This is a genomic window from Cellulophaga tyrosinoxydans (genome assembly GCF_900176415.1).
GTDB classification, from domain to species: Bacteria; Bacteroidota; Bacteroidia; order Flavobacteriales; family Flavobacteriaceae; genus Cellulophaga; species Cellulophaga tyrosinoxydans.
The window spans coordinates 165,757-281,099 of the sequence record NZ_FWXO01000001.1 but is presented as its reverse complement, the minus strand read 5'-3'; the positions used below and the strand labels follow the sequence as shown (position 1 = coordinate 281,099).

Genomic DNA, 115,343 nt, shown 5'->3' with positions numbered 1-115,343 from the left:
TCCGTTGGCAAAATGTTGGCAAAATCACAAAACAAAAAACCTCAACTATCTAATAATTAAGATGTTGAGGTTTTTCTTTGTACTCGAGGCGGGACTTGAACCCGCACGGACTAATGTCCATTGGATTTTAAGTCCAACGTGTCTACCAATTCCACCACTCGAGCCTTTGCCAATTAAGGCTAGGCTATTCTAAAAACACCGTAGTTATGTGTTTTTATATGAGCGAAAAAAGGGATTCGAACCCTCGACCCTCACCTTGGCAAGGTGATGCTCTACCCCTGAGCTACTTTCGCAAGTAATGTTTTATTTAAATGAACGTGGCATTCGTTACAAATGCGGATGCAAATTTAATACAATTCTATAAAAACCAAAGAAAAATCGCGTAAAAGAATTAAAAAATATTTGATACAGATTTTAACTAAAATAACATGTTGCTTTATTGGCTAATTAACAGGCATTTAGAAATTAGTTGAATAAAAAATTTAGGCATTTTTTTTCTTGGTCAATAGCCGTTTTATTTCATTTAGCTTCATTAGCGCTTCTACAGGCGTAAGCGTATTGATGTCTAAATGGGTAATTTCTTCTTTTATTTGCTGTAATAGGGGGTCGTCTAAATTAAAAAAGCTCAATTGCATTTCATTCTGCGCATCATTTAATTTATCCGTAAGTTCTTCGCTAGAATGTGATTTTTCTAGTTTCTTTAAAATTTTGTTAGCTTTAATAATAACTTGTTGGGGCATGCCGGCCATTTTAGCCACATGAATGCCAAAACTATGTTCACTTCCACCAGGAGTCAATTTTCTTAGGAAAAGAACATTGTCTTTTAGCTCCTTTACTGATACATTATAATTTTTTATACGCTCAAAAGTAGTTGCCATTTCATTTATTTCATGGTAATGAGTGGCGAATAATGTTTTTGCTTTTGCTGGATGTTCGTGTAAGTATTCAGATATTGCCCAAGCAATAGATATACCATCATAAGTACTGGTTCCTCGGCCTATCTCATCTAATAATACCAAACTTCGTTCAGACAAGTTATTTAAGATAGATGCTGTTTCGTTCATTTCTACCATAAAGGTAGATTCTCCCATAGAAATGTTATCACTTGCGCCAACTCTTGTAAAAATCTTATCTACATAACCAATTTTTGCGGTATCGGCAGGAACAAAACTTCCCATTTGTGCTAAAAGAATAATTAGGGCTGTTTGTCGTAAAATAGCAGATTTACCACTCATGTTTGGGCCCGTAATCATAATAATCTGCTGATCTTCTCTGTTAAGAATAACATCATTGGCAATATATACATCGCCTATTGGCAATTGTTTTTCGATCACAGGGTGCCTGCCATTGCTAATTTCAATAGTGGTGGATTCATTAATCTCGGGTTCGTTGTAATTATTCTCTTTGGCTAACTGTGTAAAACCACATAAACAATCTAATTGTCCAATTTGGTAGGCGTTGTTCTGTACTGGTGCAATATATTCTTGCATCCAAACAATTAATTGAGAAAATAATTGCTGCTCTAAGCTTAATATTCTTTCTTCTGCACCTAGTATTTTACTTTCATATTCTTTTAATTCTTCGGTAATATAACGTTCAGCATTAACCAAAGTTTGTTTGCGTATCCAAGATTCTGGAACTTTATCTTTATGTGTATTTCGTACTTCTATGTAGTAGCCAAAAACATTATTTGATGCAATTTTTAAAGAAGTAATTCCTGTGCGCTCCGTTTCGCGTTGCAGCATTTTGTTTAAATAGTCTTTGCCAGAAAAAGCTAAATCGCGCAATTCATCAAGTTCTTCAGAATATCCTTTGGCAATGGTAACTCCTTTTAACATGTTTACGGGTGCTTCTTCATTAATCATTTCTTTGATTTTTGAACGAAGCAAATCACATGTATTTAGTTGATCGCCTATAATTTTTACAGCCTCATTTTCACTATTTGTTGCTAACAGTTTTATAGGGACTATAGCTTCTAAAGAATTTTTTAACTGAATTACTTCTCTAGGGTTAATTTTGCCTGTGGCCACTTTAGAAATTAACCGCTCTAAATCGCCAATTTGTTTTATGTGGTTTTGAAGCTTTTGTAGTGTAATTTCATTTTTTTGTAAATAAGCTACTACTTGGTGCCTTCTTTTAATTTTATCAATATTTTTTAGTGGTAAGGCTAGCCATCTTTTTAGCATTCGCCCTCCCATAGGAGATATTGTTTTGTCAATAACATCTAACAAAGTAACTGCATTGACATTATTGGCCTGGTATAATTCAAGGTTTCGAATTGTAAAACGATCCATCCAAATATGTTCTTCCTCCGCAATGCGTTCAAGTTTGCTGATATGTTGTAACTGACGGTGTTGCGTTTCTGAAAGGTAATGTAAGGCAACACCAGCCGCTATAATGCCATGATTTAGATGATCTACACCAAAACCTTTAAGGCTTTTAGTTTTAAAATGACTCGTTAGTGTTTCTAAGGCATAATCTTCTTGATAGACCCAATCTTCCATAAAGAAGGTGTGGAATTGCTTCCCGAAAATTTCTAAAAATTCTTTTTTGTGCGCTTTTGATACTAATATTTCATTGGGAGAAAAATTTTGTAGCAGTTTATCTACTTGATCTTCATTTCCTTCCGATGTAAAAAACTCCCCTGTGGATATGTCTAAAAAAGCAACACCAATAAGTTTTCGTCCAAAATGAACAGCACACAAAAAATTATTGCTTTTTGCACTTAAAATATCATCATTAAAAGCTACACCAGGAGTTACTAGTTCTGTAACACCACGTTTTACAATGGTTTTTGTTTGTTTTGGATCTTCTAATTGGTCGCAAATTGCTACACGCAAACCTGCTTTAACTAATTTTGGCAAATAGGTATTTACAGAATGATGTGGAAAGCCGGCAAGTTCTGTTTTGTCACCACCATTATTACGGTGTGTTAAGGTAATACCAAGAATCTGAGATGCTTTTATAGCGTCATCGCCAAAAGTTTCATAAAAATCGCCAACTCTAAAAAGCAATAGTGCATCAGGATATTTTTTCTTGATGGTATTGTACTGATTCATTAAAGGTGTTACCTTCTTTTTTTCTGTCTTTGCCAAAAGCTATAATATTAACTTATTTTTGCTCCAATTTCTACTAAAAACGAATGTACTATTTTCTTTAGGCAAATTGTATAATTGTTGATATTTTGAAATAAGTTTTAAACATAAAAAGAGCATGCGAAAATTAAAAAATAGTGAATTGGATCGTTTAGATGTTAAACAATTTAAAGACGCAGATAAAACACCTGTCATTATAGTGTTGGATAATATTAGAAGTCTTAATAATATAGGATCGGTTTTTAGAACAGCAGATGCTTTTTTAATAGAAAAAATATACCTCTGTGGTATTACGGCGCAACCTCCACATAAAGATATTCACAAAACTGCACTAGGGGCAACAGATAGCGTTGCTTGGGAATATGCGGAAAGTACCTTAGAGGTATTGCAGCGATTAAAAAAAGAAAATATAAAAACCATAGCGATAGAACAGGCAGAAAATGCTGTTTTTCTGAATGATTTTAAAACAAAGCCTAATGAAAAGTATGCTTTAATTTTTGGTAACGAAGTAAAAGGCGTGTCGCAAGAGGTAGTTTCTGCAAGTGATGTTATTATTGAAATTCCGCAATATGGCACTAAACATTCATTAAATATATCGGTAAGTGTAGGTGTGGTTGTTTGGGATTTTTGGGCAAAAATTAACCCATAGCAAACTAATTAAAGTAAAAAGCCCCAGCCTAATTGGTCGGGGTTTTTTGTATAGTTTGAGTTAGTTAGTTTTAAAATCTCCTATTGAAAAAAATCAATATTTGTTTTTAACAGATGCAATTAAGCAAAACCTTTTCTACTACGCAAATAAAATGTGAAAATTATCTTAATTTTTTATTGTGGTGGTGTGTTCAATTATAGCATCTAAAATAAAATTGTAGTCTTTTTCATTCTCAACAAAGTCCAATTCACTAATATCTATAATTAAAGTATTATGGTTAGGTGCACTTTTAATAAAATCTAAATACCCTCTATTTATCTTTTCTAAATAGTCCGAAGCAATATTTTGCTCGTAATCCCTATCGCGCTTTTTTATATTTGCTAAAAGACGTTCCGTATTCTGATATAAGTATACATAGAGTCCTGGTTTTTTAACCTCTTTATGCATAAAATTAAAAACCTTGCGATATAGTTTAAACTCTTCCGCTTGTAAGGTTACGTTAGCAAAAATTAGCGATTTATAAATATCATAATCACTAACCATAAAACTTTTAAAAAGGTCAAATTGCGAAGTATCATCTGTAAATTGCTGATACCGTTCTGCTAAAAAAGACATTTCTAAAGGGAAAGCATAACGCGCTTGATCTTCGTAAAATTTCGGAAGAAAAGGGTTGTCAGCAAAACGCTCTAAAATAAGTTTTGCGTTAAAATCTTCAGATATTTTATTTGCCAAGGTTGTTTTTCCTGCACCAATATTACCTTCAATGGCGATAAAATTTAGTTTTGAAAAAAGTAATTCTTTTGTTTTGTGCAATTTAATGGGAGTTTTAGTAATCTCAGTTTTGTCCTTGCACATTTGTATTAAATTTCTAGTATCCTTATTTAAAATTGGATGATAAAATTGTGGTGCAATTTCACTTAATGGTCTAAGTACAAATTGTCTAAGTTGTAATGAAACATGCGGAATTGTTAGTTGATCTGTTTCAATAACTTCTTTTCCGTAATACAAAATATCAATATCAATACTTCTTGGTAAATATCCTTCGGTCGTATTTCTATATCTTCCTAGACTTTCTTCAATCTCGTGAATTTTTTTTAATAGTATATGTGGTGCTAAATCAGAGTCTATTGCTATGCAAATATTTAAAAAATCATCCGAGTCAAATCCCCATGATGCGCTTTGGTACACATTAGAAATAGATTGCACAGCGCTAATATTTTCAGCAATTTTGAAAATAGCGTTTTGTAAGTTGTAAAGCTTGTTGCCAAGATTACTGCCTAAAGACAAGTAAATAGTTTTGGGGTTGTTCATAATAGCGCAACAAAATAAATAAAACAATTTAACATTGGTTATCTTTGCAGCGAATTTATAACGAAATTTTAATGAAATTTTTAGGAAATCTATTGGCGGCCATTTTAGGATGTCTTATTGCATTTGGAGTTATGATGGCCATGTTTTTTATTTTTATTGCCTTAGTAAGTAGTGCAGACGATACAAAAACGGTTAAAAGTAATTCTGTTTTAGAAATCCAAATTCAAAATCCAGTTGAGGATTATGTTGGTGGGGATAATGCAGATCCTTTTGCAGGTTTATTTCAACAATCACAGGGTTTAGATGAAATTTTACATGCCATTGCTGTAGCCAAGGCTGATGACAAGATAAAAGGTATAAGTATTAATAATAATTTTATCATGGCAGGTTTGTCACAAACGCAAGCCATTAGAGCTGCCTTGGAGGATTTCAAAGAAAGCGGAAAATTTATTTATGCTTACGCAGATGTATATACTCAAAAAGATTTTTATTTATCCTCTGTTGCTGATAGTTTGTTTTTAAATGAAGTAGGTGTTTTAGATTTTAAAGGTCTTTCATCAGAGGTGCTTTTTTATAAAAATTTACAAGAGAAAACAGGAATAAAGATGGAAGTGATAAGACATGGCAAATATAAAAGCGCTGTGGAACCTTATTTGTCCAACGAAATGAGTGATGCTAATAGAACACAAATCAAAGAATTGCTGAGTTCTCTTTGGAACTCCATGATTGATGAAGTTGCGATAAGCCGCAAATTATCTGTTGAAAACTTAAACACTATTGCAGATACTTTAGGCGGAAGAACTCCTGAATTAGCTTTAAAATCTAAGTTAATTGATGATGTTCTATTTTTTGACGAATACGAAACCAAAATAAAGAATGCCTTAAAAGCTTCATTAAAAGATGATATTAATTATATCTCTTTAAAAGATTATATCCCAAGTGCTAAGAAAAAAGTGCTTTTAAAAGGAGATGATAAAATTGCAGTAATCTATGCGCAAGGTGAAATTTTTTACGGAGAAGGTGGTCCCAATATTATTGGTCAGGGCATTATTAATTCTTCTTTAATAAAAGCAAGGGAAGATGAAGATGTAAAAGCTATTGTACTTCGTGTAAATTCTCCTGGTGGAAGTGCTTTAACTTCAGATATTATTTGGCGAGAAATTGAGCTCACAAAGGCAATTAAACCAGTAATTGTTTCTATGGGAGATGTTGCAGCTTCAGGTGGTTATTATATTGCCGCAGGCGCAGATAAAATTTTTGCAGAGTCTACAACCATAACCGGTTCTATAGGTGTTTTTGGTACTATTCCAAACGCAAGTGAATTGGCAGAAAAAATTGGAATTAATGCAGAACAAGTTGGGACTAATAAAAACTCAGTGGATTATTCATTATTTGAGCCAATGACAGATGCGTTCAGGAATACCGTTCAAGAAGGCGTTGAGAATACGTATAGTACATTTTTAAGTAGAGTGGCACAAGGAAGAAATATGACAGTTGCTGAGGTAGATAGCGTAGCACAAGGAAGAGTTTGGAGTGGAGTAGATGCAAAAAATTTAGGACTTGTTGATGAAATTGGTGGATTAGATGATGCTATTAAAGCTGCAGCAGAAATAGCTGGAATAAAAAACTACGGAATTAATAGCTATCCAAAATATAAATCAGGTTTTGAGCGTTTTATGGAAGACTTTGGTGGAGCGAGTTCTAAAATAAAACAAGATTTCATTAGAGAAGAAATTGGTGAGGAAACCTATTCTATTTTAAAAGAAGTTAAATCAGCAATGAAACAGCAAGGTGTTCAAGCAAGAATGCCCTTTATTATGAATATAAAATAATGGATTTAAGTAAGTATGACAAAGAAAGACAGGAAATTAGCATTTAATATTTATCTTTTTTTGGCAGCTTTGTTTATTACCTCTTTGGTGGTATCCAATCTTATATTTCAAAAATTTGTTTCATGGCAACCCTTTGGAGAGGTGTCTATTTGGAATGCTAATCTTTTTGAGGTCTCTGTAGGTATTTTGCCATACCCTATAACTTTTCTTATTACCGATTTGGTTTCAGAAATGTACGGGCGTAAAAAGGCAAATCAGCTAGTAACTACTGGAATTTTCGCATCTTTTTTCTCCATGGGAATTATTTTGTTGGCAGATTATATGCCTGCAATTACTTCTTCACCAATAAATGATGAAACGTTTAATAAGGTATTTGCCTTGTCTCCAATTGCCGTTTTAGCATCAATGATGGCTTATCTTTTTGCGCAATATATTGATGTTGCCATCTATCATTTTTGGAAAAAAATAACCAAAGGCAAACATTTATGGTTGCGAAATAATTTTTCCACGTTCCTCTCCCAGTTTATCGACACGGTTACTGTAGTTGGGTTATTATGTGTGTTTAAAGTGTTGCCTTGGAGTTTATTTAGTGGTCTAGTTATAAGTGGGTTTATTTTTAAGATAATTATAGCATTTCTTGACACTCCTTTCTTATACTTTTGCGTATATCTATTTAGAAGACGATTTAAATTAGAAGTCGGAGAAGAAATCGAATTAGATTACTGAAATTAAATTTTGTGATTGCGTCATTAATAATTTGGATTGCCGCAAAACGCGTTTGTTAAAAAAGATATTTTTAAAGAATAATAATTTTATGAAAAAGAAAATTTTAAAAATTGTTGGTATTGTCTTTTTGTTATTCGTGATAATGCTTGTTGCTGCTCCCTTTTTTCTAAAAGGTAAAATAGCTGATATTATAAAAAATAAAGTAAACAATAGTATCACGGCAACGTTCGATTTTGAAGATGCTGATTTAACATTGTTTTCATCTTTTCCAAAGGCAACTTTAACAATGAATAATATTACATTGGTTAACAAAGCTCCATTTGCAGGAGACACGCTTTTCTCTTCTAAAAAGGTTGCATTGAATATGTCTATAAAAGAATTGTTCAAAGACGCCAATGAGCCGATAGTAATTTCTAGCTTGGTGGTAGATGATGCTCTAGTGAATATTATTGTAAATGAATCTGGTGTAGCAAACTATGATATTGCTAAAGAGGATGCTAATGCTACTGAAGCTAGTGCTGAGGACACCAGTAATTTTACTTTCTCCATGCAATCTTACGCTATCAATAACTCTAGAATAGTGTATTTGGATAAAGAAGGTGGCATGCGTTTTGAACTGCTAGAAATGAATCATTCAGGGACAGGAGACTTGTCGTTAGATAAATCAGAATTAGATACCAAGACCTCAGGTTTAGTTTCTTTTGAAATGGACAGTACCAATTACTTGAATAAAAATCCAGTGAAATTAGATGCATTATTGGGAATAGATTTAACTACAAACACCTATTCATTTTTAAAGAATGAAGCCCTTGTAAATCAGTTACCATTAATATTTGATGGTTTTGTTAAGTTGAATGATGATAATCAAGAGGTGGATATTAGTTTTAAAACGCCATCATCAGATTTTAAGAACTTTTTAGCGGTGATACCTGCTGAGTATTCCAAAAATATTGAAAATGTAAAAACTACCGGAAATTTCACCCTTGCTGGTAGATTTAATGGTATTGTAGATGATTTGCATATTCCTAAATTTAAAATTGATATTAAGTCAGATAATGCCTCTTTTAAATATCCAGATTTGCCTAAATCTGTTCGTAATGTTTTTATTGATACTGAAATTACTAATGAAACCGGTATTACAGAAGATACATTTGTAGATATACGAAAATTGTCTTTTATGATAGACGAAGACAAATTCAATATGGTAGCTAATATAAAAGATCTAATGGGTAATACTAAGGTAAAGGCGCATGTAGATGGGAAAATGAATTTGGCAAATATTGCAAAGGCTTATCCAGTTCCTGCAGATTTAAATTTAGAAGGACTTTTAAGTGCTGATATAAATGCAGCATTTGATATGGCTTCTATAGAAAGTAAAAGGTATGAAAACACCAATATCAACGGTAATTTAAACTTGAAAAACTTTGTTTATAAATCCGATGAATTAAAAAGTCCGGTTAAAATAAATTCCACTTCGGTAACATTTAATCCAAAAACGGTAACCTTAAACGAGCTTAATGGTGTAACAGGTAAAACAGATTTTAATGCCTCAGGATCCATACATAATTTATTAGGATTTATGTTTAATGATGAAAATGTAGAGGGTACTTTTAACTTAAAATCCAACACTTTTGCTGTTAATGATTTTATGGTTGAAGAAACAGTTGTTGAGCCTACAAAGGCAAAAACACCAAGTACTACGACAGCATCTCAAATAAAAATACCTTCATTTTTAGATGCAACTATTAATGCGTCAGCTGCAAATGTTATTTATGATAACCTAACACTTAAAGACGTTTCTGGAACATTAATAGTTAAAGATGAAAAAGCAACGTTGCAGAATATGACATCATCTATATTCAATGGAAAATTGGCTTTTAATGGAGAGGTTTCCACAAAAGATGCCGTACCAAGTTTTGCAATGAAATTGGATATGAGCAATTTTCAGATTGCCGAGACATTTAAAGCACTTGAATTGTTTAAAGTACTTGCGCCATTGGCGAATGCATTACAGGGTCAGTTGAATTCTGATATTGCAATTTCAGGGAAATTAAACGACGATTTTACGCCTAATTTGGCGACTATTTCTGGTAGTGTTCTTGCAGAATTATTAGGTACTGAAATTAATGCGAATCAAACTAAAGTATTATCAGCTTTAAGTAGTAAACTAAACTTTTTAAATGTAGATAAACTAGATTTAAAAGGATTGAAAACAGCACTATCCTTTGAAAATGGAACTGTTAAAGTAAAGCCTTTCACAGTTAACTATCAAGATATAGCTGTAACGGTAAATGGAAATCACACTTTTGACAAAAAATTAAATTATACTGCTGTTCTTAATGTTCCGTCTAAATATTTAGGTAAAGATGTAACTAATTTAATTGCTAAGATTGATGAAAGTTCGTTGGATAATTTAACTATACCAGTAACTGCATCAATTGGAGGAGAATATACAAATCCAAGTGTTACAACAGATTTTACAACAGGAGTAAAAGATTTGACATCTAAACTTATTGAAATCGAAAAACAAAAATTAATCAATAAGGGTATGGATAAAGCTACTGATCTTATTGGTGGATTATTATCAGGAAATCAAAAGAAAAAAGATTCTACAACCGCTGCAAATGATTCTAAAAGCCAAGTAAAAGATGTTTTAGGTGGATTATTAGGCAATACCAAGAAGGATACCACAGCAACTGCGGTAAAGAAAGATACTGCAACTGCTAAAAAAGATGCTGTTAAAGATGCTGCTAAATCTGTTTTAGGTGGTTTGTTGAATAAGAAAAAGAAAACTGAAGTTAAAAACGACTCTACTAATTAATGCCTAGCGAAACATAATAACCTTCGCTACCACGGACATTAAAAACGGTATCGTCTGAAAATAATAAGTATTGGCCTTTAATCCCAGATAAGACTCCAGTAAAATTTGGTGTTTTGTCTAGATTAAGGCTTTTTACTTTTTTAGGATATTGCAGTACGGGAAATTCAAGATGCGTTTCTTTATTGCTTTCAATAAAATATGGCAAGGCTTCTTCTGGAATGTATTGCTTTAATTTATTTCGCCATTCTATAAGGTCTTTGTCTTCAATTTCATTTTTTAGCATTGTTCTCCAGTTGGTTTTGTCGCCAACATGGTCTTTAAGTGCAACTTCGGTAATGCCTGCTAAATATCGGTTGGGTACTTCTACAATTTCTATAGCTTCATGTGCGCCTTGATCTATCCATCGAGTGGGAACCTGCGATTTTCTGGTAACACCAACTTTAATATTACTTGAATTGGCTAAATAAACTATGTGCGGCTGTAGTTGTACTTTCTTTTCGTAAGCCAAATCTCTATCCTCTTTGTCTAGATGGGCGGTGCTTAATTCAGGCCTCATTATCCAATCTCCGGCCGAAGGGATTTCAAAAAAGCATTTTCTGCAAAATCCTTGACGGTAAATAGGATTGTCTTGGCCGCAATTTAGGCATTGGTATTTTATAAAATTTATGGTCACTCTTTTGTTCAAAATCTGATTTACATTCAAAAAATCGTTTTCGAAAATCATGTAATATTGAATAGGACTTCCAAACTCTGTTTGCATCTTCTGTAAAACACCTTCGTATTGCATAAAAAATTCTCTGTAAATTATGATTTGAACACTTTAAAGTTAAAAACGATTTCTTAAATTGTTCTGCTAATTAATAAAAAACAATTAAAAGAAATTCACCAAGCCTAAAGATACCTAAAAATGCCTATACCACTATTTAATTCTATAGCTTCTTGGTTGCTGAAAAAGCGCTATCACCAGATAGAACTTTTTTTGAAGTACCCTGAGGAGGTGCAAGAAGAAGTTTTAATGCAATTATTGGCAATTGCAAAAGATACTGAGATAGGAAGAAATTATGAATTTGAATCTATATTAAGTTATGAAACCTTTGCTAATAGAGTTCCAATAACTTCATATGAGGAGATAGAACCAGATATTGAACGCACCAGACGCGGCGAACAAAATATTTTTTGGCCTACCAGTATAAAATGGTTCGCCAAAAGTAGTGGTACTACGAATGCGAAAAGCAAATTTATTCCGGTTAGTACAGAGGCTTTAGAAGATTGCCACTATAAATCAGGTAAAGATTTGCTCTGCTTGTATTTAAATAATAATGAGAATTCTCAATTGTTTACAGGTAAAAGTTTACGTCTAGGAGGTAGTAAAGAGTTGTATGAAGATAATGGAACCTTTTTTGGAGACTTATCAGCTATTTTGATTGATAATATGCCATTTTGGGCAGAGTTAAGTAGTACACCTAGCAATAAGGTTTCATTAATGAGTGAGTGGGAATCTAAACTAAAAGCTATTATTAAAGAAAGTACGCAAGAGAATGTAACCAGTCTTGCAGGGGTGCCATCATGGATGCTTGTTTTATTAAATAATGTAATTGAAGAAACCGGTAAGGACCATTTATTTCAAGTATGGGAGAATCTTGAAGTTTATTTTCATGGAGGTGTAAATTTTAATCCCTACAAAGCGCAGTATAAAAATCTACTGCCACGTAAAAATTTTAATTACTACGAAATTTACAATGCATCGGAAGGATTTTTTGCTATTCAAGATAGAAACAATTCTGATGAACTTTTGCTGATGTTGGATTACGGCATTTTTTACGAATTTATTCCTATGGATACATACAATACAGAAGAACAAAAGGTTGTTCCATTATGGGGTGTTGAGAAAAATAAAAATTACGCAATAATTATAACTACTAATGCGGGCTTATGGCGTTATAAAATTGGAGATACGGTTCGTTTTACATCTATCAGTCCATATCGCATAAAAGTAACGGGTAGAACCAAACATCATATTAATGTTTTTGGAGAGGAATTAATCATTGAAAATGCTGAAGAAGCATTGCGAAGTATCTGTTTAAAAACATCATCGGAAATAAAGGATTATACGGCAGCTCCTATTTTTATGTCTGGCAAAGAAAAAGGGGGGCATGAATGGATTATAGAATTTAGAAAACCACCTGAGGAGATTGATTATTTTACTGAATTTTTGGATAACGCATTAAAATCTTTGAATTCTGATTATGAAGCAAAGCGCTATAATAACATTACACTAAAGATGCCAAAGGTTCATATAGCTAGAGAAAATTTGTTTTACGATTGGTTAAAATCTAAAGATAAATTGGGAGGGCAGCATAAAATACCGAGATTGTCTAATAAGAGGGACTACATCGATGAATTACTTCGAATGAACAAATAAAGACCAATAAAATAGGTTTTTAGCCGTTAAAGAATAACATTTAGATATAATTTAACCTAACCAGACAAAAATTTATTTTATTATGGCCGAAAGATTAGTAGTAATTTCTGATATGTGGGGAACCAAAAAAGGACTTTGGATTACTTCTTACTTAGGGTATTTACAGCAACATTACGACATTGTTTTTTATGATTGTCAAGAGCTTGCAAACATTAATCTTACAATAGAAACAGAAGAAAATTTACATAAAGAGTTTGTAAATGGTGGTATTGATACTGCCGCTGCACATCTTTTAAAAAGAGAAAGTAAGCCTAGTCATTATTTAGCATTTAGTACTGGTGGAACAGTTGCGTATAAAGCAGCCTTAATGGGTTTGCCGATAAAATCGCTTTACGCAATTTCGCCTACTAGAATTCGTTTGGAAAACAGTAAGCCTAATTGTTCAATTAAACTATTGTTTGGTTCTAATGATGAATTTAGGCCAAGTAAGGAATGGGAAGAGAAAATAGGCTTGCCTATGACCTTGGCAAATGGATTTGGGCATGAATTGTATTCCGATGAAAAAATAATAAAGGAAGTTTGTCAAGATTTATTAGCTGAAGTAACCAAAAAAGAATATCAAGAGTAGTATTTAGAAAAAACTAGATATAAAAAATCCTGCAAGACAATACGTCTGCAGGATTTTTTAGTTTAATGTAATGTCAGTTTATGAAACTGCTTTTAATTTTTTTATTGTATCAAAAGACAATTTTTTCTCCGCGTAAGACTTGCTTACTTTTAATTCTTTCTCATCAGAACTAGGTAATGCAAACATAGCATCGGTGAATATTGCTTCGCATAATGAACGTAAACCTCTTGCGCCTAACTTGTACTCAATTGCTTTGTCTACTATATAATCTAAAGCGTCTTCAGTTATGGTTAAAGTAACATCATCCATTTTAAACAGTTTTTCATACTGTTTAATAATAGCATTCTTAGGCTCAGTTAATATGGCTCTAAGTGTTTTCTTATCTAGAGGATTCATATGAGTTAGTACTGGTAGTCTTCCAATTATTTCTGGAATTAGTCCAAACTCTTTTAAATCTTTAGGGATAATGTATTGTAAAATATTTGTTTCATCCGGTCTGTCTTCGGCCTTAGAACTACTGTAACCAATTGATTGCATGTTTAGACGCTTGTTTATAGCGCGTTCAATTCCGTCAAAGGCACCTCCGGCAATAAAAAGAATATTTTCTGTATTTACTTCAATAAACTTTTGATCTGGATGCTTACGTCCACCTTTTGGCGGAACATTTACAACGGTACCTTCAAGTAATTTAAGCAAACCTTGTTGCACACCTTCTCCAGAAACGTCTCTTGTTATTGAAGGGTTATCGCTTTTGCGAGCAATTTTATCTATCTCATCAATAAAAACAATTCCTCGTTCTGCTTTTTCAAGATTATAATCTGCTGCCTGTAATAGTCTTGTTAAAATACTTTCTACATCTTCACCAACATAACCTGCTTCGGTCAAAACTGTAGCATCAACTATAGCCAATGGCACATTTAACATTCTGGCAATAGTTTTAGCCATTAATGTTTTACCAGTACCGGTTTGGCCAACCATAATGATATTGCTTTTCTGTATTTCTACATCGTCTTCTTTTGAAGAAGGCTGCAATAATCGCTTATAGTGATTGTAAACCGCAACAGACATTACTTTTTTAGTGCGCTCTTGCCCAATAATAAAAGTGTCTAAAAATTCTTTTATTTCAAGCGGCTTTTTTAATGTTAACTCAGATGATAAATCATCGTTTTTAGACTGCTTTGATTCTTCCGCAACAATGCCATGTGCCTGCTCAATACAACGATCACAAATATGTGCATCTAATCCCGCTATAAGGAGATTAGTTTCAGGCTTTTTCCTTCCACAAAATGAGCATTCTAAACTTTCCTTTGCCATAATCTTTATCACATTAGTAAACTTAAAACGAAAAAAACTATCGTTTTAGTTTACTCTTTATAACTTTCTACTTTTAATAATTGTTTGTTTAGTCGAGATTATTTTTTATCTCTTACTAAAATCTCATCAATCATTCCGTATTTTAACGCTTCGTCTGCTTTCATCCAGTAATCTCTATCACTATCTTCATTTACCTTGTCGATAGTTTGCCCTGAGTGCAAAGCAATTATTTCGTATAATTCGTCTTTAAGCTTTAGTATTTCTCTAGCAGTAATTTCTATATCACTCGCTTGTCCTTGAGCGCCTCCCATAGGTTGGTGTATCATTACACGAGAATGGCTAAGTCCACTACGCTTACCTTTTTCTCCAGCACACAATAATACCGCACCCATAGATGCAGCCATACCGGTGCAAATGGTTGCAACATCTGGATTTATATACTGCATAGTATCATAAATGCCTAATCCTGCATAAACACTCCCTCCAGGAGAGTTAATGTATAATTGTACGTCTTTAGTGTTGTCTGTACTTTGTAAAAACAATAATTGTGCTTGTACAATGTTAGCTACCTGATCATTAATTCCAGTACCTAAAAAGATAATTCTATCCATCATTAATCTGGAGAAGACATCGAACACGGCTATGTTCATTTGTCGCTCTTCAATAATGTTAGGCGTCATGTTAGTTGGGTACATGCTTCCTAGAATTTTGTCGTAATAAGTGCTGCTGATACCTTGATCTTTTATAGCGTAATTCTTGAATTCTTTTCCGTAATCCATAGATTTTTTGATATGATTTTAAATAAAAAAAAGGTGTTGAAAGCTTGCTTTCAACACCGTAAAGATACTTATTTTATCTTTGCAAAACTACCCATAAACTTCCTTGACAAAGTTTTCGTAGGTAACTTCTTTAGATTTTAAATTAGCTTTTTCCTTATAAAGGTTTAATAGTTTTTGACTCATTAATTGTTCTGATAAACGCTTAACTTCATCTTGATTAGATAAAACCCTTGCTGCAATGTTATCTAGTTCTTCTTCTGCTGGATTTAATTGACCAAATTGAGCCATTTGCGATTTAATAAATCCTTTAGAGAATTCTTTTAATTCGTCGAATTGTACCTGTAATTTGTTTTCTTGTATGATCTTACCTTCAATTAATTGGTAGCGTAAACCTTTTTCAGATTTTTCGTATTCTGCAGCCGCTTCTTCATCAGAAAGTACTTTCTCACCAGTTAATTGGATCCATTTTTTTAAGAATCCTGTTGGTAAATCAAATTTTGTGTTTTCAATAAAATTTTCAGTAACATCATTTAAAAGCTTTTGATCAGATTGTTGTGCAAATTGTTGCTCAGAATCTTCCTTTATTTTTGCTTTTAATTCTTCGGTTGATTTTATAACATCTTTACCAAAAAGTTTATCGAATAACTCTTGATCTAATTTGGCAGGTTCTCTTTCGTTAATTTCTTCAATTGTAAAAGTTACATCTGCTTTTAAATCTTCTGCTTTCTCGGCAGAAATCCCTAATGTAGAGGCTAGCTCTTGAGTTTCTTTAAATAAGTCTTTAGTGTTTAAAGTAACAGTCTCGCCTACCTTTTTACCCGTAAGTGCGTCAATTGCTTTTTTGCCTTTTAATGCGCTAATTTCAATAGTTGCTTTGTTTTCTATTTCTTCAGCTTCATTTTTGAAAACACCAACAACTTCATCTTTTTTGCTAATTTCAGATTTGTTTACAAGTTTTCCGTATTGTTTTTGAATACGTTCTACTTGCTCATTAATCATTTTATCATCAGCAACTATTTTGTAATGTGTAATTGCTTTTTTAGACTTTAATTCTACCTCAAAGCTTGGTGCAAGGCCTAATTCGAATTCAAAATCAAAATTTTCTGAATCCCAATTAAAATTATCACGTTGCTTAGGTAGAGGATTGCCTAAAACATCTAATTTCTCCTCGGTAAGGTATTTGTTTAGATTGTCTTGTAGTAATTTGTTTACTTCATCAACCAATACGGCTTTTCCATATTGCTTTTTAATCAATCCCATTGGAACTTGTCCTTTTCTAAATCCAGGAATATTGGCTTGTTTCCTGTAATCTTTTAAAATAGTTTCAACTTTGTCTTGATAATCGTCTTTTGTAACGGCAACCTTTACAACAGCATTTAATTCGTCAATCTGTTCTTTAGTGATATTCATCTCTATATCTAATTTTACATCAATAAAATGGGATGCAAAAGTACTACATTTTGTGAATTGCTACAAGTTTTTAAACTGCTGAATTTCAAATAATAACTTAGTCTTTTTTATTGTCTTTCAATAAAGAGAAGAATATAGATTGAAGAAAAGATAAACATAAACTAAATAATAGCGCCCACCATATTCCATCTACACTAAATCCGTCGATTAATTTGTCGGCAATTAATATAATGATTGCATTAATGATTAGTAAGAATAAACCTAAGGTTAAAATAGTTACTGGGAGTGTAAGAATTACTAAAATTGGTTTTACAATTAAATTTAATAAGCTCAGAACAATTGCAACAATAACGGCGGTATAGTAGGTGTCTACTGATACGTGAGGCAATATTTTTGATAGCACTATAACAGCAATAGCACTTAGTAAAATTCTTAAGATAAAATTCATAATACAAATATTTTAGGGAATGAATAGTACGGTTAGTTACACTTTAAAGTTAGTAATAAATTTCAATTTTTTATTAGCATTTAGAATAAATGCTAAAGTCTATATTATTTAAGGCTGATTGAATATAAAGATTGAGTAATTTTTATAGACTATGAAATCATAAAATTATAAGAAAGCTCATAAAATTGCTTTGGATTTTCGGCATGTAACCAGTGGCCAGCTTTTTCAACTACTTCAATAATTGCGTTTGGAAAATGTTGCTTAATTAAAGGATAATCATCAATGGCAATATATTCTGATTTATCTCCTCGTAAAAATAGCGTAGGACCTGCATATGAAGCCGTTGTGCTTATATTTTCACCAACTTCTTCCATTTTATCTGTTAAAACATCAAGGTTAAATCTAAAATCAAGTTTGCCTTTTTCTTTCCAATAAAGATTTTTTAATAAAAATTGCCTTGTGCCAAAATCTTTAATGTACTTGCTTAATTGTTCGTCTGCTTTTGTTCTAGAAGATAACTCCGAAACATTTATTTTGTTTAGTGCATTAATAATAGGTTGATGATGCGGCGGATAGTATTTAGGCGCAATATCTGCAATAAGTAACTTCTCAACTTTTTCTGGATAGGTGCAAGCAAATTGCATGGCGGTTTTCCCACCCATAGAATGACCTAGTATTATGGCTTTTTCTATGTTGTGATGGGTCATGTAATACTTTAAATCTTCAATCAGTAAGTCGTAATTAAACTCATTAGACTGAAAACTTTTACCATGATTTCTTTGGTCTAGTAAATGGACTTCAAACCCGTTTTCGGAATATTGATTGCCAAGGGTTTTCCAGTTATCAGACATACCTAAAAAGCCATGTAAAATTAGTAATGGTTTTCCTGTTCCAAAAATTTGAGAATGTAAGAGTTGCATTAGTTTAATTTATTCAAGTACATGTTAATTACATTTTCTAGTCCAAAATATAACGATTCGCAGATTAATGCATGTCCTATAGAAACTTCAAGTAAATTAGGCACATTGTCTTTAAAGAATTTTATATTATCAAGGCTTAAATCATGTCCGGCGTTAATGCCAAGACCTACTTTTGTAGCGGTTTTTGCAGCTTCTGTAAATAGTTTTACTGCATTATATTTTTCTATTTCCGATTTGGCATGTGCAAAACTATGCGCATAACTTTCAGTATATAGTTCTATTCTGTCGGTGCCAATTTTAGCGGCATTTTCAATAATCTCCGAACTTGGGTCGACAAATATGGACGTTCTTATGCCATTTTGTTTAAAAGTGGATACTACATCTTTTAAAAAGTCGAAATTTTTTATTGTATCCCACCCGGCATTAGAAGTAATAGCATCTACTGCATCTGGAACTAAAGTTACTTGGGTAGGTTTTACTTCTAGAACAAGATCAATAAACTTTTTATTAGGGTTGCCTTCAATATTATATTCTGTTTTTACGATACTTTTTAGTGCGCGCGCATCGTTATATCTAATATGTCGCTCATCTGGTCTTGGGTGAATTGTGATGCCTTGGGCGCCAAATTCCTCAATATCGCTGGCAACAGTTAAAAGGTTAGGCATGTTGCCGCCTCTTGCATTACGAAGCGTAGCAATTTTATTGATGTTAACACTTAATTTTGTCATTCCTTTGTATCTGTTTTAAAAGCAAAAATACGAATAAGGCATGCTTTTTGCCATATTTAATTAGTAATTTGCACAATATTATTAAGAATGAATATACAATCTCACATAGTAAGCTCTACACCAGTTTTTAAATTGGAAGATTCAGTGAAGGATGTGGTTAAGTTTTTTAAAAACTCCACATTTTCACATGTTGCCATTACCGAAAATGATATTTTTTTGGGGGTTGCAGCTGAGAATGATATGGCTGTTTTGGAAACCGTAAATAGTTTTGATGATCATAGGTATAGTCTAGAAGCTTTTTTTGTAACCAAAGAAACATCTTGGTTAGATGTTTTAGAGGCTTTTGCACGTAACGAAGCAAATATAATTCCAGTTTTAGACGAAAACTCTCAGGTTTTAGGATATTACAATTTAAATGATATTGTTGGTGAATTTATAGAGACGCCTTTTTTTACCGAACCTGGCGGGATCTTAGTTGTGGCAAAAGGCATTAAAGATTATTCGTTCAGTGAGATAGCTCAAATTGTAGAAGGGAACAACACCAAATTAATAGGCGCATTTATATCAGAACTTAGAAATGATATTGTGCAAATTACACTTAAAATGGGGTCTTCAAATTTAAATGAGGTTATCCAAACTTTTAGACGATATAATTATAGTATTATATTTGGTCATACAGATGACCAATTTTTAGAAGATTTAAAACAGCGTTCAGACTATTTAGATAAATACTTAAACGTTTAAAAGTTATGAAAGTCGCTGTTTATGGTCAAACCTACTCTGATAATGCTTTTGATTATGTTGTGGAGCTGTTAGATGAATTAAATAAATCAACCGCTGAGATATTCTTTGAAGAGGATTTTTATACCATGCTGCTTAAAACAGGTGTCCTAGGTGCGTATCCAATATTCAATATGGTTAAAGGTTTAGATAATTCTTTTGATATGTTTATTAGTTTTGGTGGTGATGGTACTATACTTAGAGCCATAACTTATGTAAAAAATTTAAACATTCCAGTAGTTGGTGTAAACACAGGGAGACTCGGATTTTTGTCTACTTTCAAAAAAGAAGATGTGCGTAAGGTGGTGCAAGAATTTGTTTCTGGGGCCTATACTATAGTCGAACGCAGTCTTGTTGAGGTGTCGTCTTCACCACAACTGCCAGAATTTGAAAATTTAAATTTTGCATTAAACGAAGTTACTGTTAGTAGAAAGGATACTACATCAATGATAACCGTAGAGACGTATTTAAATAATGAATATTTAACGTCATATTGGGCAGACGGTTTAATTGTAGCCACGCCAACGGGTTCAACAGGTTATTCTTTAAGCTGTGGAGGCCCTGTCATTGCTCCAACGGCAAAATCATTGATTTTAACTCCAATTGCACCTCATAATTTAAATGCAAGACCTTTAGTAATTGCAGATGATACTGTAATAAGGTTAAAAGTATCGGGAAGAGAGGAAAACCACCTGGTATCCTTAGATTCAAGAATTGCTACGGTAGAGAATGGTCGCGAAATAATTATTAAAAAGTCGTCTTTCACTATTAAAATGATAGAATACACTTCAGAGAGTTTTCTAAAAACTTTGCGTAATAAATTATTGTGGGGAGAAGATAAGCGTAATTGATGGTGTGGCAAACAATAAAAAGAACTAAAAGTTGTTTATCAAATAGAGAACATCAATATAAGAATTCAGTTTTATAAACTGTTCAAATTGTTATATTTGCAAACTTTTACAATACATGAGGACATTTTTTGCGTTACTAATTGTCTTTTCATTTTATAGCATGAAAGGACAAACATACGAAGTTGGTGTAATGGCTGGCGGCGTAAATAATATTGGGGATGTCGGGAGATCAAATTACATTGCGCCTTCTGGTTTTGGTGCAGGTGGAATTTTTAAATGGAATATAAGTCAACGTTATGCTTGGCGTGCTAGTGTTTTGTATGGTGAATTTACTGCCGATGATACAAAATCTAACATGACCTCAAGGCAGCAACGTGCATATGTTGTAGATAATAATGTTTTGGAGTTTTCGGCGGGTTTAGAATTTAATTTTGTAGAATATAATTTACATCGATTAGGCCCGGCATTTACGCCGTACTTATATACAGGAATAACCTATTTTAGGTACGATTATAATTATATTGATGCTAACATGGTGATTAATTATGATAATCAACGAGATGGTGCATTTGCAATTCCCATGACAGTAGGGTTTAAATATAGATTAAATCAGTTCTTTATATTAGGGGCGGAAGTTGGGGCAAGATATACGTTTACAGATAATCTTGATTTTAGTTATCCAGATGATCCTAATTTAGAGCCTTTAAATGTTGAATTTGGTAATATTTTTAGCAACGATTGGTATGTTTTTTCTGGTATTACATTAACCTATACCTTTAGAAGAAACCCATGTGCCGATTGTTATAAATAATTTATGAATACTATAGAATCACTTGATAAAACAAAATTACCCACACACCTAGCTATAATAATGGATGGTAATGGTAGGTGGGCAAAACAACACGGGAAAATGCGCGTTTTTGGACACGAAAACGGTGTTAAAACAGTAAGAGACACTGTAGAATCTTGTGTTAAAATCGGCATTTCATACCTTACCTTGTATACTTTTTCTACTGAAAATTGGAAAAGGCCTAAATTTGAAATAGATACCTTAATGCGTTTATTAGTCTCTTCTTTGAAAAAAGAGCTCGTTACCTTTATGGATAATAATATTCGCTTAAACACTATAGGAAATATTGCTTCATTACCTAAAAAAGCAAATAAAGAATTACTAGAAGTTATTGAAAAAACTAGTAAAAATACGGGAATGACATTAACGCTTGCCCTAAGTTACGGGGCAAGAGAAGAAATTAAAATTGCAGTGCAGGAGATTAGTATCAAAGTTAAAAATAATATAATTTCCGCAGAAAATATTGATGAAACCATTATTAATAACCATCTTTACACGCACGATTTACCCGATGTAGACTTGCTTATACGTACAAGCGGAGAACATAGGATAAGTAATTTTTTACTTTGGCAAATTGCATATGCTGAACTATATTTTACTCATATCTTATGGCCCGATTTTACCGAGCAGCATTTGGTTGAAGCAATTTTAAATTACCAAAATAGAGAACGAAGATTTGGAAAAACTAGCGAACAACTTATCTAGAGGTGCAAACAATAACACCTCTCATCAATTAGCTTTCACTTTAATTTTATTTTTAACTACCTTTTTCGTTTCTGCACAGGATACGAATTATGAAGAGGGTAAAAAATATATCTTAGCCGGACTGGAAGTTACGGGATTGCAAAGTTATAATGAGCAAACCGTTAAAACCTATACAGGTTTAAGAGATGGGCAGCAAATTACGGTTCCAGGTGATGAAATTAGTGCCATAATTAATAAGTTATGGAATTTAGAACTGTTTAGTGATATATCATTTTTCGTTACAAAAATAGAAGGGGATAATATTTATCTAGAACTAAATATTTTAGAAAGACCTACATTAACCAATGTTACGGTTTATGGAGTTAAAAAAGGTAAAATAGACGAAATATTAAAAGATACCGACCTTAAAAAAGGTAAAAAAATAACTGAAAACCTTATTGCAAATACAAAGAATTATCTTCAAAACAAGTATAAGAAAAAAGGTTTCTTAAACACTAAGGTCACTATAGTTACAGCTAAAGATACTTCAGAAACCAATGCACAAAGCATGGTTGTGAATATTAAAAAAGGGACTAAAGTAAAAATTGGTCATATTAATTTTGAGGGTAATGAAAAATTATCAGACAATAAATTAAAAAAATCACTTAAAAAGACCAAGGAAAAATCACTAAAGAATATTTTAAAGCTTAAGCGATCTAAATATATTCCTGAGGATTACGAGGCAGATTTGGTAAAGTTGGTTGAAAATTATGCTGCAAAGGGGTACAGAGATGCTCGTGTTATTTCTGATACGATTACTAAAAATGGAGAAGATCTTATAGATATTACTATTAAGGTAGAAGAGGGTAATAAATACTATTTTGGCGAAATAGATTTTGTTGGAAATACGGTGTATTCAGACCGAGTATTAAGTCAAGTTTTAGGGATTAAAAAAGGCGATACGTATAATGGAGTATTATTAAAAGAGCGAATTGCCGATAATACGAAGCCTGATCCAAATGATTTAAGTAGTTTGTATCAGAATAATGGTTACATGTTTTCTAGTATTAATCCTGTAGAAATGTCTGCGGCAAATGATACGATAAACTTTGAAATTAGAATAATAGAAGGTAAAGAAACTTTCTTAGATCACGTAACTGTTGATGGGAATGATAAAACGAATGACCATGTAATTTTTAGAGAATTAAGAACAAGACCAGGACAAAAGTATAATAAGGCAGATATTATACGTAGTATTCGTGAACTAGGAGCTTTAGGCTTTTTTGATGCCGAGAACGTAAAGCCAGATGTTTTAAATCCAGATCCTAACGCTGGAACTGTAGACTTAAATTATAGTTTAGTGGAGTCTGGTTCTAGCCAGATAGAACTACAAGGTGGTTACGGTGGTGGAGGTTTCATTGGAACTTTAGGATTGTCTTTCAGCAATTTTTCTATTCAAAACTTATTTAAGGGAGAAGCGTATAAACCTGTTCCAATGGGAGATGGGCAAACTTTTGCATTGCGTTTACAAGCTAGTCAGACGTTTAGAGTATATAGTTTAAATTTCTCTGAACCATGGTTAGGGGGTAGAAAACCTGTAAGTTTTAGCACATCATTGTCAAGAACTAAACAATTTTCGTATGATTTTAATGCAACTGGTGCTGATCGTTTTAGACCAGATAAAGACAGGAGTTTTACTATAACAGGTATAACATTAGGCTTAGCGAAGCGTGTGCAATGGCCAGACGATTTCTTTACTATATCGCATTCCGTAGGTTATCAATTGTACCAGTTTAATAATTATGATTTAGGACTTTTTAATTTTGGTGACGGTAATTCCAATTCATTAACATATACACTAGGTATTTCTCGCAGGTCTTCAGGACCTAACCCAATTTACCCGACCTCAGGTTCTAATTTTGAAGTGCGTGCAAAATTCACCCCACCATGGTCCTTATTTAACGGTCTTGATTATGATCAGTTAAATGCAGATCTAGCAACAGCTATAGATAATGGGGATCAATCGGAAATAGAACGTGTAGATCAAGAACGTTTTAAATGGTTAGAGTATTATAAAGTAAATTTTAAAGGAGATTGGTATACGACACTTGCGGGTAATGTAGGTAGTAAATCTTTGGTATTGAGAACTAATGCAGAGTTTGGTTTTCTAGGAAATTATAATAGCAATGCTGGTTTGGTGCCTTTTGAGCGTTTTTATGTTGGAGGTGATGGTATGGGGAATTTTACCCTTGATGGTCGTGAAAACATACAATTAAGAGGTTATGAAAACCAATCTATTACACCTTATGTAGTGGATCCAGTAAGTCAAAGATTGGAGCAAGCTGGGGGTGTAATTTATAATAAATTTTCAATGGAACTTAGGTATCCATTAACTTTAAAGCCATCTGCATCCATATATGGACTAGCTTTTGCCGAAGGCGGGAATGCCTTCGACAATTTTAAATCATTTAATCCGTTTGAAATAAAGAGATCAGTAGGTGCTGGTTTACGTATTTTTATGCCTGCGTTTGGTTTATTGGGTATTGACTTTGGTTACGGATTTGATAGTGATGCAAATCCTGGCTCTGTTGGCCCTAGTGGTTGGCAAACACATTTTATTATTGGGCAACAATTTTAATATATTAAAACACGTATTACCTTCATCTTAATTAAAAATTAATATTAATTAGATAGTAATACGTGTTTTTGCATAGAAAGAAATTAGTGTTTTTTAAAGTAAACTTTAACATTCCGCTCTCTTTCTTAAAATATTTATTTATTTTGGCACGATATTTTCTATAGTAGTAAATGTAATCGAAATGAAAACAAAAGTTCTTTTATTTATTAGCGCACTGCTTTTATCAATTTATGGTTATTCTCAACAACGAGGAGTTAGAATTGCTTATGTTGATATGGAGTATATTTTAGAAAATGTTGAAGAGTATAGAGAGGCAAATGAACAGCTTGATGCTAAAGTCCAAAAATGGAAATTGGAAATAGAACAAGAGAAAAGTGCTATCGATCAAATGAAAAAAGATTTAATGGCCGAGAAAGTATTACTTACAAATGAATTAATCCAGGAGCGTGAAGAAGAAATAAAGTTGCTAGAAAAAGAAATGTTCGATTATCAGCAGAATAGATTTGGTCCAAACGGAGATTTGTTTTTGTCAAAACAAAGACTAATTCAGCCTATACAAGATCAAGTTTTTAATGAAGTGCAAAAAATAGGTCAGAGTAAAAACTATGATTTAATTTTTGATAAATCAGCAGATGTCGTAATGTTGTATGCTGAAAAAAGATTGGATATTAGTGAATTGGTTTTAAAAGCTATTTCTAGAACAAGAAAAGTTAGTGCAGCCAAAGAACGAGTAGATAAAAGAAATGCCATTGATGATTTTGAAGATGAGCCAGTTGAAAAAGAAATGACTGAGGCTTTAAAAGAAAGAAAGGATCAAGCGCAAGAAGCACAAGAAGCAAGAGATAAGTTGGCTGCAGAGAAAAGAGAAGAGCAGTTAAAACTAAGAGAAGAGCGTAAAAAGGCATATGATGCAAGACGCAAAAAACTTTTAGAAGAGCGTGAAGCAAAACAAAAAGCAACACAAGAAGATAAAAAAAGCGATAATTAATAATAAAAATTTTAAACTCGAATACCCATTAAGGGATAAACCATTAAATTAACACTCAAAAAGTAATTAAAAAATCATGAAACACTTAAAAGGAATAGTAGTAGCAGTAGTATTATTTGTAGCGGCTACAAGTTTTGTAAATGCACAAAATAAAATGGCACATATTAATGTAACAGAATTAATGTCTGCAATGCCAGAAATGAAATCTGCTGAGGCAGAACTTAAAAAGCTAGAAGAGACTTATGGTGCAGATATAAAAAGTTCTATGACCGAACTGCAAAATAAGTACAAGCAATACGAAAGTGAAGCTCCTAGCAAATCTGATGAAGAAAATCAGAAGAGAAGTATTGAATTACAAGAAGCACAAAAAAATATTCAAGGTGCTCAACAAAAGGCTAGTCAGGAACTACAAAATAAGCAAATAGCTTTATTAGGTCCTATCTCAGATAAAGCTAAAGCAGCCATCGAGAAAGTAGCTGCAGCGCAAGGTATCAACTATGTATTAGATTCATCACAAGGTAGTGGTGTAATCGTTGCAAAAGGAACAGACATTCTTCCTTTAGTTAAAAAGGAATTAGGGTTCTAATTCAAACAAAATAATAAAACATTGAATAGCCCATTTTTTAATGGGCTATTTTTTTTGTACGATACTTTGAGGAGACCAAGCATTATTTAAATTTTAATGTAACTTTAAGCTTAATTTTTAATGGTCACATGAGTACAAAGCCTATTGGAGTTTTTGATTCTGGAGTTGGAGGCACTTCTATTTGGAAAGAAATACACAAACTGCTTCCGTTTGAAAATTCAATATATTTAGCGGATAGTAAAAATGCTCCTTATGGTGAAAAAAGTGCTGACGAAATCTTAGCCTTAAGTATTAAAAACACCGAATTTCTATTAAAACAAAATTGTAAATTAATTGTGGTAGCCTGCAATACAGCAACAACAAATGCTATAGCGTATTTAAGAAATAACTATGATGTGCCTTTTATTGGTATTGAGCCTGCAATTAAGCCCGCAGCATTAAATTCAAAATCCAAGACAATTGGTGTTTTGGCAACAAAAGGGACCTTGTCAAGTGCATTATTCAATAGCACTTCTAAAAGCTATTCTGAGGGGATCCTAATAATTGAGCAGGATGGCGAAGGATTAGTGCCACTTATAGAGGCTGGGCAAGTGCATAGTAAAAACACCAAAGATTTATTGCTCAAATATTTAAACCCAATGATTAATAAAGGCATGGATCATTTAGTTTTAGGCTGTACTCATTATCCTTATTTAATACCTGTAATAAAAGATATTGTGCCAAGTAATGTGCAGATTATTGACTCCGGAGAAGCTGTTGCGAGGCAAACAAAAAATATTCTAGAGAAACTAAATATTGCAGCTCCTGTCCAAGTTTCTAAACATCAATTTTACAGCAATACCAATAGTAAATCATTAAAAGATTTTTTATTAGATTATGATGTAACTGTTGATTATTTAGACTTTTAATTCATAAGTGAGATAGGTAAAATCATATGTGTGCTTTTCATCCTTAGAATGGTAAATTTCATTAATTAATTTCCATTTAGTGGTGTCGATTTCAGGAAAAAAGGCATCGGCATGAAGGCTAGTATGAACCCTTGTGAGTTCTATTTTAGTAGCAAATTTTAATGCTAAAGCATAAATTTCTCCACCACCAATAATAAATTGTGTGTCACTATAATTTTCAGCAAGTTCCAAAGCATCTTCTAGGCTGTGAACAACAAAACATTCATCATAAAGAACCTTGTAGTTTTTGTCTCTTGTAATTATTATATGAGTTCTATTCGGTAAAGGTTTTGGAAAGCTTTCAAACGTTTTTCTGCCCATAATAATAGGAAAGCCAGTGGTAAGCGATTTAAAACGTTTAAAATCATCTGGTAGATGCCAAAGCAAGTCGTTATCCTTACCTAATGCATTGTTCTCTGCTGCGGCAGCTATTAAAATTATGTTGCTCAATCTTCTTTTTTTTTATTGATTTGAGAAAGTGGAAAATCGGTCTCAATTTCTTTTTGTAGTTCGGCTATTTTTTGTTTTTGCTTGTGCACGAGTTTTTCTCTTTGTGCTCTTTCCCAATCTTTACCCAGAAATTTTTGAGTAAAAAATACATTAATTACATGCATCACAAACAAGAAAGACCAAAAAGTGATAGCCCAAATAAACCAATCATAAGTTTCACCATATTTAAGAATCTTATTTATAAGCACAAGAAATACACTCCCAACTAAGAATATTACAAAATGCGTATATAAACGTTTCTTTTGTTTTATACGAAAATGCGCGTATTCTAACTGTTCGTGCTGCTCTAAATTTATTTCAGATTCTTTTTTTGCTTTGAAAAACATGTCAATATGTATCTTTACAACAAAGATAATATATTACTGTTTTAACCTGTATCCAATGCAAAAGATAATTAAAGAGTTTCCGATTTTAGATCAAAATATTTATGCAAATACTGCAGCTTATGGAATTATGTATGACGGCTTATTGGATTGGCGACAAGAACATGACTTGGATTATTTAATAGGAGGTAGTGAATTCAAAATTAAGGGACTTAAATTAGTACATCAAATTAGAGAAACAGTTGCTGGGTTTTTTAATTGTAAAACAAATAACGTAGCGCTAGTTCAGAACTTTTCTCTTGGTCTAAATATGCTGGTTGACGGACTTGATTCTAAACAAAAGGTCTTGTTAATACATGAAGATTACCCATCATTAAATTGGCCTTTTGAGAAAAGGGGTTTTGATGTTACCTATATTCATATGATGGCAAATGTTGAAGAATTAATTTTTAAAACTATTAAAGAAAATGACATTGATGTTTTGGCAATTAGTATTGTGCAATGGCTTAACGGTGTAAAAATAGATTTGGAGTTTTTGAAAAAACTCAAAAAAGAGTTTCCAAACTTGCTAATTATAGCCGATGGTACTCAATATTTGGGCACAGAAGAATTTAATTTTGAAGATTCAGCTATTGATGTTTTAGGGGCGAGTGGTTATAAATGGTTGTTAGCAGGTAGTGGTAATGGTTTTTTATTGTTTAAAGATGCAATAAAAAGTAGATTTAGATTAAAAACTACAGGGTTTAATTCCGCTAATGGTGATTTTGATAAGCAAAACAATTTCGATTTTATATATCATTTCGAACCAGGACATTTAGATACGCTAAGTTTTGGTAGTTTAAAATGCTCATTAGATTTTCTTAAGAGCATTGGAATGGATCAAATAACATTAGTGAACAAAGAATTAAGAACAATTGCCTTGAGGGAATTTTCTAAATTGAATTTGTTAGACGAAGTTGTTACAAGTAGACCTGATCATGGTAATATATTTACGATAAAAGGAGGGCAAAAGTTGTTTGATGAACTTGCTAATAATGATATCATTTGTTCACAAAGAGGAGGAGGAATAAGATTGAGTTTTCATTTTTATAATACGACCAAAAACATTGCAAAGGTTGTTGATGTCATAAAAAAAATGAAATAACGGTTCAGAAAATTCAAAAAATTTAGCTATTAAATTGAGAAAACACATTTTTTGTAAATTGTATTTTACCGAATTCACAAATCGACGTTAACTAATTGGAAATCAATTATTTTATAACTTGCTTTGTACTGAATTTAAAACACAAGGCTATGGCAATTACAAAACAGTATTTAAAAAGTAAGCCGGTTTGTAAAGTAACATTTACAGTTCCAGCAGAGGACGCAACAAAAGTATTTGTTGTTGGAGATTTTAATAATTGGAATCCAAAAAAAGGTACCCTTAGAAAGTTAAAAAATGGAACTTTTAAAGGAACTATGGATTTGCCAAAGGAAACATCATACGAGTTTAGATATTTAGTAGATGATACTTATATTAACGATGCAGATGCAGATGGGTATAAATGGAATGATTACGCGGGTACTGAAAATGCAGTATTAGCATTATAAACTACACAATACATAAAAAGAAAAATCCGAAACAATTTAAATTGTTTCGGATTTTTTTATATAGCAACAACACCCTTTATATGTGGATGCGGATTGTAATCTACTAAAGTGAAATCTTCGAATTTAAAATCAAAAATATTTTTAACCTCAGGATTTAGTAGCATCTTTGGAAGCGCTTTGGGTGTTCTGCTTAGCTGTAATTTTACTTGTTCCATATGGTTATTATAAATGTGTGCGTCACCAAAAGTGTGAATAAAATCGCCTGCTTCATAACCACAAGCTTGTGCCATCATCATGGTAAATAGTGCATACGATGCAATATTAAATGGTACGCCTAAAAAAATATCCGCACTACGTTGGTATAACTGGCACGATAATTTACCTTCAGCAACATAAAATTGAAAGAATGCATGACATGGCGGTAAGGCTGCTTTTCCGTTAGCTACATTTTCAGAAAATGATTTAGAGGTGTCAGGTAGCACACTTGGATTCCAAGCCGAAACTAACATTCTTCTACTGTTTGGATTTGTTTTTAAAGTATCAATTATTTCTTGTATTTGATCAATACCTTCACTATTCCAGTTGCGCCATTGATGGCCGTAAACGGGCCCTAAATCACCATTTTCATCGGCCCATTCATTCCAAATTCGAACGCCATTATCTTTTAAGTAATCAATATTTGTGTCACCTTTTAAAAACCAAAGCAATTCGTATACAATTGATTTTAAATGTAACTTTTTGGTAGTTACCATTGGAAAACCTTCGCTTAAATCAAAACGCATTTGGTACCCAAATACACTTTTAGTTCCTGTGCCTGTACGGTCTCCTTTCTGAGTTCCATTTTCTAAAACGTGTTGTAATAAGTCGTGATATTGCTTCATAGCCCCTTCGCCCCCAATGGGGGAATTTTAAATAGATTATACACAAAAATATATAATCTGATTATTTAGAATTGCTTTTTAGCATTCTACTTATCAATAATTATTAACGAAAGAGCATAGTATGGAAATTAAGTAAACCTGGTTATTTAACCTTGTAATTTTTAATGCCAAGATTGGTGTTCCTTCTTTGAGAGTTAGGGGGCTTTAGCCTAAAATCATACCAGCAATAGTGGCTGATAATAATGATGCTAATGATCCTCCTAACACTGCCTTCATGCCAAATTCTGATAACGTTTTTCTTTGACCAGGTGCTAGAGAGCCAATGCCACCTATTTGGATTCCTATAGAGGCAAAATTGGCAAATCCGCATAGCATATAAGTAGCCATAATTACAGATTTGTTATAAGCAAAGTGAGTTCCATTGGAAACATCTTTTAAATCGGCCAATTGTATGTAGCCAATAAATTCGCTTGCAGCTAACTTAATACCTAATAATTGTCCCATTAAAGCAATATCTTCTTTAGCTACGCCAATAAGCCACATTAAAGGTGCGAAAACAGTTCCTAAGATTGATTCTAAGGATAGTTTCTTATACGATGTATTCAACGCCATCCAATCATTAAGAGTTGTGACATCACCTATGGCACCAAATACCCAATTAATCATTGCGATAAATGCAACGAACACTAATAGCATTGCGCCAACATTAACCGCTAGTTTTAAACCTTCTGTAGTTCCATTAGCTATAGCATCTAAAAAATTGGAGCCTATTTTTTCTGTAGAAACTTGTACATTGGTATTTATGGCTTCGGTTTGTGGATATAATATTTTTGAAATTACAATGGCACCAGGAGCTGCCATTACAGAAGCTGCTAGAAGGTGTTTCGCAAATTGAAGTCGTAATAATTCGTCATCTCCCCCTAAAAATCCTATATAAGCGGCCAAAACAGCCCCGGCTACAGTCGCCATACCGCCAATCATAACCAAAAGCATTTCAGATTTATTCATTTTTTCTAGATACGCTTTTATCAATAACGGTGCTTCAGTCTGCCCTAAGAAGATATTACCAGCTACACTTAAACTTTCAGCACCTGAAATCCCCAATGTCTTGGTTAAAAGCCAAGCCAATACTTTAACGACTTTTTGAATTATACCTAAATAAAACAATACTGAGGTTAATGCAGAAAAGAAGATGATGGTGGGTAGTACTTGAAAGGCAAATATGAAACCAAAGGTATCCATGTCAACCACAAGTCCTTCAAATAAAAACTTGCTTCCAGCGGTTGTGAATTCGAGAACCTTCACAAACACTTTTCCTATTTTGTCAAAAACATATTGTATAAATGGTACTTTAAGAACACCTATGGCAATGATTAATTGTAAGCCTAATCCAATGCCTACAGTTTTCCAATTAATAGCTTTTTTATTAGCACTGAATAAAAACGAAACCAGTATTAAAACAAACATTCCTAATATACCTCTCCAAAGGCTGTTAATAGAGAAGCCTTCATTGGGTTTAATACTATTTATTGATTTTGAATTAATATCATTAATAGTAGTTGCATCAACAGTATTGTTAATGCTATCGGTAATTGTGATAGTTTCTTGTGCTATGGATGGTGTAACTACAAAAAGTAAAAGCAAGATAAGCCAAATGCTATTTTTCATTTAGGTTGGATTTGAGTAGAATTTATTGGCGTTTGGAAATTTCATCCCTTAATTTGGCAGCTTTTTCGTAGTTTTCGTTGGCTACTGCACTTTCCAATTCTTTATAAAGTTCGTCCATTGTTAGCTCTGAATATCCATCTGAGGCGGAACCAGTAATTTCAACAGTTTCTCCTTCTTGTAATATTTCATTAACCATAATACTATCATCTGTACTTTCATTTTCCTTATCTTTTGAAGAAAATTTAAGAAAAATACCGGCTTTGTCTAATATGGTCTTATAGGTAAAAATGGGTGCATTAAAACGTAGCGCTAATGCAATGGCGTCGCTAGTTCTCGCATCGATTATTTCTTCAATTTTATCTCTTTCACAAATAATACTAGAATAGAAAACACCGTCAACAAGTTTGTGAATGATTACCTGTTTGATCACTATCTCAAACCGATCAGCAAAATTTTTAAAAAGATCATGAGTTAATGGTCTTGGTGGTTTTATTTCTTTTTCAAGGGCAATAGCAATGGATTGCGCTTCAAAAGCACCAATAACAATGGGTAATTTTCGATCGCCTTCAACTTCATTCAATATAAGGGCATACGCACCATTTTGCGTTTGACTGTATGAAATACCTTTTATTTTTAATCGTACTAAGCTCATAAATATCTGTAAACTACAAAGGCTGTTTAAATAAAGGCTTACCTATTATTTAAACAGCCCTTTAAGAGGCACAATTTAACAATTTTTAAGCGTTTTGAGCTTTAAATTCTTTTAATTTTTCGATCAGTTGCGGAACTACTTCAAAAGCATCACCCACTATGCCATAATCTGCGGCTTTAAAAAAGGGTGCTTCTGGATCAGAATTTATAACAACTTTTACTTTAGAAGAACTTACACCAGCCAAATGTTGAATGGCTCCAGAAATACCAATTGCAATGTATAAATTACTAGCAACAGGCTTACCTGTTTGGCCCACATGTTCTCCATGAGGTCTCCAGCCTAAATCTGAAACTGGTTTAGAGCAAGCAGTAGCGGCACCTAATACATCAGCTAATTCTTCAATCATTCCCCAGTTTTCAGGGCCTTTTAATCCTCTACCACCCGATACTACAATATCAGCATCGGCAATAGTAGCTTTACCAACTACCTTATCAATGTCAATAGATTTTGTTGAGAAATCACCATCATTTAATGTTGGACTAAAATTTTCTACTGTGGCTGTTGTTTTATTTTCATGTATGCCATAAGCATTATTAGATACACCAACAATTTTTGTTTCGGTGCTTATTTCTGAAAAAGCAAAACCTTTATTGCTAAATGTTGTTCTTTTTACAATAAATGGACTTGTGCTTTGTGGTGCGCCTACAACATTTGGAATGTAACCAGCTTTTAAATGACCAGCCAACAATGGTGCTAAATATTTTGTGTCTGTACTAGAGCTTAATATAATAACTTTAGCGCCTTCCTTTTCAACAGCTTGTTGTACGGCATCGGCATATGCTTTTGCATTAAATGTTTTTAATTTATCATCGGTAACGTTTAATACTTTTGATATTCCATATTCTCCTAAACTGTTATTTTCAGTGGCGTTAAAGGAAATGGCTGTTGCGGAAGTGCCCATTTGTTTTGCAATTTCACTTGCATACGAAGCAACTTCTAAAGCATTTTTTTTAAACTTACCGTTTTCTGATTCTGTATATACTAAGACTGACATAATTTTGTGTTTTTTAATTTGAGAAAAATTTAAATGGCTTTAGCTTCTTCGTGTAACAATTTAACTAATTCATCAACAGAAGTAACCAATTTAACAGCGCCTTTCGCTGCTGGTTTTTCAAATTTGGTGTCTTTAGTTGCAGTAATTCCTTCAACAGGTTCTACAACGGTTAATTTTTTTTGACGCGCCATCATGATTCCTCTCATGTTTGGGATTCTCAAATCACTTTCTTGAACAAGTCCTTTTTGGCCACCTATAATTAAAGGTAAGGTGGTAGATAATTTTTCTTTTCCGCCATCTATTTCACGAATTGCTGTAGCATTGGTTCCATCAATTTCTAAACTGATACAGGTATTTACAAAATTCATTTTTAATAAACTTGCCATGATTCCAGGGACCATTGCTCCATTATAATCAATAGATTCTCTACCTGCAATTACTAAATCGTATGCACCATCTTTAACAACATTAGCCAATTGTTGAGCAACAAAAAAACCATCCGTAGGAACTGCGTTTACTCGTATTGCTTCATCTGCACCAATAGCTAAAGCTTTTCTCATCGTAGGCTCTACAGAAACATCACCAACAGTTGCAATATGAACAGTGGCATTTTGTTTTTCTTTGAACCACATTGCTCGTGTTAAACCAAATTCGTCATTTGGATTTATAACAAACTGAACTCCGTTGGTGTCGAATTTTGTGTCGCTATCTGTAAAGTTTATTTTCGACGTAGTGTCTGGAACGTTGCTTATGCAAACTAATATCTTCATCGTTATGGTATTTTTTATATTTAAAGATTGCTAAGATAGCCAATATTTTTCAAATTTACTATGCATGCATAGTAAATTTTATAACTTTTTTTAGTTGTTACTAACTTTAATATGACATATAATTTCCTATTTTTGCTATCCTTTTAGGAATAAGAATTATTAGAAACTCTGATTAAATGAAAACAATACAATTTAGAGAAGCCATTTGTGAGGCAATGTCCGAAGAAATGAGAAAAGATGACTCTATCTATTTAATGGGTGAAGAAGTCGCTGAGTACAACGGGGCTTACAAAGCTTCAAAAGGAATGCTTGATGAGTTTGGTCCTGAAAGAGTTATTGATACTCCTATTTCAGAGTTGGGTTTTGCTGGTATTGGTGTTGGTTCTGCAATGAATGGTAATAGACCAATTATTGAGTTCATGACATTTAACTTTGCTTTAGTTGGTATTGATCAAATAATCAATAATGCTGCTAAAATTCGTCAAATGTCTGGCGGTCAGTTTAATTGTCCAATAGTTTTTAGAGGTCCAACAGGTTCGGCTGGACAATTAGGAGCTACCCATTCACAAGCTTTTGAGAGTTGGTTTGCAAATTGCCCTGGTCTAAAAGTAATTGTACCTTCTAATCCTGCTGATGCAAAAGGATTATTAAAAGCTGCAATTCGCGATAATGATCCTGTGATTTTTATGGAATCAGAACAAATGTATGGTGATAAGGGTGAAGTTCCAGAAGGAGATTATATTATACCAATAGGTGTTGCTGATGTAAAGAGAGTTGGAACAGATGTTACCATTATTTCTTTTGGAAAAATAATCAAAGAAGCATACAAAGCTGCTGATGAATTAGAGAAAGAAGGTATTAGTTGCGAGATTATAGATTTGCGTACAGTGAAGCCTTTAGATTATGAAGCTATTTTGACATCTGTAAAGAAAACAAATAGAGTAGTAATTTTAGAAGAAGCTTGGCCTTATGGTAATGTTGCTTCTGAAATCATCTATCATATTCAATCAAATGCATTTGATTTTCTAGATGCGCCAATTGAAAAAATAAATACTGCAGATACACCAGCACCTTATTCACCAGTTTTATTGGCCGAATGGTTGCCTAATCACGAAGATGTGATAAGATCGGTTAAAAAAGTATTGTATAAATAGTAACATGTTTATGTAAGTATATATAAGCTTTACTGACAAAATTGTCAGTAAAGCTTTTTTAGTTTTAGTATAATATTTCAACTTGTATTACAGTTTTAATGATATTAAGGATAGCTCTAATTAATGCTATAAAAATTAATGAAAAAGTACATTTTTTTATTTCTTGTTTTTTTTACAACGATATTTTTTGCACAAACAAAAGTTAGTGGGTTAGTTGTAGATGAAAATGATATGCCAGTTTCCTTTGCTAATATTATTTTTAAAAATTCTTCGGAGGGAACTATTACTAATGATGATGGGGTGTTTTACCTAGAATCCGATAATACATACAACGCAGTTGTTGTTTCTTTTGTTGGCTACGAATCTAAAGAAATTACACTAAGTAGTAGGGTAAACTATCAAATGAAAATTGTTCTAGTTGAGGGTGGTGAGCAATTAAAAGAAGTTGTAGTTTACTCAGGAAAACAGTCTAAAAAAAACAATCCTGCGATCGATATTTTAAAAAAAATATGGGAACACAAACGTAAAAATGGCGTAAATCATTACAAGCAGTACAATTATGATAAGTATGAAAAAGTGGAGTTTGACTTAAATACTATTGACAGTGCTGTTATAAAAAGTAAGCTTTTTAAAGGTATGGAGTTTGTGTTTCAAGATCTTGATACTTCAAGAATTACTGGAAAAACGTACCTGCCTATTTTTTTAAATGAGACCTTCTCTAAAGTATATGGAGATAATATTAAAGGAGAAAAGAAAGAAGAACTACTGGGGTCAAAAAATTCCGGCTTCACTAATAATCAAGCATTAACTGCATTTGTAGAAGATTTATACTCAGATTATGATGTGTATAATAACTATTTAAAATTTTTTGATAAAAGTTTTACTAGTCCACTTTCCAAGACTGGGGTAGACGTATATAATTATGTATTATCAGACAGTACTTTTATAGATAATAAATGGTGTTATAACATTATATATTATCCAAGAAGAAAAAATGAGCTCACCTTTAAGGGTAATTTCTGGGTTAACGACTCTACCTATGCTATTAAAAAAATAAACTTACAAGTAACCAAAAGTGCTAATATAAACTGGGTAAAAGAAATTTATATAGAGCAAGATTTTGAAGTGGTAAACGATTCTGTTTTTCTTTTGAAAAGAGATTACATGTTAAGTGATTTTAGCCTAAGTAAAAAAGAAGAGTCTAAAGGTATTTATGGTAAGCGAACAACGGTATATAATAATTATAAATTTGATGAATTTAAAGACGATAAATTCTACAAAAACCTTACCAATCAGTTTAACGCTGGTATTGTTGAGAGAGATGATGAATTTTGGAATATTAACAGACTAGAAGAACTCAATAAAGATGAAAAAGGAGTTTATAAATTATTAGACACCCTTAAAACCGTTCCAAAATTTAAAAGCTACTATAATATTGTAAGTATTTTAGGTTCTGGGTATGTCGAGATTGATAAATGGAATCTTGATATTGGAGATGTGTATAGCACTTTTGGTTTTAATGATGCCGAAGGCATTCGAGTAAGAGCAGGGGCTAGAACATATTTTGGCCAAAATGATCCGTGGAGAATTGAGGCCTATACAGCTTATGGCTTTAGTGATCAACGGTTCAAGCATGGAATTTCCGGAAAATGGCTATTAGATAAAAAATCAAGATTAATTATTTCTGGTGGTAATAGGCGTGATATTGAACAACTAGGCCTAAGTTTAACTGCAACTACTGATGTGTTAGGAAGAAGTGCGGCTTCATCATCTTTGTTTTCCGTTGGATCTAATGACAGGCTAACAAATATAGATTTATCTACATTTAATGCAGAGATTGAACCCTTGCATAATTTTATAGTCAGGTTTGGAGGATCGTTAAGAACTTTAAGTTCTGCGTTGCCAGACGCATTTAATTTGGATTATGTAGATCCTAATTCACCTACTGGAATTAGCTCAGAAATAAAACAGTTCGATATTGCAACAACTTTAGTCTATACACCTGGTAAAAGAACAATAGGCTATGGGGTAGAACGCAGAAATATAAACGATACGTATAGTACCTTGTTTTTAAAATATACCAAAGGATTTTCAGGCTTCCTTGAAAGTGATTTTGATTATGAAAAACTCCAATTTTCCTATAGCCAACCATGGATAATTGGTGGTTTTGGAAGACTATACAGTACAGTTGAGCTCGGGAAAACCTTTGGCGCTGTACCTCTAGGATTGTTAAATGTTATACCCGGAAATCAAACGCTGTTTTCTATTTATGGAACTTTTCCAAATTTAAATTTTTATGAATTTGTAACCGATACCTATGCTTCAGTACACTTGGAGCAAAATTTTAATGGAAGACTGTTTTCAAGAATACCAGTCATTAAGAACTGGAATCTCCGCGAAATTATTGGAATTAGAGGTGTCTGGGGAAATCTTTCTGATGAAAATATCTTATTAAATAATCCTACCAATATTCCATTAAGTGCGCCTAATGATAAAATTTATTGGGAATATTCCTTCGGTGTAGGTAACATTTTCAAGATCTTAAGAATCGATTTTAATTTTAGAGGCAACTACTTAGAAAACCCAGAAGCCAGACCTTTTAGTGTAACAGGTTCCTTTGGTTTTAGTTTTTAAAATAAATAAAAACTTTATAGACAATTTTACGCAATGGTTTTCGTTAAATAAATCAAGAAAATACAATGCGAATCCTAAGATATTTACAGTCTTAACAAGAGTTAAAATAAATTATTCAAGTATCTTTGCGCACAAATTACAGTATATTATTATGAGTAAAAAACAAACTATTACTTTCGATGTTTTAATAGAAATTCCAAAAGGAAGTAGAAATAAATATGAGTACGATTTTACCTTGCATAAAATTAGATTTGACAGAATGCTTTTTTCATCTATGATGTATCCAGGGGACTATGGATTTATTCCAGAAACTTTGGCATTAGATAAAGATCCGTTAGATGTATTGGTTATGGGAACGGAACCAACTTATCCAATGGTTGTGATGGAAGTGAAACCAATAGGGGTTTTCCATATGACCGATGAAAAAGGACCAGATGAAAAAATAATTTGTGTTCCTGTATCTGATCCTATTTGGAGTAATAATAATGACATAAGCGATTTAAATCCGCATAGATTAAAAGAAATAGAACACTTTTTTCAAGTTTACAAAGATCTAGAAAAGAAAAAAGTAGATGTAGGTGGTTGGGGTGATGCTGCTGAAGCAGTTAAGATTTATCATGAATGTGTAAAGCGTTATGATGAAAGCGATCACAAAAAAAAGCGTACGTTTACCATATAAACAAAAATAACTACTTTAAAAAGCCACTTTTAATATTTAAAAGTGGCTTTTTTTATTAATATCGATTTCATACATTTACCATCAACTAATTAACAAAATCTCAAAATAATTATGGAATTACTATTAAAATTTCTGCCAGTCTTCGGAATCGTGGCATTATTATTTGTCATTATTAAAAATATGTGGGTGTCTAAACAAGATGCTGGTAACGAAAAAATGACAAGGATTGCTAAGAATATTTCTGATGGCGCAATGTCTTTCTTAAAAGCAGAATACAAAATACTGTCAATTTTTGTTGTTGCAGTTGCTGTTTTGCTTTATGTGAAAGGAAGTAATGAAATTGGATCTAATGGTATGGTCGCAGTTTCGTTTATAGTAGGCGCTATTTGTTCTGCATTAGCAGGTTTTATTGGCATGAGAGTTGCAACAAAAGCTAATGTAAGAACCACACAAGCTGCAAGAACTTCATTAGGGAAAGCATTAGAAGTTGCTTTTGCAGGTGGCGCTGTTATGGGGCTAGGCGTTGTTGGTTTAGGGGTATTAGGTCTCAGCGGTCTTTTTGCAATATATCAAGAAATTTGGCCTGGAGCTGATAATTTAGGAATGGTATTAAATGTGCTTTCTGGGTTTTCTCTTGGGGCGTCTTCCATAGCATTATTTGCGCGTGTGGGTGGTGGTATATATACAAAAGCTGCAGATGTTGGAGCTGATTTAGTAGGTAAGGTTGAGGCTGGAATTCCAGAAGATCACCCTTTAAACCCTGCAACTATTGCTGATAATGTTGGTGATAACGTTGGTGATGTTGCTGGAATGGGTGCGGATTTATTTGAGTCTTATGTAGGTTCAATAATCGGAACAATGGTGCTTGGGGCGTTTATTATTACTCCTGATTTTGCTGGTCTTGGTGCAGTTTATTTGCCTCTAGTTTTAGCAGCAGTGGGTATAATCATGTCTATAATCGGAACCTTTTTTGTAAAAGTAAAAGATGGTGGAAACCCGCAAACAGCATTGAATATAGGTGAGTTTGGATCTGCTGGTTTAATGGTAGTTGCCTCTTATTTTATCATAACTGCTTTAATCCCAGAAGTATGGGTGTATGGTGGGGTAGAATATACTGCAAATGGTGTGTTTTTCGCAACTTTGGCTGGTTTAGTATCAGGTTTAGCTGTTGGTAAAATCACAGAATATTATACAGGTACAGGTACAAAACCAGTAAATTCTATAGTGAAACAATCAGAAACTGGTGCTGCTACAAATATTATTTCTGGATTAGGTGTAGGGATGATGTCTACTATGTGGCCAATTTTATTCATTGCAGCTGCAATTTTAGTTTCGCATCATTTTGCTGGCTTATACGGTATTGCTATTGCTGCAGTGGGTATGCTAGCAAATACAGGAATTCAGTTAGCTGTTGATGCATACGGTCCTATTTCTGATAACGCTGGTGGTATTGCTGAAATGGCAGAATTACCACATGAAGTTCGTGATCGTACCGATAAATTAGATGCTGTTGGTAATACTACTGCAGCTATTGGAAAAGGATTTGCCATTGCTTCTGCGGCTCTAACAGCTCTAGCATTATTTGCGGCATTTATGAAAGTAGCTAATGTAACTTCTATTGATGTTTCTAAGCCTACCGTAATGGCAGGGTTATTAGTTGGTGGAATGCTTCCTTTTGTGTTTTCTGCATTATCAATGAATGCGGTGGGTAGAGCAGCAATGGCTATGATTGAAGAAGTTCGTCGTCAATTTAGAGATATTCCTCAATTAAAAGCTGCATTAGAAGTAATGCGTGCGGTAAATTCTGATATGTCTAAAGCTACTAAAGAGCAAAGAGCAATTTTTGATGCTGCCGATGGGTATGCCGAATATGATAAGTGTGTTGCAATTTCCACCAAGGCATCTATTAAAGAAATGGTGCTACCGGGGTTATTGGCAATTATAGTTCCTGTGGCTGTTGGTTTTATTGGTGGTGCAGAAATGTTAGGTGGGTTATTGGCTGGAGTTACTACGTGTGGCGTTTTAATGGCTATTTTCCAATCTAATGCTGGTGGTGCTTGGGATAATGCTAAGAAAATGATCGAAGCCGATGGTCGTAAAGGAACAGATGCGCATAAAGCAGCTGTTGTTGGTGATACTGTTGGTGATCCTTTTAAAGATACATCGGGTCCATCCTTGAACATTCTATTGAAGTTAATGTCGGTTGTGGCTTTAGTAATTGCACCGAGTATTGCTTTAAGTCTTGATGATGTTTCCGCTTATGTGAATGGCAAGCAAACTGTTGAGACAACTATTAAAATGAATGTGGAAAGTAATGATTTAGCTGAGGCGACTATAGTATATACCACAACAGTTAATGGAGTGTCAACTACAGAAGAAAAAATTATCAAAGGAACACAAGCTGAAGTAAAGGCGCAATTAGAGGCTTTTGAAAACACTACGGTTAAATCTAACGATGATAATATCGAAGTTAAAATAGAAAAAGTAGATATTCGAAAGTAATATCATATAAAGTTTATATTTTTAACCTGTCAGTTATTTTAATTGACAGGTTTTTTTATACTAATACGTAGTATGAGTTTATTTAAGAAGGATCCATTACAAATTATCACTTTTGACGCTTATGGTACCAATGCCCATTTTTACTTAAGGGGTAGAGCCTTAGAAGATGAATCAATAAATCTTGAAGATCAAGGGTGGTTTCGTTTGCTTTTGAATACATGGAAACGGTTAGAAACCGATGAAATTAAAAATACGGAAATAATAATTACACTGCCGAACGGTCAGGTTTTAAAGACCATGACTGATAACTATGGTTACTTTAAGGTAAACGAGCAATTGGATAATTTAAAGTCCTTAGCGAACGATGAAGGATGGGTAAATTTTGAAGTTTCTTATGGAGATAAAAACCTTAAAAGAACAATTCAATTAGAAAACAGATTTCCTGGCAAATTGTTAGTTCCATCAGATGAAGCAGATTTTGGGGTAATTACCGATATTGATGATACTATTTTACATACTGGCGTGGTTTCTACCTTAAAATGGAAAGTATTATTTAATACGGTATTTAAAACAGCAATTAAAAGATTGCCATTAAATGGAGCGCCGGATTTATATAATAAATTACATAGAGGTGTTTCTGGTAAAATGGCAAATCCAATATTTTATGTAAGCCATAGTCCATGGAATTTATACCGGTATTTGGAGCTTTTTTTAAGGCAGAATAATTTTCCTAAAGGACCAATATTGCTTCGTAGTTTTCAAACTTTTTTTAAAAGAAAAACAGCGCTAGATAAGCCTCAAAAGCAATTAGAAATTTTGAATTTATTAAATACCTATCCTAAACTTTCTTTTATCCTTATTGGAGATAGCGGAGAATATGATGCAGATATTTATAAAGAAATTGCCTTGTTATACCCTCAAAGAATTCGTGCTATTTATTTAAGAAGTGTAAACAGTTCTAAAAGAATGAAACGAGTAAAAGGCCTCTTTGAAAATTACACGACTACACCGGTACTTTTTGTGGATGATAGTAGTCAAGCTGTAGATCATGCAAAAAAAATGGGCTTCATTTAATTTGAAACCCATCTTAATTATAGCTCTTATGTTGCTTAAAATAATCCGTTTATTTCTGCATCAATTTTATTAATTATCGTACCCAAATCTTCAGGATTGTCTACAAAATCAAGATGATCCACATCAATAATTAAAAGCTTTCCTTTTTCGTATTTCTGGCTCCAAGCCTCGTAGCGTTCATTAAGTCTGCTTAAATAATCTATAGATATGGTATTTTCATATTCGCGACCACGTTTATGAATTTGATTTACCAAATTAGGGATAGAGCTCCTCAAATAAATTAATAAATCTGGTGGTTGAACAAGTTTTTCCATTAATTCAAACAAACTAGAATAATTACTAAAATCTCTATTAGTCATTAATCCCATGGCATGAAGGTTAGGAGCAAAAATGTATGCATCTTCATAAATGGTTCTGTCTTGAATAATATTTTTTCCTGTTTCTCTTATCTCGAGGATTTGACGATATCGGCTGTTTAAGAAATAGATTTGAAGGTTAAAACTCCATCGCTCCATTTGATTGTAAAAATCATCTAGATATGGATTGTCTACAACATCTTCAAAATGTGGCTCCCAACTATAATGTTTAGAAAGTAATTTGGTTAATGTGGTTTTTCCTGCACCAATATTTCCGGCAACGGCAACATGCATAGTGTGTTAGTGTTAAAAGGGTTCTTATTTTATAGGGCACACAATATACAACGAATCTTGGGTTGACGAAAAAATAGTTGTTGAAATACAAAATTGTTTATAAACAAAGTAGTATCATGTCTTTACAACACAAACTAAATTAAGTTTTCACATAGTAAATTAATTTTTGTAGTAGGTTAAACCAAATCTAATTTTCAAAGTCTTAAACACACTTAATACTATTCAATTATGAAAAAAGGTGTACTTCTATCCATTGCTTATTTGTTTTTTATGGCCATTGGTCATTCGCAAGATTTTCAAGGTAAAGCCGTCTATCAATCTAAAACCAGTATGGATATGGATTTTGGTGGCCGCGAAATGTCTGAAGAGCAAAAAAAGCGAATTAAAGAGCGTATGAAAAGTGCCTTGGAGAAAACTTTTATACTCACATTTGATAGAACATCTGCAACCTATTTAGAAGAAGAAAAACTAGAGCAACCTGGTGGAGGCAATGGTGGCTTTAGGGTTATGGCTTTTGGTGGCGGAGGTGGTAAGTACTACAAGAACATAAAGAATCAAACATATACGGATCAAAAAGAAATGTTTGGAAAGGTTTTTTTAATAAAGGATAGCCTGCCTAAACTTAATTGGGTTATGAGTGCAGAAACTAAGCAAATAGGTAATTATACGTGTTATAAAGCAACTGCAACTAAACCAATAGACTCAACTGATTTTTCTAATTTTAGAAGACCACCACCCGGACAAAGAGGAGGAAATAAAGATGATGCAAATAAGGACGAAGTAAAAAAAGATTCTACGGATAAGAAAGAAACCTTATTTAGAGCAATTGAGACTCCAAAAGAAATAGAAATTACCGCTTGGTATACTTTAGATGTGCCTATTAGTCAGGGGCCTGGTGAGTATTGGGGACTGCCTGGATTAATTTTAGAAGTAAATGCTGGTAAAACAGTAATCTTATGCTCTAAAATAATATTGAATGCGGAAGAAAAAGAAATCATTGAAGAGCCATCAAAGGGTAAAGAAGTAAGTCAGAAAGAATACAATACTATTCTCGCTGAAAAAATGAAAGAAATGTCAGAGCGTTTCCAAGGTGGTAATAGAGGTCGCGATGGTGGTAATCAAATTAGAATAAGAAATTAATGAAGTACATTCTTCTAAAAAGATTGTTGTTATCAACGTATATGATAGCAATTACGTTCGTTGCTTTTGGTCAGCAAGTTACAATAACTGGAGTAGTAAAAGATAGTGTTGGTGGTACGCTAGACATGGCTAATGTTGTAGCGATAAATCAAGAAACAAAAACGCTAGACGGTTTTGGTATTACTGATCCAAATGGTCGTTATAAGGTGAATGTAAAATCCAATACAGCTTATAGTCTAAAATTTAGCTATTTGGGTTTTCAGCCAAAAGAGCTTTTGATAGAAGTTAAAGATGCTGATTTACAAAGAGATATTACTTTGATTGAGCAATCTGAAAATTTAGATGAAGTGGAAGTAGTCTATGAAATGCCGGTAACGATAAAGGGTGATACGATTGTTTATAATACAGACTCTTTTGTAACTGGTACAGAAAAAAAGCTAGAAGATGTGCTCAAAAAATTACCAGGTGTTGAAATAAACGATGACGGTGAGATCGAGGTAGAAGGTAAAAAAGTCACCAAAGTAATGGTTGATGGTAAAGATTTTTTTGATGGTGACTCTAAATTAGCAGCTAAAAATATTCCTGCGAATGCATTAGATAAGGTTGAAGTACTCAGAAATTTCAGCGAAGTATCGCAGTTAAAAGGGGTCACTAATAACGATGATAATGTTGCGCTAAACATAAAATTAAAATCTGGTAAAGAGCAATTTTGGTTTGGCGAAATTACAGGGGGAATAGGTTTGGATGATCGGTTTTTGGCGCATCCTAGACTGTTTTTTTATAGCCCTAAATACAGTATAAATATTCTTACAGATGTGAACAACATTGGAGAATTGCCTTTTACTTCGCGTGATTATAGAAACTTTACTGGTGGTTTTAGAAGTAGAACAGGATCTACTGGTACAAGTTTTTCGGTGGGCGATGGTGGATTAGGATTGTCTCAATTACAAAACAACAGAGCTAAAGAAATAAACTCAAGATTTGGTGCAGTAAATTTTAGTTATTCGCCAAATAAAAGTTTAGACTTAAGTGGTTTTGCTATCTACTCTTATAGCAATACAGAGTTGCAAACGTTATCAACACGATCATTTATAAGTAGCAACCAAACTGAGGTTACCACAACGGGTACAGATCAAACTTCAAATTTAGGATTGTTAAAATTTAGCACAAGCTATAAACCAAGTGCTAATTTGCAAGTGGAGTATGATGTTTTAGCTAAATTCTCTGGAGAAAAAGAAAATGTTGGGATACTTTCTGTGGCCGAAGTAACCGATCAGATATATGAAAACAAAGAGCAATCACCTTCAAGTGTTAACCAGAATGCTAATGTATATTACACTGTTGATGCTAAAAACATATTAGCTTTTGAGGCGCAATATTTAATACAAAACGAAGATCCATTTTATAATGCTATACGAGAGGTGCAACCTTTTACAAGTATTCTTCCTTTAGATGATTCGCAAGCTAATTTTAACATTAATCAAGATCGTAAGATTAAAACTAATAAGTTCGATTTTAAGACCGATTATTATTTTATAACAGGGCAAAAGAGCAATATTAATTTTACACTAGGTACAACTCAAAGTAGTCAAAAGTTTAATTCCAATATTTTTCAAATTTTAGATAATAAAACCAATTTAGATTTTACTACAGATGATTTAGTTAATGATGTTCATTTTAATTTCTCGGATGTTTTTCTAGGTTTTCATTATAAATTAATCGCAGGGAAATTTACTATTAACCCAGGACTTATAATGCATAATTATACCGCTAAAAACGAGCAATTGGCAACGAGTGTTACTGATAATCTTTTTAACGTGGTACCCGATTTATTTGTAAATTTTAAATTGAAACAATCTGAAAATATAAGATTTAACTATTCTGTAAACAGACAATTTTCGGATATTGAAAAATTTGCAAGCGGATATATTTTTAGCAATTATAACTCCATGTATAGTGGAAATAGAGATTTAGAAAGCGCATTATTTCACAATGTATCGCTTAATTTTTTCAGCTTTAATATGTTCAATATGCAGAATATTTTCGCAAATATTAGCTATAACAAACGTATTGATGCCTTTAAGAATAATAGTTCTATTGTTGGAATAAACCAGGTAAGTAGTACTATAAATTCTAATTTGGAAGATGAGGTGTTGTCTGGTTCTGCCAATTTCCAAAGAACTTTCGGAAAAATTAAAGTAAGCTCTAGTGGATCGTTATCATATTCTAATTTAAACAACATCATAAACGGTAGTCCAAGCACTTCAGAATCGTTAACACAAAATTATAGAGCATCTTTAGCAACTAGTTTTAGAAATGCACCTAATGTTGAATTTGGATATAATTATGCTGTAAACAAGTATGATAATGGTGGTAATGCATCAACTTTCTTTACGGATACGCCTTTTTTAAAATTTGATGCCGCATTTTTGAAAAGTTTCATCTTTTTAGCAGATTTAGATTATTATCATTATTACGACAAGGCAAATACGGTGGACAATGAATATGGAAACTTAAATACTAGTTTGTCGTATCAAAAGAAGGATAGTAAATGGGAGTATAGTGTAGAGGTAACCAATTTGTTAAACAATACGGAGTTAAATCAAGATAGCTTTAACGAATTGTTTTTCAGAACGTCATCTTATGTAGTTCAGCCAAGATTTGTTATGCTTAAGTTGAAGTACGATTTATAATCTGCAATTTGTTGTTAAAGCATTTTATAAACTGAATCATTTATTTTACTTTTGCGCCATTAATAATTGAGGAAGGATTTGACTGATTGCAACCTCAGATGCCATATTTATTTTGGTACAAGAAAAATGCTAAAGCAGTTATGGCTGATATCACTATCGGTTCATAAACTTCTTTCAAACTATTTAGTCAAGTCCATTCTAGATAATAAAACCATTTATGGCTTATTTATTCACATCAGAATCTGTTAGTGAAGGACACCCAGATAAAGTTGCAGACCAAATCAGTGATGCACTTTTAGATAATTTTTTAGCCTTTGATCCAGAGAGCAAAGTTGCTTGTGAGACTCTAGTAACAACTGGTCAAGTTGTGTTGGCTGGCGAGGTAAAAAGTGACACCTATTTAGATGTTCAGCAAATTGCAAGAGATGTAATTAATAAAATAGGATATACAAAAGGTGAATACCAATTTAGTGGTGATTCATGTGGCGTTATTTCATTAATTCACGAACAGTCTAAAGATATTAATCAAGGTGTGGATCGTGGTGCAAAAGAGGAGCAAGGCGCTGGAGATCAAGGAATGATGTTTGGTTATGCAACTAGAGAAACTGAAAACTATATGCCTCTGGCATTAGATATCTCGCATAAATTACTACAGGTTCTTGCTGATCTACGAAGAGAGCAGAAAGAGATTACTTATTTGCGACCAGATGCAAAGGCACAAGTAACCATTGAGTATAATGATAATAATGTGCCGCAACGCATAGATACAATTGTTGTCTCTACGCAGCATGATGCGTTCGATGCCGATGATGAAAAAATGTTAGCGAAGATTAAGAAAGATATTATTTCGATCTTAATACCTAGAGTAAAAGCCCAATTACCTGAGAATATTCAAGTTTTGTTTAATGATGCTATAACTTATCATATAAATCCAACAGGAAAGTTTGTAATAGGTGGTCCACATGGCGATACGGGTTTAACAGGTCGTAAAATTATTGTAGATACTTACGGTGGAAAAGGAGCACATGGTGGTGGAGCATTTAGCGGTAAAGATCCAAGTAAAGTAGATAGGAGTGCAGCTTATGCAGCACGTCATGCAGCTAAAAATTTGGTAGCAGCAGGTGTTGCCGATGAAATTTTAGTACAAGTAAGTTATGCTATTGGCGTTGTAAAACCAACATCCATTTTTGTAGATACGTATGGTACATCAAAAGTGAATTTTAATGATGGACAAATTGCTAAAAAAGTAGCTGAATTATTTGATATGCGCCCGTTTGCTATCGAAGATCGTTTAAAGTTGCGTAATCCAATTTATCTAGAAACGGCCGCTTACGGTCATATGGGTAAAGAGCCGATTACCATTACTAAAACCTTTGAATCTCCATATAATGGAAGGGTAGAAAAAGAAGTAGAATTATTTACTTGGGAAAAGTTAGATCAAGTTGATGCTATTAAAAAGGAGTTTAATTTATAAGACGATATTTTCATTACATAAAACCCGATATTTTTAATATCGGGTTTTTTTATACTTACTAAATTCTTAGTAGATTTATGAAATACTAATATCATAACTATGAGAACCTTATTTTCTTCGATTTTACTACTGGTAATGCTAACCTTTTTAGGTTCTTGTTCAAAAACTACTAAAACCACAAAAACCAGTATAGCTGAAGTTTCTGAAACTTACGTTGCGGATAATTATACCAAAAAAGAGGTTGATATTGTTATGCGAGATGGTGTGAAACTGCATACCACAATTTATTCGCCAAAAGACACTTCAATAAAATATCCTATAGTAATGCAACGCACACCATATAGCTCTAGTCCTTATGGTGAAGGCAAATTTAAGGAAAGTATAGGTCCAAATATTCACATGATGCAAGAAGGATATATAGTTGTTTATCAAGATGTTCGTGGGCGTTGGTTAAGTGAAGGGCATTATGAGAATATGAGAGCTTATATTCCAAATAAAACTTCAGAAAAAGATATAGACGAAAGTTCGGATACTTATGATACCATTGAGTGGTTGGTGAATAATGTAGAAAATAATAATGGTAATGTTGGTATTTGGGGTATATCATACCCTGGTTTTTATTCTACTTACGCTACTGTAGACGCGCATCCAGCTTTGAAAGCGGCATCACCGCAAGCCAGTATTGGCGATTTCTTTTTCGATGATTTTCATCATAATGGAGCTTATTTGTTGAGTTATTTTAGGGCGACTTCCTTATTCGGAACACCAAGGCCAAATGGGGATAAACCAATTGATACGGCATGGTATAAGTTACCTGAATTGCCTACGGAAGATCAATACCAGTTTTTTCTTGACAAAGGGCCACTGAAAAATTTAAATGAATTTTTTGAGTATAATTTAAAAGATGAAATGTCGATGTCACCAGATGGTCAAACGGATGATTATTTTTGGAATGAACTAAAAGAACATCCAAACTACGATGAACTTTGGCAAAGTAGGGGTATTATTCAACATCTTAAAAATGTAAAATCGCATGTGGCTACTATGGTTGTGGGTGGTTGGTTTGACGCAGAAGATTTATATGGACCCTTAGAAACCTATAAAAACATAGAAAAGTATAATAAAGATAATTACAATACCATAGTTTTTGGACCTTGGGATCATGGTAAATGGGCAAAAAGAAATGGCAGGTCTGTAGTTGGTAATTACTATTTTGGCGATTCTATTTCGGAGTTTTTTCAACAAAACATCGAAACAAAATTCTTTAATCATTTTTTAAAAGGCAAGGGTGACAAAAATAGTGGATTGCCAGAAGCTTACGTTTTTGATACTGGGCGGAAAGAATGGAAACAATATGAAACTTGGCCACCAAAAGGGGTGGTGAAAAAAGATATGTTTTTGTCTGAAAATCAAGAACTAACAACAGAAAAAAAGAATGTTTCAGGGATCAAATTTATTAGTGATATTAAAAAGCCTGTGCCCTATTCTGAAGATATAAAAACGGTTTTTACCCCAAGAAAATACATGACAGATGACCAACGATTCGCAGCGCGTCGTTCCGATGTTTTGGTTTTTGAAACAGAAGTTATGGAAGAAGATTTTACTTTAGCTGGGGATATCTTAGCAAAATTAAAAGTAGCAACAACAGGTACTGCTGCAGATTGGATTGTTAAAGTTATAGATGTGCACCCTGCCGATGCCGAAAACAATGAAGAAATGCAAGATCATTTAAAAATGAGTAACTATCATTTAATGGTTAGGTCTGAGGTGCTTAGGGGTAGATTTAGAAATAGTTTTGAAAAACCAGAGCCTTTTGTTTCGAATAAAAAAACGGATGTTAATATTAAACTGCAAGATGTTTTTCATACCATAAAAAAAGGGCATAAACTTCAGATTCAGGTTCAAAGTACATGGTTTCCTTTGATAGATTTAAATCCGCAGACTTATGTAGATAATATTTTTAAGGCAGATGAAAGTGATTTCAAAACACAAACGCATACTGTTTTTACAGACTCGAGTATTGAGTTCAGTGTCTTATCCCACTAAAATGATAGGATTTGTGAAAATATCTAAAAATCATTAGGATTTTAAAACTTTCTGACTTTAATTTGCAGCTCGTAAGTTCAAACACGTATTGAATAGTTATCAAGAAAGGTGGAGGGAATAGACCCTTTGAAACCTTAGCAACCCTTTGCGCAATGCAATGAAGGTGCTAAATTCTACCAAATGTGCTTTATGCATTGGCGGCAGATAACGAAAAAATCAATTGCTTTAAAAAGCAGTTGAAAATTTCTTCTTAATAACTTTTTGATTTTTATCTAACCAAGACTCAGGTCTTATTTAGAGTTTGGCTTTTTATTTTATTAATTAATTTAAAAAAACAAAGAATCATGAGTGATCACAAATTAGCAACCAACGCTTTACATGCAGGGCATGACACTACGCAAACAGGAGGAACAAGAGCAGTACCTATCTATCAAACATCGTCATATGTTTTTAGAGATACTGATCATGCCGCAAAATTATTTTCTTTAGGTGAATTAGGATTTATTTATACTCGATTAAATAATCCAACAAATCAGATTTTACAAGATAGGTTAGCGGCTGTAGAAGGCGGAATTGGAGCTGTTGTTTTTGCTTCCGGTACGGCAGCAATTTCTACAGGTTTGTTAACATTGTTAAAAGCAGGCGATCATATAGTTGCATCAAGCAGTTTGTATGGTGGTACTTTTAATTTATTGAATGTTACTTTGCCTCGATTGGGTATTACAACCACTTTCGTAGATGCATCCAATCCGGAAAATTTTGGAAAAGCCGTACAGGATAATACAAGAGCTATATTTGTAGAATCTTTAGGAAATCCAAAACTCGATGTATTAGACTTGAAGGCAATTGCCAAACAAGCAAAGGCTGCTCAAGTGCCGTTTATAGTAGATAATACAGTGGCATCACCAGCACTATTAAATCCAATTGAACATGGAGCAAACTTGGTTATACATTCGCTTACTAAATATATTGGAGGTCAAGGAACATCATTAGGTGGTGCTATTATCGATGCAGGAACTTTTGATTGGACCAATGGCAAATTCCCTGAATTTACAGAACCATCAGCAGGATATCATGGTTTAGTTTACAGTGAAGCTTTAGGCGCTGCAGCTTTTACTTTTAAATTAATTTTAGAGGGCTTACGTGATTTCGGAGGGGCTTTAAGTCCGTTTAACGCATTCCAAATTATTCAAGGTTTAGAAACATTGCCAGTCCGTATAAAACAACATAGTGCAAATGCATTGGAATTGGCAACTTGGTTAGAAAGTAGAGAAGAAGTTGCTTGGGTTAACTATCCTGGATTAAAAAGTAGTAAATATTATAATTTAGCTCAAGAATATTTACCTAAAGGTCAAAGTGGAATTGTAACTTTTGGAATAAAAGGTGGATTTGAAGCTGCTCAGAAAGTTACTGATGCAACTAAAATATTTTCTTTATTAGCGAATATTGGAGATACAAAATCATTAATTATTCACCCAGCATCAACAACACACCAACAATTAACAGCAGAGCAACAAGCAGCTGCTGGAGTACCGCAAGATTTAATACGATTATCTGTTGGATTAGAGGCTATTGAAGATTTAAAAGCAGATTTATCACAAGCTTTTGCAGCACTTTAATTGAAATTAAAAATACTAGTTCATTAAGTTAGGGAGTAGTTCTAAACCTCGTTGATTAAATAAATAATTATGCTACATCATTTAAAAATAGATAAGTACACCAATTTTGGCGGCACAACACAAGATATACCTCTATCATATCAAGTTTTTGGACCAGAATTACATAGCGCACCTATAGTTTTGGTAAACCATGCGCTTACCGGAAATTCTGATGTGGCAGGTGAGAATGGGTGGTGGTCTGCATTAATTGGAATTGGAAAATGTATTGATACAAAAAAATATACCATCATAGTATTTAATGTTCCTGGTAATGGTTACGACGGGTTTTTAATTGAAAATTACAAAGATTTTGTTGCTCAAGATATTGCTAAGATATTTTTACTTGGACTTGAAGCACTTAAAATACATCAACTTTTTGCATTGATTGGAGGGTCTATGGGAGGTGGTATAGCTTGGGAAATGGTAGCGTTAAAGCCTAATCTTACCGAAAATTTAATTCCTGTTGCGAGCGATTGGAAATCTACAGATTGGTTAATTGCAAATTGTCAGATTCAAGAACAGTTTTTGGTAAATTCCAATCAACCCGTTCATGATGCACGTATGCATGCCATGTTATGCTACCGTACGCCAGAATCTTTTAAAGAGCGTTTTAAACGTAGTACAAATGAGGAACTCCAGGTTTTTAATGTAGAAAGTTGGTTAACGCATCATGGTACTAAACTCCAAGAACGTTTTCAGTTGTCTGCTTATAAGCTAATGAATCAACTATTAAAAACAATCGATATTACGCGCACAAATAAAGATGCTTTTAGTGTCATAGAAAAGAGTGCTACAAATATTCATATTATAGGAGTAGATTCTGATTTGTTTTTTACGGCCAAAGAGAATAAAGACACGTTTAAACAAATTGCACAAGTAAACAGTAATGTTACTTATGGTGAAATAAGATCACTACATGGTCATGATGCTTTTTTAATAGAGTTTCAGCAAATGGAACAATTGTTAAAAGGAATATTTGATCAACAGGGTAAAAGTCAGCGAATTAAAATATTAAAATTCGGCGGAAAATCATTAGCAAATGGTGAAGGTTTACAACGTGTATTAGAAATAATTTTGTCTAAAGTTGCTAATGGAGAAAATATTGGCGTGGTTCTTTCTGCAAGGGATAAAGCTACAGATCAGTTAGAATCGCTACTTAAAAAGGCTGCAAAAGGCAAAGAGTATTCAAAAGATTTCGAGTCGTTTAAAACCTATCAGAAGTCAGATTTTACGTTTGATTTGTCCAAGGAGTTTTCTGAATTAAACAAGTTGTTCGAAGGCGTTTCGCTATTGGGAGACTATTCTGAAAAAATAAAGGATCAAGTTTTAGCTTATGGCGAATTAATTTCGGGAAAGGTTATTACTAAGCTGTTGAATGAAAAAGGTATTAAAGCCAAATTAATCGATTCTAGAGATCTTATAAAAACCGATGCAAATTTTGGTGATGCTAAAGTTTTAGAAGCGATATCAAAAGAGAATGTGTTATTAGAAATATCTAAATTAGCCACTGATGTTGTTCCAATAATAACAGGATTTATTGCATCAAATCGCGATAATGAAACCACTACTCTCGGTAGAAATGGAAGTAATTACTCCGCGGCATTAATTGCCAATTTTTTAGATGCAGCAGAGTTGCAGAATTATACACATGTAGACGGTATTTTTACGGCAAATCCTGATTATGTTGCCGATGCCAAACGCATAGCCGAACTATCATATGGTGAGGCAAACGAACTTGCTAATTTTGGAGCTACTATTTTACATGCAAAAACTATAATTCCATTAATAGAAAAAAATATTCCACTAAGAATATTGAATACTTTTAAAGATGATAATGAAGGGACTTTAATTAGCGCCAAAACCAATAAAGAAGGAATCAAATCTTTATCTGTTATAGAGAATGTGGCACTAGTGAACTTTGAAGGTCGTGGATTATTAGGTAAAGTGGGTGTGGATGCGCGCGTTTTTAAAACGCTCAGTGCAAATAATATTAGTGTAAATATTATATCGCAAGGATCTTCGGAACGTGGACTCGGATTTGTGGTAGATGCAGATAAAGCACAAAAAGCGAAAGAGGTATTGATTGAAGAATTTAGTTCAGACTTTGAAACTAAAGACGTAAATATGATTACGGTAACTACAGATGTTTCTGTAATTTCAATTGTGGGTCAAGATTTAAGTTCTTTTCATAAGCCTTTTAATGAATTGATTAAAAATCAGATTGTTCCCTTATTGTTTAATAACACAGTTACAGGTAAGAATGTAAGTTTAGTGGTTAGGAGAAAAGATTTGTATAAGGCATTAAATGTAATGCACGGACAGGTTTTCGGAATCAGTAAAAAAGTAAATATTGCACTATTTGGTCATGGAAATGTAGGTGGAACCTTAATAGATCAAATTTTAAAATCAGCGAAAAATATTGAGGAACGTAAAGGAATTCAGTTAAATGTTTTTGCCGTTGCCAATTCTAAAAAAGTCCTTCTGAATAAAAAAGGGATTACTAAAAATTGGAAATCAGATCTTGATAAAAACGGAGTTGCCTTTACCTTAGATGCTGTCTTCGATTTTGCTAAGGAGCATCATTTAGAAAATTTAATAGCAGTTGATAATACGGCAAGTAAAACGTTTGTGGAATCGTATACGAAACTAATAGAAAACGGATTTGATTTGGTATCCTCAAATAAAATTGCAAACACCTTAAGTTTTAGTTTTTATCAAGACTTAAGAAAACAACTTAATAAGAGTCAGAAACAATATTTGTATGAAACTAATGTTGGCGCTGGATTGCCATTGATAGATACCATAAAATTATTGCATTTATCGGGTGAGAATATCACAAGAATAAAAGGTGTATTCTCTGGGTCGTTAAGTTATATTTTCAATACGTTTTCCGAATCTGAACAGTCTTTTTCATCAATCTTAAAAGAGGCTATAAACAAAGGTTATACGGAGCCAGATGCACGTGAAGATTTATCAGGAAATGATGTAGGGCGTAAATTATTAATTTTGGCTAGAGAGTTAGATTTGAGTAATGAATTTGCTGATATAAATATTCAAAATTTAATTCCAGAAGCTTTGCAAAATGTGGAAGTAAATGAGTTTAATAGCCGCTTAGAATCCATGGATGCAGTTTTTGATAAAATAAAGAAAGAACAAAAGCCAGATCATGTTTTACGTTATGTAGGCGATTTGTCTGGCGATTTGCAAAAAGAAAAGGGTAATTTAGAGGTAAAGTTGATATCAGTTCCAAAAGCAAGTGCACTTGGGCAGGTAAAAGGATCAGATTCAATCATCGAGATATATACAGAATCTTATGGTGAAAATCCATTGGTTATTCAGGGAGCAGGTGCTGGAGCGGCAGTAACAGCACGAGGAGTTTTTGGTGATATATTAAGAATAATAGAGAAGAATTAGATAATGGAGAATAAGAAAAAATTCGAAACAGAAGCAATAAGAACACAAACGGAGCGTACCCAATTTTTGGAGCACTCAACACCAATGTATGTAACTTCAAGTTTTGTTTTTGATGATGCAGAAGATATGCGTGCGTCTTTTAGTGAAGAAAAAGACCGTAATATATATTCTCGTTACTCCAACCCAAATACTAACGAATTTATAGAGAAGGTATGCCAAATGGAAGGGGCGGAGGCAGGTTTCGCTTTTGCATCGGGCATGGCTGCTGTATTTTCAACTTTTGCAGCCTTGTTAAATAGTGGAGATCATGTAATCTCTGCGCGTAATATTTTTGGTTCTACCCATAGCCTATTTATGAACTTTCTTCCAAAATGGAACATTACATCGGACTATTTTGAGATTGATGATTTGGAGGCAATCGATGCATTGGTTAAACCTACGACTAAATTTATATATGCCGAATCGCCTACTAATCCAGGTGTGGATATTTTAGATTTAGAAGCATTGGGTAAAATTGCAAAAAAGCATAATTTATTACTTATTATAGATAATTGTTTTGCTACCCCATATTTGCAACAACCCATAAAATTTGGAGCAGATTTAGTAATACATTCTGGAACAAAATTAATGGATGGTCAAGGCCGTGTCTTAGCTGGAATAACAGTAGGCAGCGCTGAGTTGATTGATAAAGTTTATCGTTTTTCACGCATTACTGGTCCAGCATTATCTCCTTTTAATGCATGGGTAATTTCAAAAAGCTTGGAAACGCTGGCAGTTCGTGTAGACCGTCATTGTGAAAATGCCTTAAAATTGGCGGAGTTTTTAGAAAGTCATCCTAAAGTAAATTGGGTGAAGTATCCTTTTTTACAATCGCACCCCATGTATGAGGTTGCTAAAAAGCAAATGAAAGCGGGAGGGACTATAGTTGCTTTTGAGGTAAAAGGCGGCTTAGACGCTGGGCGTAAATTTTTCGATGGCATTAAATTATTGTCTCTTTCTGCCAATTTGGGAGACTCAAGAAGTATTGTTACCCATCCAGCTTCGACTACCCATAGTAAATTATCTACTGTCGAAAGGGAGGCTGTAAATATTACAGATGGAACTGTACGTGTTTCTGTAGGATTGGAACATATTGATGATATTATATCGGATATAAAGCAAGCATTAGCATAAAAATATTATAATACTAATGGAGGTTCTTCTTTTATAGAAGAATTACTATTTTTGATTATCTTCGTTTTATGCTATCAAAAAAGACAAAATACGGACTTAAGGCACTAACATTTTTGGCGCAACAAAAAGATAAGGCGCCAGTACAAATAGCCGAAATAGCGAATGCAGAAAACATCTCTCAGAAGTTTTTAGAAACTATATTATTGTCTTTGCGTAAAACTGGTTTTTTAGGTAGTAAAAAAGGAAAAGGAGGCGGATATTATTTAATAAAAGATCCTGCCGAAATACAAATGACTGCTGTAATGCGCGTACTAGAAGGACCAATTTCGATGGTACCTTGTGTAAGTTTAAACTTTTATGAAAAATGCAGCGATTGTCCTGATGAAGCTACATGTGGAGTGCACAAACTTATGCTTCAAGTTCGTGATAGTAATTTAGAAGTATACCGAAATACTTCACTTGCCGATTTAATAGCTTAAAATTTTTCTAAGCATTATCAAATTAATAAGTTTCGTATTATTTTTTTAGTAATCTATTAAAACTATAGGGTATGTCTAAAATTATTTAGCTTTTGCCTATGTAGATTCAAAATAGTTTTTATTTTTGCATACTCTATTAAATCTATAGGGTATTAATATAAATGTTTAACATGATTGCTGAACAATTGATTTTAGATAAGAACGCAGAGAAAACAAACTACAAAAAGGATAAAAAATCTGAAAAACCCTTACGTAGTATTGTAAAATCTATTAGTTGGAGAATTATTGGCACATTAGATACCATGCTAATCTCTTGGATTGTAACTGGAGAATTAAAGGTTGCCTTGTCTATAGGTTTTGTTGAATTGTTTACCAAAATGCTACTGTATTTCTTTCACGAAAGAATTTGGAATAATATAAACTGGGGAAAATAGAAAATAGCTGAAAAATGAAATTTACAGAGAAACAATTAAAGGATTTAAGTTTGCAATTAAAAGGAATACCTCCTGTTGAAATAATTTATTGGGCTATTCAATTTGCAGAAAATGCTGTCGTTACTACAAATTTTCGTCCCTATGAAGTTGCTATTTTGCATGCTGTTTCTGATATAAAAAATGATATTCCTGTAATATGGTGTGATACAGGGTACAATACGCCGAATACTTATAGACATGCCGAAGAGGTAATTGAAAAATTAAACCTAAATATAAAATTGTACGTTCCTAAACAAACTACTGCACATCGAGATGTAGTAATGGGAATTCCTGGTATCGACGATCCAAAACATAAATTATTTACGGAGCAAGTTAAATTGGAGCCATTCCGAAGAGCAATGGAAGAATTTAAACCTGATGTTTGGTTTACTAATTTAAGAAAAGGGCAAACTGCGTTTCGTGATGAGATTGATATTTTGAGTTTAAGTAAAGATGGTGTTATAAAGGTTAGTCCTTTTTATCATTGGACAGATGCGCAATTAGATGCTTATTTAGACAGTCACAATTTGCCTAACGAACATAAATATTTTGATCCAACTAAGGTTTTAGAAAACCGTGAATGTGGATTACATACCTAATCATATCAGTTTAAAGACCAGTATATATTGAGCTTAAACTTAATTTTTTGAATTTGAATTTTATAATGAAAGATACATCACATATAAATCCTTTAGAGAGCGAAGCAATTTACATTATCAGAGAAGTGGCTGCCCAATTTGAAAAGCCAGTATTGTTATTCTCTGGTGGTAAAGATTCTATAACCTTAGTGCGTTTGGCACAAAAAGCATTTTGGCCAGCAAAAATTCCTTTTCCATTAATGCATATTGATACCGGTCATAACTTTCCTGAAACTATTGAATTCAGAGACAAATTAGTAAAAGAGTTAGGCTTAGAACTAATTGTACGAAATGTGCAAGATTCTATTGATCAAGGAAAAGTAAAAGAAGAGTCAGGTAGATATTCTAGTAGAAACTCATTGCAAACTACAACACTTTTGGATGCCATTGAGGAATTTAAGTTCGATGCTTGTATTGGTGGTGCGCGTAGAGATGAAGAAAAGGCTAGAGCTAAGGAACGTATTTTCTCGGTTCGTGACGATTTTGGTCAGTGGGATGAAAAGAAACAACGTCCTGAACTTTTCGATATGTTAAATGGGCAAATAGAACTAGGTCAAAACGTACGTTGTTTTCCTATATCTAACTGGACAGAACTAGATGTGTGGTCTTATATTGAAAAAGAAAAGATTGAAATTCCTTCTATTTACTTCGCACACAAAAGAAAAATATTTTTAAGAGACGGACTTATTTGGTCGCATTCAGATTATGTGTATCAGGAAGAAGATGAAGAAGTGATCGAAAGAATGGTTCGTTTTAGAACCGTTGGGGATATGAGTTGTACAGCAGCTGTATTTTCCGATGCTGCAGATATTGCTTCTGTAGTTCAAGAAATTAGAGACTCTTCTATTTCTGAGAGAGGTGCTCGAATAGACGATAAGCGTTCTGAAGCAGCCATGGAAAAAAGAAAACAACAAGGATATTTCTAGTAGTTGTTGGTTTTGGATTGCTAGTTGTTAGCAATTTCAATAAAAAATAACTCATATAAACGAACAAAATTTTTAGGCTGTTTAGGTGGAGATAAAAAGAACCATCAACAAACAACCAGCAACGAACAACGAATTTTAAAATGGAAGTACTAAAAATAGCAACAGCAGGTAGTGTAGATGACGGAAAAAGCACCTTGATAGGTAGAATTCTGTATGACACAAAATCTTTGACAAGTGATAAGCTTGAAGCTATCGAAAAAACCAGTAAGCAAAAAGGCTACGATTATTTAGATTTTTCACTTGCTACAGATGGTCTTGTGGCTGAACGTGAACAAGGTATTACAATAGATGTTGCGCATATTTATTTTTCTACAGCTAAGAAAAGCTACATTATTGCAGATACTCCAGGTCATGTGGAGTATACCAGAAACATGGTTACAGGGGCATCAACCTCACAGGCGGCTATTATTTTAATAGATGCACGTAAAGGTGTTATTGAGCAAACAAATCGTCATTTTTTTATTAATAATTTACTTCGTGTAAAAGATGTTATTGTTGCCATAAATAAAATGGATTTGGTTGATTTTTCTGAGGAGAGATATAACGAGATTAAAGCAGATTTTTCAACCTTAATGGCAAAAAGAGATTACCAAGATCAGCATATTACTTTTATTCCTGTTAGTGCTTTAAAAGGAGATAATGTGGTGAATAAATCTGAAAATACACCTTGGTATTCAGGTCAGACTTTGTTGGAACATTTAGAAGATTTAGATAAAAAAGATATCTACAATACCGGAACGCCACGTTTTCCTGTACAATATGTAATTAGACCAAAAACAGAAGACTTTCACGATTTTAGAGGATTTGCTGGTAAAGTTTACGGTGGCGAATTAAGTGTAGGTGATGAAGTTGTTGCTTTGCCATCACAAACTAAATCAAGAATTAAAGAAATTTATTTCTACGATAAAAAGTACCAAACGGCTTCCAGACGTTCTTCAGTCACCATTACCTTAGAAGATGAAATTAATGTGAGTAGAGGTGATATGATTGTAAAAGTGGGTGATTTACCTACTATTGATAAGCAATTTACAGCTAATATTTCTTGGATGGATTCTGAAAAATTAGAGCCAGGAAATAAATATGTAGTACAACACGGTGTAAATAAAGTATTAGCAAAAGTTGAAGCTATAAATCATAAAATAAATCCGGATTATTCAGGTATAGATACTGATGTTAAAGCTTTAGGAATGAATGATATTGCTGAGGTAACCTTCAAATTAAATAAACCAATTTTCTTTGATGCCTTTAAAAAACACCGAACTAATGGCTCTTTTATCCTAATTGATACAAAGACCAATAATACAGTAGGTGCTGGGTTTATTCAATAAACTAAGCTACTTAATCCACAAAATGGTGGATTATGAATTTATTAAACAACAATATTCTTACTAGCCCAAGTAAGAATTCCTTCCCCTTGGGAAGGTTAGGAGGGGCTACTTTATGCAGAGTTTTAGAACAGAAATAGAAAATCCAATTGTAGAAAAAGATATTATCGATTTAGCGAACAAAATCGAAATGTTTCACAATGGAAAAATAGATGAAGAAAAGTTTCGAAGCTTACGTTTAGCACGTGGGGTTTATGGACAGCGCCAAGAAGGCGTTCAAATGATACGTATTAAGTTGCCTTATGGTAAAGTTTCGTCTGAACAGCTTAGAAGAATTTCTGATGTTTCTGAGGAATATTCCATTGGACGTTTGCATATTACTACCCGTCAAGATATTCAAATTCACTTTGTAGACTTGAATAGAACTCCAGAATTATGGGCAGAATTAGAGCAATCAGATATTACGCTTCGTGAAGCTTGTGGTAATACGGTACGTAATGTTACGGCTAGTGAAACTGCGGGAATAGATGTAGATGAACCTTTTGATGTTTCTCCTTACGCACACGCACTGTTTCAGTATTTTTTAAGAAATCCAATTAGCCAAGAGTTGGGTCGTAAGTTTAAAGTTTCTTTTTCTTCTAGTGATGCAGATACAGGACTTTCTTATATGCACGATTTAGGTTTTATTGCTAAAATAGAAAATGGAATAATAGGCTTTAAAGTAATGTTGGGTGGTGGATTAGGTTCTCAACCACGTCATGCAGATGAATTGTATTCTTTCTTGCCTGCTGATAAAATAATTCCTTTAATGGAAGGCGTTGTACGTGTTTTTGATAGATACGGAGAGCGTAAAAGTAGAGCAAAAGCACGACTAAAATTCTTATTAAAAGATTTAGGATTAGAGGGTTTCAAAGCTTTGTTAGAAGAAGAACAAATAGCAATTCCAGTAAAAACATTCCCTATTGATGCAGCTGCTTATCCAAAACCAAGGATTGCAGGTGCAGTTGTTCCAGAAGTTGAGATAAAAGATCAAAAAGCTTTCGAAAATTGGAAATCTACCAACATAATTCCTCAAAAACAAGAAGGTTATGTTGCTATAGGTATTAAAGTATTGTTAGGTGATTTTTATTTAAAAGAAGCACGTGCTTTGGCTGATTTAGTAGAGAAATATGCGGCTAGTGAAATAAGACTTTCACTACGTCAGAACATAATAATTCCATATGTAAAAGTAGAATCCATACCTTTTTTCTACACAGAATTAGAAAAATTAGGTTTCACAGAAGCGGGTTACAATAAAGGAATAGATATAACAGCATGTCCTGGAACAGATACATGTAATTTGGGTATTGCAAGTAGTACAGGTATTGCGGCAGAGTTAGAACGGGTAATGAAAGTGGAGTATCCAGACTATATTAATAATCCAGATGTGGTTATTAAAATTAGCGGATGTATGAACGCTTGTGGACAGCACAACATGGCAAATATTGGTTTTCAAGGTATGTCAGTGCGTACAAAAGCAAAATTAGTTGCTCCTGCTTTACAAGTGCTTTTAGGTGGTGGAAATATTGGAAATGGCGAAGGTAGGTTTGCAGATAAAGTGGTAAAAATACCCAGTAAAAGAGGTCCTGAGGCATTACGTATCATTTTGAATGATTTTGATGCTAACGGAAACGGATTATCATTTCCAGACTACTATGCAGAGAAGGAGCAAATGTATTTTTATGATCTTTTAAAACATTTAACAGATGTTGAAAATTTAACACCTGAAGATTTTATCGATTGGGGTAATTCCGAAGAATATGTACAAGCTATTGGTGTTGGTGAATGTGCTGGTGTGGTGATAGATTTAATTGCTACTTTATTGTTAGAAAGCGAAGAAAAAATTCAGAATGCAGAAGCTACTTTAGAAAATGGAAAATGGGCAGCAAGTATTTTTCATTCGTATGCCTCAATGGTGAATACAGCAAAAGCTTTACTTACTGCTGAAAACGTAAAAACAAATACACATATTAGTATTATAAAGGATTTTGATGAAAAATTTGTGGCCAGTGAAAGAATATCACTTGTTGGCGGATTTGAAAATTTAATCCTTCAAATAAATAAAAACGAACCAACTCAGGAATTTGCAACGCAATATTTGAAGGATACAAAAGAATTCTTGAAAAAAGTTCAAATTTTTAGACAAGCAGAACTCGCAGAAGTATAGTCCAATGAAACTAACAAGTAAAAATACAAAAGGCTTACTTACCGTCATTGGTGCTGGTCCAGGAGATCCAGAATTAATAACAGTTAAAGCAATAAATGCTTTAAAATCTGCGGATGTTGTACTGTATGATGCCTTGGTGAATACCGAGTTGCTAAAGTATGCTGGCAGTGCTGAATTAATTTTTGTTGGAAAAAGAAAAGGTTGTTATACGTATCAGCAAGATCAGATAAACGAATTAATTGTACAACGTGGTCAAAATCAACATGTAGTGCGTTTAAAGGGTGGCGATCCATTTATTTTTGGTCGTGGAGCTGAAGAAATGGAGTATGCAGCACAGCATGGTTTAGAGGTAGCAATGGTGCCAGGTATTTCATCATCAATAGCCGTGCCTGCCTCGCAGAATATTCCAGTAACTAAAAGAGGTGCAGCGGAGAGTTTTTGGGTAATTACAGGAACAACCAAGGATCATAAATTATCATCAGATGTTGCTTTGGCAGCAAAATCAAATGCCACTGTTGTAATTTTAATGGGAATGTCCAAATTAGCAGCGATTGTAGATTTATTTCAGAAAGAAGGAAAATCAGAAACGCCAATTGCTATTATCCAAAATGGAACAAGGGAAGACGAAAAGATAGGAATTGCAACTATTTCGACTATTAATGTAGAAGTTGAAAAACAACAATTAACGAACCCAGCAATTATAATTATTGGAGAGGTTGTTAATCATAGGGCAGCGCTTGAAAGTGCCGTCTTATCAAATATAAAAGTAGAAGAATTGGGAGTTTAATCATAAGTGACGAATTTTTCCAACAAACATGAATTTTTTTTGAATTAGTAGAAATGATAAAAACAGACATCTTAATTATAGGAGCGGGACCAACAGGGTTGTTTACCGTTTTTGAAGCAGGATTATTAAAATTAAAATGCCATTTAATAGATGCACTACCACAACCAGGTGGACAGTGTTCAGAAATATATCCAAAGAAACCTATTTACGATATTCCTGCATTTCCAGAGATTTTAGCCGGACATTTAGTGGATAACTTAATGGAGCAAATAAAACCTTTTGAAGCAGGTTTTACTTTAGGAGAACGTGCAGAAACATTAGATAAACAAGAAGATGGGTCTTTTATTATTACTACAAATAAAGGCACAAAACATCATGCGCCAGTTGTTGTAATTGCAGGCGGATTGGGTTCTTTTGAGCCTAGAAAACCACTGATTCCTAATATTGTAAATTTTGAAGACAAAGGGGTTAACTATTTTATTAAAGATCCAGAGGTATATCGCAATAAAAAAGTGGTAATTGCTGGCGGTGGAGATTCTGCATTAGATTGGGCAATTTTCTTAGCAGATGTGGCTTCAGAAGTATCATTGGTACATAGACGAAATGAGTTTAGAGGAGCTTTAGATTCTGTTGAAAAAGCTGCGGAATTAGCAAAATTGGGCAAAATTCAATTATATACAGAAGCCGAAGTGGTTGCAATTTCAGGTGAAGAAAAATTGAATGCTGTTACGATAAAGCATAATGATCAGGAAAAAGGTGAAACCATTTTAGAGGTAGACAATTTTATTCCTCTTTTTGGTTTATCTCCAAAATTGGGTCCCATAGGTGATTGGGGATTAGAAATAGAAAAAAATGCTATTAAAGTAAATAACGCTAAAGATTATCAAACCAATATTCCTGGAGTATTTGCTATAGGTGATGTTAATACGTACGAAGGCAAGTTGAAATTAATACTTTCTGGTTTTCACGAGGCCGCTGTCATGTGTCAGTTTGCTTATCAAATTATAAACCCTGGGAAACGATATGTAATGAAATACACCACCGTAGGAGGGGTTGAAGGTTTTGACGGATCTAAGAAAGAAGCTAAAAAAGAAGTAGTGCAAAGTATACTAGCATAAATTTACTAAAGACTAATTTTTAAAGCCTTCTTACAAATACTGTTCGAAGGCTTTTATTGTATAGATTATTTGCTTTTAATTGTACAGTGGCGTTTCTTTGCAATCTGTAATTAGTTCATTGCAACATTGAAAAACAGTTATCAAGAAAGGTGGAGGGACTAGACCCAATGAAGCCTTGGCAACCCTTTTAAAAGTGAATTCGCTTAAAAAGAAGGTGCTAAGTTCTATTCAGAATCTAATATTTTGAAATAGATAACAAAAGCTAAACATTTCGTCTCAGTTTTTACTTTACTTGATATTTAATTTATATAGCGTTTCATTTGTGAAAAACAAATGACCGGGCTATTCGCTGTATCTTTTTTACATTTTCAAGTAAAAAAGGATGCCGCTGCTATCCCTAACGCGTAAAAGAATAGTTTACGAAAACAAGAAAATGAAAAATATAAAAGACATACTTAAAGAACGCATTTTAGTGTTGGATGGAGCCATGGGTACCATGCTTCAGCGTCACAAATTTACTGAGGAAGATTTTCGTGGAGAGCGTTTTAAAGATTGGAAACATCCTTTGCAAGGGAATAACGATTTGTTGTCTTTAACCCAACCCGAAGCTATTGCAGATGTGCATAGACAGTATTTTGCTGCAGGAGCAGATATAGTTGAAACCAATACATTTTCAGGAACAACAATCGCTATGGCCGATTACTTCATGGAAGATTTGGTTTACGAACTAAACTATGAGTCGGCGAGAATTGCCAAGCAAGTGGCTGATGAGTTCACGGCGAAAGAGCCAAATAAGCCTAGATTCGTTGCAGGTAGTATTGGGCCAACAAATAAAACCGCAAGTATGTCACCAGATGTAAATGATCCTGGTTTTAGAGCCGTTTCATTTGATGAATTACGCATAGCATATAAACAACAAGTAGAAGCTTTAATAGAAGGTGGTGTAGATTTGTTATTGGTAGAAACCATTTTCGATACCTTAAATGCAAAAGCAGCTCTTTTTGCGATTGAAGAAGTTAAAGAAGAACGTAATATAGATATTCCTATTATGGTCAGTGGCACCATAACCGATGCATCTGGCAGAACATTATCTGGACAAACAGCGGAGGCTTTTTTAATATCTATATCACATATTCCAATATTATCAGTTGGGTTTAATTGTGCTTTAGGGGCTAAACAACTAGTACCACACTTAGAAGTTTTAGCCGCTAAAACGGAGTTTGCTATATCAGCGCATCCAAATGCTGGGTTACCTAATGCCTTTGGTGCCTATGATGAAACTCCGGAGCAAATGGCAGCTCAGATTAAAGAGTATGTAGAAAAAAGTTTGGTAAACATTGTTGGCGGTTGTTGTGGTACAACACCGGAACATATTACGGCTATAGCCAATGTTGTTAAAAATATAAAACCAAGGCCGGTAATCGTTTCTCGTTAATCGTTAATGGTTTTAAAAGTAAAGAAATAGAATTTTGGATTATAAAGAGTTAGATGTTTGGTTGCAAGCTCGGAATTTGGTTAAAACTGTTTACGTTTTAACTAAGACTTTTCCAAAAGAAGAGCAATATGGGCTAACATCCCAAATAAGGAGGTGTGTAGTTTCAGTTTCTTCTAATATTGCAGAGGGTTGCGGAAGACAGTCAAACAAAGAAACAGTGCATTTTTTACATATTAGTAGGGGTTCCTTGTATGAACTAGAAACTCAAATAATATTAGCTAACGATTTAGAATATATTACATCAGATATTAATGCCATTTTGAATGAAGTTGAAAGAGTAAAGAAGTTGTTGAACGGATTTATTAATTACCAGAAGCGAGTATGACGAACAACGAACAACGAATAACGAATAACGAACAGCGTTTTCTTAAATTAAGCGGTCTTGAACCTTTGGTACTTTCCGAAAATACAAATTTTGTAAATGTTGGAGAACGTACAAATGTAGCTGGTTCAAAAAAATTCCTTCGGCTCATAAAAGAGGAAAAATTTGAAGAAGCCTTGGATGTTGCACGTGAACAAGTAGAGGGTGGTGCTCAGATTATTGATATTAACATGGATGACGGCCTTATCGATGGTAAAGCCGCCATGGTAAAGTTCCTGAATTTAGTAATTGCTGAACCAGATATTGCTAGAGTTCCTATTATGATAGATAGTTCAAAATGGGAAATAATTGAGGCAGGACTACAAGTTGTTCAGGGTAAATGTGTAGTAAATTCAATTAGTCTTAAAGAAGGAGAAGCGCAATTCAAGCATCAAGCAAAATTAATTAAACGTTATGGTGCAGCCGTAATCGTAATGGCATTTGACGAAACTGGTCAGGCAGATAATTACGAGCGAAGATTAGAAATTTCAAAACGCTCATATGATATTTTGGTAAACGAAGTAAACTTTGCGCCCGAAGATATCATATTCGATTTAAACATATTTCCTGTGGCAACAGGGATGGATGAGCATAAACTTAATGCCATCGACTTTATAAAAGCAACGAAATGGGTAAGAGAAAATCTACCACATTGTAGCGTAAGTGGTGGCGTGAGTAACGTATCATTTAGTTTTAGAGGTAACGATCCCGTACGCGAGGCTATGCACTCTGTGTTTTTATATCATGCCATTCAAGCAGGGATGAATATGGGAATTGTAAATCCTAGTTTATTAGGTGTTTATGATGATATTCCTATAGATTTATTAGAACGTGTTGAAGATGTAATTCTTAACAGAAGAGATGATGCTACAGAACGACTTTTAGATTTTGCTGAAACTGTTGTAGGAACTGCAAAAGAGAGTAAAGTAGATTTGTCATGGAGGGAGGAGCCATTGCAAAACCGTATTACCCGAGCATTAGTAAAAGGTATTGATCAGTATATTTTAGAAGATATTGAAGCCGCTCGTGTAAGCGTAAATAAACCTATAGAAGTTATTGAAGGTCATTTAATGACAGGAATGAATGTGGTTGGTGATTTATTCGGAAGCGGAAAAATGTTTCTGCCACAAGTAGTAAAATCTGCTCGAGTAATGAAAAAAGCAGTCGCCTATCTTTTACCTTATATTGAAGAAGAAAAACGCCTTAATCCACAAGTAGGCGATGATAAAGGCGCTGGTAAAATATTAATGGCTACCGTTAAAGGAGATGTTCATGATATTGGTAAAAATATTGTGAGTGTGGTTCTTGCTTGTAATAATTATGAAATAGTAGACCTTGGTGTTATGGTACCGCCAGAAAAAATTATTAATGCAGCCATTGAGCATAATGTAGATATTATTGGCCTTAGCGGATTAATTACACCATCCCTAGATGAAATGGTTTTTTTGGCGAAAGAAATGGAACGTCAGAACTTTAAAGTGCCTTTGTTAATTGGAGGGGCAACCACCAGTAAGGCGCATACTGCGGTTAAAATTGATACACAATATAGTCAAGCAGTTGTGCATGTAAATGATGCATCACGAGCAGTAACCGTTGTTGGTGATTTATTGCAAAAGGATACGGCTTTAGCGTATAAGAAAAATATAAAACTCGATTACGAATCTTTCCGAGATAAGTTTTTAAGCAGAACAAAAAAGAAAGAATACAAAACTATTGCTGAAGCTCGTGCAAACAAGTTTCAAATTAATTGGGCTAGCGCTGAAATTGTTAAACCAAATCAATTAGGAATTCAGGTTTTTGAAGATCTAGCATTAGAAAAGTTAGTGCCTTATATAGACTGGTCTCCTTTCTTTAGAGGTTGGGAGTTGCATGGTAAATTTCCCGATATTCTTACGGATGATGTAGTTGGTGAACAGGCGGTTGAGTTGTATGCAGATGCCCAGAAAATGTTGAAGAAAATATTTGAAGAGAAGCGATTAAAAGCAAAAGGTATTTTTGGCATTTTTCCTGCAAATACAATTAACGAAGATGATATTGTTTTACAATCGGAAGGCAGCGAATTTATTTTTAGAACCCTGCGCCAGCAATTGCAAAGGCGTGAAGGGGTGCCCGATTATGCCTTAGCCGATTTTATAGCACCAAAAGAATCTGGCATCCAAGATTATATTGGTTGTTTTTGCGTGAGTACTGGTTTTGGTGTTGATGAAATGGCAGATGCCTATAAAGAAAATTTAGATGATTATAATTCAATCTTAGTAAAAGCACTAGCCGATCGTTTGGCCGAGGCCTATGCCGAATATTTGCATAAAGAAGTACGTATACATCATTGGGGCTATTCTAAAGATGAAAATTTAACTAATGAAGAATTAATTAATGAAACCTACAAAGGTATACGTCCTGCACCTGGTTATCCTGCATGCCCAGATCACTTGGAGAAATTTACTATTTGGGAGTTATTGGGTGTAGAAGAAAAAATAGGCGTAAAGTTAACAGAGAGTTTGGCCATGTGGCCAGCATCTAGTGTTAGTGGCTATTATTTTGCGAATCCGGAGGCGCGTTATTTTGGTCTTGGAAAAATAAAAGAAGATCAAGTAGCTGATTTCGCTAGGAGAAAAGGAATTCCATTAGAAGAGGCTACAAAATGGTTGGCAACAAATATAGCTGATGATTAAATTACTATAATTTTTAAATCAAATTTTAAAATTTAAGGAAGATATTTATTAATAATTAAAAGCACCCCAGTTATAAGCTCCCTTTCCTTTGGAGAGGGCGGGGGGAGAGGCAACGATGAAAGTAACAGACCATATAAAAAACGCTAAAGGAAATACCTTATTTTCTTTTGAGATTGTACCACCAGTTAAAGGTAATAGTATTCAAGAATTGTATGATAACATTCATCCTTTAATGGAGTTTAATCCGCCATTTATTGATGTAACAACTTCTCGCGAGGAGTATGTTTATATTGATAAAGCCGGTCTTTATGATAAAAAAATTACACGTATGCGCCCAGGTACAGTAGGTATTTGTGCATCAATTAAACATAAATTTAATGTGGATACCATTCCACATGTTATTTGTGGAGGTTTTACCAAAGCAGAAACAGAGTATATGTTGATTGATTGTCATTATTTGGGTATTGACAATGTAATGGCCTTACGTGGTGATGCTATGAAAGAGGAAAAGTATTTCACGCCAACGGAAGGCGGGAATGTATATGCAACTGATCTCGTTTCTCAGATTCAGAATTTAAATAAGGGGAAGTATCTACACGATGATGTGCAAGGTGAAGATCGTTCAGATTTTTGCATTGGCGTTGCAGGGTATCCTGAAAAACACTTAGAGGCTCCCTCTTTTATGTCTGATTTAAAACGCCTGAAAGAAAAAGTAGATGCTGGTGCGGATTACGTAGTAACTCAAATGTTTTTTGATAATAAAAAGTATTTTGAATTTGTGGAGGCCGCAAAAGCTATTGGAATACAGGTGCCAATTATTCCAGGAATAAAGCCTATTGCTGTAAAAAGACATTTGCAATTATTGCCACAAGTTTTCAGTTTAGATTTGCCTCAAGATTTGGTAGAAGCTGTGGAGGCATGTAAAAATAATTTGGAGGTTAGGCAAGTGGGTGTAGAATGGGCAATTCAACAATCAAAAGAATTAAAGGCAGCTGGAGTTCCTGTCTTGCATTATTACACCATGGGAAAATCTGATAATATTAAGGCCATTGCAAAAGAAGTTTTTTAATTAACGTATAAACATGATTATCGGTTGCTAGTGAATTCTTACTTTTGAAACCATTAATTCTATACATGAATAGTAAACTTTCTGTTTGTTTTGTTTTTTTGGCTTCATTTTGTTTCTCTCAACAAGATTCTCAAGAAAAAAAAAGATATACACTTGATGCAAATCAGTTTTACGGCACCATATTGCGCCATAATCCTGATGTTACGCATTTAATAAATTCACATCCTGGTGGATTGCTTTTAAGTCTAAACCGTAAAACTTATGGTTTAGAGGCTTGGGAACAACGCTACAACTACCCAGATTTAGGCTATTCGTTTATATATCAAGAATTTAATAACGAAACTTTAGGGCAAAATTACGGACTCTACGCACATTATAATTTTTATTTCTTAAAACGGAATATTCAATTCCGAATTGGACAGGGAATAGCATATAATACTAATCCTTATGATAAAGTAGAGAACTTTAGAAATAATGCTTTCGGATCAGATTTTTTAAGTTCAACCTATCTAATGCTTAACCTTCACAAAGAAAATATTCTTAAAGGTTTAGGGTTAAAAGCAGGGATTACAGTTATACACTATTCAAACGCCAATGTAAAAGCTCCGAATACATCAACAAATACATTTGCATTTAATGCTGGTGTGGTTTATGATTTAGATGGTAGAAAAGGAATTTCATATATAGCATCAGAAAAAGAGAAGATAAAGGAACCTTTAAAATTAAATTTAGCTTTTAGAACTGGAATTAATGAAAGTGATGTTATTAATTCTGGCCAATATCCGTTTTACATTTTTTCGGCATATGCAGACAAACGCTTAGGTACTTTAAGTGCTCTGCAGCTGGGTACAGATGTATTTTTATCTAATTTTCTAAAAGAACAAATTAAGTATCAATCTATAGCATTTCCTGAAAGAAATATTGAGGCGAGCACAGATTATAAGCGTGTTGGAATTTTTGTAGGACACGAGTTATTTATAAATAAAATGTCGGTTATAAGTCAACTTGGATATTATGTGTATTATCCCTATGATTTTGAAGGTCGGGTGTATAATAGAATGGGAATGAAACGCTATTTTGGAGATAAGGTTTATGGCGTGTTGAGTCTAAAATCGCATGGCGCAAAGGCAGAAGCAGTTGAATTTGGTATAGGAATACGATTATAATGATAAAGAAAACAAGCATATTAGTTATTTTTCTGACTATCTTTTTAGGTTGCGATAGTGAGAATGCGGGCGATTGTTTTCAAAAATCTGGGGAAATAATTCAGGAAGAATTGCAGTTAAAAAACTTTTCTTTAATTACTGTTTTTGAAGGCGTTAAACTCGTTGTGAAACAAGGTGTTGAACAGCAAGTGATTTTAGAAACAGGTAAAAATCTTAGAAATGATATTACTGTTGAAGTTTTAGACAACAGGTTAACAATTCGTAACGAAAATAGTTGCAATTTGGTTCGTGATTTTGGATTAACAACATTGTATGTAACTTCGCCCAATATTAGCGAAATACGAAGTAGTACAGGTTTTCCAATAAAAAGTGATGGAATTTTAAGTTATCCAGATCTTACTCTTTTCTCTGAAAGTTTTGGTGATATAGAGGCTGAAACAACCGATGGAGAATTTAATATAACCGTTAACAACACTTCAGTAAATATAGTCTCGAATGGAATAGCATTTTTTAAAGTTAATGGGGCAACTCAGAATTTAAATATCACATTTGCGGCAGGAGATTCAAGACTAGACGCTGAAAATTTGATGGCAGAAAATGTAAATTTATTTCATCGAGGTTCTAATGATATGCTGGTAAATCCACAACAAGCATTAAATGGATCCATTGTAAGTACCGGAAATGTAATAAGTTATAATACTCCTGCAACTGTGGAAGTAGAAGAACTTTATAAAGGTAGATTGATATTTAAAAATTGAAAGTGAAACCATTATTATCATATTTAAAGGACTTTTTTTCTTTTCAGCGAGTTGTTGGAAACGATAAACAGTTGCAAGGTTTAGCAAAAGCGGAATGTGAATTGCAACGGTTAATACAGTCAAAAAAAGTACCAGGCATAGCTGTTTCAGTCTTAAAAAATGGCAAGCCTTATTTTAAAAAGGGATATGGTTTTGCTGATATTGAAAATAAGATAAAGATTAACCCAGAAAAATCGGTATTTAGAATAGCTAGTGTTTCTAAACCTTTAGCAGCAACTGCGCTTGCAAAAATGGTAGATGAGGGTATTATAGATTTAGATACCTCTTTTTATACCTATGTGCCATACTATCCAAAAAAGGAATGGGATTTTACTATTAGACAGTTGGCAAGTCATACTGCCGGTATTAGAGGGTATATGGGTAAAGAATATGGTTTAAATGAACCCTATTCAATAAAAGAGAGCATAGGTATTTTTAAAGATGATGCTTTGTTGTTTGAGCCTGGAACAGGATACCATTATAATAGTTATGATTGGGTTTTAATTTCACTAGCTATGCAAGAGGCTAGCGGAATACCTTTTGAGGAATATGTAAAAACAAAAGTTTTAGATCCTTTAGGTTTAGAAAATACCTTTGCCGCAAGTCCGACAGGGATGGATGTGCTAGAAAATAAAAACCTTCAACTAACCACGTTTTATTCTAAAAGTAGCCTAGGGTTTAGAAAGGCAATTCCTGTGAATAATTTTTTTAAACTTGCTGGAGGTGGTTATTTATCGACTGCGCAAGATATTTCCAATTTTGGACAAGCCTTTTTAAATAAAGAGGTTTTAATTGATTCAACTCAGAATCAGTTTTTAAGTTCTGAAATTATAAATAATGAATTAACCTATTACGGTTTGGGCTGGCAGGTTAGTCAAGATGCGAAAGGAAGACCCTTTTACGGGCATATCGGCAATGGTGTAGGGGGCTATTCTAATTTTTTTGTGTATCCTGAAGAAAAAATGGTGCTATCTGTTCTCATTAATTGCACAAATCCGAATGTTCAGGAAGAATTGGATCAAGTAATAGATGCATTTTTGAGTTCCTAAATGGTTTAATGAAAAGAAATAGGTTTTCAATGTATTTGGCAATATTTAAATAAATAGGCCGTTCATTCAAAAGTGAATTAATAAACTTCACGTAACCAATCTTAAAAATAAACTTTAAATTATGAGAAAATCAAATTTTCTAGTCTTATGTCTACTTGCTTTCGGAGTATTTTCATGTTCCAAAGATGAAAGTTCTTCACTTTCAAAAGATATTGATCCAGAAGGTGTTAACTTAATTGAAGACGAGCAAATCGAGATCAACGCTGCGACTGCGGGCATTACCATTGATGGTGCGCAAAAAGTAACAGGTAGCCCTGTTCCAACAGGAAATTTGGCTTTTAGTCTTGATTACTCAACCCAAACAGCTTTTCAGAAAAGTGGCTTTGATATTATTTTTGAAGCGCCAGTGGAATTTGCAGGAGCATATATTCAATTAAAAGATGGCAACGGAATGGCTTCTTCATATTTTGATGTGCCATTAAGTGCAACCAATTCGTACAGTGGTAAAATAGCTCAAAACAAAAGAAAGAACTTTTTAGCAAAAGATAATTCTACAACTCGAAAAGATGAAAACACCGAAATCAATGTTGGATTTTCAGCAGCGATCCCTGCAGGTACTTTTTGCTATGTTATTTGTATTTACGATAATCAAGGTAATATCAGTCAGCCACAAGAGGTTTGTGTAACTGTTGAATCTTGGGGTGGTAATATTAATCTTGTTGCCGATTGGGAGTATGTAAAAGAAGTTTCTGAAGGAGAAACAATAAAAGTAAATGAGCCTTCTTGTGAAGCATATACCTTTGATTTATATTGTGATAATGGCACCTCTAAAGAAGTTGAAAGTTCTTATTGTTACACCATTAATGGTTTAGATATGACTTTTAATAGTAATGGAACGTACTCTTATACTGAAAATAGTAGCTATTCTGATTACGATTATGAAGCGTCACAAGCAAGTTGTGAGTTAGTTTCAAGTGAGTACGAATCTGTATATACTTCAAAAGGTAATTGGGCTTATAATGAAGAAAAGGGTGAATTAACTTTAGTAGAATTTGAATATTCATATAATGAAGGAGGCGAAATTGAAACATATACCGAAGAAGAAGGAGAATTAGTGTTTAGCGGGCAAATAGAGCTTACGGCTAGTACATTTATACTTAAAATTTCTGATTCTTTTGAAGGTGAAGTTGAAGAATATAGCTACTATTTTAATAAAAAGTAGGCAGCATAATAAATAATTAAAGGCTCCTTTTAAGGAGCCTTTTTTGTTTTGTTGAAACTTGTTTTAGTATGCAATTCGCAATAAAATGTTTAATTATTAAAATTATTCGTAAGTTTTGTTTAAAAAATAAAAACATTAAAAAAAAGATTGTAGTATATTTTGAATTTTGAATATATGTATTACTTTAGCAGCAGTTTAGAACAATTATGACAAAGCAATATTTCTGGAACGGTTTCTTTTTTTACTTCTTTTTTAAGAGAGGTGCGGGACTGTTGTAGTATATTCTAAATATATAAACAAATAGAAGTCCCGTGTAAAACGGGGCTTTTTTTTTGATTGAAATTTAAAAAAAAAGAAATAGCAGATTGTCTTTTTAAGATAAAAAAATCCTTAAAAAATAAGGGAAGATAGAAAAATTTAAAGCATAAAGTGTATCGCAAATGAGTCTGAAAATAGCCATACAAGGAATAAAAGGATCTAATCATCATCAAGTGGCTAGAGACTATTTTGGAGAAAATATTGAATTAGTAGAATGCATGTCGTTCGATGATTTAGTAGCACAAACTTTATCAGGTAGAGCAGATAAAGCAGTTATGGCTATTGAAAATTCTATCGCAGGATCTATTATCCCTAATTACAATTTAGTTTTTCATAATAACCTGCACATCATTGGGGAGCATTATTTAAATATACATCATAACTTAATGGTGCTCAAAGGACAGAAAATTGAAGATATTACAGAGGTACATTCTCATCCAATGGCACTACTTCAATGTAAGGAGTTTTTGAAAAGTTATCCTGATATAAAAATGGTCGAAGCTGTTGATACAGCTGAAACTGCTCTTCAAATTCAAAAAAATCAGTTAAAAACAATCGCAGCAATTGCACCAAAAGCGGCTGCAGAATTATACGATTTGGAGATTATAGCATCAGAAATACAGACCATTACTAATAATTCTACTCGCTTTATAATTTTAAAAACTAAAAATAAAGAATTACCTCATGATCAAATTAATAAAGCATCTGTTCGTTTTGTAGCAGATCACAAAAGAGGTAGTCTTGCAGCTATTTTAAATGTTATGAGTGATTGTACTTTGAATTTAACTAAAATACAGTCGTTACCCGTAATTGAAAGACCATGGAAATATGCCTTTTTTGTCGATGTTACTTTTGAACAATATGCACATTTCTCCAAGGCTAAATCTCTTCTAGAAATAATGACGGAAGAGTTTAAAGTGTTAGGGGAGTATAAAAATGCAAGAATATGATAACTACTGCAAACCGACTAAATACAGTTGAAGAGTATTACTTCTCAAAAAAGCTAAGAGAGGTAAGGGGTTTAATGGCGGAAGGAAGACCTATTATCAATATGGGTATAGGTAGCCCAGATTTAGATCCGTCAAAAGAAGTTTTAGACGCCATAAAGAATGCCGTTTCGCATAAAGGAGCGCATCAATATCAGAGCTATCAGGGTTTACCAGAGTTTAGAGAAGCTATTGCCGATTTTTATAAAAAAAACTATCAAGTAGTTTGTAATCCTTCGAGCGAAATTTTACCACTTATGGGTTCCAAAGAGGGTATTATGCATATTAGTCTGGCATTTTTAAACCCGGGTGATGAGGTTTTGATTCCTAATCCAGGATACCCAACCTATACGTCGGTAACAAATTTAGTTGGAGCCGTACCCAAGTATTATGATTTGGTAGCTAAGAATAATTGGTTCCCCGATTTAGCCGAATTGGAGAAGCAAGATTTGTCTAAAACAAAAATTATGTGGGTAAGTTATCCGCATATGCCAACGGGAGCAAATGCTTCTACAAAGCAGTTTGAAGCTTTGGTGGCGTTTGCTAAAAAGAATGGTATTTTATTGGTGAATGACAATCCATATAGCTTTGTTTTAAACGCTAATCCAAGCAGTATCTTAAGTGTAGAAGGGGCTAAAGATGTAGCATTGGAGTTAAATTCATTGAGTAAAACATTTAACATGGCTGGTTGGCGTGTAGGTATGGTTTTGGGTAGTGAAGATCATATAAATGCTGTTTTAAAAGTAAAAAGTAATATGGATTCTGGAATGTTTTATGGCATACAGAAAGGAGCTATTGCGGCCTTAAAGAGTGGACAAGATTGGTTTGATAGTTTTAATGAGGTGTATGAAAAACGTCAAAAGCTTATGTTTCTGTTGGCAGATAAATTGGGTTGTGATTACGATAAAAATGCAGTTGGTATGTTTGTTTGGGCAAAATTACCTAACGGAGCAAAATCATCAGAAGCGTTTATAGATGAAATTCTTTATGAGAAAAACATATTTATTACACCTGGAACTATTTTTGGAAGCAATGGCGAAGGCTATATACGTTTTTCATTGTGTATAACAGAAGATAAAATTAAAGAAGCAATTAGTAGATTTTGATACTATAGCGCAAAGAACTTAGTATAGAATGAAGAAAGGCAGTGTTTAAAAACAATTAGACATCTATTTTAAAAGTTTTTCTTCCTTATCAGAATAAAAAATGAATGTATTTGTAATCGGTGTTGGTTTAATTGGAGGGTCAATGGCTAAGGATATTAAAGTTAATAATCCAGAAGCTGTTATTTATGGCATAGACACCAATGAAAATCACATACAAGAGGCGTTGTCCATCAATTTAATTGATAAAAAGGCAAGTTTTAGCGATTTGTCAATAGCGGATATCGTAATCGTTTCAGTGCCTGTAGATATTATGGTTTTGGAGCTTCCTAAAGTTTTGGATGTCGTAAATGATGAAGCAGTTGTGTTGGACGCAGGCTCAACAAAATCGTTAATTTGTAATGCGGTAGCTTCACATCCTAAAAGACGAAATTTTTTAGCATGTCATCCTATTGCGGGAACAGAATTTTCAGGTCCATCTGCAGCAATACATAATTTGTTTCAAGGGAAAACAAATATTATCTGTGAGGTAGAAAAAACGGCTTTCAAATTGCAGGAAAAAGCTTTAGCAATATTTCAGCAATTAGGAATGCGAATTCGATATATGAACCCAGAGGCACATGATAAACATATTGCCTATGTATCGCATTTATCACATATCAGCTCTTTTATGCTTGGGAAAACAGTGATAGAAAAAGAGAAAAATGAGCGCGATATTTTTGATATGGCTGGGAGTGGATTTGAAAGCACTGTTCGATTGGCAAAAAGTTCACCCGCCATGTGGACACCAATTTTTAAACAGAATAAGGCTAATGTTATAGAAACTCTAGAGGAGTATATAACCAACCTTAAAGATTTTAAGCAAATGCTTAAAGATGACGATTACGATGGCATTTATAATGAAATGAATAGTACCAATAGAATAAAAGAAATATTAAACGGAATACCACTTAACAAAAAATAGAACAAGAAGAGATGGAAAATTCAAAGCAAATGAGAACATGGTTGGACGATATGAAACTAGATCATCCACTAGTAATAGCAGGGCCATGTAGTGCGGAAACAGAGGAGCAAGTATTAAAAATTGCACATCAATTAAAAGATACAGATGTAAATTACTACCGCGCAGGTATTTGGAAACCAAGAACTCGTCCTGGAATGTTTGAAGGCGTTGGAGCGCTTGGGTTAAAGTGGTTGCAAAAAGTAAAAGCAGAAACAGGTATGAAAACTTGTACAGAAGTAGCGAATGCTGCGCATGTAAAGTTGGCGATTGAGCATGATGTAGATTTATTGTGGATTGGTGCACGATCAACTGTAAGCCCATTTATCATGCAAGAAATTGCAGATGCTTTAGGGGAAACAGATAAGATAGTTTTAGTAAAAAATCCAGTAAACCCAGATTTAGCTCTTTGGTTAGGTGGTATTGAAAGATTAAAAACTGCCGGAGTTAAAAACTTAGGAGCAATTCACAGAGGTTTCTCTACCTACGAGAAAAGTAAGTATAGAAATATCCCAGAATGGCAGTTAGCAATTGAGTTTCAAAATAAATTTCCAGATTTACCATTAATTAACGATCCATCGCATATTACAGGTAATAGAGATATGATTTTTGATGTTTCGCAAACGGCTCTTGATTTAAATTTTGATGGATTAATGATTGAAACACATTTTGATCCAGATAATGCTTGGAGTGATGCTGCTCAGCAAGTTACCCCAGAAAAATTAATACAGATCATGAGAGATTTGAAAATTAGAAAAGAATCAGATCCAGAGGCTGCTTATAACAGTGAGTTAAGTAATTTAAGAGCTCAGATTGATGTTATAGATAGTCAATTAATCGAAACATTAGGAAAAAGAATGAAAATTTCTGATGGAATTGGCGCATTGAAAAAGCAAAAAAACGTTGCTGTATTACAGTCTAATAGATGGAACCAAATTCTTGGAGCTATGATTTTAGAAGGAGAATATAAAGGTTTAAGTGAAGAGTTTATTCTTAAAATGTTTAAAGCAATTCACCAAGAATCTATTAATCATCAAGAGAAAATAATTAATTCATAAACAATTAATTAGTAGACATAGTATTCAACCCGTTTTTTTTAAACGGGTTTTTTTATTAGTAAACTGTAACAAATAATTAAACCTATTGTCTTTATACAAATCGAAAATAACATATTATGAAAAAGATACTTACCGTTTTTATTATTTTAATTGGATTTAATGCTTTTGCCCAGAGAATTGTAGAAAGAGAAATGGGTTCCTTTCATGAAGTAAAAGTGTATGATTTAATCGAAGTAAATCTTATAAAGTCGGATGAAAATAAGGTGCTGATTAAAGGTCAAAATGTAGACGATATTAACTTAGTAAATAAAAATGGCGTCTTAAAAATTAAAATGGAATTGGATAAAATTTTTCATGGAGAAGATACTTTTGTCGAAGTATACTATACAAGTTTAGATTTGATTGATGGTAATGAAGGTGCCAGAATTACTTCTAATGAGACTATAGAACAAAATACAATAGAACTTAAAACCCAAGAAGGCGCTCAGATTAAAGTAGGATTATCTGTAGATTATTTAAGGGTTAGAGCAGTTACAGGAGGAATAATTGACGCCTCTGGTGTAGCAAAGAACCAAGAAATTGTGTTAAATACAGGTGGAATTTTTGAAGGTAGAGAGTTAAGAACAGAAACGACTAAAGTAAAAATAACAGCTGCTGGAGAAGCAGAAGTATATGCTTCAGACAGAGTTGATATAAATATTAGAGCCGGCGGAGATGTTGAAGTACATGGAAACCCAGAGCATGTTAATAAAAATACATTTGCTGGGGGTACTGTGCGCATAATGGAGTAATGATATGGGCATAAAAAAAAGGATCTAATTCAAGTATTTGAATTAGATCCTTTTTTTTTATTACTTATGGACTACTATTTTTTCTTAAAAATATAGCGCGTAATAAAAATACCTGGATCTCCTTTAGTTGAGCTTTCAACAGCACTTGTTACAAAGGCTAATTCCCAACCTTCTTCAATCATGCCATTTATTTTAGAGGTAATTAAAGCATCATTCGCTGCAATGTTTTGAAAACGAATACCGGCTATATTGTAAAAATTTAAAAGTTTTGTTTCGTCAAAATCTTTTACTCTTATTTCTCCTCTATCCGATTTATTTCTACTGTTATCATCTTCGGTTTGAGTGGTAGTGTATTCCTTGTAATCTTTGTCTTCATTGGCACTTATAATTCTAGAACGGCCTAACCCACTTGAAACTATAGATTCTACGCTAGTAATTACTTTAAACTGTTGTGCATTAACTTCAATGCTTGCGGCAACAAATAGACAAATAATAAATAATACTTTTTTCATAGTAAAAAATGGTTTTAAAAATGGATTATGTTTATTTTAAATAAAGCTTAAAGATAAACTCATTTTTAAGAATAAGAACTACTGGTTTTCTGGTAATTGTCTTTTTTTAATTGAAAAGCAGTATCCTATAAACAGCAGCAGTTAGATAGAAATGTTGTTATTTTGTAAAATATAATTGGAAAAGTATTTTAATGAAAGGAATCGTTTATAAATCTACAGGAAGTTGGTACTCAGTTAAAGCCAGTGATGGTAGTTTTTACGAATGCAGAATAAAAGGTAAATTTAGAATTAAAGGAATTAAAAGTACCAATCCAATTGCAGTCGGTGATGCGGTTATTTTTGATATTGAAAAGATTGGCGATGAAACAATAGGTATCATCAAAGAAATATCTGAAAGAAAAAATTATATAATTCGTAAATCTGTTAACCTTTCAAAGCAAACTCATATTATCGCAACCAATTTAGATCAGGTTTTTCTAATGGTTACCTTAAATAATCCGCCTACTTCCACAAGTTTTATTGATCGTTTTTTAGTGACGTCGGAGGCGTATCATATACCAGCTATTCTACTTTTTAATAAAATAGATACGTATAATGATGAAGAGTTAGGAGAGATAAAATATCTAGCAGCATTATATAGAAGTATTGGGTATACCTGTATTGGAATATCATCTACAACGGGTAAGAATGTAGAAATGGTAAAAGATATGATGAAAGGGAAAACAAGTATGTTTTCCGGGCATTCGGGTGTGGGAAAATCTACTTTAGTTAATGCTATAGAACCCAAACTACAGTTAAAAACTAAAGTAATTTCGGAACAGCATGCCCAGGGTCAGCATACAACCACTTTCGCTGAAATGTACGATTTAGATTTTGGCGCTAAGATAATAGATACACCCGGTATTAAAGGTTTTGGTATTGTGGATATGGAGAAGGAAGAAATAGGAAGTAATTTTCCTGAATTTTTTAAACTTAAGCAAAACTGTAAATTCAATAATTGTCTACATATAGAAGAGCCTAAATGCGCTATTAAAGAAGCGCTTGATAAAGATGAAATTGCATGGAGTAGATACCGCAGCTATGTACAAATGATTACAGGAGAAGAGGAAAATTACAGGACAGATATTTACGGAGAAAAAAAGTGAGAGCAGTAATACAAAGAGTTTCTAGTGCGAGTGTGGAAGTTGATTTTAAGTTAATTTCTGAAATAAAAACTGGCTACCTTATTTTATTAGGAATAGAAGAAGCAGATACCCAAGAAGATATTGAATGGTTGTCTAGAAAAGTAGTGAATCTTCGCATTTTTTCTGATGCAGAAGGGGTTATGAATAATTCTATCTTAGATATCAACGGAGATATTATAGTTGTAAGTCAGTTTACTTTACACGCGTCAACTAAAAAAGGGAATAGGCCATCCTATATTAAAGCCGCAAAACCAGATATTGCAATTCCTCTTTACGAAAAGTTTATTATGCAATTAGAGAGCGATTTAGCCAAAAAGGTAGCAACGGGTGTGTTTGGAGCCGATATGAAAGTTAGCCTTTTAAATGATGGTCCAGTAACTATTGTTATTGATACAAAGAACCGAGAATAAAATAAATAAAACTATGGACATTGCCAATGCACAAAAAGCAGTAGATAATTGGATTAAGGAACATGGAGTCCGCTATTTTAACGAGCTAACTAACATGGCTCAGTTAACAGAAGAAGTGGGAGAAGTTGCTCGTATTATTGCGCGTAGGTATGGTGAGCAAAGTGAAAAGGAATCTGATAAACATAAAGATCTTGGCGAAGAACTAGCAGATGTGGTGTTTGTGGTGCTTTGTTTGGCAAACCAAACTGGTATAGATTTACAACAAGCTTTTAATAAAAAGTTAGATTTAAAAACAAAACGGGATCATGATAGGCATCACAACAATAAAAAGCTTGAATAGCATTATATTTGTTGCTTATTTTTTTGAAGACCAACATTTTTAAATCAGACATCATTGAAACTACACTTATCGCAACCTGTCAGTAATCATATAAATTCAACAATTAGAATCACTGGTTCTAAAAGCGAGTCTAACAGAATTTTATTGCTAAAAGCGCTCTATCCAAATGTAAGTATTGAAAATACTTCAAACTCTGATGATGCACAAGTAATGGAAAAGGGGTTGAAGATTTCCAATGGCGTGGTGGACATTCACCATGCCGGTACGGCAATGCGATTTTTAACTGCATACTTTGCGACCCAAGAAGGTAAAGAAGTAGTTTTAACAGGTTCTCAAAGAATGACCGAGCGCCCTATTGGAGTTTTGGTAGAGGCCTTAAGAAGCTTAGGTGCCGAAATCACCTATGTTAACAATGAAGGCTTTCCGCCACTAAAAATAACAGGAAAAAAAATTACCCAAAGCAAGGTTTCACTTCCCGCAGACATCAGTAGCCAATATATTTCTGCTTTGCTTTTAAATGCATCAAGTTTAGAAAATGGTTTGGAATTGGAATTGGTAGGAAAGATTACATCTGTGCCTTATATTAAAATGACACTGGCATTACTATCACAATTACAGATTGAAAACACTTTTGAAGGGAATACCATAAAGGTTTATCCTAAAAAAGATGTAAAAGCAAATACACTGGTTGTCGAATCTGATTGGAGTTCTGCTTCTTATTTTTACAGTAGTATCGCATTGGCAGATTTAGGTTCGCAAATTATCTTATCATCCTATAAAGAGAATAGCTTACAGGGCGACAGTGTGTTGTCAGAGATTTATAAGTCTTTTGGAGTAGAAACTATATTTAATGAAAATAAAGTTGTTTTAAAGAAAATAAGCACTCCGAAATTAAATAAACTAGTTTGGGATTTGGCTAATGCTCCGGATATAGCTCAAACTATTGCCGTAACCTGTTTTGGGTTGGGTATGGGTTGTTATTTAACAGGACTTCATACTTTAAAAATTAAAGAGACAGATCGGCTAGAAGCTTTAAATACAGAGCTAACAAAACTAGGAGCTGCAATTTCTGTTACAGATAAAACGTTGACCATAGCGCCAACAATGGCTATAAATAAGGATATTGCTATTGATACTTACAATGATCATAGAATGGCAATGGCTTTTGCACCTCTCGCTTTTAAAACTTCTCTAATTATAAATGATGCAGAGGTGGTTTCAAAATCATATCCAGATTTTTGGACAGATATGAAAACAATAGGTATTGGGGTGGTGTAATACATTAAATTGCAGCCGTATACTTCATATTAAATATACAAACATACCATATACAATTACAAATAGGCTTTTAAAGTCTTGCTAGAGCCTAGTCCTTAGTGCTCTAAAGGACAACTTCAAAAATATAAAAGGTGTTTTACTTGACAACGCCCTATTGAGGGTTGTATCTTTGCAGCCGCAATAACAATAACAAAAAAACGATACATGAAATTATCCGGATTTAATTTTGAGCTTCCAGAAGAATTATTAGCTGAATATCCTGCAGAAAACAGGGATGAATCAAGGCTAATGGTAGTTCACAGGGAGACAGGTAAAATTGAACATAAAATGTTTAAAGATCTTATCAATTATTTTGATGAAGGTGATGTCATGGTATTGAATAATACAAAAGTATTTCCTGCACGACTTTATGGTAACAAAGAAAAGACCGGAGCGCGTATTGAGGTATTTTTATTACGAGAGTTAAACGAAGAACAACGTCTTTGGGATGTTTTAGTAGATCCAGCACGTAAAATACGTATTGGTAACAAATTGTATTTTGGAGACGATGATACTTTGGTAGCAGAGGTTATCGATAATACCACATCAAGAGGTAGAACTTTGCGTTTTTTATATGATGGTTCGTATACAGATTTTAGAAGAAAACTAAAAGAATTAGGGGATACTCCATTACCAAAATATATTAAAAGAGATACAGAACCAGAGGATGCTGAAAGATATCAAACTATATATGCAAAACACGAAGGTGCTGTAGCAGCTCCAACAGCTGGGTTACACTTTTCTAAGCACTTATTAAAGCGTTTAGAAATTAAAGGTGTTGACTTTGCAGAATTAACACTACATGTTGGTTTAGGAACTTTTAATCCGGTTGAGGTAGAGGATTTGTCTAAGCATAAGATGGATAGTGAAGAGTTAATTATTGACGAGAAAACTACGGAAATAGTTAATAATGCTAAGAAGAATAAGAAAAGAATTTGTGCTGTAGGTACTACGGCCATGAGAGGTCTTGAAAGTGGAGTTTCTTCACAACAAACGTTGAATACTTTTGAAGGATGGACAAACAAATTTATTTTCCCTCCTTATGATTTTAGTATTGCAAATTGTATGGTTACTAATTTTCATTTACCTAAGTCAACTTTATTGATGATGGTATCTGCTTTTATGGGCCATGATCTAATGAAAAAAGCTTACAAAGAAGCAATTTTAGAAGGGTATAAGTTTTATTCTTATGGTGATGCAATGCTAATTATTTAAGAAACCTTTTATTCATTATAAAATCCCGCTTTAGTTCTAAACCTAAAATAGACTTAGCGGGATTTATTTTTAATTGGTGGCTTTTAAAACTATTTTTAATACGTGGATATACTTAAAAAAAAAGACATTCGAGCACTTACCAAAGAGCAACTAAGAGATTTTTTCGTTCAAAACGGAGACAAAGCTTTTAGAGGTAATCAAGTCTATGAATGGCTTTGGCAAAAATCTGCTCACACGTTTGAAGCCATGACTAACATATCTAAAGAAACACGAGATATGTTAACCGCTAACTTTGTAATTAACCACATTAAGGTAGATGTCATGCAACGCAGTAATGACGGTACTATTAAAAATGCAGTTCGTTTGCATGATGATTTAGTGGTAGAATCTGTTTTAATACCAACTAAAACAAGAACTACTGCATGCGTTTCAAGTCAAGTAGGTTGTAGTTTGGATTGTAAATTTTGTGCTACTGCTCGCTTAAAGCGTATGCGTAATCTAAATCCTGATGAGATTTATGATCAAGTGGTTGCAATTGATAATGAAAGTAGATTATACTTTAATAGACCTTTGAGTAATATTGTTTTTATGGGCATGGGAGAGCCTCTAATGAATTACAATAATGTATTAGCTGCAATAGATAAAATTACTTCTCCTGAAGGTTTAGGGATGTCTCCAAAGCGTATTGTTGTGTCCACTTCTGGTGTGCCAAAAATGATTCGCAAAATGGCCGACGATGAGGTGAAGTTTAAACTCGCTGTTTCTTTGCATTCTGCAATAGACGAAATCCGAACTTCAATCATGCCTTTTAATGCTAATTTTACATTAACCGATTTAAGGCAATCTTTACAGTATTGGTATGCTAAAACTAAAAGTAGAATTACCTATGAGTATGTGGTTTGGAAAGGCATTAACGATACTCAGAAAGATGTAGATGCCTTAGTGGAATTTTGCAAATTTGCGCCTTCTAAAGTCAATTTAATAGAATACAATCCTATAGATGACGGGGAATTTCAGCAAGCTTCAAATACTGCTATAGATATGTATGTAAACACTTTAGAAAGTAATAACATCGCTGTTACCGTAAGAAGATCAAGAGGAAAAGATATTGATGCTGCCTGCGGTCAGTTGGCAAACAAATCATAAAAAAAAGGGATGCTAAAATAGCATCCCTTTTTCATATAATCATTTAGAATTTTTAAAAGTGTTGGCTTAGAAGTTAAGGTAATCCTACAAAAAGTCAAATTCTAATTAAATTAAAGCGGTTGTGAATTAGCCTACTGGCATTTTTTATCTAATTTTACAAACTAACTAATAGAACTCATAACTTCAGGATTAGTATTTGTGAAAATCGTTGACCAAATAAAAGAACCGATTATTCTTGAAATGGAGCTTTTTGAAAAAAAGTTCTATGAATCCATGAGTTCAAAAGTTGCACTTTTAAATAGAATTACCCATTATATTGTAAATAGAAAAGGAAAACAAATGCGCCCGATGTTTGTTTTTTTAACCTCTAAATTAATTAATAATGGGGAAGTTAATGAACGTACCTATCGAGGAGCCTCAGTTATTGAACTTATTCATACGGCTACTCTAGTTCATGATGATGTGGTCGACGAGAGTAATAAGCGGCGTGGTTTTTTCTCTATAAACGCACTTTGGAAGAATAAAATTGCCGTTTTGGTGGGCGATTATCTTTTGTCAAAAGGACTCTTACTTTCTATTGATAATGGCGATTTTGATTTGCTCAAAATAATATCTGTAGCTGTTCGTGAGATGAGTGAAGGGGAGCTGCTTCAAATAGAAAAAGCAAGAAGGCTTGATATTACAGAAGAGGTATATTATGATATTATCCGCCAAAAAACAGCAACATTAATTGCCGCATGTTGTAGTCTAGGCGCATGTTCGGTAAAGCCAGATTCAGAAGAGGTTGAGGTATTTAGAAAATTTGGTGAATATTGTGGAATGGCTTTTCAAATTAAAGATGATTTATTTGATTATGGTGAAGAGGCGATTGGCAAGCCAACTGGTATAGATATTAAGGAGCAAAAAATGACACTGCCTTTAATTCATGTTTTAAACACCTGTTCTAAAGAAGAAAAACGCTGGTTAATAAACTCCATTAAAAACTATAATACTGATAAAAAGCGTGTAAAAGAAGTGATTGCTTTTGTTAAAGAACGCGGTGGGCTAGAATATGCGGTTCATAAAATGCTTTCTTTTAAAGATCAGGCGCTTGCTCTTCTTGAAAATTATCCTGATTCTCCATATAAAAAGTCCCTAGTGCTAATGGTAAACTACGTTGTAGAGCGCAAAAAGTAATATTCTGAATTACTAGAGGGAGATTTATTTCTATTTTTTAATTTATATTATACATCTGAAAATCAGATATTTGCAATTATTGATTGGGATAAAGAATAAAGTTTCTAAAAAATAAATGCCCTCTTAGGCAACCAATGTAAAAATAGATGCGTCTACCTTTATAGAAACCAAAACCAAAGTAAATTGAAAATAATTTCTTTTTATACAAATGAAAGGCTTTTAATAAAAAAGGCTATTGCTGGTAATCCGCAGGCACAAAGGCATTTGTATGAAAAACATGCGCCGAAAATGTTAAGTGTTTGTAGGCAATACATCAAGGATTTAGAATTTGCTGAAGATGTAATGGTAATTGGTTTCGTGAAAGTTTTTAAATATTTAGACACTTTTAAATTCGAGGGTAGTTTTGAAGGTTGGATTAGGAGGATTATGATTAGAGAATCTATCACCTACCTCCGTAAAAAACAGTTTGTAGTTTTTGATGATGATATTTATGAGCGTAATACTCAAAATCATATTTCAGTGAGCTCAGATATTGATGTTGAACAAATTCAGATGCTTATAGATAAGCTTCCAGAAGGGTATAAAATGGTATTTGTGCTCTATGCTGTGGAAGGCTATAAACATAGTGAAATAGCAGAGTTGTTACAGATTACAGAAAGTACATCAAAATCGCAATTATTCAAGGCTAGAAGAATGCTTCAAGAGCAATTAAAGGAACAAAAAATTATAGGATATGGCACCAATTAAGTTTGAAGAGCATATAAAAGAAAAATTAGATAAAAGGGAAATTAAACCCTCTGTTAGGGCTTGGGAAAGTATTGCAAGTTCTATAGATAATACCAATCAAGGAAATAAAAAGGGCTTTGTTTGGTATGCAATAGCTGCCTGTGTATTAGGCTTGTTAATGGCGTCATTATTTTTGTTTTTTGGACAAAAGGAGGCATTAGATGTTGAAAATAGTATCGTGGATAAGCCTACTACAGAAAAACCTATCGAAAAGCTTATTACACCTGCCATTATTGTGGAAGATGCGATAATTGAGACTACGACTAAGTTGGTAGAAATGGAGGAAAATCCTGTTAGCGTGGAAGAAAGTTTGCAGCCTAATAAAGGTGCTGACAAGAGTTTGGATTACGTTGCTAATTTAAATGATAATGAAAAACTTAAAACTTTCGACAATATTGCGTTGAGTAATGAGGATTTAATTAATAACAAAATACACGAGTTAATTGCTCAAGTAGATTCCTTAGAAATTAAAAATAAAACTTCAATTACTGATGCTGAAATAGATGCACTTCTTATCAAAGCGCAAAACGAAATATTGGAACAGCGCATTTTTAAGCAGAAGAATGCCGTAGATGCAATGGCACTTTTAAACGAAGCTGAAAATGAATTAGATAAATCTTTTAGGGATCAGTTGTTTAACACTTTAAAAAACGGCTTTTTCAAAGTTAGAACAGCGGTGGCTGATCGAAATAATTAACACAATTAATATTTTACAAACCATACTTTTCTTTTTCGATATCAGCTGTATTTGAAAAGGGAACAGGGAGGAGTTTATTCATCAATTAATAATCGAAAAAATAAAATCAAATGAAAATAAAATTTACATACATAGCTTTATTCTGTTTTAGTTTAGTTACTGTAAATGCTATCGGGCAGGATAAACACCTAAGCAAAGTGGAGAAACTTAAAGCGCTAAAATCTGAAATTACAGTGCAAGAGAAAGATGCGCTTAAAGTAGAAATAGAAGCCATTAATAGGCGATTGGAGGCTAAGGAGATTAGTGAAACTGAAGCGCAACAACTTAAAGAAAATGCTGCAAAGAAAAGGGCATTAAATATTGAAAATAGACTGAGTATTATTGACAATGAAATTGCATTACATGAACGAAATAATGGAGATGTTTTAGTTTTGGATACTACGAATCAGGTTAGTCAAATAGAGATTAATTGGGGCGGTAAGGGAGATAAAAACAGCAGATTATTTGGTATTCGAATAGATAGTGATACCAAGAACTATAAAGTACAATACGACCGCCGTACTTATTCAGATCTTGTTTTGGCGATAGGTTTAAATAATGCACTTATAGATGGTGAAAGTATAGATGATTCTCCATATAAAATTGGAGGAAGTCGTTTTTTCGAAATAGGTTGGCAATGGCGTACACGTGTATTTAAGAATTCTAATTTCTTGAGAGTAAACTATGGTTTTTCGTTTCAATTTAATGGGTTAAAACCAAAGGATAATCAGTATTTTGTAAATAACGCGGGGCAAACGGAGTTACAAGAATTTGATTACGATTTGGATAAATCTAAATTACGAATGGATAATTTAGTTTTTCCTGTGCATTTAGAATTTGGATCTTCTAATGTGAAAAAAACAGAAACTACAATTCGCTATAGTCTAGACAGAAATTTTAGATTTGGTATTGGAGGATATGGTGGATTTAATTTAGGCACACGCCAAAAATTAAAATATGAAATAGATGGTGAAAATGTAAAAGACAAATTAAAGCGCGGATATAATTCACCAAATTTAATTTATGGAATAAGTGCCTATATGGGTTTTGGAGGAACACAGCTTTATGTTAAATACGATTTAAACCCACTTTTTAAAGATGCCCTAGTGGAGCAACACAATGTTTCACTCGGACTACGGTTTGATTTGGATTAGTATGAAAAAGACCGAGAATTTTCTCGGTCTTTTTTTGCTTTTTAGTTGATAGAAGAAGCGCCTTGCTTTAAATTAACTAAGAACATTAGTGATACAAATTATAGAGCAAGGTCTTCTTCTTAAACAACCAACTAAATATTATAAAAGTTCAAAAGAAACAGAAATATTGTATTTTCTATTATTAATTTCTGTTGCGTAATAAATAGACTCTACCGTTTCATTGGAGTTTGAATTAGTAATGTATAGCGCTTTGCCAACTTTTCTGCCTATTTTTTCGGCCATTGCCGTTGCTTTTGCTTTAGCATCTTCGTAGGCTAGTTTGGTGTAGTTAGCCATTTCTTCATTTGATAAAACATAACTTAAGTTAGCATCAGATTTTGTTACGCCTAAACCTCTTACATTTAAGAATTTTTTCATTTCTTCAGTGGACTTTGTTTTTAGCTTAATTACCGTTCCTTCTTTATCGTAGCCCATAATTGCATAGGCAAGTTCATCTTCGGAAATAGAACTTTTACTTATACCAGCCTTTTCTAAATTATTTAAGTAGGTAGATTTTAAATCAGGTAGTGTCATTCCAGGAGCATCATAATAAACATTAGCTAGGCTTAAGATCATTTTAGCTTCAAATTCTGGTTTAATTACATATTCATGTTCGCCATTTACGGTAATGCTATTCGGAATGTTTTGAGCAAATGTGGTCATTGTAATAAAAATGAGTATTATACTTATCGCTGTTTTTTTCATGGTTATAAATTTTATGGTTTAGTTTATTTACGCAATTGTGAAGATAAAAGATGCTACAATCATCCAAATACCTACAAATATCCCAACAACACCTAGTTTTCCTTGTTTTGGGGCTATTTTAGCACGTAGAGATTCTGCTTTTTCTTTTGCGTTGTCATTTTTAGAAAGAAAGAATTTGTTGATAAGCCCAAATCCTAACATAAAACCTAAAGCTGCAGAAACTATATTGCCAGCTAAAAAGGTAATCCACCAGATAGGAGCAGAGGTTAACCATCCAATATTTAATATAGCAGTGATTATTCCCCAAACACCCCAAAAGCAGAACACTATTCCAATCCAACCTTGGTAAGGTTCTATTTTTTCTAAAAGTTCTTTAGCGTTAGGCTTTTTTGATAAGATTAATGATGGTACTGCAATAATGCTTAATAAAACGAGTGTAATTCCCCAGATCATAATTTTTAGTTTTTAATGATTAATTATTTGTTTTTAATTTGATGACAAAGTTTGAGAAAAAAGAGGGTGTGTTTTACCCTTTTGATAGCGAAAATGCGCTCCCTGTAAACAGTGATAGGTTTATTTTTATAATTATATTTACACGTTATTAGTCGCGAGCTAATATGTTAAAATTGTAAAAATTGATATCAAAAACAACCATAGATCAAGTTTATGAAACTGCCCGTTTAGAGGAGGTAATTGGTGATTTTGTACAATTAAAAAAATCTGGTTCTAACTTTAAAGGTTTGAGTCCGTTTACCGATGAACGTTCCCCGAGTTTTATGGTGAGTCCAGTAAAACAAATCTGGAAAGATTTTAGTAGTGGTAAAGGAGGTAATGTTGTCGCCTTTTTAATGGAGCATGAACATTTTACCTATCCTGAGGCCATTAAATACCTAGCTAAAAAATATAATATAGAGGTTGAAGAAACCGAACAAAGTAGCGAGCAAAAGGAACAGGCTAATGAACGTGAGAGTATGTATCTGGTTTCTGAATACGCTCAAAAATACTTTTCTGAAATACTATGGGATACAGAATTGGGTAAAGCCATTGGCTTGAGCTATTTTAAAGAGCGCGGATTCACAGATGAAACTATAAAGAAGTTTTCTCTTGGTTATTGTTTAGATAACTGGGGCTCTTTTACAAATGCGGCAATAGAAAAGGGATATCAGCTTAAATATTTAGAAGCAACAGGGCTAACTATAGTAAAAGAGGATGCTTCTAATGCTGCCAATACCAAAATGTTCGACCGGTTTAAAGCCCGCGTCATGTTTCCTATACAATCTTTAAGTGGTAGGGTGTTAGGATTTGGAGGACGAATTTTGACCAACGATAAAAAAGCAGCCAAATATCTCAATTCACCAGAAAGCGATATTTATCATAAAAGTAAAGTGCTTTACGGTATTTACCATGCTAAACAAGCCATTGCAAAAGAAGACAACTGTTACCTAGTTGAAGGGTATACAGATGTTATTCAGTTTCACCAAAGAGGTATTGAAAATGTGGTAGCTTCAAGCGGAACGGCGCTAACCCCAGAACAAATTAGACTTGTAAATAGACTTACAAAAAATATTACTGTTCTGTTTGATGGTGATGCTGCGGGTTTAAGAGCGTCATTACGGGGTATAGACTTGATATTGGAACAAGGAATGAATGTAAAAGTTTGTTCTTTTCCAGAAGGGGAAGACCCAGACAGTTTTGCTAAAAATAATAGTTTAGAAGATGTTCAGTTATTTTTAAAAGAGAACTCGAAAGATTTTATACAATTCAAAGCTTCATTATTAATGAAGCAAGCGGCTAACGATCCAATTAAAAGAGCTGAAACCGTTCGGGATATCGTAAATAGTATTGCCAAAATTCCTGACCGAATTCAGAAAGAAATTTATATTCAGGAATGTGCTCAGATTATGAATATTTCGGAGGCTGTTCTGTTTAATACACTGGCTCAAATAGGTAAAAAAGACGAAGCCGATGCAAATAAAAAATTAAAAGAAGAGCGCAAGGATCAGGCTTTTAATGTGGTGAAGAATGAAACTACTATTACAAAGGTCGATGTGCAATATGAACTTGAGCGAAAGATCATTGAGATATTATTGCTTTATGGTAATTCATCGCAACGATTTGAAGATTTACTATTAAAGGAGAATGATAAAGGAGAGCTAGTGCTAGAGCCTGAGTTTTTAGATGCTAAAGTGTATGAAAAAATATTCTTAGACTTACAAGAGGATGAAATAGAGTTAAGTAATGAAAACTTTAAAAGCATTTATAAAAAACTGATTCAGGAGCTCAATGAAAATGAAAATTTCACCATAAATAGTTTTATAGCGCCTTTGGAACAAGATATGGTTTCTGAGATTTCTTCTATTTTAATGGAGGAAGAAAAATATATATTACACGATTGGGGAAGAAAAGATATTTATCCAAAAGCGAAAGATAAAGGCATAGCACAACTTGCTAGTGAAACTATTTTAACCTTACGCTGTTTTTTAGTGAAGAGAAGAATAAACACATTGCAAAGTGAAACCACTGATATTGAAAAAGATAATCGAGAAATTCTGGAAGAGATTATGAACTATATTCAATTAAATAAATTACTAAATCAAAAATTAAATAGAGTTTTATCATAAAAAAAGCCTAGCAATGCTAGGCTTTTCTTTGTAATAATAGTTAGGAATTAATATAATTCTAACGCTTTAGCTTGTTGTAATAAATCCACAAGATTATCTACGTTAAGTTTACGCATTAATCGTGCTTTGTAGGTACTTACAGTTTTTTCGTTTAAGTTTAAGCCAATAGCAACGTCTTTATTACGTTTACCACTTGCTAACATTTTTAAAACTTCTACTTCTCTTGTAGAAAGTTTTCTGAAAAATCTTCTTGGTTTTTTAGTTCCTTCGTCAAATGCAAGTCTTTGCGCAAGTTCATTAGTAATGAACATGTCCCCTTTACTTACTTTTCTAACCGCAGAAATGATATAATCTAAATCTGCTGTTTTAGACAAGTAACCATATGCCCCAGCTCTTATGGTGCTAAGTGCATAAACATCTTCAGATTGCCCACTATAAATAAGCACTTTTACATCTGGAAACTCTGCCTTTACTTTTCTTAATGTAGCGATTCCGTTAATTTCAGGAATATCCATCTCTAACATTACTACATCTGGTCGTAAAGTTTCTAATTTCTTAAATAATTCAGTTGTTGTTGATACATCTGCGATAACATCAAAATCTGAAGCTGTATCTAAAACAAACTTTATTCCAGTTCTTACTACAGGATGGTTATCTGCAATTAATACTTTAATCATGGTTTTTTATTTTCTCGATTTGAAATTAACTATAAATAAATTGCCAATAAATTCTGACATGCAATGTAAAGTTAATTTATCTTATTTCAGGTGTAAATTTGAGTTTTTTTTACAAATCCACCATATTTTAAGACTTTTTTTCGTTTTACTCACTTGATTATAAGGTGAGTGGTTACTTTAGATTGGTAGGAATCGTACAAACAGGGATGGGAACCATCTTATGTTTGTTCGCAGAATTAAACTTTTTGTAGATAGTAAAAACCTCTTTTTCTCTACCGGTAAAGTCTTCAATTGTTTTGCCTTTTTCTACCATCGCCATTGCCCACTCCAGTTCTGGGTAAGATGCTCCAATCTGATCTTCATCGGTTCTATCATCACCCCATAGACCATCTGTAGGCGCGGCATTAATTATTTCTTCGTTTACTCCTAAAGTTCTAGCAATTTCCCAAACCTCAGTTTTTAGTAAATCTGCAATCGGGCTTAAATCTACGCCGCCATCACCATATTTAGTGTAAAATCCTACACCAAAATCTTCTACTTTATTCCCTGTGCCTGCAACTAAATAACGTTCTAAAGCAGCAAAATAGTATAAACTGGTCATTCTAAGTCTTGCTCTTGTGTTTGCTAAAGACATAAATCTATCTTCTTCATTTTCGACCTTAGGCAATTCGTTTATTAAACTATCAAAAACAGGTGTAAGGTTAACTTGTAGTCTTTTTACATTTTTAAAATTTTTTTGCAACCAATCAATATGCCTCGATGCTCTTCCAACTTGATTTTCAGCTTGGTGTATTGGCATTTCTAAACAAAGTAATTCCAAACCAGTTTTAGCACATAGGGTAGAAGTGATAGCAGAATCAATACCGCCAGAGATGCCAATTACAAATCCTTTCATTTTGGCATTGGTGGCATAATCATTTAACCAGGTGACAATATGATTTATTACTTTTTCGGTTTGCATAGAGGTATTTTTTAAGTTGAAAACAATTAACTTTGCTCCGTAAAAATAAAGCCTACGTATTAATAATTAAAACTAAAAAGCAAATACTTTATATGAAGAAGATAATTTTTATTCTCTTACTAGTTTTTCAACTGTTTTTTTATAATTGTGCAGAAGAAGATAAAACGGCTAAAGAAATTAATAAAATTGCAGTAAATATTCAAGTGGCAAGGTTTGATCAGGAATTTGCGAAAACTAATGCTGAAAACTTGAGTGCCATTAAAAAGGAGTATCCTTATTTATTTCCAGAGCAATACACAGATAGTGTATGGATTGCGAAAACTCAAGATACTATTCAGCAAGAATTAAATGAAGAAGTACAGAAGGCCTTTCCAGATTTTAATGCAGAGACAGAGGAATTAGAAGAATTATTTAGACATATAAAATATTACTACCCAAAATTTAAAGAGCCTAAGGTAATTACTTTAACATCAGATGTGGCTTATAATAGCAGAGTAATATTTGCGGATTCTATATTATTGATAGGTCTTGATAATTACCTAGGAAAAGAGCATAAATTTTATGCTGGATTCCAAAACTATATAGCCACTGGACTAGATAAGCAATTTTTAGTTAGTGATGTAGCGAGTGAATTTTGTGGACAAATTGTTCCAAGAGAAAGAGGTAGAACCTTTTTGGATCAAATGGTTTATTATGGAAAAGAATTGTATTTAAAAGACAAACTAATACCTTTTCAATCAGAAGCTCAAAGAATTGTTTACGCACCTGAGCAATTAGAATGGGCGAAAGTTAATGAAGAGCAAATATGGCGATATTATGTAGAAAGAGAATTGTTGTATAGTACCGATAAGCAATTGCAACTACGCTTTTTAGAGCCGGCTCCTTTCTCTAAATTTCAACTAGAATTAATAGATAGCGAATCTCCAGGAAGAATAGGTAGATACATTGGCTGGCAAATAGTTCGTGCATTTATGGAAAACAACGAAGTGACTTTGCAACAAATGTTAACCATACCAGCAGATGAAATATTCAAAAAATCTAATTACAAACCTAAAAAGTAATGGCAAAATTACATACATCAGAAATAACCCTAAGAGTTGGTTTAGATGATAATAGAGTTCCTGAAAAATTAAATTGGTCTGCTCAAGATGGTGGCATAAATAATGAAGAGGCAAAAGCAATGTTATTGTCTGTTTGGGATAGTAAAAATCAAGAATCATTAAAGATAGATCTTTGGACAAAAGATATGCCTGTAGATGAAATGAAAATATTTTTTCATCAAACCCTAGTTTCATTGTCTGATACTTTTATGAAGGCTACTCAAGATGAGAAAATGACTGCTACTATGAAAGATTTCTGTGATTATTTTGCTGAAAAATTGGAGTTGAAAAAATAGGACCTACTTAAATAATTCCATGGTATAATCAAGCAGTTTAACATCGCCAGCCTTGCCATGACCTGGTATAATTAGTTTTACATCAGGATATGCTTCTTTAATTTTTTGAACGGTGGTGCTCCATTGAGCTGTATTGGCATCGCCAGTAAAGCCTTTTGATGCGTTTATGCTTTTAACCAAGCAGCCGCCAAATAATAGATGTTCGCTTGGAATATAGCTTATAATATTATCTGTGGTATGTGCTTCGCCAAAATATCTATTTATTACATTTTCATTGCCAACAGCTACCTCCATTGCATCATCAAAACCTATTTGCGGAACGGTAAAATTATTATGTTGTGCTAAGGCAATAGTTTTGTTACTTGCAAAAGAAGGAATGGCTAATTCATGAAAGGCGGCCAGTCCGCCAAGGCAATCGCCATGAAAATGATTAATGATTACCGCTGATATTTCACTTTTTTTCACTTCGGCTATCCACTTTATTAATTCAAGGCTCACTTCCGAAGTTGTGGGTGTATCAAAAACTATTGCTTCATTATTATTTATGTAAACGAGGCCATTGCAGGCAACTTTTCCAAAATCATCAGTTTCAAGATAGGTTACATGTATAAAGGAATTTGGCGAAACGGGAATAATCTTTAAAGTTTCAGTGTTGTAAGTAACCATTTCTTTTTGAGACTTACAGTTTACAAGAAGTAATACTATAGCTAAAGCGTGCAGTAACTGTTTCATTTTTAAATTAGTTATTCCTTCGTATAAAGATAAAAGAGTATGACCAATGGAAAAACAAAAGATTGAAAAACTTATTTTTATTTACAATGCAAATTCAGGAAAGCATAATGCACTTTTAGATACTATGCATAAAATAGTAAGCCCAAATACATACAATTGTAACCTTTGTGATATTACTTTTGGATTGTTCACAGAAAATAAAACTTGGCGAAAATTTAGAGAAACTTCTAAAGTAGAAATGGTGTTTCTTCATAAAGATGAATATTTAAAAAAATATAAATCTAAATTTAACTACAAATTTACATTTCCAATTGTACTTGCGGAGCATTTAGAATCTCTATCCGTGTTTATAAACACCGATGAATTAAATAAGTTAAAAAACCAAGAAGGTCTTATGAAAGAAATAAGAAAAAGATGGTAATCTTTAGATTAAATCGGCCCAATTGTTTTTCTTAAAATTTTCATTCATCAGATCTATGTAATCCAATAATTCTTCCTGACCGGTACCATTAGATGAAGAAGTAATGAAGTAATTCGGTGCTTCTTGCCAAATACCTTCTAGTAATTGTTGAATGTAGTTTTCTACGTGCTTAAGAATAGCGTTTGGTTTAAGCTTATCTGCTTTTGTAAAAATTATTGAAAATGGAATTTGGCTTTCGCCCATCCATTCCATAAATTCTAAGTCTACCTTTTGGGGTTCATGCCGTATATCTACCAGAACAAAAGCAGAAACTAGTTGCTTGCGTTCTAAAAAGTAATCGGTAATATATTTTTGAAAAGTTCTTTTGTCTTTTTTGGACACTTTTGCGTAACCGTAGCCAGGTAAATCTACCAAAAACCAATTGTCATTTATTTTAAAATGATTTATTAATTGTGTTTTTCCTGGTCTGCCCGATGTTTTAGCTAAACTTTTACGTTGAACTAACATATTAATTAATGAAGACTTCCCTACGTTAGATCTACCGATAAATGCATATTCAGGAATAGGCTCTTTCGGACAGTTAACAACATTGGAGTTGCTCATTACAAAGTCGGCTGACTTTATTTTCATGGATTTATTATTTAGAAATTCCTTGCTTTAAGCCAAGATTCTAAAATTGTATTGAATTTATCCGGATGTTCCATCATTGGTGCATGTCCGCATTTTTCAATCCAAAATAAATCAGAATCAGGAAGCAATTCATGAAATTCTTTCGCCACATTTGGTGGTGTAACATTATCATTCTCGCCCCAAATAATACAGGTTGGTGTTAGCATATGTGGTAAATCCTTGGACATGTTATGTCGGATTGCACTTTTTGCAATCGCAAGTGTTTTTACCAACTTCATTCTATCATTTAAAGTTGCGAAAACTTCATCTATTATTTCAGGTGTTGCAACCTCTGGGTCGTAAAAAACATCTTGAGCTTTTTTCTTAATAAATTCATAGTCACCTCTTTTTGGATAACCATCGCCCATGGCACTTTCATATAATCCTGAACTGCCTGTAATTACTAAAGCCTTAACTAAGTTTGGACTTAATTTGGTGTGCAATAATCCAATGTGACCTCCTAAAGAATTTCCTAGAAGAATTACATCTTTTAAACCCTTAAATTTTATAAATCCTTCTAAAAACTTTGCGAAACTTTTAACGTTTGTTTTTAAAAGTGGCATAGAATAAATTGGTAGTTCTGGTACCAATACTTTGTAACCTAATGGGGGGAAGTGCTCTACTACTCCATTAAAATTGCTAAGTCCGCCTAAAAGGCCATGTAATATAATAATAGGTGTTCCTTCGCCTACTTCAATATACTTGTACTTGCCTTCAGTAATTAACTCTTCTTTCATTAATGTAGGTTGATGTCTTTAGTGGCAAATATAGACATTTCCTTAGAATCCAAACATACTAGTTTTAAAGAGCTTGATACAATTGTTTTTCTAAATTTTATTTTTCTAAATAATCAAAACTTTCAATGGCCGATTTATTGCACTTGTAAATCCAAAAAAGAATGAAAAATATATAGAATTTATTAACAATGTGGTAAATAGTGGTAAATAGTGGTAATAAATTCTATATATTTGAGTTATAATTTGAATAAAAGGATATTAAGTGATCAATTTCATTGGTACATATGATTGTAAAGCGGACGTAAAAGGTCGGGTAATGCTGCCTGTTGCGCTTAAAAATCAAATGGCTCCAGTGCTTACAGATGGCTTTGTGGTAAAGCGTTCTGTTTTTCAACCTTGTTTAGAATTGTACCCAATGAAAGAATGGAATCTTTTAATGGAGAAAATGAATAAGAAAAACAGATTTGTAAAGAAAAACAATGATTTCATTCGTAGGTTTTCAGCCGGAGTAAAAGTTGTAGAAATAGATGCTACGGGCAGATTGCTTATACCTAAAAATCTTATTGACATTGCAAGTATCTCTAAAGATGTTGTGCTAAGTTCGGCAATTAACATTATAGAAATTTGGGATAAGGATAGTTATGAAAAAGTTTTAGAGGATACAACGGATGATTTTGCAGCCTTGGCTGAAGAAGTAATGGGAGGAGACGAAGATGAGTTATCATAACCCTGTTTTATTGCAAGAGTCTGTAGATGGACTTGCTATTAAGAAAGATGGTGTTTATGTGGATGTTACCTTCGGTGGTGGAGGTCATTCTAAGGAAATATTAAGCCGTTTAGGTGAAAATGGAAAGTTGTATGCATTTGATCAAGATGAAGATGCATTAAAGAATACGATTAATGATCCGAGATTTATATTGATTCATGAAAATTTCAGATTCATTGCTCAGTTTTTAAAGTTCTATGGCATTCGGAAAGTAGACGGAATATTAGCCGATTTTGGAGTGTCATCGCATCAGTTTGATGTTGCGGAACGAGGCTTTTCAACTCGGTTTGACGCGGACTTAGATATGCGTATGAGTAAACGCAATACCATATCTGCATATGATGTGGTTAACGGTTATGATTATGATCAGTTGCGAAGCGTGTTGTTCCAGTATGGTGATTTAAGAAATGCTAATGCTATTGCTGCGGCAATAATTGCTAGTAGAGAAGTGGAGCCTATAAAAACAACAGCGCAATTAAAAACAGTTTTAAAACAATTTTTACCAGCAAGAATTGAACATAAAATATTGGCGCAGATTTATCAAGCGATCCGTATTGAGGTGAATCAAGAGATTGAGGTGATTAAGGAGTTTTTAATGCAAGTGCCAGATTTATTAAATGATGAAGGAAGGTTAAGTGTAATAAGCTATCATTCTTTAGAAGATAGGTTGGTTAAAAATTTTATGCGTTCAGGCAAGTTTGAAGGTGAGCCGGAGAAAGATTTTTATGGGAACATGAATTTGCCATTAAAGAAAGTTGGTGGATTGGTGGTTCCTTCTAAAAAAGAAATTGGAATAAATAACCGTGCTCGTAGTGCAAAATTACGAATAGCGGAAAAAGCAAAAAATAAATAAGAACAGTGCGTAAAGGAATTTTAGACATATTAAAAGGTAAGTTCTTGGTGAGTGGTGATGCTCCTAAAAACTGGATTTTTATAATCTATACCTCTTTTTTGGCCGCAGTTATGATTGCAAGTTCACATAGTGCAGATTATAAAGTGCATCAAATAGCAGCATTGAATGAAGAAGTGAAAGATTTGCGTAGTCAGTTTATAGATGGACAAACCGATGTGCAAAGATTAAAATTAGAATCAGAAATTTTAAAAACTGTAGCGGAAGACGGATTACTTCCTTCGGAAACACCTCCGCATAAAATAAGAGTAAAATCAGCTGAGTAATGGCGTTAACGGAAAAGAAAATATTAACAAGATTATACGTGGTAGCAGCATTTCTGTTTGTTTTTGCCGTGGCTGTAGTGGTTAAACTGTTTAGCATACAAATGGTAGACGGTGATAAATACCGACAGTTAGCTGAAGACAGAACAGAAAAGGTTTTTACTATTACCCCTAACCGTGGTAATCTGTATTCGTCTGATGGTAGTTTGTTGGCTACTTCGGTTTCGCGCTACAATATTCATTTTGATGCGGTAACGGTTAAAGATGCTGATTTTAATGAAAACATTAAGCCGCTTTCTTTGGCTTTGTCCAAGTTATTAGGTAAGCCGGCATCACATTACGAACAACTTTTTCGTAAAGCCAAAGCAAATAAAAGTAGATACGCTTTAATTGCGCGAAATCTAGATTATTCGGACTATATAAAGGTTAAAAAATTTCCACTTTTTGAAAAAGGACCAAATAAGGGAGGTATTGTGGTGGATCAAAATACAGTAAGAGAACATCCACTTGGTGGTATTGCAGAACGTAGTGTTGGCTATGAACGTTTTGATGAAAACGGTTATGCTACGCGTGTTGGTTTGGAAGGGGCTTTTACAGAATATTTAAGTGGAATTAAAGGAAGTCGTTTAAAACAAAAAATATCAAAGAACCAATGGAAACCTATTGGTATGGATAATATTGTTGAGCCTAAAGATGGTTACGATGTGTATTCTACTATTGATGTAAATATTCAAGACATTGCGCATCATGCATTATTAGGTCAGTTAGAAAAATATAAAGCCGATCATGGTTGTGTTATCGTAATGGAAACAAAAACCGGTGAGATCAAGGCGATTTCAAATTTAGGTAGAACTGAAGATGGTAAATATTACGAACGATTAAATTATGCAATAGGAGAATCGCATGAACCAGGTTCTACCTTTAAGTTAATGTCGATGATAGTGGCCTTGGAAGATAAGGTGATAGATACCAGTACTGTTATTGATACTGAAAAAGGCTTATATAAGGTTTACAACAAAACGGTAAAAGATTCTAAATGGGGTGGTTATGGTAAAGTGTCTGCTGCCAAAGCATTTGAGGTTTCTTCCAATACGGCTTTCGCTAAAATAATAAATACCAATTATAAAGATAATCCTGAAAAGTTTGTTAATCGCTTAATGAATATGGGGTTAAATCGTGAATTGGGTTTACCTGTTAAGGGTGAAGGTGTGCCTGTAATTCGTTATCCCGGTGATAAAGGATGGTCGGGTATCTCTTTAGCATGGATGTCACATGGTTATGAAGTTTCATTAACACCATTACAAACGCTTACTTTTTATAATGCCATTGCTAATAATGGAGAAATGGTGAAGCCAAGACTCCTTAAAGAGGTAAAAGAATGGGATAAAACCATTTTTAAGTTTGATAAAGAGGTAATAAATCCATCAATATGTTCTCAAGAGACAATTGGTAAAGTTAAAGAGATGATGAAAAATGTTGTGGAGAAAAAGCATGGCACGGGCCACAGTTTGTATTCTCCTAACTTTTCTATGGCTGGTAAGACGGGTACTTGTCAGAAGGACTATGTATCTAAAGACCCAAACAAACTTAAATACATCTCCACTTTTGCTGGCTATTTCCCTGCTGATAATCCTAAATATTCTTGTATTGTGGTAATTCATGAACCAGATAAAAGTGTTGGGTATTATGGGGCAGATGTTTCTGGTCCAGTATTTAAATCGGTTGCACAAAAAATATACACTTCATCGCCAATGATTGATGAAGTTGAAGGTTTGGAAATTAATGATAAAAACCTAAATAGCAAATACGAGCAGTATTATGCCAACGCCAGTAAAAAATTTAGCAAAGTTCCTAATGTAGAAGGCATGAGTGGAATGGATGCAATTGCCATATTAGAAAACCTTGGACTAAAAGTTACGGTTACAGGAAATGGTAAGGTTAGAAAGCAATCTGTAAAGGGTGTGAATATTAGTGAAGTTAAATCAATAGTACTAGAGTTGTCATGAAATCACTTAAAGACATATTGTTTGGGGTGAGTTTAACTGCGGTTAGCGGTTCAACTTCGGTATCTGTAAATAAAATTTGCTTCGATTCACGATTGGTGGGAGCAGAGGATGTTTTTATTGCAATTAGGGGAACGCTTACAGATGGACATAAATATATTGAAAAGGCAATTTCTTTAGGCGCTAAGGCCATTGTTTGTGAAGAAATGCCAGATACAATAGTTGACGGTATTACGTATGTGGAAGTTGATAGTGGTAATAAAGCTTTAGCGATCATGGCTTCTAATTACTATGATAATCCATCTAAAAATCTAAAATTAGTTGGTATTACAGGTACCAATGGTAAAACTACCGTAAGTAGTTTATTATATCAACTGTTTAAGAAAGCAGGTTTTAAAGTGGGTTTAATCTCAACGATTAAAATAATGGTTGATGATAAAACGTATAAAACAAGCCATACTACTCCAGATGCTTTGACGATTAATGAGCATTTGCATCTAATGAATATTGCGGGAGTTGAATACTGCTTTATGGAAGTTAGTTCACATGGAATTCATCAAAAAAGAACGGAAGGTTTAGTTTTTGAAGGGGCTATTTTTACGAATCTTACACATGATCATTTAGACTATCATAAAACCTTTGCAGAGTATAGAGACACTAAAAAAATACTTTTTGATAATCTGCCTAAAAAAGCATTTGCACTAACCAATATTGATGATAAAAATGGCTTGGTTATGTTGCAAAATACCAAGGCAAGAAAATTCACCTATGCACTAAAATCTTATGCAGATTATAGAGCTCAAATTTTAGAAAATCAATTTAACGGTCAGTTATTAAAAATTGATGGAGATGAAGTTTGGTCTAAGTTAATTGGTGATTTTAATGCGTATAATATGCTGGCTATTTATGGTGCGGCACATTTATTAGGACTAGAAAAACTGGAAATATTAAGGTTATTAAGCGAATTGGAAAATGTTGATGGTAGATTTCAATATTTTATATCAAAAGAAAGAATAACGGCAATTGTTGATTATGCCCATACGCCGGATGCGCTTAAAAATGTACTTGATACAATTAATACATTGAGGACTGGAAATGAAAACGTCATCACCGTTGTGGGGTGTGGTGGCGATAGAGATAAGTCTAAGCGTCCGGTTATGGGTCATATCGCTTCAGAAATGAGTAATACGGCAATTTTTACTTCCGACAATCCAAGAACGGAGCAGCCTGAAGTAATTCTTGAAGAAATAGAAGCGGGAGTAGAGCCACAAAATGTTCGTAAAATTTTAACCATAGAAAATCGAGAGCAAGCAATAAAAACAGCGTGTCAATTAGCGCAATCAAATGATATTATTCTAATTGCCGGAAAAGGACATGAAACTTATCAAGAGATTAAAGGGGTGCGTACAGATTTTGATGATTATGAAATCGTACAAAAAATTTTAATGAACTTAAATAAATAAACAACCATAAATTTTAAACCAACACAGCGAGAATGTTATATTATTTATTCGAATTTTTAGAGCAAAATTACCAAGTGCCAGGTGCTGGATTGTTCCAATTCATCACTTTTAGGGCTGCCTTAGCTGTGTTAACATCTCTTTTAATTGCAACGGTTTATGGTAAAAAAATAATTGTATTTCTTCAAAAAAAGCAAATTGGAGAAACCGTACGTGATCTTGGATTAGAGGGGCAAAAACAAAAAGCAGGAACACCAACTATGGGTGGATTAATCATAATCCTTGCTACTTTAATTCCAGTATTGCTTTTTGCAAAATTGGATAATATATATGTCATTTTATTGATTGTAACCACCTTATGGATGGGTATCATTGGTTTTGTGGATGATTACATTAAAATATTTAAAAAAGATAAAGAAGGACTAAAAGGTAGATTTAAAATTTTAGGTCAAGTTGTATTGGGCTTGATTGTAGGGGCAACCTTATTTTTTCATCCTGAGGTTACCATGAAGGAGCGTAGTGTAACCACTATAAATAGCTCATTTAAAGTGGAAAAAATTGCTGGCGACGAAATTAAATCCACACGAACTACCGTTCCTTTTTTTAAGAATAACGAGCTAGATTATACCTCATTTATTGGTTGGATGGGTGACAGTGCTAAAGAATACGCTTGGTTAATTTTTATACCTATAGTTATTATAATAGTTACAGCAGTATCTAACGGAGCAAATCTAACGGATGGTATTGATGGGTTAGCTGCAGGTACCTCGGCCATAATAGTTTTAACATTGGGTATTTTCACATGGATATCTGGTAACATCATCTTCTCTAATTATTTAGATATTATGTTTATACCAAGGGCTGGTGAACTGGTGGTTTTTGTTGCGGCATTTGTAGGAGCTTTAGTAGGGTTTTTATGGTATAATGCCTTTCCTGCATCAGTATTTATGGGGGATACAGGTAGTTTAACTATTGGTGGTGTAATTGCGGTAATTGCCATTATAATCAGAAAAGAATTAATGATTCCTGTGTTATGCGGAATTTTCTTTGCAGAATCAATTTCTGTGATGTTGCAAGTAGGGTATTTTAAATACACCAAGAAAAAATCAGGAGAAGGTAAAAGAATTTTTCTCATGGCGCCATTGCATCATCATTATCAGAAAAAAGGATACCACGAAAGTAAGATTGTAACCCGTTTTTGGATTGTTGGTATTCTATTAGCAATTATTTCAATTGTAACCTTGAAGGTGAGATAGTATGAAAAGGTTAGTCATTCTTGGTGGAGGAGAAAGTGGTGTAGGTACCGCCATTTTAGGAAAGAAAAAAGGATACGAAGTTTTTGTATCTGATAAAGGTAAGATTAAGGATAATTACATAAAAGTTCTTGAACATTTTGAAATAGACTGGGAAGACGAACAGCATACAGAAAGTAAAATTCTTAATGCTGATTTGGTTATGAAAAGTCCAGGAATACCCGATAAAGTGCCATTGGTTGTAAAACTAAAAGAAAAGGGAATTCCTGTAATATCAGAAATAGAATTTGCATCTAAATATACCAATGCAACTATTATTGGTATTACCGGTAGTAATGGTAAAACTACCACAACAATGCTTACCAATCATTTGCTTAAAAATGCAGGTTTAAGTGTGGGCATGGCAGGGAATATTGGTGATAGTTATGCTAAAATGGTTGCTGAAAACAATTTTGATTATTACGTATTAGAAATCAGCAGTTTTCAGTTAGACGGTATTGTGGATTTTAAACCGCATATAGCCATTTTAACCAACATATCACCAGATCATCTAGATCGATACGATTATAAATATGAAAACTATATCGCATCAAAATTTAGAATAGCAGAGAACCAAACCGAAGATGATTATTTGATTTATGATGCTGATGATAAAGATTTAAATGATTGGTTAAGTAAACATCCAGTAAAATCAAAATTATTGCCTTTTTCAATAGAAAAAGAAATGGGCGAAGGGGCCTATAGTACAAACGAGAATATACAGATTACAATTAATAACGACACACTGAAAATGACAACAGAATCTTTAGCTTTAGAAGGAAAGCACAATCTTAAAAACACAATGGCTGCATCAACTGCGGCAAAGCTTATAGGTATCAGAAAAGAAACTATTCGTCAGAGTGTAGCCAATTTTCAAGGGGCTGAACACCGTTTGGAGAAAGTACTGAAAATACATCATGTGGAATATATAAATGATTCTAAAGCAACGAATGTTAATGCTACCTATTATGCTTTAGAAAGCATGAAGACTCCTACTGTTTGGATTGTTGGTGGTGTTGATAAGGGAAATGATTACATGTCGTTAATGCCTTTTGTTCGTGAAAAGGTAAAAGCAATAATCTGTTTAGGAAAAGATAATTCTAAAATTATAGATGCTTTTGGAAATGTTGTTGATCTACTTGTAGAAACCTATGCTATGGATGAAGCAATAAAAGTAGCTTATAAAATTGCAGAAAGAGGAGATACGGTATTGTTGTCGCCAGCATGTGCAAGTTTCGATCTTTTTAATAATTATGAGGATCGTGGTAATCAGTTTAAAGCAGCAGTAAAAAACTTATAGAAAATGGAATTTTTCGACAAAATAAAAGGAGATAAAGCAATTTGGGCCATAGTAGCCTTACTTGCCTTATTTTCATTTTTACCAGTATACAGCGCAAGCAGTAATCTGGTTTATGTTGTTGGAAACGGTACTGGAACAACTATTAGCTTTTTGTTTAAGCATGCGCTTTTATTGGCCTTAGGGTTTGGAATAATTTATGGAGTTCATAGAATTCCAACGCACTTTTTTAAAGGACTATCGCTTATTGCTATGCCAATAGTTTTGCTTTTGCTTATTTATACCCTGGCGCAAGGAACAACTATTGGAGGCGCTAATGCTAGTAGATGGATACGACTTCCGTTAGTAGGTTTTACTTTTCAAACCTCCAATTTGGCTGCCGTTGTATTGCTAGCCTATGTTGCGCGTTATCTTGCTAAAATAAAGGAAAAATCAGTCTCATTTAAGGAAAGCATTTTACCATTATGGTTGCCTGTTTTTCTTGTGATTATTCTAATTCTGCCAGCAAACTTTTCTACAGCAGCAATCATCTTTTTTATGGTAATGGTGCTTTGCTTTTTAGGAGGGTATCCAATAAAATATTTATTGGGCATTGTAGGTACAGGTATTTTAACCTTAACATTATTTATACTTGTAGCTAAAGCGGTGCCAGATCTGTTTCCAAACAGAGTAAATACCTGGCAAAACCGAATTGAAAATTTTACGAATGGTGAAGATAGTGAAGCAGATTACCAAATAGAAAGAGCAAAGATTGCTATTGCTACAGGTGGTATTGTAGGTAAGGGTGCTGGAAAAAGTGTTCAGAAGAACTTTTTACCCCAAAGTTCATCAGATTTTATTTTTGCCATTATCGTGGAAGAATATGGTTTAGTTGGCGGCATGGTATTGGTGTTCTTTTATCTGCTTTTGTTGTTTAGAATTGTTGTGGTAGCTAATGGGCACCAATCTATTTTTGGAAAGCTTTTGGTGGTAGGCGTTGGTTTGCCAATAATATTTCAAGCATTTATAAATATGGCAGTAGCGGTAGAATTGTTTCCAGTTACTGGTCAGACTTTACCATTAATAAGTAGTGGAGGTACTTCTACTTGGATGACGTGTTTGGCTATTGGAATTATTTTAAGTGCTAGTAATAAAGAAACAAGCACTGAACCAAGTTCAGTGGATATTGATGATACAAACCCTTTAGAAGTGTTAAGTGGGCAGTTATAGATTTATACTTTCTGGAGGAGGAACTGGCGGGCATATTTACCCGGCAGTGGCTATTGCGAACGAATTAAAAAGGAGGTATCCTGATGCTGAATTTTTATTTGTTGGTGCAAAAGATAAAATGGAGATGGAGAAGGTGCCTAATGCGGGGTACAGAATAGAAGGACTTTGGATTAGTGGATTGCAAAGAAAGCTAACATTTAAAAATTTATTATTTCCTTTTAAATTATTAAGTAGTTTGATGAAAGCTGGTAAAATAGTAAACAAATTTAAACCTGATGTTGTTATCGGCACTGGGGGATTTGCTAGTGGTCCACTTTTAAAAAGAGCTTCAGCTAAAGGAATTCCTTGTGTGTTGCAAGAGCAAAATTCATATGCTGGGATAACCAATAAATTACTGGCTAAAAAATCGCAAAAAATTTGTGTTGCCTATGATCATATGGAACAATTTTTCCCACAAGATAAAATTGTAAAAACGGGGAATCCTGTACGGGGAGATTTGGTCACTAATAATGTAACCAAGAAAGAAGCTTTAGTTTATTATCAATTAGACGAAAATAAACCCACATTAGTTGTTTTAGGTGGCAGTTTAGGTGCAAGACGAATTAATCAGTTAATAGAAAAGGAGTTGCGTTTTTTTAATGATTTGGGCATTCAAGTGTTATGGCAGTGTGGTAAACTGTACTACAATGAATATAAAAAATACCAATCCGAAACTGTAAAGGTGTTCGATTTTTTAAATAAGATGGATTTTACCTATGCTGCGGCAGATATTGTTATTTCGAGAGCAGGTGCGGGGTCGGTTTCGGAATTATGCATTGTTGGAAAGCCTGTAATTTTTATACCATCGCCTAATGTTGCAGAAGATCATCAAACTAAAAATGCATCAGCATTGGCGGTTAAAAATGCAGCGATAATGATAAAGGAAAGCGACCTAAATATGCAGTTTGAGAGCGTGTTTTCTGCGCTTTTTAAGGATGAAGAGCGAAGAGAGATTTTAGGACGCAATTGCAAAGAAATGGCAATGCCAAATGCTACTCATGATATTGTAAATGAAATAGAAAAATTATTAAAAAAGTAAAATTCCCGCTCACTATTAAAGCAATTTATTGAGAATTAGTATGAACATGAATCAAATACATAGCGTTTATTTTCTTGGTATAGGAGGCATAGGTATGTCTGCTTTAGCTAGGTATTTTGTGTTTCTAGGTAAAAATGTTGGAGGGTATGATAAAACGCCTTCTCCACTAACCTTAGAATTAGAAGGGGTAGGAATGCAAGTTCATTATGAAGATGATATTTCGAAGATTGATGCTAAATTCTTAGACAAGGATTCTTGTTTGGTGGTATATACCCCTGCAGTACCAAAAGATCATACGGAGTTGAATTACTTTTTTGACAATGAATTTACAGTTAAAAAAAGATCAGAGGTGCTAGGTTTAGTAACTAATGAAACATTCTGTTTTGCCGTTGCTGGAACTCATGGTAAAACAACTACCTCAAGTATATTAGCACATATTTTAAAAGAGGCGCAATTGCCAATGACTGCCTTTTTGGGTGGTATATCGGAAGATTTTAATAGTAATTTTTATTACCAGGGTTCGGAATATTCCGTAGTAGAAGCGGATGAATTTGATCGTTCCTTTTTACGTCTTTCCCCAAATATTGCCTGCATTACCTCAATGGATGCAGATCATTTAGATATTTATGGTACAGGTGAAGAATTGCATAAATCATTTAGAGAGTTTGCAGGTAAAATAAAAGAAGGTGGAAAATTATTTGTGCGGAATGGTTTGCCAATTAAAGGAATTACTTATGGTATTGACGATGATTCGGATTATTGCATAAAAAACCTTGAAATTATAAATAGTGTTTATGTTTTCGATATCAAAACTCCTACTATTACCTACAAAAGTGTAAAATTTAGTAAACCAGGGCGTCATAATTTGCTGAATGCATTGGTGGCATGTGCAATGGCATTGGAGTCAAATCCCAATCCTGAAAAAATATTTGATGCTTTAAAGAGCTTTAAAGGGGTGCAACGTCGTTTTTCATATCGCATTAAAAATGAAGATTTTGTTTTTATAGATGATTATGCACATCATCCTACCGAAATTAATGCGGTATATGATGCTGTGGCAGAAATGCATCCTAATAAAAAAGTTTTAGCCATTTTCCAACCGCATTTGTTTTCAAGAACAAAAGATTTTGCAGATGATTTTGCATCAAGTTTAGAAAAATTCGAAAATGTTTTGTTGTTAGATATATATCCTGCAAGAGAAAAACCAATGGAGGGTATTACCTCAGAATGGCTGTTAGGTAAAATAAATAATCCAAATAAAAAATTAATTCAGAAGTCAGATTTAATACAAGAAATTAAAAATCAAGCACCAGAAGTATTAGTAGTAATGGGTGCTGGTGATATAGGGTTAGAGGTTGTGAAAATTGAAAAAGCATTGAAAAATGAAAATTAATTGGAACATAGTAAAGTTGCTAGTTTTATTGATCGCGGTTGTAGGTCTATATGCGTTTTCTAACAAAAGAAATAATCATAAAACTATAGCAGAACTCGATATTAAGTTTGCCGATGGGGAGAATTTATATGTAACAACGGGCATGGTTAATAAATTGTTAATACAAAAATTCAATGGGTTTGAAATCGTGCCCAAAGAAAATTTAGTTTTGAATACTATGGAAAAGGCTCTTGAAGCCAATGAAATGGTTAAAAATGCCCAAGTCTATCTCACCGTAAATGGTAAGTTGACGACAAAAATCGTTCAACGCAACCCAATTGGTCGTGTAGAAGGGAGTACAATATTTTATCTTGATGATGAAGGAAAGCGTATGCCGCTGTCTCCTAATCATTCCGCAAGGGTCCCAGTTATAACAGGGAACATAACCGGTAAAAGTTTAGAAGATGTGCATATAATTTTAAACCATATTAATGGAGATGATTTTTTGCGCAAAAATGTAATTGGAATACAAGTGTTAAATAACAATAAATACCAATTAAAATTTAGAACAGAAAATTTTGCTGTTAATATTGGGAAGGCCGAAGCTTTGGAACAAAAGTTCAATAAGTTCAAAGCTTTTTATGTCAAGGGTACAAAAGATAAATCGCTTGATAAATTTAGTTTAGTGAGTTTAGAGTATAACAATCAGGTTGTGTGCACCAAAATTTAAGATATGAAACAAGGTAAATATTCAGTTGGTTTAGATATCGGAACTACGAAAATTGTAGCAATTATCGGAAAGGAAAACGAGTACGGTAAAATTGAAATCTTAGGTATAGGTAAATCTAAAAGTTTAGGTGTGCATAGGGGAGTGGTAAATAATATTACCCAAACCATTCAATCTATTCAACAAGCAGTTGAACAGGCAGAAAATAACTCTGGTTTAAAAATAGGCTCGGTAGTTGTTGGTATTGCAGGGCAACACATAAGAAGTTTACAACATAGCGATTATATTACTAGATCTAACTCCGAAGAAGTTATTAATGAAGATGATTTAGATAAACTTTGTAATCAGGTTTATAAATTAATTATGCTACCTGGCGAAGAAATAATTCATGTATTACCACAAGAATATAAAGTGGATGGTCAGGCAGAAATAAAGGAACCAATTGGTATGTATGGTGGAAGATTGGAAGCAAACTTTCATGTAGTGGTTGGTCAAGTTTCTTCTATAAAAAATGTAGGTCGTTGTATTAAAAGTGCAGGTTTAGATTTAGGAAGCATAACACTTGAACCTTTAGCATCAGCAAATGCAGTTTTAAGTCAAGAAGAAAAAGAAGCAGGTGTTGCTTTAATTGATATAGGAGGTGGTACAACGGATTTAGCCATTTTTAAAGATGGAATTATTCGTCATACCGCAGTAATACCTTTTGGAGGTAATGTAATTACCGAGGATATAAAAGAAGGTTGTTCCATTATTGAAAAGCAGGCAGAATTATTAAAAATAAAATTTGGATCTGCATGGCCTGGAGAGAATAAAGACAATGAAATTGTTTCTATACCAGGACTTAGAGGTAGAGAGCCTAAGGAAATAACTTTAAAAAATCTTTCTAAAATTATACATGCGCGAGTTGTAGAGATTGTGGAGCAAGTATATGTTGAAATAAAAAATTATGGTCATGATGACCAAAAGAAAAAATTAATTGCAGGAATTGTTTTAACAGGTGGGGGAAGCCAGCTAAAACACTTAAAGCAATTGGTGGAATATATAACCGGAATGGATACAAGAATTGGGTATCCAAACGAACATTTGGCGGGAGATTCTGATGAGGAAATTGCAAGTCCATTATATGCAACTGCGGTAGGACTTTTAATGAACGCATTAAAAACTCAAGCTAAGAAAGAGGCTTTTCAACAAGAAGAACAAGAAATTGCTTCGGCAATGGGTGAAAAGTCTATGAATACTAATGATGTTGATACAGCTCCTACAACGACAACAGTTACAAGGGAACGAAAATCAATATTTGACAAATGGTCCGATAAGTTAAAAGACTTTTTGGACAACGCAGAATAAAAAACACGAGAACACAGTATAACCAGTAATACACAAAGTATGAGTAACAGTAATGAATTTGGAAGTATCTCCTTTGATTTGCCCAAAAATCAGAGTAACGTAATAAAAGTCATCGGCGTTGGTGGTGGTGGTAGCAATGCTATTAATCACATGTACACAGCGGGTATAAACGGGGTGGATTTTATCATTTGTAATACAGATGCTCAAGCCCTTGACAATAGTGGTGTACCTAATAAAATTCAATTAGGAGTTTCTCTTACAGAAGGTCTTGGAGCAGGAGCAAACCCAGAAGTGGGGGAGCAATCGGCTATAGAGAGCATGGAAGAAATAAAAAACATGCTCGGCAATAATACCAAAATGGTATTCATTACTGCCGGTATGGGAGGTGGTACAGGTACTGGAGCTGCACCAATGATTGCAAAACAAGCTAAGGAACTGGATATCCTTACAGTTGGTATTGTTACCATTCCTTTCCAATTTGAAGGTCAAATGCGTACCAAACAAGCGCAAGCAGGGATAGAAAAATTGCGTAAAAATGTTGACTCATTAATTGTTATTAATAATAACAAATTAAGAGAAGTGTATGGTAATTTAGGATTTAAAGCTGGTTTCTCTAAAGCAGATGAAGTTTTAGCAACTGCCGCACGCGGAATTGCAGAAGTAATAACGCATCACTATACACAAAACATAGATTTACGTGATGCAAAAACAGTACTTTCAAATAGCGGTACCGCAATTATGGGTTCTTCTACTGCATCTGGAACATCAAGAGCACATGAAGCGATCACTAAGGCATTAGATTCTCCATTATTAAACGATAATAAAATAGCTGGTGCTAAGAATGTACTGTTATTAATTGTATCTGGATCAAAAGAAATAACTATTGATGAAATAGGAGAAATCAACGATTATATTCAAGGAGAAGCTGGTCACGGCGCCAATATTATTATGGGTGTTGGTGAAGATGAAACACTAGGGGAAGCGATTGCTGTAACGGTTATAGCTACGGGTTTTAATGTGGACCAACAAGATACTATTGTAAATACAGAATCTAAAAAGATAATACATACTTTAGAAGATAACCAAAAGGCAGAACAACACCTTATGGGCTCTGAAAACGTAGTGTTTGAGTTGGTCGAAGAAGAAGAGGAAATTGAAGTTGCTGCTGTCTCGAAAGAGCCTAAAGTGGTAAAGCATATTTTAGAGGAAGAAAAGCCAGCAATGGACTTAATACCTACATCTAGTTATATTAAAAACTTTAATGTATTCTATGAAGAAGTAATTGCTGAAAATGTTGGCGAAGATTTTATAATAGTAGATTCTAAATCTAAACTAAATAATTTTGAGGTAATTGATCCTATTACAGTTTCTTCAGCGAAAATAGAAGATGATCAGTTTGTATTTAGTTTTGAAGCTCCAAAAGCACAAAAGTTTGAAGAACATGACGAGGAAGAAAAAGAAAATGTGTTCTTGTTTTCTTTAGATGATGAAGTAAAGGATATTGAAGTAAAAGAGCATATTGAAGTTATTCCGGTATTAGAATATAATAAAGAAGGCGAAAAAAGATATAGTCTTGATGATTATATGGAGCTAGAGAATAAGTTAACTGGAGCAAAATCTAAAGCCGAAGAGTTTAAACCAAAAGTTGTGGAAGATGAATTAGTTTTTGAGAGAAAAACTGTTGAAAAAGCTAATCCTAACTTCGAGGAAAAGGTAGAGATAGATCCAATAGATATGCCTTTAGAAGAATTATTAAGAAGTAGATCTGAGGAGCGCAAAAGAAAATTAAAAGACTTTAATTATAAGTTCCAAAATAACAACTCTAGTCGTATTGATGAAATAGAAAAACATCCAGCTTATAAACGTCAAGGGGTTAATTTAAATGAAGTAAACAGAGATAGTAAAATATCAAGAACTTCATTAAGTGAAGATAGTAATGATGAAATTCAGATAAGATCTAATAATTCTTTTTTACATGACAATGTAGATTAATAAGTTATTTAATAACCATCTTTAAACCCGGAAATAGCATCTATTTTCGGGTTTATTTTTTATCTTCGTACCGCAAAAAAAATTGAGATATGAGTTTACAGCAACAAGTAATGGAAGAGATGAAAACAGCAATGAAAGCTAAAGACAAAGTGGCTTTAGAATCTTTGCGAGCTATTAAATCGGCTTTATTATTGTTGCAAACTGAAACAGGTTCTGGTGAGCAAATTTCCGAGGATTCAGAAATACAATTAATTCAAAAATTAGTAAAGCAACGTAAGGATAGTGCTGCTATATTTATTGAGCAAGGTAGAACAGATTTAGCAGAACCAGAATTGGCGCAAGTAGCTATTATCGAAAAGTTTCTACCAGAACAGTTAACAGAAGAAGAAATAGAGAAAGTAGTAGTGCAAACTATTGCTGCGACTGGAGCCGAGGGTATGAAAGATAT

The 115,343-nt window shown here is 33.5% G+C and carries 102 protein-coding genes, 2 tRNA genes and 2 riboswitches (1 of these 106 running past the window's edge); of the genes, 77 read left to right on the top strand and 27 right to left on the bottom strand.

The features are described from left to right. Positions 1–80: 80 nt before the first annotated feature. From B8963_RS01300 to mutS, 3 genes are all read right to left on the bottom strand, one after another. Positions 81–164: transfer RNA gene (locus tag B8963_RS01300), tRNA-Leu, on the bottom strand. 57 nt (positions 165–221) lie between these two features. Then, positions 222–293 (bottom strand) — tRNA-Gly (locus B8963_RS01295). A 189-nt stretch (positions 294–482) separates the two neighbouring features. Further along, positions 483–3,095, bottom strand: coding sequence for a DNA mismatch repair protein MutS (gene mutS, locus B8963_RS01290; protein WP_234989593.1), 2,613 nt, complete (start codon positions 3,093–3,095; stop codon positions 483–485). 118 nt (positions 3,096–3,213) lie between these two features. Between mutS and B8963_RS01285 the strand changes: the two genes are divergently transcribed. Next, a complete protein-coding gene (locus B8963_RS01285) occupies positions 3,214–3,744 on the top strand; it encodes an RNA methyltransferase (RefSeq protein ID WP_084059510.1) in 531 nt (176 codons plus the stop codon). A 165-nt stretch (positions 3,745–3,909) separates the two neighbouring features. Here the strand turns inward: B8963_RS01285 and folK are convergent, their stop codons facing one another. Further along, on the bottom strand, positions 3,910–5,055 hold the full coding sequence (gene folK / locus B8963_RS01280) for a 2-amino-4-hydroxy-6-hydroxymethyldihydropteridine diphosphokinase (RefSeq protein WP_084059508.1): 1,146 nt from the start codon (positions 5,053–5,055) through the stop codon (positions 3,910–3,912). Positions 5,056–5,126: 71 nt separating this feature from the next. Here folK and sppA point away from each other — a divergent pair, with 71 nt between their 5' ends. From sppA to B8963_RS01265, 3 genes are all read left to right on the top strand, one after another. Beyond that, positions 5,127–6,887 (top strand): signal peptide peptidase SppA, encoded by a 1,761-nt coding sequence (sppA, locus tag B8963_RS01275; RefSeq protein WP_084059505.1) that lies wholly within the window; start codon positions 5,127–5,129, stop codon positions 6,885–6,887. Between the two features lie 15 nt (positions 6,888–6,902). Continuing rightward, positions 6,903–7,613, top strand: a complete 711-nt coding sequence (locus B8963_RS01270) for a queuosine precursor transporter (protein ID WP_084059503.1) — start codon at positions 6,903–6,905, stop codon at positions 7,611–7,613. Between the two features lie 88 nt (positions 7,614–7,701). Then, on the top strand, positions 7,702–10,434 hold the full coding sequence (locus B8963_RS01265; protein WP_084059500.1) for an AsmA family protein: 2,733 nt from the start codon (positions 7,702–7,704) through the stop codon (positions 10,432–10,434). Here the strand turns inward: B8963_RS01265 and B8963_RS01260 are convergent. Beyond that, entirely contained in the window at positions 10,427–11,221 is a 795-nt protein-coding gene (locus B8963_RS01260) for a DUF2797 domain-containing protein (protein ID WP_084059497.1), read from the bottom strand. The two genes, B8963_RS01265 and B8963_RS01260, sit on opposite strands and share 8 nt — an antisense overlap. Before the next feature lie 120 nt (positions 11,222–11,341). Between B8963_RS01260 and B8963_RS01255 the strand changes: the two genes are divergently transcribed. Beyond that, a complete protein-coding gene (locus B8963_RS01255) occupies positions 11,342–12,856 on the top strand; it encodes a GH3 auxin-responsive promoter family protein (protein ID WP_084059494.1) in 1,515 nt (504 codons plus the stop codon). Positions 12,857–12,938: 82 nt separating this feature from the next. Beyond that, entirely contained in the window at positions 12,939–13,484 is a 546-nt protein-coding gene (locus B8963_RS01250) for a hypothetical protein (RefSeq protein WP_084059493.1), read from the top strand. Between the two features lie 78 nt (positions 13,485–13,562). Here the strand turns inward: B8963_RS01250 and clpX are convergent, their stop codons facing one another. The 6 genes from clpX to B8963_RS01220 form a co-directional block, all read right to left on the bottom strand. After that, positions 13,563–14,798 carry an ATP-dependent Clp protease ATP-binding subunit ClpX gene (clpX, locus tag B8963_RS01245; RefSeq protein ID WP_084059492.1) on the bottom strand — a complete coding sequence of 412 codons (1,236 nt, stop codon included), beginning with the start codon at positions 14,796–14,798 and terminating at the stop codon, positions 13,563–13,565. A 98-nt stretch (positions 14,799–14,896) separates the two neighbouring features. Next, complete coding sequence (clpP, locus tag B8963_RS01240; protein ID WP_084059491.1) at positions 14,897–15,577, bottom strand: ATP-dependent Clp endopeptidase proteolytic subunit ClpP; 681 nt, start codon at positions 15,575–15,577, stop codon at positions 14,897–14,899. Between the two features lie 87 nt (positions 15,578–15,664). Further along, a complete protein-coding gene (tig, locus tag B8963_RS01235; RefSeq protein WP_084059490.1) occupies positions 15,665–16,987 on the bottom strand; it encodes a trigger factor in 1,323 nt (440 codons plus the stop codon). Between the two features lie 97 nt (positions 16,988–17,084). Beyond that, positions 17,085–17,435 carry a phage holin family protein gene (locus B8963_RS01230; RefSeq protein ID WP_084059489.1) on the bottom strand — a complete coding sequence of 117 codons (351 nt, stop codon included), beginning with the start codon at positions 17,433–17,435 and terminating at the stop codon, positions 17,085–17,087. Between the two features lie 149 nt (positions 17,436–17,584). Next, positions 17,585–18,355, bottom strand: a complete 771-nt coding sequence (locus B8963_RS01225; protein WP_084059488.1) for an alpha/beta fold hydrolase — start codon at positions 18,353–18,355, stop codon at positions 17,585–17,587. Beyond that, the gene (locus tag B8963_RS01220; RefSeq protein ID WP_084059487.1) at positions 18,355–19,083 is read right to left on the bottom strand and encodes a pyridoxine 5'-phosphate synthase; all 729 of its coding nucleotides are present in this window, start codon (positions 19,081–19,083) and stop codon (positions 18,355–18,357) included. The genes B8963_RS01225 and B8963_RS01220 overlap by 1 nt, the downstream gene beginning before the upstream one ends. Positions 19,084–19,170: 87 nt before the next feature. On the opposite strand from B8963_RS01220, the gene B8963_RS01215 reads away from it, so the two are divergent. From B8963_RS01215 to murI, 8 genes are all read left to right on the top strand, one after another. Then, a complete protein-coding gene (locus B8963_RS01215) occupies positions 19,171–19,827 on the top strand; it encodes a CBS domain-containing protein (RefSeq protein ID WP_084059486.1) in 657 nt (218 codons plus the stop codon). 5 nt (positions 19,828–19,832) lie between these two features. Then, on the top strand, positions 19,833–20,714 hold the full coding sequence (locus B8963_RS01210) for an NAD kinase (protein WP_084059485.1): 882 nt from the start codon (positions 19,833–19,835) through the stop codon (positions 20,712–20,714). 115 nt (positions 20,715–20,829) lie between these two features. Next, positions 20,830–21,525 carry a type IX secretion system protein PorG gene (gene porG / locus B8963_RS01205; RefSeq protein WP_084059484.1) on the top strand — a complete coding sequence of 232 codons (696 nt, stop codon included), beginning with the start codon at positions 20,830–20,832 and terminating at the stop codon, positions 21,523–21,525. 3 nt (positions 21,526–21,528) lie between these two features. Continuing rightward, complete coding sequence (locus tag B8963_RS01200) at positions 21,529–22,269, top strand: isoprenyl transferase (protein ID WP_084059483.1); 741 nt, start codon at positions 21,529–21,531, stop codon at positions 22,267–22,269. Continuing rightward, positions 22,241–24,886, top strand: a complete 2,646-nt coding sequence (gene bamA, locus B8963_RS01195; protein WP_084059482.1) for an outer membrane protein assembly factor BamA — start codon at positions 22,241–22,243, stop codon at positions 24,884–24,886. The genes B8963_RS01200 and bamA overlap by 29 nt, the downstream gene beginning before the upstream one ends. 181 nt (positions 24,887–25,067) lie before the next feature. Then, positions 25,068–25,874, top strand: a complete 807-nt coding sequence (locus tag B8963_RS01190) for an OmpH/Skp family outer membrane protein (protein ID WP_084059481.1) — start codon at positions 25,068–25,070, stop codon at positions 25,872–25,874. 76 nt (positions 25,875–25,950) lie between these two features. Continuing rightward, positions 25,951–26,460, top strand: coding sequence for an OmpH/Skp family outer membrane protein (locus tag B8963_RS01185; protein WP_084059480.1), 510 nt, complete (start codon positions 25,951–25,953; stop codon positions 26,458–26,460). Positions 26,461–26,588: 128 nt separating this feature from the next. Further along, a complete protein-coding gene (gene murI / locus B8963_RS01180) occupies positions 26,589–27,368 on the top strand; it encodes a glutamate racemase (RefSeq protein WP_084059479.1) in 780 nt (259 codons plus the stop codon). On the opposite strand, the gene B8963_RS01175 is transcribed toward murI, so the two are convergent. Together B8963_RS01175 and B8963_RS01170 are read right to left on the bottom strand one after the other, a co-directional pair. Then, complete coding sequence (locus B8963_RS01175; RefSeq protein ID WP_084059478.1) at positions 27,357–27,857, bottom strand: dihydrofolate reductase; 501 nt, start codon at positions 27,855–27,857, stop codon at positions 27,357–27,359. The genes murI and B8963_RS01175 overlap by 12 nt on opposite strands. Continuing rightward, positions 27,854–28,243 carry a 2TM domain-containing protein gene (locus tag B8963_RS01170; RefSeq protein ID WP_084059477.1) on the bottom strand — a complete coding sequence of 130 codons (390 nt, stop codon included), beginning with the start codon at positions 28,241–28,243 and terminating at the stop codon, positions 27,854–27,856. Before B8963_RS01170 ends, B8963_RS01175 begins: the two co-directional genes overlap by 4 nt. 55 nt (positions 28,244–28,298) lie before the next feature. On the opposite strand from B8963_RS01170, the gene B8963_RS01165 reads away from it, so the two are divergent. Both B8963_RS01165 and B8963_RS01160 read left to right on the top strand, forming a co-directional pair. Further along, the gene (locus B8963_RS01165; protein WP_084059476.1) at positions 28,299–29,384 is read left to right on the top strand and encodes an aminotransferase class V-fold PLP-dependent enzyme; all 1,086 of its coding nucleotides are present in this window, start codon (positions 28,299–28,301) and stop codon (positions 29,382–29,384) included. A gap of 149 nt (positions 29,385–29,533) precedes the next feature. After that, positions 29,534–29,830 (top strand): isoamylase early set domain-containing protein, encoded by a 297-nt coding sequence (locus B8963_RS01160; RefSeq protein ID WP_084059475.1) that lies wholly within the window; start codon positions 29,534–29,536, stop codon positions 29,828–29,830. 56 nt (positions 29,831–29,886) lie between these two features. Here the strand turns inward: B8963_RS01160 and B8963_RS01155 are convergent, their stop codons facing one another. From B8963_RS01155 to B8963_RS01135, 5 genes are all read right to left on the bottom strand, one after another. Continuing rightward, complete coding sequence (locus B8963_RS01155; RefSeq protein ID WP_084059474.1) at positions 29,887–30,711, bottom strand: thymidylate synthase; 825 nt, start codon at positions 30,709–30,711, stop codon at positions 29,887–29,889. Positions 30,712–30,915: 204 nt separating this feature from the next. Beyond that, entirely contained in the window at positions 30,916–32,379 is a 1,464-nt protein-coding gene (locus tag B8963_RS01150) for a NupC/NupG family nucleoside CNT transporter (RefSeq protein ID WP_084059473.1), read from the bottom strand. A gap of 22 nt (positions 32,380–32,401) precedes the next feature. Beyond that, positions 32,402–33,031: a bifunctional nuclease family protein gene (locus tag B8963_RS01145; protein WP_084059472.1), complete on the bottom strand. Its 630-nt coding sequence runs from the start codon at positions 33,029–33,031 to the stop codon at positions 32,402–32,404. 85 nt (positions 33,032–33,116) lie between these two features. Then, positions 33,117–34,085 (bottom strand): electron transfer flavoprotein subunit alpha/FixB family protein, encoded by a 969-nt coding sequence (locus B8963_RS01140; protein WP_084059471.1) that lies wholly within the window; start codon positions 34,083–34,085, stop codon positions 33,117–33,119. A gap of 29 nt (positions 34,086–34,114) precedes the next feature. Further along, positions 34,115–34,855 carry an electron transfer flavoprotein subunit beta/FixA family protein gene (locus B8963_RS01135; protein ID WP_084059470.1) on the bottom strand — a complete coding sequence of 247 codons (741 nt, stop codon included), beginning with the start codon at positions 34,853–34,855 and terminating at the stop codon, positions 34,115–34,117. A gap of 176 nt (positions 34,856–35,031) precedes the next feature. Here B8963_RS01135 and B8963_RS01130 point away from each other — a divergent pair, with 176 nt between their 5' ends. The 5 genes from B8963_RS01130 to B8963_RS01110 all read left to right on the top strand — a co-directional run bounded on the left by B8963_RS01130 (position 35,032) and on the right by B8963_RS01110 (position 42,898). Then, the gene (locus tag B8963_RS01130) at positions 35,032–36,009 is read left to right on the top strand and encodes a pyruvate dehydrogenase complex E1 component subunit beta (RefSeq protein ID WP_084059469.1); all 978 of its coding nucleotides are present in this window, start codon (positions 35,032–35,034) and stop codon (positions 36,007–36,009) included. Positions 36,010–36,147: 138 nt separating this feature from the next. Next, on the top strand, positions 36,148–38,643 hold the full coding sequence (locus tag B8963_RS01125; protein ID WP_084059468.1) for a DUF5686 family protein: 2,496 nt from the start codon (positions 36,148–36,150) through the stop codon (positions 38,641–38,643). A gap of 151 nt (positions 38,644–38,794) precedes the next feature. Then, complete coding sequence (locus B8963_RS01120; RefSeq protein ID WP_084060684.1) at positions 38,795–39,322, top strand: inorganic diphosphatase; 528 nt, start codon at positions 38,795–38,797, stop codon at positions 39,320–39,322. Positions 39,323–39,433: 111 nt separating this feature from the next. Further along, complete coding sequence (locus B8963_RS01115; protein ID WP_084059467.1) at positions 39,434–41,824, top strand: sodium-translocating pyrophosphatase; 2,391 nt, start codon at positions 39,434–39,436, stop codon at positions 41,822–41,824. A 72-nt stretch (positions 41,825–41,896) separates the two neighbouring features. After that, entirely contained in the window at positions 41,897–42,898 is a 1,002-nt protein-coding gene (locus tag B8963_RS01110) for an App1 family protein (protein WP_084059466.1), read from the top strand. 35 nt (positions 42,899–42,933) lie between these two features. Here the strand turns inward: B8963_RS01110 and B8963_RS01105 are convergent, their stop codons facing one another. Continuing rightward, the gene (locus B8963_RS01105) at positions 42,934–43,548 is read right to left on the bottom strand and encodes a deoxynucleoside kinase (RefSeq protein WP_084059465.1); all 615 of its coding nucleotides are present in this window, start codon (positions 43,546–43,548) and stop codon (positions 42,934–42,936) included. A gap of 228 nt (positions 43,549–43,776) precedes the next feature. Here B8963_RS01105 and B8963_RS01100 point away from each other — a divergent pair, with 228 nt between their 5' ends. From B8963_RS01100 to B8963_RS00965, 28 genes are all read left to right on the top strand, one after another. After that, a complete protein-coding gene (locus B8963_RS01100) occupies positions 43,777–44,688 on the top strand; it encodes a GLPGLI family protein (RefSeq protein ID WP_084059464.1) in 912 nt (303 codons plus the stop codon). Beyond that, positions 44,688–47,381, top strand: coding sequence for a carboxypeptidase-like regulatory domain-containing protein (locus B8963_RS01095; RefSeq protein ID WP_084059463.1), 2,694 nt, complete (start codon positions 44,688–44,690; stop codon positions 47,379–47,381). Before B8963_RS01100 ends, B8963_RS01095 begins: the two co-directional genes overlap by 1 nt. A 217-nt stretch (positions 47,382–47,598) precedes the next feature. Then, positions 47,599–48,855 (top strand): methionine adenosyltransferase, encoded by a 1,257-nt coding sequence (metK, locus tag B8963_RS01090; RefSeq protein ID WP_084059462.1) that lies wholly within the window; start codon positions 47,599–47,601, stop codon positions 48,853–48,855. 99 nt (positions 48,856–48,954) lie between these two features. Next, on the top strand, positions 48,955–50,901 hold the full coding sequence (locus tag B8963_RS01085; RefSeq protein WP_084059461.1) for a CocE/NonD family hydrolase: 1,947 nt from the start codon (positions 48,955–48,957) through the stop codon (positions 50,899–50,901). Positions 50,902–50,994: 93 nt separating this feature from the next. Beyond that, positions 50,995–51,112, top strand: a riboswitch (SAM riboswitch). Positions 51,113–51,245: 133 nt separating this feature from the next. Next, positions 51,246–52,520 (top strand): O-acetylhomoserine aminocarboxypropyltransferase/cysteine synthase family protein, encoded by a 1,275-nt coding sequence (locus tag B8963_RS01080; protein ID WP_084059460.1) that lies wholly within the window; start codon positions 51,246–51,248, stop codon positions 52,518–52,520. A gap of 69 nt (positions 52,521–52,589) precedes the next feature. Next, positions 52,590–55,973 (top strand): bifunctional aspartate kinase/homoserine dehydrogenase I, encoded by a 3,384-nt coding sequence (gene thrA, locus B8963_RS01075; protein ID WP_084059459.1) that lies wholly within the window; start codon positions 52,590–52,592, stop codon positions 55,971–55,973. A 3-nt stretch (positions 55,974–55,976) separates the two neighbouring features. After that, positions 55,977–57,146 (top strand): trans-sulfuration enzyme family protein, encoded by a 1,170-nt coding sequence (locus tag B8963_RS01070; protein ID WP_084059458.1) that lies wholly within the window; start codon positions 55,977–55,979, stop codon positions 57,144–57,146. Between the two features lie 68 nt (positions 57,147–57,214). Further along, complete coding sequence (locus tag B8963_RS01065; protein WP_084059457.1) at positions 57,215–57,625, top strand: RrF2 family transcriptional regulator; 411 nt, start codon at positions 57,215–57,217, stop codon at positions 57,623–57,625. Between the two features lie 170 nt (positions 57,626–57,795). Beyond that, the gene (locus B8963_RS01060) at positions 57,796–58,059 is read left to right on the top strand and encodes a DUF2061 domain-containing protein (RefSeq protein ID WP_084060683.1); all 264 of its coding nucleotides are present in this window, start codon (positions 57,796–57,798) and stop codon (positions 58,057–58,059) included. Positions 58,060–58,073: 14 nt separating this feature from the next. Continuing rightward, positions 58,074–58,697, top strand: a complete 624-nt coding sequence (locus B8963_RS01055; RefSeq protein ID WP_084059456.1) for a phosphoadenosine phosphosulfate reductase domain-containing protein — start codon at positions 58,074–58,076, stop codon at positions 58,695–58,697. Between the two features lie 65 nt (positions 58,698–58,762). Next, positions 58,763–59,662, top strand: coding sequence for a sulfate adenylyltransferase subunit CysD (gene cysD, locus B8963_RS01050; RefSeq protein ID WP_084059455.1), 900 nt, complete (start codon positions 58,763–58,765; stop codon positions 59,660–59,662). A 140-nt stretch (positions 59,663–59,802) separates the two neighbouring features. After that, on the top strand, positions 59,803–61,050 hold the full coding sequence (locus tag B8963_RS01045) for a sulfate adenylyltransferase subunit 1 (RefSeq protein WP_084059454.1): 1,248 nt from the start codon (positions 59,803–59,805) through the stop codon (positions 61,048–61,050). A 112-nt stretch (positions 61,051–61,162) separates the two neighbouring features. Next, a complete protein-coding gene (locus B8963_RS01040; protein WP_084059453.1) occupies positions 61,163–63,253 on the top strand; it encodes a HEPN domain-containing protein in 2,091 nt (696 codons plus the stop codon). Positions 63,254–63,257: 4 nt separating this feature from the next. Further along, a complete protein-coding gene (gene cobA / locus B8963_RS01035) occupies positions 63,258–64,040 on the top strand; it encodes a uroporphyrinogen-III C-methyltransferase (protein WP_084059452.1) in 783 nt (260 codons plus the stop codon). 53 nt (positions 64,041–64,093) lie between these two features. Then, positions 64,094–65,158 carry an NAD(P)/FAD-dependent oxidoreductase gene (locus tag B8963_RS01030; RefSeq protein WP_084059451.1) on the top strand — a complete coding sequence of 355 codons (1,065 nt, stop codon included), beginning with the start codon at positions 64,094–64,096 and terminating at the stop codon, positions 65,156–65,158. Positions 65,159–65,292: 134 nt separating this feature from the next. After that, positions 65,293–65,417: riboswitch (SAM riboswitch) on the top strand. 174 nt (positions 65,418–65,591) lie between these two features. Beyond that, the gene (locus B8963_RS01025) at positions 65,592–66,593 is read left to right on the top strand and encodes a homocysteine S-methyltransferase family protein (protein WP_084060682.1); all 1,002 of its coding nucleotides are present in this window, start codon (positions 65,592–65,594) and stop codon (positions 66,591–66,593) included. Between the two features lie 34 nt (positions 66,594–66,627). Then, on the top strand, positions 66,628–66,978 hold the full coding sequence (locus B8963_RS01020; protein WP_200810810.1) for a four helix bundle protein: 351 nt from the start codon (positions 66,628–66,630) through the stop codon (positions 66,976–66,978). Beyond that, entirely contained in the window at positions 66,975–69,686 is a 2,712-nt protein-coding gene (gene metH, locus B8963_RS01015; RefSeq protein ID WP_084059449.1) for a methionine synthase, read from the top strand. The genes B8963_RS01020 and metH overlap by 4 nt, the downstream gene beginning before the upstream one ends. Positions 69,687–69,801: 115 nt before the next feature. Next, a complete protein-coding gene (metF, locus tag B8963_RS01010; protein ID WP_084059448.1) occupies positions 69,802–70,755 on the top strand; it encodes a methylenetetrahydrofolate reductase [NAD(P)H] in 954 nt (317 codons plus the stop codon). 65 nt (positions 70,756–70,820) lie between these two features. Next, entirely contained in the window at positions 70,821–71,921 is a 1,101-nt protein-coding gene (locus tag B8963_RS01005; RefSeq protein WP_084059447.1) for an acyloxyacyl hydrolase, read from the top strand. Beyond that, on the top strand, positions 71,921–72,679 hold the full coding sequence (locus tag B8963_RS01000; protein WP_084059446.1) for a head GIN domain-containing protein: 759 nt from the start codon (positions 71,921–71,923) through the stop codon (positions 72,677–72,679). Before B8963_RS01005 ends, B8963_RS01000 begins: the two co-directional genes overlap by 1 nt. 2 nt (positions 72,680–72,681) lie before the next feature. After that, a complete protein-coding gene (locus B8963_RS00995; RefSeq protein WP_084060681.1) occupies positions 72,682–73,767 on the top strand; it encodes a serine hydrolase domain-containing protein in 1,086 nt (361 codons plus the stop codon). Between the two features lie 121 nt (positions 73,768–73,888). Continuing rightward, positions 73,889–74,989 (top strand): hypothetical protein, encoded by a 1,101-nt coding sequence (locus tag B8963_RS00990; RefSeq protein WP_084059445.1) that lies wholly within the window; start codon positions 73,889–73,891, stop codon positions 74,987–74,989. A 440-nt stretch (positions 74,990–75,429) separates the two neighbouring features. After that, positions 75,430–76,257, top strand: a complete 828-nt coding sequence (locus tag B8963_RS00985; protein ID WP_084059444.1) for a prephenate dehydratase — start codon at positions 75,430–75,432, stop codon at positions 76,255–76,257. Beyond that, positions 76,254–77,399 carry a pyridoxal phosphate-dependent aminotransferase gene (locus B8963_RS00980; protein WP_084059443.1) on the top strand — a complete coding sequence of 382 codons (1,146 nt, stop codon included), beginning with the start codon at positions 76,254–76,256 and terminating at the stop codon, positions 77,397–77,399. The genes B8963_RS00985 and B8963_RS00980 overlap by 4 nt, the downstream gene beginning before the upstream one ends. Before the next feature lie 100 nt (positions 77,400–77,499). After that, positions 77,500–78,360 (top strand): prephenate dehydrogenase, encoded by an 861-nt coding sequence (locus B8963_RS00975; protein WP_084059442.1) that lies wholly within the window; start codon positions 77,500–77,502, stop codon positions 78,358–78,360. Between the two features lie 11 nt (positions 78,361–78,371). Further along, positions 78,372–79,454 (top strand): bifunctional 3-deoxy-7-phosphoheptulonate synthase/chorismate mutase type II, encoded by a 1,083-nt coding sequence (locus tag B8963_RS00970; RefSeq protein WP_084059441.1) that lies wholly within the window; start codon positions 78,372–78,374, stop codon positions 79,452–79,454. Between the two features lie 116 nt (positions 79,455–79,570). After that, positions 79,571–80,245 (top strand): head GIN domain-containing protein, encoded by a 675-nt coding sequence (locus tag B8963_RS00965; RefSeq protein ID WP_084059440.1) that lies wholly within the window; start codon positions 79,571–79,573, stop codon positions 80,243–80,245. A 74-nt stretch (positions 80,246–80,319) separates the two neighbouring features. Here B8963_RS00965 and B8963_RS00960 read toward each other — a convergent pair whose 3' ends face one another. After that, positions 80,320–80,757: a hypothetical protein gene (locus B8963_RS00960; protein WP_084059439.1), complete on the bottom strand. Its 438-nt coding sequence runs from the start codon at positions 80,755–80,757 to the stop codon at positions 80,320–80,322. Positions 80,758–80,948: 191 nt separating this feature from the next. On the opposite strand from B8963_RS00960, the gene rsgA reads away from it, so the two are divergent. The 10 genes from rsgA to B8963_RS00910 all read left to right on the top strand — a co-directional run bounded on the left by rsgA (position 80,949) and on the right by B8963_RS00910 (position 90,221). Next, positions 80,949–81,902, top strand: a complete 954-nt coding sequence (gene rsgA / locus B8963_RS00955) for a ribosome small subunit-dependent GTPase A (RefSeq protein ID WP_084059438.1) — start codon at positions 80,949–80,951, stop codon at positions 81,900–81,902. Continuing rightward, positions 81,899–82,351 (top strand): D-aminoacyl-tRNA deacylase, encoded by a 453-nt coding sequence (dtd, locus tag B8963_RS00950; RefSeq protein WP_084059437.1) that lies wholly within the window; start codon positions 81,899–81,901, stop codon positions 82,349–82,351. The genes rsgA and dtd overlap by 4 nt, the downstream gene beginning before the upstream one ends. 13 nt (positions 82,352–82,364) lie before the next feature. Then, a complete protein-coding gene (locus tag B8963_RS00945; protein ID WP_084060680.1) occupies positions 82,365–82,691 on the top strand; it encodes a nucleotide pyrophosphohydrolase in 327 nt (108 codons plus the stop codon). 54 nt (positions 82,692–82,745) lie between these two features. Further along, on the top strand, positions 82,746–83,969 hold the full coding sequence (locus B8963_RS00940) for a 3-phosphoshikimate 1-carboxyvinyltransferase (protein ID WP_084059436.1): 1,224 nt from the start codon (positions 82,746–82,748) through the stop codon (positions 83,967–83,969). Positions 83,970–84,173: 204 nt separating this feature from the next. Then, the gene (queA, locus tag B8963_RS00935; RefSeq protein WP_084059435.1) at positions 84,174–85,223 is read left to right on the top strand and encodes a tRNA preQ1(34) S-adenosylmethionine ribosyltransferase-isomerase QueA; all 1,050 of its coding nucleotides are present in this window, start codon (positions 84,174–84,176) and stop codon (positions 85,221–85,223) included. A gap of 102 nt (positions 85,224–85,325) precedes the next feature. Beyond that, positions 85,326–86,369 (top strand): dual-specificity RNA methyltransferase RlmN, encoded by a 1,044-nt coding sequence (rlmN, locus tag B8963_RS00930; RefSeq protein ID WP_084059434.1) that lies wholly within the window; start codon positions 85,326–85,328, stop codon positions 86,367–86,369. Between the two features lie 198 nt (positions 86,370–86,567). Continuing rightward, positions 86,568–87,545, top strand: coding sequence for a polyprenyl synthetase family protein (locus B8963_RS00925; RefSeq protein WP_084059433.1), 978 nt, complete (start codon positions 86,568–86,570; stop codon positions 87,543–87,545). A 183-nt stretch (positions 87,546–87,728) separates the two neighbouring features. Further along, on the top strand, positions 87,729–88,292 hold the full coding sequence (locus tag B8963_RS00920; protein WP_084059432.1) for an RNA polymerase sigma factor: 564 nt from the start codon (positions 87,729–87,731) through the stop codon (positions 88,290–88,292). Continuing rightward, positions 88,279–89,028 carry a hypothetical protein gene (locus tag B8963_RS00915; RefSeq protein WP_084059431.1) on the top strand — a complete coding sequence of 250 codons (750 nt, stop codon included), beginning with the start codon at positions 88,279–88,281 and terminating at the stop codon, positions 89,026–89,028. The genes B8963_RS00920 and B8963_RS00915 overlap by 14 nt, the downstream gene beginning before the upstream one ends. A 110-nt stretch (positions 89,029–89,138) precedes the next feature. Beyond that, positions 89,139–90,221: a hypothetical protein gene (locus tag B8963_RS00910; protein ID WP_084059430.1), complete on the top strand. Its 1,083-nt coding sequence runs from the start codon at positions 89,139–89,141 to the stop codon at positions 90,219–90,221. A 138-nt stretch (positions 90,222–90,359) separates the two neighbouring features. Here B8963_RS00910 and B8963_RS00905 read toward each other — a convergent pair whose 3' ends face one another. Then, on the bottom strand, positions 90,360–90,965 hold the full coding sequence (locus tag B8963_RS00905; protein ID WP_084059429.1) for an SIMPL domain-containing protein: 606 nt from the start codon (positions 90,963–90,965) through the stop codon (positions 90,360–90,362). Between the two features lie 27 nt (positions 90,966–90,992). Next, positions 90,993–91,418, bottom strand: coding sequence for a hypothetical protein (locus tag B8963_RS00900; protein ID WP_084059428.1), 426 nt, complete (start codon positions 91,416–91,418; stop codon positions 90,993–90,995). A gap of 182 nt (positions 91,419–91,600) precedes the next feature. On the opposite strand from B8963_RS00900, the gene dnaG reads away from it, so the two are divergent. Next, entirely contained in the window at positions 91,601–93,586 is a 1,986-nt protein-coding gene (dnaG, locus tag B8963_RS00895) for a DNA primase (RefSeq protein ID WP_084059427.1), read from the top strand. A 47-nt stretch (positions 93,587–93,633) separates the two neighbouring features. On the opposite strand, the gene B8963_RS00890 is transcribed toward dnaG, so the two are convergent. Beyond that, on the bottom strand, positions 93,634–94,263 hold the full coding sequence (locus B8963_RS00890) for a response regulator (RefSeq protein WP_084059426.1): 630 nt from the start codon (positions 94,261–94,263) through the stop codon (positions 93,634–93,636). A gap of 172 nt (positions 94,264–94,435) precedes the next feature. Further along, positions 94,436–95,224, bottom strand: a complete 789-nt coding sequence (gene nadE / locus B8963_RS00885; RefSeq protein WP_084059425.1) for an NAD(+) synthase — start codon at positions 95,222–95,224, stop codon at positions 94,436–94,438. Between the two features lie 92 nt (positions 95,225–95,316). Between nadE and gldB the strand changes: the two genes are divergently transcribed. Together gldB and gldC are read left to right on the top strand one after the other, a co-directional pair. Continuing rightward, positions 95,317–96,285, top strand: a complete 969-nt coding sequence (gene gldB / locus B8963_RS00880; RefSeq protein ID WP_084060679.1) for a gliding motility lipoprotein GldB — start codon at positions 95,317–95,319, stop codon at positions 96,283–96,285. After that, positions 96,285–96,620 carry a gliding motility protein GldC gene (gene gldC, locus B8963_RS00875; protein ID WP_084059424.1) on the top strand — a complete coding sequence of 112 codons (336 nt, stop codon included), beginning with the start codon at positions 96,285–96,287 and terminating at the stop codon, positions 96,618–96,620. The genes gldB and gldC overlap by 1 nt, the downstream gene beginning before the upstream one ends. Before the next feature lie 3 nt (positions 96,621–96,623). Here gldC and bla read toward each other — a convergent pair whose 3' ends face one another. Then, on the bottom strand, positions 96,624–97,352 hold the full coding sequence (gene bla / locus B8963_RS00870; protein ID WP_084059423.1) for a subclass B1 metallo-beta-lactamase: 729 nt from the start codon (positions 97,350–97,352) through the stop codon (positions 96,624–96,626). Between the two features lie 46 nt (positions 97,353–97,398). Between bla and B8963_RS00865 the strand changes: the two genes are divergently transcribed. After that, positions 97,399–97,773 carry a GTPase gene (locus B8963_RS00865; RefSeq protein ID WP_084059422.1) on the top strand — a complete coding sequence of 125 codons (375 nt, stop codon included), beginning with the start codon at positions 97,399–97,401 and terminating at the stop codon, positions 97,771–97,773. Positions 97,774–97,776: 3 nt separating this feature from the next. Here the strand turns inward: B8963_RS00865 and yihA are convergent, their stop codons facing one another. After that, entirely contained in the window at positions 97,777–98,403 is a 627-nt protein-coding gene (gene yihA / locus B8963_RS00860) for a ribosome biogenesis GTP-binding protein YihA/YsxC (RefSeq protein ID WP_084059421.1), read from the bottom strand. An 11-nt stretch (positions 98,404–98,414) separates the two neighbouring features. After that, positions 98,415–99,179, bottom strand: a complete 765-nt coding sequence (locus B8963_RS00855; RefSeq protein ID WP_084059420.1) for an alpha/beta fold hydrolase — start codon at positions 99,177–99,179, stop codon at positions 98,415–98,417. A 262-nt stretch (positions 99,180–99,441) separates the two neighbouring features. Here B8963_RS00855 and mraZ point away from each other — a divergent pair, with 262 nt between their 5' ends. The 14 genes from mraZ to B8963_RS00785 form a co-directional block, all read left to right on the top strand. Further along, on the top strand, positions 99,442–99,906 hold the full coding sequence (gene mraZ / locus B8963_RS00850; RefSeq protein WP_084059419.1) for a division/cell wall cluster transcriptional repressor MraZ: 465 nt from the start codon (positions 99,442–99,444) through the stop codon (positions 99,904–99,906). Beyond that, positions 99,893–100,798 (top strand): 16S rRNA (cytosine(1402)-N(4))-methyltransferase RsmH, encoded by a 906-nt coding sequence (gene rsmH, locus B8963_RS00845; RefSeq protein ID WP_084059418.1) that lies wholly within the window; start codon positions 99,893–99,895, stop codon positions 100,796–100,798. Before mraZ ends, rsmH begins: the two co-directional genes overlap by 14 nt. 5 nt (positions 100,799–100,803) lie before the next feature. Next, complete coding sequence (locus B8963_RS00840; RefSeq protein ID WP_084059417.1) at positions 100,804–101,121, top strand: FtsL-like putative cell division protein; 318 nt, start codon at positions 100,804–100,806, stop codon at positions 101,119–101,121. Next, positions 101,121–103,124 carry a penicillin-binding protein gene (locus B8963_RS00835; protein ID WP_084059416.1) on the top strand — a complete coding sequence of 668 codons (2,004 nt, stop codon included), beginning with the start codon at positions 101,121–101,123 and terminating at the stop codon, positions 103,122–103,124. The genes B8963_RS00840 and B8963_RS00835 overlap by 1 nt, the downstream gene beginning before the upstream one ends. Further along, positions 103,121–104,584, top strand: coding sequence for a UDP-N-acetylmuramoyl-L-alanyl-D-glutamate--2,6-diaminopimelate ligase (locus B8963_RS00830; protein ID WP_084059415.1), 1,464 nt, complete (start codon positions 103,121–103,123; stop codon positions 104,582–104,584). The genes B8963_RS00835 and B8963_RS00830 overlap by 4 nt, the downstream gene beginning before the upstream one ends. Before the next feature lie 32 nt (positions 104,585–104,616). Next, positions 104,617–105,837 (top strand): phospho-N-acetylmuramoyl-pentapeptide-transferase, encoded by a 1,221-nt coding sequence (mraY, locus tag B8963_RS00825; RefSeq protein ID WP_084059414.1) that lies wholly within the window; start codon positions 104,617–104,619, stop codon positions 105,835–105,837. A gap of 1 nt (position 105,838) precedes the next feature. Then, on the top strand, positions 105,839–107,173 hold the full coding sequence (gene murD / locus B8963_RS00820; protein WP_084059413.1) for a UDP-N-acetylmuramoyl-L-alanine--D-glutamate ligase: 1,335 nt from the start codon (positions 105,839–105,841) through the stop codon (positions 107,171–107,173). Between the two features lie 3 nt (positions 107,174–107,176). Continuing rightward, complete coding sequence (locus tag B8963_RS00815; RefSeq protein WP_084059412.1) at positions 107,177–108,379, top strand: FtsW/RodA/SpoVE family cell cycle protein; 1,203 nt, start codon at positions 107,177–107,179, stop codon at positions 108,377–108,379. Next, complete coding sequence (gene murG / locus B8963_RS00810; RefSeq protein ID WP_084059411.1) at positions 108,366–109,457, top strand: undecaprenyldiphospho-muramoylpentapeptide beta-N-acetylglucosaminyltransferase; 1,092 nt, start codon at positions 108,366–108,368, stop codon at positions 109,455–109,457. The genes B8963_RS00815 and murG overlap by 14 nt, the downstream gene beginning before the upstream one ends. Before the next feature lie 40 nt (positions 109,458–109,497). Next, positions 109,498–110,850, top strand: a complete 1,353-nt coding sequence (murC, locus tag B8963_RS00805; protein WP_084059410.1) for a UDP-N-acetylmuramate--L-alanine ligase — start codon at positions 109,498–109,500, stop codon at positions 110,848–110,850. Next, positions 110,840–111,559 (top strand): cell division protein FtsQ/DivIB, encoded by a 720-nt coding sequence (locus B8963_RS00800; RefSeq protein ID WP_084059409.1) that lies wholly within the window; start codon positions 110,840–110,842, stop codon positions 111,557–111,559. Before murC ends, B8963_RS00800 begins: the two co-directional genes overlap by 11 nt. 3 nt (positions 111,560–111,562) lie before the next feature. Continuing rightward, on the top strand, positions 111,563–112,903 hold the full coding sequence (gene ftsA, locus B8963_RS00795; RefSeq protein WP_084059408.1) for a cell division protein FtsA: 1,341 nt from the start codon (positions 111,563–111,565) through the stop codon (positions 112,901–112,903). Between the two features lie 39 nt (positions 112,904–112,942). After that, positions 112,943–114,895 (top strand): cell division protein FtsZ, encoded by a 1,953-nt coding sequence (gene ftsZ, locus B8963_RS00790; RefSeq protein ID WP_084059407.1) that lies wholly within the window; start codon positions 112,943–112,945, stop codon positions 114,893–114,895. Positions 114,896–114,984: 89 nt separating this feature from the next. Beyond that, positions 114,985–115,343: the 5' portion of a GatB/YqeY domain-containing protein gene (locus tag B8963_RS00785; RefSeq protein ID WP_084059406.1), read on the top strand. The gene runs 91 nt beyond the window's last position; the window shows 359 of its 450 coding nt (coding positions 1–359); it begins with the start codon at positions 114,985–114,987; its stop codon lies off the right edge, out of view.

Bases quoted from the DNA above. Each gene is read 5' to 3' on its own strand.
- B8963_RS00830 (WP_084059415.1), top strand. From the start codon at position 103,121: ATGAAATCACTTAAAGACATATTGTTTGGGGTGAGTTTAACTGCGGTT.
- B8963_RS00975 (WP_084059442.1), top strand. From the start codon at position 77,500: ATGAATGTATTTGTAATCGGTGTTGGTTTAATTGGAGGGTCAATGGCT.
- gldC (WP_084059424.1), top strand. From the start codon at position 96,285: ATGGCAAAATTACATACATCAGAAATAACCCTAAGAGTTGGTTTAGAT.
- B8963_RS01120 (WP_084060684.1), top strand. From the start codon at position 38,795: ATGAGTAAAAAACAAACTATTACTTTCGATGTTTTAATAGAAATTCCA.
- B8963_RS01160 (WP_084059475.1), top strand. From the start codon at position 29,534: ATGGCAATTACAAAACAGTATTTAAAAAGTAAGCCGGTTTGTAAAGTA.
- clpX (WP_084059492.1), bottom strand. From the start codon at position 14,798: ATGGCAAAGGAAAGTTTAGAATGCTCATTTTGTGGAAGGAAAAAGCCT.
- B8963_RS01055 (WP_084059456.1), top strand. From the start codon at position 58,074: ATGAAATTTACAGAGAAACAATTAAAGGATTTAAGTTTGCAATTAAAA.
- folK (WP_084059508.1), bottom strand. From the start codon at position 5,055: ATGAACAACCCCAAAACTATTTACTTGTCTTTAGGCAGTAATCTTGGC.
- B8963_RS01170 (WP_084059477.1), bottom strand. From the start codon at position 28,243: ATGTTTTTCAAAGCAAAAAAAGAATCTGAAATAAATTTAGAGCAGCAC.
- B8963_RS01130 (WP_084059469.1), top strand. From the start codon at position 35,032: ATGAAAACAATACAATTTAGAGAAGCCATTTGTGAGGCAATGTCCGAA.
- B8963_RS01210 (WP_084059485.1), top strand. From the start codon at position 19,833: ATGAAAGTCGCTGTTTATGGTCAAACCTACTCTGATAATGCTTTTGAT.
- B8963_RS01125 (WP_084059468.1), top strand. From the start codon at position 36,148: ATGAAAAAGTACATTTTTTTATTTCTTGTTTTTTTTACAACGATATTT.
- cysD (WP_084059455.1), top strand. From the start codon at position 58,763: ATGAAAGATACATCACATATAAATCCTTTAGAGAGCGAAGCAATTTAC.
- B8963_RS01135 (WP_084059470.1), bottom strand. From the start codon at position 34,855: ATGAAGATATTAGTTTGCATAAGCAACGTTCCAGACACTACGTCGAAA.
- B8963_RS00865 (WP_084059422.1), top strand. From the start codon at position 97,399: ATGGAAAAACAAAAGATTGAAAAACTTATTTTTATTTACAATGCAAAT.
- murI (WP_084059479.1), top strand. From the start codon at position 26,589: ATGAGTACAAAGCCTATTGGAGTTTTTGATTCTGGAGTTGGAGGCACT.
- ftsZ (WP_084059407.1), top strand. From the start codon at position 112,943: ATGAGTAACAGTAATGAATTTGGAAGTATCTCCTTTGATTTGCCCAAA.
- B8963_RS00945 (WP_084060680.1), top strand. From the start codon at position 82,365: ATGGACATTGCCAATGCACAAAAAGCAGTAGATAATTGGATTAAGGAA.
- yihA (WP_084059421.1), bottom strand. From the start codon at position 98,403: ATGAAAATAAAGTCAGCCGACTTTGTAATGAGCAACTCCAATGTTGTT.
- B8963_RS00855 (WP_084059420.1), bottom strand. From the start codon at position 99,179: ATGAAAGAAGAGTTAATTACTGAAGGCAAGTACAAGTATATTGAAGTA.
- ftsA (WP_084059408.1), top strand. From the start codon at position 111,563: ATGAAACAAGGTAAATATTCAGTTGGTTTAGATATCGGAACTACGAAA.
- B8963_RS01085 (WP_084059461.1), top strand. From the start codon at position 48,955: ATGAGAACCTTATTTTCTTCGATTTTACTACTGGTAATGCTAACCTTT.
- B8963_RS01250 (WP_084059493.1), top strand. From the start codon at position 12,939: ATGGCCGAAAGATTAGTAGTAATTTCTGATATGTGGGGAACCAAAAAA.
- B8963_RS00970 (WP_084059441.1), top strand. From the start codon at position 78,372: ATGGAAAATTCAAAGCAAATGAGAACATGGTTGGACGATATGAAACTA.
- B8963_RS01140 (WP_084059471.1), bottom strand. From the start codon at position 34,085: ATGTCAGTCTTAGTATATACAGAATCAGAAAACGGTAAGTTTAAAAAA.
- gldB (WP_084060679.1), top strand. From the start codon at position 95,317: ATGAAGAAGATAATTTTTATTCTCTTACTAGTTTTTCAACTGTTTTTT.
- metF (WP_084059448.1), top strand. From the start codon at position 69,802: ATGAAAGTAACAGACCATATAAAAAACGCTAAAGGAAATACCTTATTT.
- murD (WP_084059413.1), top strand. From the start codon at position 105,839: ATGAAAAGGTTAGTCATTCTTGGTGGAGGAGAAAGTGGTGTAGGTACC.
- B8963_RS01155 (WP_084059474.1), bottom strand. From the start codon at position 30,711: ATGAAGCAATATCACGACTTATTACAACACGTTTTAGAAAATGGAACT.
- B8963_RS00965 (WP_084059440.1), top strand. From the start codon at position 79,571: ATGAAAAAGATACTTACCGTTTTTATTATTTTAATTGGATTTAATGCT.
- B8963_RS01150 (WP_084059473.1), bottom strand. From the start codon at position 32,379: ATGAAAAATAGCATTTGGCTTATCTTGCTTTTACTTTTTGTAGTTACA.
- B8963_RS01095 (WP_084059463.1), top strand. From the start codon at position 44,688: ATGAAGTACATTCTTCTAAAAAGATTGTTGTTATCAACGTATATGATA.
- B8963_RS01220 (WP_084059487.1), bottom strand. From the start codon at position 19,083: ATGACAAAATTAAGTGTTAACATCAATAAAATTGCTACGCTTCGTAAT.
- B8963_RS00990 (WP_084059445.1), top strand. From the start codon at position 73,889: ATGAGAAAATCAAATTTTCTAGTCTTATGTCTACTTGCTTTCGGAGTA.
- B8963_RS01165 (WP_084059476.1), top strand. From the start codon at position 28,299: ATGCAAAAGATAATTAAAGAGTTTCCGATTTTAGATCAAAATATTTAT.
- B8963_RS01190 (WP_084059481.1), top strand. From the start codon at position 25,068: ATGAAAACAAAAGTTCTTTTATTTATTAGCGCACTGCTTTTATCAATT.
- cobA (WP_084059452.1), top strand. From the start codon at position 63,258: ATGAAACTAACAAGTAAAAATACAAAAGGCTTACTTACCGTCATTGGT.
- B8963_RS01115 (WP_084059467.1), top strand. From the start codon at position 39,434: ATGGAATTACTATTAAAATTTCTGCCAGTCTTCGGAATCGTGGCATTA.
- B8963_RS01060 (WP_084060683.1), top strand. From the start codon at position 57,796: ATGATTGCTGAACAATTGATTTTAGATAAGAACGCAGAGAAAACAAAC.
- queA (WP_084059435.1), top strand. From the start codon at position 84,174: ATGAAATTATCCGGATTTAATTTTGAGCTTCCAGAAGAATTATTAGCT.
- metH (WP_084059449.1), top strand. From the start codon at position 66,975: ATGACGAACAACGAACAACGAATAACGAATAACGAACAGCGTTTTCTT.
- B8963_RS01070 (WP_084059458.1), top strand. From the start codon at position 55,977: ATGGAGAATAAGAAAAAATTCGAAACAGAAGCAATAAGAACACAAACG.
- B8963_RS01230 (WP_084059489.1), bottom strand. From the start codon at position 17,435: ATGAATTTTATCTTAAGAATTTTACTAAGTGCTATTGCTGTTATAGTG.
- B8963_RS01215 (WP_084059486.1), top strand. From the start codon at position 19,171: ATGAATATACAATCTCACATAGTAAGCTCTACACCAGTTTTTAAATTG.
- B8963_RS01005 (WP_084059447.1), top strand. From the start codon at position 70,821: ATGAATAGTAAACTTTCTGTTTGTTTTGTTTTTTTGGCTTCATTTTGT.
- B8963_RS01265 (WP_084059500.1), top strand. From the start codon at position 7,702: ATGAAAAAGAAAATTTTAAAAATTGTTGGTATTGTCTTTTTGTTATTC.
- B8963_RS00900 (WP_084059428.1), bottom strand. From the start codon at position 91,418: ATGATCTGGGGAATTACACTCGTTTTATTAAGCATTATTGCAGTACCA.
- B8963_RS01145 (WP_084059472.1), bottom strand. From the start codon at position 33,031: ATGAGCTTAGTACGATTAAAAATAAAAGGTATTTCATACAGTCAAACG.
- rsmH (WP_084059418.1), top strand. From the start codon at position 99,893: ATGAGTTATCATAACCCTGTTTTATTGCAAGAGTCTGTAGATGGACTT.
- B8963_RS01255 (WP_084059494.1), top strand. From the start codon at position 11,342: ATGCCTATACCACTATTTAATTCTATAGCTTCTTGGTTGCTGAAAAAG.
- clpP (WP_084059491.1), bottom strand. From the start codon at position 15,577: ATGGATTACGGAAAAGAATTCAAGAATTACGCTATAAAAGATCAAGGT.
- B8963_RS00985 (WP_084059444.1), top strand. From the start codon at position 75,430: ATGAGTCTGAAAATAGCCATACAAGGAATAAAAGGATCTAATCATCAT.
- thrA (WP_084059459.1), top strand. From the start codon at position 52,590: ATGCTACATCATTTAAAAATAGATAAGTACACCAATTTTGGCGGCACA.
- B8963_RS01045 (WP_084059454.1), top strand. From the start codon at position 59,803: ATGGAAGTACTAAAAATAGCAACAGCAGGTAGTGTAGATGACGGAAAA.
- sppA (WP_084059505.1), top strand. From the start codon at position 5,127: ATGAAATTTTTAGGAAATCTATTGGCGGCCATTTTAGGATGTCTTATT.
- B8963_RS00960 (WP_084059439.1), bottom strand. From the start codon at position 80,757: ATGAAAAAAGTATTATTTATTATTTGTCTATTTGTTGCCGCAAGCATT.
- B8963_RS00980 (WP_084059443.1), top strand. From the start codon at position 76,254: ATGATAACTACTGCAAACCGACTAAATACAGTTGAAGAGTATTACTTC.
- B8963_RS01040 (WP_084059453.1), top strand. From the start codon at position 61,163: ATGCAGAGTTTTAGAACAGAAATAGAAAATCCAATTGTAGAAAAAGAT.
- B8963_RS01110 (WP_084059466.1), top strand. From the start codon at position 41,897: ATGAGTTTATTTAAGAAGGATCCATTACAAATTATCACTTTTGACGCT.
- B8963_RS01200 (WP_084059483.1), top strand. From the start codon at position 21,529: ATGAATACTATAGAATCACTTGATAAAACAAAATTACCCACACACCTA.
- B8963_RS01225 (WP_084059488.1), bottom strand. From the start codon at position 18,355: ATGCAACTCTTACATTCTCAAATTTTTGGAACAGGAAAACCATTACTA.
- B8963_RS01065 (WP_084059457.1), top strand. From the start codon at position 57,215: ATGCTATCAAAAAAGACAAAATACGGACTTAAGGCACTAACATTTTTG.
- metK (WP_084059462.1), top strand. From the start codon at position 47,599: ATGGCTTATTTATTCACATCAGAATCTGTTAGTGAAGGACACCCAGAT.
- murC (WP_084059410.1), top strand. From the start codon at position 109,498: ATGAACATGAATCAAATACATAGCGTTTATTTTCTTGGTATAGGAGGC.
- porG (WP_084059484.1), top strand. From the start codon at position 20,830: ATGAGGACATTTTTTGCGTTACTAATTGTCTTTTCATTTTATAGCATG.
- B8963_RS01185 (WP_084059480.1), top strand. From the start codon at position 25,951: ATGAAACACTTAAAAGGAATAGTAGTAGCAGTAGTATTATTTGTAGCG.
- B8963_RS00835 (WP_084059416.1), top strand. From the start codon at position 101,121: ATGGCGTTAACGGAAAAGAAAATATTAACAAGATTATACGTGGTAGCA.
- B8963_RS01260 (WP_084059497.1), bottom strand. From the start codon at position 11,221: ATGCAATACGAAGGTGTTTTACAGAAGATGCAAACAGAGTTTGGAAGT.
- tig (WP_084059490.1), bottom strand. From the start codon at position 16,987: ATGAATATCACTAAAGAACAGATTGACGAATTAAATGCTGTTGTAAAG.
- B8963_RS01000 (WP_084059446.1), top strand. From the start codon at position 71,921: ATGATAAAGAAAACAAGCATATTAGTTATTTTTCTGACTATCTTTTTA.
- bla (WP_084059423.1), bottom strand. From the start codon at position 97,352: ATGAAACAGTTACTGCACGCTTTAGCTATAGTATTACTTCTTGTAAAC.
- B8963_RS00905 (WP_084059429.1), bottom strand. From the start codon at position 90,965: ATGAAAAAAACAGCGATAAGTATAATACTCATTTTTATTACAATGACC.
- nadE (WP_084059425.1), bottom strand. From the start codon at position 95,224: ATGCAAACCGAAAAAGTAATAAATCATATTGTCACCTGGTTAAATGAT.
- B8963_RS00890 (WP_084059426.1), bottom strand. From the start codon at position 94,263: ATGATTAAAGTATTAATTGCAGATAACCATCCTGTAGTAAGAACTGGA.
- B8963_RS01030 (WP_084059451.1), top strand. From the start codon at position 64,094: ATGATAAAAACAGACATCTTAATTATAGGAGCGGGACCAACAGGGTTG.
- B8963_RS00800 (WP_084059409.1), top strand. From the start codon at position 110,840: ATGAAAATTAATTGGAACATAGTAAAGTTGCTAGTTTTATTGATCGCG.
- B8963_RS00815 (WP_084059412.1), top strand. From the start codon at position 107,177: ATGGAATTTTTCGACAAAATAAAAGGAGATAAAGCAATTTGGGCCATA.
- B8963_RS01025 (WP_084060682.1), top strand. From the start codon at position 65,592: ATGAAAAATATAAAAGACATACTTAAAGAACGCATTTTAGTGTTGGAT.
- mraY (WP_084059414.1), top strand. From the start codon at position 104,617: ATGTTATATTATTTATTCGAATTTTTAGAGCAAAATTACCAAGTGCCA.
- rsgA (WP_084059438.1), top strand. From the start codon at position 80,949: ATGAAAGGAATCGTTTATAAATCTACAGGAAGTTGGTACTCAGTTAAA.
- B8963_RS01100 (WP_084059464.1), top strand. From the start codon at position 43,777: ATGAAAAAAGGTGTACTTCTATCCATTGCTTATTTGTTTTTTATGGCC.
- B8963_RS00910 (WP_084059430.1), top strand. From the start codon at position 89,139: ATGAAAATAAAATTTACATACATAGCTTTATTCTGTTTTAGTTTAGTT.
- B8963_RS00915 (WP_084059431.1), top strand. From the start codon at position 88,279: ATGGCACCAATTAAGTTTGAAGAGCATATAAAAGAAAAATTAGATAAA.
- B8963_RS01270 (WP_084059503.1), top strand. From the start codon at position 6,903: ATGACAAAGAAAGACAGGAAATTAGCATTTAATATTTATCTTTTTTTG.
- B8963_RS01080 (WP_084059460.1), top strand. From the start codon at position 51,246: ATGAGTGATCACAAATTAGCAACCAACGCTTTACATGCAGGGCATGAC.
- B8963_RS01105 (WP_084059465.1), bottom strand. From the start codon at position 43,548: ATGCATGTTGCCGTTGCCGGAAATATTGGTGCAGGAAAAACCACATTA.
- B8963_RS01285 (WP_084059510.1), top strand. From the start codon at position 3,214: ATGCGAAAATTAAAAAATAGTGAATTGGATCGTTTAGATGTTAAACAA.